The sequence below is a fragment of the Acidobacteriota bacterium genome (assembly GCA_018001935.1).
Lineage (GTDB): Bacteria > Acidobacteriota > JAAYUB01 > JAAYUB01 > JAAYUB01 > JAGNHB01.
The window spans coordinates 31808-117175 of sequence record JAGNHB010000004.1 but is presented as its reverse complement, the minus strand read 5'-3'; the positions used below and the strand labels follow the sequence as shown (position 1 = coordinate 117175).

Here is an 85368-nt window from a genome sequence, read left to right as displayed (position 1 = left end):
CGCCTCTGCCGGTTCAGGGGACCTCCCGGCAGGAGGTCCCTACGCCACATTCTTTGTGGCGGTGCACAACGAGGAGCGGATCATCGAACGGTGCATCCTCTCCCTGGTCAACCAGACCTATCGGAACTGCCGGGTGGTCTTCGTCAACGACGCCAGCACCGACGGCACCGCGGCCGTGCTGGACCGCTACGCCGAGCGGGGCCTGATCCGGGTGATCCACCTGGCGCGGAACGTCGGGAAGAAAAAGGCGCTGGCGGCGGCCATGCTCGGGGACCCGGGCGAGGTCTTCGTCTTCACCGACAGCGACTCGGTGGTGGCGCCCGACGCGGTGGAAAAGCTGATGACGGTCTTCGCCTCCGACCCGGACGTCGGCGCCGTCAGCGGCCACTGCCGGGCCCTCAACGCTGACGCCAACCTCCTCACCCGGGTCCAGGACTCCTGGTACGAGGGCCAGTTCTCCATCAAGAAGGCCTTCGAGAGCATCTTCGGGGCCGTGACCTGCGTGTCGGGGCCGCTGGCCGCTTTCCGGCGCGAGGCCGTCTACAACTTCATCCCCGCCTGGACCGAGGACACCTTCCTGGGTCGCGAGTTCCGCTTCGCCACGGACCGGACCCTCACCGGCTTCGTCCTGGGCAGCCGTTTCGTCGGCAGGAAGCTGAAGCGGCGCTACGCCGGCTCCCCCTTCGTCGAGGAGGTCGACTACCCGGCCCGCGACTGGAAGATCGTCTACTGCAAGGCCGCCCGGGCTTGGACCCATGTCCCCGACACCTTCGGGCGCTTCCTCCACCAGCAGGTCCGCTGGAAGAAGAGCTTCGTCCGGAACCTCTTCTTCACCGGGCGCTTCTACTGGCGAAAGCCCCTGTGCGCCGCCGTCAACTACTACCTCCACGCCCTCTTCGTCGTGGCCGGGCCCTTCGTCGCCTTCCGGCACCTGGTCTACCTCCCCCTGAACGGGAACTACGTCTCGGGGCTCCTCTACTTCCTCGGCATCGCCTACATCGGGTTCCTCTTCGGGCTGGCCTTCCGGATCGAGAACCGCGGGAGCCGGCGCTGGCTGCTTCGCCCCGTCATGAGCCTGATGTCCACGCTGTGCCTCTCCTGGCTCATCTTCTACTCGCTGGCCACCATCCGGAGGAGCGTATGGCGAAGAGGTTGATCCGGGGCCTGGAGTGGGCCTTCATTCTGGCCATGGCCGTCAACTTCCTGTTGCAGGTCAACCGGTACTACTTCAAGGGGAAGGGGACCCGTGAACTGGCCCGGGTCTTCACGGGGGAGATCCGGCCCACGTCCGGTCTCGCCTCCCGGGGGGAGTCCTACCTTTGGCCGCCCCTCCCCGCCCGGGACGCCAACCGGCCCATTTCCCTGAAGACGATCTGCCAGGAGTACCCCCGCACCTGCGGAGGGCGGGAGGTGGTTTACGACTTCCTGGACACGGGGAACCTGGAGACGGCCCGGAAGTGCCTGAACGGCTGGTTCTACGTGGAGCGCTTCCAGCCCGTGAAGCTCGGCTTCCCCCCCGCCTGGGAGGAGGACCCCTACCAGGAGCGCTACTGGCGGTTCATCTTCTACAGCCTGCGGCCGACCCGGGACCTCCTTCACGCCTTCCGGGCCACCGGCGACCCCCTCTACGCCCGGAAGCTCCTCACCCTGGTGGAGAGCTTCATCGACACCGGGATGGAGAAGCCCAACGCCTGGAACGACTGCCACGCGGCCGCCTTCCGTACCATGGTGCTGGTCAACACCTGGTGGAAGCTCCGGGAGAAGGGGGCGCTGCCCCCGGAGTCGGCGGAGAAGATCCTCGGCGCCCTGGTCCGGCACGGCGAGTTCCTCATGGACCCGAGCCACTTCGATCACGGCCACAACCACGGCATCACCCAGAGCGGCGCCCTCCTGGTCCTGGCCACCAGTTTCCCGGACCTGCCCGACGCCCCGCGCTGGGCCGAGACGGCCCGGGATCGCGTGGCCCAGTGCATGACGGAGATGGTGGACGCGGACGGTTTCCTGGTGGAGAACTCGGCCTACTACCACTTCTACGCCCTGGAAAAGTTCTGGGAGATCCGTTCCTACGCCCGGAGGTTCGGGATCGACCTCGCCCCGGTCTTCGAGGCGAAACTCCGGCAGATGATCCGCTTCGCCACCTACCTCCTGCAGCCCGACCAGACCATCCCCCTGCTGGGGGCCTCCCTGCCCCGGACCCTCCACCCGCGGGGTATCTACCGGGACATCGCGGCCGACGACCCCGGCTTGCGCTACGTGCTCACCAACGGTGCGGAGGGGACGGCCCCGGACACGACCTCCCAGGTCTTCCCGAACACGGGGCTGACCATCCTCCGGTCCGGGTGGGGCCGGGGAGAGGATTTCGGGAAACAGACCCAGGTGGTCTTCGACTACGGGCCTTACCGGACGTCCCACAGCGACCTGGACGGTCTCAATTTCACCCTCTTTGGCGGAGGCGGTGAACTGCTCAGCGACTCCGGCCTCTATTCGTACGAAAACGACCCGGTGCGGGCGTACTTCCACGGGACGGCCGCCCACAACACCGTTCTGGTGGACGGGATGGACCAGCTGGAAGGGTCCCCCGCGGCGGGGGCTTTCCGGGAAGGGGACGGCTACGTCTACCAGGCCGCCCAGCACGCACTCTACCCCGGGGTGGAGCACGCCCGGGCCGTGGCGCTCCTGGGGAAGAACCTGGTGCTGGTCATCGACCGGCTGAAGTCGGACCGCCCCCGGCAGTACGAACTCCTGTTCCACCTGGCCCCCGACCTGGACGCCCGGTCCCACGGGCTGAACGTCACCGGGACCGGGCCCCGCCCCGGGCAGCGCCTGGGCGTCATCCCGCTGGTCCGGGAGAACGTGAACCTCGCCGTCTACCGGGGGAACAAATCGCCGTTCCGGGGCTTCCAGTCGGACATGTACGAGCGCCTCGTCCCCCGGACCACCCTGTCCTACAGCCAGAAGGCGGCCGAGGCCGTTTTCGTCACCCTGCTGGAGATCGGGCCGCACGACCCGGGCCTGAAGGCCTCCATCTCCCCGGATCTCGGCGTGGTGAGCGTCTCCTCCAGTGGGAGGGGGTTCGAGGTGGGTGTCCAGGCTCTGGCGGGTTCGCCCGGCAGCGTCACGGTGGCGGACCACGACCCCGTGACCGTGACCGGGAGCACCGTGGACGCTTTCCGCACCCCGGGGGAGTGGTTCACGGGGAAGGGGGGCGGTGTTCGACCGGTCGAGGCGCAGGTCACGAAGGAGGGCATCCGCTTCGCCCTCCCGACGGACGGCAAGGAGTTCGAGCTCGCCCGGGAACTGAAGCTGAACCTGGCGGAGCGGAACCTGTTCCTCAAGTTTCGCCTCGAGCAGGCCGACGCCGTCGAGGCCTGCGAGATCCAGCTTTCCACGGACCACGGGAAGGGCCGGATGAGCCTGACCCTCAAGAATGCCTTCCGGCACCTCGAGGATACGGGCTGGATGACCGTGGGGCTCGGCAAGGGCCGGCACCGGCGGAACGGGGGCTGCTGGAAGGAGACCGGGCGAGGGTTCGACTGGTCGCGGATCGACGAAGTCCGCTTCCGGTTGAAGGCCCGGGTGGGCAGCGACGTCACCGTTCACCTGGGGCGCTTGTCCACCGTGGTTCAGCAACGGGAGGGGGTGGTCAGCCTGGTCTTCGACGACGGTCACTGGTCGGTGGAGAAGGGGGCCGAGATCCTCGCCCGCCACGGGCTGAAGGGGAGCGTCGCCGTCATCGCCGAGCGGCCCCGCGCCAACACCCGGGGCTATTTGAACCTGGCCCAGCTCCGGAAGCTCCGGGACGTCTTCGGCTGGGACATCGTGAACCACTCCGAGCACCACCGGCACGCCCTCAAGGACTACCTCGAGAAAGGGGACGAGCGCGGTTACGAAAAAGACGTGCTCAATGGGGCCCGCTTCCTCCAGGATAACGGCCTGGACACCGCGCCCAACTGGTACATCTACCCTTTCGGGGCCATCGACCGCCGGGTGCAGGACATGGTGGGGCGCTATTACAAGTTCGCCCGGTCCGTCCGGACCCAGCCCGAGGTCTTCCCCTTCGGGGACCCGCTCGCCGTCAAGGTCTTCTGCGTGAGGGCCGAGATGACCCCCGGGGAGATCATGGCCGCCGTCGAGGACGCCCGGGAGTTCCACCTGACGCTCCTCCTCGTGTTCCACCGCCTGGGGGCGACCTCCCGGGACTACAACGAGTACCTGCTGGACCGCTTCGAGGACTTCGCCGCCCGCCTGGCGGCCTCGAAGGTCCGGGTGCGGACCTTGGGCGAAATCGACCGGGACAACGGCGTCCCCCCCACCCGGCTCACCATCGTGGAGGCGAAGCCCCTCCAGCTCCGCCTGGACATCCGGTCCAACGGAAGGCCATGAGCGCATTGAAGAATCATGAAGTGGCGCAAGCTTCAGCTTGCGCGGTCACTCCGACCGAGCCGGTGGGGGTGGCGCAAGCTTCAGCTTGCGCGGGGAATCTCCTCCCCCGCGGGATACTCCCGGCGCTGGCCGCCTTTTCGAGGCTGCTGGTCCTGGCCCTGGCCTGCATCGGGCCGGGCGGCGGGGCGAAGGCCGAGGGGACGAAACCCGCCACGGTGCCCCACCCCGGTACGGCGACCGGGGCGGACCCCGTCGGCCGGCCCTTCGCGGAGACCCACGCCCGGATGACCGACAGCGAGTTTCACGATCCCTTCACCGACCCCGGCGTCATCGAGGACGCCTCCCGCATGGACCGGAGCCTGAGCCCCTTCTGGTGGGTCAACTCCGGTGGCTGCATGATCATCCGGGACGGCCGCGCCATGACCCTCCAGGGCGACCTCCCGGAGGATTCACGGTGGCGGGCCAAGTACGCGGCCGAAAGCGGCGACGACACCGACGGCGGCGTCCACCCCCAGAACATCTTCCGCCTCATCACCCGCTCCCGCTGGCGAAACCTGAGGCAGGAAGCCTATTTCCGAATCCGGCGCTACCACCTGAGCCGGGACGTCCACCGCGGCGAGTCCAACGGGCTGCTTCTCTTTTCCCGCTACAAGGACGCGGACAACCTCTACTACGCCGGTGTCCGCGTCGACGGGTACGCCGTCATCAAGAAGAAGATCAAGGGGGAGTATTACACCCTCGTCGACAAGCCGGTCTTCACCGCGGCGCAGCCCTGGGACCGGGAAAAAAACCCGAACCTCCTCCCGGAGGGCCGCTGGATCGGCCTGCGGTGCGAAGTCTACAACACCCGGGACGGGAACGTCCGGATCCGGCTCTTCCTGGACCGCGAGCGAAACGGGAAGTGGGCGCTGGTGCTCGAGGCCCTCGACCGCGGCCGGAACACCGGCGGCGGCCCCTTCCGCGGCGAGGAGCACGCCGGCATCCGCACCGACTTCATGGACGTGGAGCTGGATGACTATCAAATCTCCGACATCGGTTCGTAGAGGAAATGGACAGGAAAGGGAACCACGAACCACACGAACAAAGTCCCCAGTCTCGTTGACGATTCTTTTGCAAAAGGAAATGGACACCCGCCTTGCATTAACCCAAACGGCAAGGTAGAGACGTGGGTGTCCATTTCCTGCTATCCCACGAAAAATACAATTGAATAGTGAAAATAACCCTGTTAAAATAACACTAGATGACAATAATCCTGGAGATGCCGGGTGGACATCACGCTTTTCCAGATCTCGAACCCTTGGCGATACGGGCTGGCTTGGACTGTCCCGGAGATCCCGCGGCGGGTCACGCGGGAGATCCTCGACTGGATGCCGGAGCCGGAGATCCTGGTGCTCACGGGGGCCCGTCAGACCGGAAAGACCAGCATCCTGTACCAGTTGATCGATCAGCTCATCCGCCAACGGGGTGTGAGCCCAGAGGACATCAGTTTCTTCTCCCTGGACCTTCAGGGAACGGACTTTCTCCTGGAGGATCAGGGGCGTTTCCTGCGGTTTCTCGGTTCGCTCGACCGCCCCCGGAAATACGTATTCATCGACGAGGTTCAGCGGATGCCGGACCCCGGGCGCTTCGTCAAGGGGGTTCACGACCAGAGGCTTCCCCTCAAGTTTATCCTGACCGGGTCGTCCACGCTGGAACTCCGGGCCAAGACCGGCGAGCCCCTGACGGGTCGCAAGCGGGTATTTCCCGTGACACCCCTGACCTTCGGGGAGTTCGTCCGCACGCTGCCCTTTGGCGATACGCTCCCGTCCGACCCGCGGCCTTCCAACATCGGGCCGTGGATCGGCGCCCTCAACGACGCGCTGGACTCCTACGCCAGTTACGGGGGATACCCCGCGGTGGTGCAAACCCGGGACGCGCTCCGAAAGCGGGAACGTCTGCACGAGATCTTCGGCAGTTACCTGGAAAAGGACATCGCCGGCTTCCTGCGCGTCGAGAACCTCCCCGCCTTCCGGAAACTCGTCACCTGCCTGGCGGCCCAGGCCGGCTCGTTGGTGAACGTTCACGAACTCGCTGGGACCGTGGGCATTCACCAGGAAACCGTCAAGCGGTACCTGCACTACCTGGAGTCCACGTTCGTGATCCACCGGCTGCTCCCCTGGTGCGCCAATCCCCGCACCGAGCTGAGCAAGAGCCCCAAAATCCATTTTGCGGACCCAGGGATCCGAAACGGTGTCCTCGGGACGTTCACTCCGCCCTTAGGACGCCCGGACGGGGGCGCCGTCGTGGAAGGGATCGTGGCGGCCCACCTGCTCAACCGGCCGGGCCGTCAGGACCGGGTCAACTTCTGGCGGACGCAGTCCGGTGCGGAAGTGGATTTCGTCCTGTCCTCCACACGGGCCGAGCAGGCGGTGGAAGTCAAATCGGGGGAGCCCCGGTCCCTGAAGGTGGGCCGGGGGTTCCGCTCGTTCCTGGGCAAGTACGCGCCGCCCCGGGCAACCCTTCTGAACCGGTCCCGATGGGAGTCCGTGGACGTCGGCGGCCACCGGGTCGAGTTCGTTCCGACGGCGGTCTTTCTGCTCGAGGAAACGGACACCCAAGCCCCCTTTTTGCCGTTATCCTGAGCGCCAGAACGAATTGGGCAGACTCCCGAATCTCACTGCCAAGGTCTGTACGCTCCCTGCGTGTGTCTCCTCCGTGCCTCTGTGCCTCCGTGAGCGATCCTTCCAATTTCTTTCGCCAAGGCACGGGGGCACGGAGAAGATACGCCTCCGTTCGTGTATTCCGTGTATTTCGTGGTTCATTTTCCGGCTTGTCCGGGTCGGGGAAGCTATAATGGGAGTGTCCACCACCCGCGGGATCTTTTTCGGTTCCGATTTCGTAATCAGGATTCTATTTTCGCCCCGGAGGGGAAATCTCATGACGAAGACACGCTGGATCACCCTAACCTGCCTGGCCGGCCTGCTGGCCCTCGGTGCACTCCCGGCCCAGGACAAGCCGGCGACCCCGGCCCCGGAAAAGCCCGCGGCCTCGGCCCCCGACAAACCGGCCGCCGCGGCGCCGGCAGAGCCGCCTCCCGACCGGCCGGCGGAGAAAGCGGCCGTCAAGCCGCAGGACTTCGCCCCCTACTGCGGCGAGTACCGGACCGAGGGGAAGACGATGGTCTCGGTCTTCCTCATGGGGCCCATCTCCGCCCTGATCAAGCCCATGTTCATCGACTGGCGGTCCCTGCGGATGGGGGAACTCGCCGCCGGCGGCACGGACCGGTTTTTCAGCCCCCGGTCGCCCCAGGAGGCCGCGGTCCATCAGACGGACCTGGTGTTCGAGCGCGACGAGAGGGGTGAGGTCACCGGCCTGGTCCTGACCGAGCAGGGGCAGCCCCCGACGAAGGCCCGGAAGGTGGAAGCCTATCGCCGCGAGGCGGTCACCTTCGACAACGGGGACGTCCGGCTCGCCGGGACGCTGTGCACGCCCCCCGGCAAGGGCCCGCACCCGGCCGTGGTGCTGGTCCACGGCTCCGGGCCCGGCTGCCGGGAGCAGTTGGCGGTGATGGCGAGCTTTTTCGCCCTGAACGGCGTGGCGGCCCTCAGTTACGACAAGCGGGGCTGCGGAGAGTCGGGCGGCGACTGGAAGGCGGTGGACCTGGAGGCCCTGGCCGCCGACGCGGTGGCCGGCGTCCAGTGGCTGCGCCAACGCCCGGGGATCGACCCCGGGAAAGTGGGGGCGTGGGGCATCAGCCAGGGCGGCTGGATCACCCCGCTCGCCGGCGCCCAGTCGAACCAGGTGGCCTTCGTCATCAACCACTCCGGGCCGGGCACCAGCCTGCGGAAGCAGGACTCCTACATGACGGCCAGCATCCTGAAGCTGAGCGGCATCGCCCCGGAGGACATCGACCTGGTGATGGCCATGTACAACACGCTTTATGACTTCGGACGGGGCAAGGCCACCGCCGAGGCCCTGGACGCGGCGGCGGCGAAACTGAAGGGGAAACCGGGCCTGGAGCCGTACACCGAGTACACGTCCGCCAACATCAAGCCGGCCGAGCTGTACGCCCAGCAGGCCATCGGCGACCCGGCGTGGTTCTTCCACCTGGACCCCGACCGCGACGCCCTGGCGCCCTACAGGCGCCTGCGCTGCCCGGTCCTGGTGATCTACGGCCGGCAGGACTTCACGGTCCCGGTGGAGGAAAGCGAGAAGGCCATCCGGAAAACCCTGGAGGAGAGCAAGCACCCCGACTACCTGGTGCGGGTGCTGGAAAACACCGGCCACGGCCCGGCGCTGGTGGACGCGGCCAACCCGATGCGGCCCGCCGTGCCCGTGCGGGTCAACCCGGAGTACTTCGACCTCCTGAAGACATGGCTCCGCCGGCATGGCTTCATGCCGGGCCCGGCGGGCGCCCCTGGCCCGGAAGGCAGATAAACGGTTCCTTCCGGCCTGCGCGGAGGAAAAGGCAAAACAGACAAAAGGACCTAAAGGACCTAAAGGACCAAAGGGACAGCAGGAACAGGAAGGGGAAGGCCAGAGGACCGGCCTGCGAAGAATGGCCCGGAGGCGGCTTGCAACAGTCACCCGGGCCGCCCGGGAACGATCACATGGACTTGCCATTGAATGAAAGGCACTTGTCCGGTTTCCGTTTCAGACATACTGCTCTTTCAGCAGCACGGCGGCGGTCTCGTCGAGGAGTTCGCGACGGCGGACCTCGTCGAAGCGCTCCAGGAGATCTTCCACACGGAGGCGCCGCTTGTCGGCCCCGGCGTCGTCGTGGATCACCCGCCCCCGGTGCAGCATCACCAGGCGGTCGCCCAGGTTCACGGCCTGGGTCATGGAGTGGGTGACCATGAGGGTGGTGATGGCGTCCCGGGAGACGATGTCCATGGTGAGGCGGATGACCAGCTCGGCGGACTTGGGGTCCAGGGCGGCCGTGTGCTCGTCCAGGAGCAGGAGGCGGGGGCGGTTCCACGTGGCCATGAGCAGGGTCAGGGCCTGCCGCTGTCCGCCCGACAGGGAGCCCATGGGGGTGTCCAGCCGGTCCTCGAGCCCCATGCGCAGCGAGGCCACCCGCTCCCGGACCTCCGCTTTCAGCTTCCCGGAGAGGGACCAGCCGAAGCCGGGCCCCAGGCCGCGGCGCGACGCGACGGCGAAATTCTCGGCAATGCTCATGCCGGGGGCGGTCCCGCTGAAAGGGTTCTGGAACACCCGCCCGATGAGGGCCGCCCGCCGGTGTTCCGGGTGGCGGGTCACGTCCCGCCCGTCGACGAGGACCCGGCCGTCGTCGGGGACGAAGGAACCGGCCACGGCGCCGAGGAGGGTGGACTTCCCCGACCCGTTCCCCCCGAGCAGCAGGACGAAGGCGCTTTCGGGGATCTCGAGGGAGATGCCCTGGAGGGCCCGGACTTCGTTGGCCTCCCCGGGGTTGAAGGTCTTCCGCACGTCGGTCAGCTGGAGCGTGGTTTTGGGGTCCGTCGCCACGGTTCACCTCCCGGAAGCGCCGCCGGCCGGGACCGGGGAGGCTTCCGCCGCCCGCCGGGCCCGCCGGGAGAGTTTTCGGCCGAGGTTTCGGAGGAACTCGGGGAGGAAGAGGGCCAGCAGGACGAAAACCGCCGTCATCAGCTTGAGATCGTTTGGGTTGAGCCCCCACCGGAGGATGAGGGCCACGATGAGGCGGAAAAGCAGCGACCCCAGGAGGGTCCCCGCCAGGGCCAGGCCGATCTTCCGGGGGTCGGAGAAGGTCTCGCCGATGATGACGCTGGCGAGGCCGAGGACGATCATCCCGATGCCCATCTGGACGTCGGCGAAGCCCTGGTACTGGACCAGGAGGGCCCCGCACAGGCCCGCCAGGCCGTTGGACAGGGCGAGACCGAGGACGTAGAGCCGCTCGACGTTCCCCCCCTGGGCCCGCGCCATCTGGGGGTTGTCCCCGGACGCCCGCAGCATCGTCCCCAGCCGGGTCCGGTAGAAGGCCCACAGCAGCACGGCGGTGCCGACGGCGAAGAGGGCCGACAGCAGCAGAAACCCGACGTCGCGGGCCGGCACCGGCCACCCCAGGAGGCGGATCTCCGCCGAGCGGAAGAGTGTCGTGCCAGCCTTCTCGCAGACGGAGGAAAGGCTGACGGACTCGTGGAGGGAGATGTTGCTCTTCCCCATGACCCGGAGGTTGACGGAGTACAGGGCCGTCATGGTGAGGACCCCGGCCAGGAGGGCGTTGACCCGGAAGCGCGTGGCCAGGGTGCCGGTGACGAACCCGGCGGCCGCCCCGACCGCGGCCCCGGCGAGGGTGGCGGTCCAGGGGGAGTGGCCGGCGACGATGAGGCAAGCCGCGACGGCCCCGCCCAACGGGACGGTGCCGTCCACCGTGATGTCCGCCGAGCGCAGGATCCGGAAACTGAGGTAGGTCCCGAGGGCAAGCAGGCTGAGGATGAAACCCATGGTCAGGGCGCCGATCAGGAGGGTCATGACGCCACCCCCTCCCGGGCGGGGCCCGCGGGTGCGATCCAGCAGGCCCCCCGCCGGACCCGCGTGCAGCCCGACCCCGACGCCGGCCGGTCGTCGTGGAGCAGGTGGAGGACGGCCCGGACACCCTGGTCCTCGAAAAGCCGGTGGAGGGTGTCCCCCAGCGTGACGTACTGCTTCCGGATCGGCCGGTAGGGGAAGATCGCGGCGTGGAAGTGCCCCAGCAGGCCGTCCTCCGGACCGAGGCGGCGCAGGAAGGGGGCGGCCGCCGGCGAGGGGGCCCGGGAGGCGTAACCGGCGATGAGTGCGGACGTCTCGGGGAAGGCGGGCTCGGAGGTGAAGGAAAGCTGGTCCCGCACGGCCGGGAAGGTGAGGTCGAACGTCACCGGCGCCTTCGGCCCCCGCTTCACCGCGGCCCCCACGAAGGCGGCCGCTTCCACCGCCGCGACCAGGATCATGTCCGGGCGGTCCAGGAGACCGAGGCATTCGGCGACCAGGGCGGGCCAGCCGATCTCCTCCTCGGGCGACAGGGTCTCGAAGCGCACCAGGTGCTGAAAGCCGCCCGTGGCGGTGAGCCCGTAGACCAGAAGGAAGGGGAGGGGGGCCTCCCGCGAACCGAGGAGGTAGTCCGGGGTTTCCGCGTGGGGGGCGGGGTCGTAAATCGCCGCGCTCCCCAGGGCCATGAATTCCCCGTAGCGGCCGGCGGCCGCCGCCGGGTCGTCGCCCAGGGCCCCGAGGCCGACCGCCACGGTGTCGGGGGCCAGGGAAAGCCGGAATGGGGGACCGGGGTTCCCCTCCCGCGATGGGAGGGGGGGTGAGCCCCACAGGGCTGTTTCAAAGGGTTTGCCAGCGTCGAGACGATACACCTGGAAACGGGCCTGCGCGCTCTCGAACACGCTTTCCGGTTCCCGGCCGGGGCCGGGAAGGCCCTCGGATGCCGATGCGGGTGAGAACCCCTCGTCCACCAGGCTGCCCAGGCCCGCCATCGTCAACACGGACCGCGACGCCTCCGAGGGTCGGACGACGGTGAACCGCCCCCCCAGGGCGGCGGTCTGCCGGACACCGGAGACGATGACCCGGATCCCGGCGGAGCTGATGAACCGAACGTCGCCCAGGTCGAGGTAGATCCGGTGGTAACCGTCGTGAATCGCCTTTCGGACGGCCTTGTCCGCCAGGTCGCTCCACGAGGCGTCCAGGCGGCCCGCCAGGGTGATGACCAGTCCGTCGGCACAGGGGGTGGTGGTGATGTCCATCAGGGTATGACCTCGTCGGCGGTTTTCACGATCGCGTCGGGCAGGGTGAACCCCAGGGCCCGGGCGTTCCGGGTGGAGACGACCACCCGGTAGCTTGTCATGGGGGTGAACGGCACGCGCGCGGGAAGTTCCCCCCGCATGAGCCGCGCGGCCACGGCAGCGGCTTGCCGGCCGGCGTCCACGTAATCCCGGCAGAAGCCGAGGGCGGCGCCCTTCTCGACGCCCTCCCGGTTGAAACAGACCAGCGGGACCCCGGCGCGGCGGGCCGCGTCCGAGAGCGCGGCGAACCCGCCGAGGACCTGGTTGTCCACGATCTGCATCACGGCCTGCACCCTCCGGGCGCACAGGGCCGACGCCGCCTCCGGGATCTCCGACGGGGCGCTGACCGGGACCGCTTCAAAGCTCATCCCCCTCTCGATGCACAATTTCCGGGTCAGCGTCACGTTAAAGGCCGAGCTGACCTCCGCGGGGGAGAAGAGGGTCCCCACCTTCCGGATGGACGGGAAGTACTTTCGCAGGAAGTCCAGCATCTCGCCGTAGGCGCCGATCGTGTAGATCCCCGTGAACCCGGGCAGGTGGTCCGTGTCTGACCGGCCGGCTCCGAAAAGCTTGGGGTCGAGCACCGCGGTGAAGACGACCGGGATGTCCCCGGCCCGCTCCATGGCCACCTGCAGGACGGGGTTGGACACCACCAGGAAGAGGTCGTCCCCGGCGGAGACGCCGGCGTCGAAGATGCCGGGGAGGTTCTCGAGGCTGCCCTGGGCGCACGACAGTTGCAGCCGGTAGTCGCGACCTTCCACGAGCCCGGTGTCGGGGAGCCCCCGGCGCAGACCCAGGATGGCGTCCTCGCTGAGCCCCGTCTCGTTGAAGGAGACCACGTGAACGTTCCAGACCCTTTCCAGGGGCGGCGCCTTGCGGTGCAGGCCTGTCGGGTCCAGGATCACGTCGGCGGCGGCGGAGACGCTCGCGGGGATGGCCCATTCCGAACCGACCGACGACGACAGGGTGAGGTTGATCCCCACCTGGGTGGGGACCGCATCCACGATGGGTTCCCGGGAGGGTTCCTCCCCCGAGAGAAGGCGGGCGGCCAGGGCGCCGGTGATCTTGCCGCTGGCGTAAAAGTCCGCGCCCAGGCAGAGGAAGAGGCCGTCGGCCAGGTGGGCGGGTGTATGGGCCAGGATCGGGACCCGGGCCTGGGCGCAGGCCGAGGTCACGGCCGGCAGCGCCGAGAAGACCGTGTTGTCACCCCCGATCCAGACGGCGTCCGGCGGTGGGGAGAGCAGGGACCGGATGCCTTCCGGAACGTCGGTGGTGGTGGTCACCGGGACCTCCCGCAAGGCGATGCCCAGTTCGGCGCAGACCGCCCGCGCCTGGGCCACGGTGGACCGGGAGCAGTCCTCGGCGGGGTTCCAGAGGGTGCCGACGCGTTTCAGACCGGGGTTGACCTGGCGGGCCAGTTCAAAGAGCCGCCGCACGGGCTCCGCCGTGATCACCCCGGTGAGGTGCCGGGGGCGGGCGGAGGGGTCCCCCCGTTTCAGGCCGACGCCGGCCTGGTAAGGGTCCGTCACGACGGTGAAGAGGTGGGGCGTCCGCCCGTCCCGGTTGGCCCCGGCGAAGGACTGCAGGGCGGGGGTGGCCAGGGTGATCACCAGGTCGTAGCGCCCGTCCACGAGGGCCCGGGCGATGGAGTCAGCCTCCACGAGGCTCCCGTGGGCGTTGAAGAAGTCGATCTGAAGGTTTTTCCCGGGTACGAAGCCGTTCTTCCGGAGCGCCTCGAGGACCCCGCCGGCGGCTTCGTCCATGACGGGGTTGTCCCCGAACTGGAAAATCGCGATGCGTCTGCCCTTTGGCGCGGCGTTCTTCTCCCGTCGCCCCACGTCGGAAAGGAGAAGCACCGCGGCGGCCAGGCAGAGGAGGACGAGACCCAGGATGAAACGTTTCATAGAAAGGCCCTCGAGCATTTTCATGATAGCACTTGCTCCCGGGATGGGAAAGCGCGAAACGGCGGCCCGATACAACCCTCGCGCGCCGCCGGCCGGGGCGGCGCCCCGCGGCACGGTCTCCCCCCCCGGCGGTCCGAAGGGACGCGATTCCTTCGCCCATCCCAACGGGCTGGGCCCTCAAGGGCGGGTGTGTGGCGAAAAGAGCCCCGAAGGGGCGACACTCCGGGCGAAACCACCTTTCCGGGGATCGTCGCGGCCCTTCAGGCCGCCGGGGACGGGGAAAGAGGGGCGCGGTCGACCCAGGCCGATGACCTGGGCCGAGGGAGGCTGCGCCATTGGCGCAAGCAGGAAAGCATGGTTCCACCGGCGGGGATGAAACGTCCCTGGCGCATCCCTTGGACAGTGATGGCCCGCCGCGTCTTTAGCCCTCAGGGATCGTGCCTGCTGCGTCTTCACCCCGTCACGGGTCCGGTCGTGACCGCCTCGGATAACCTGGAATCCGTTTGCGACGGATGACGGATATCCTCATCCCGCCGGAAACCGAAGGGCCTGCGGTTTCGTATGCCTCGAGACTTTCGGCAAGGAGCGGATCATGCGCCTTCGATCTTCGGTCGGTCTCGTCCTGCTGGCAGGGTGCTTTTCGTGGCTTTCGGGCATGGCCGCCCCCGGGGCGCCGGCAACCTCGCCGCCGGGCCCGCCGGCCGGGGCCTTTCTGGCGGTCCCCGACGGGAAGCTCTGGGTGGAAAAGGCCGGCGAGGGGCCCGCGGGGGTCCTCTTCATGCACTGGGGGCAGGGCGACCGGACGGAGTTCCTGTCGGAAGCCGCGGTCTATGCCCGGGCGGGGGCCGTCAGCCTCTGCCTCGACGCGCCTTGGGGACGGCCCGACCCGTGGCGGCAGATCGGCGAGGACGTGACGCAGCCCGAGCGGACCCGCGCCATGTACGTCCAGACCGTGATCGACCTGCGCCGCGCCGTGGACGTCCTCCTGGCGGAGGGGGTCGACCCCGCCCGGATCGCCTTCGTGGGGCACAGCTTCGGCGCCACCTGGGGCGGCTCCCTGGCAGGGGTGGAAAAGCGCATCCGGACCTGCGTCCTCATGGGCGGGCTGCCCAACGTGGCGGACTTCTCCGCCTCCGGGGCCCCAAAGTGGGACGCCCTGAAGGCCCGGATGACGGCCCTGGTCGCCGCGCCGCTCCGCGAGGCCTACGCCCGGGCCGTCGGGCCCGTCAGCGCCGTGAACCTGGTGGGCCTGGCGCCCCCGTCGTCGGTGTTTTTCCAGTTCGGGACACAGGATTCCTACATCCCCCGCCAGGCAGCCCTGGACTACGTCGCCGCCGCGAAGGAGCCGAAGCGGGTCGGGTGGTACCCGTGCTCCCACGAGTTCCTGGACCTCGAGGCCACCCGGGACCGCCTGTCCTGGCTCGCCGCCGAGCTGGGCCTGAAGCTCCCCCCGCCTGTCCCGGCAACGCAAGGCAGGCGAAAGTGAAGGTTATCGGAAGCCCGGTCTACGCGGGCTTGCCGTTGTGGAAAACGTACGACACCTGGTTGGGCATGTCATGGAGATGCCGGGAGGAGGGGAATCGCGAAAGCCAATGAACGCCACCGTGTCCGGGTCGACCGTAAAGCGAGGGCAGACAAGCTGGACCCGGACACCTGCGAGGCCCATATCCGGTACATCCGGGGCTTGGCGTCCGAGACGGAACGCTGCGCGGGATGCTGAACAAACCACCCGTCCGGGATTCGGGGAAAAGCCGATGGGAACACATTATCCCGAAGGGATTAAAGAATTTAGCCGGTGGGTGCTCCGCCGGAGGCGGTGCTCCCACCGGGAAACCGGTCCGGTTGACGGGCCGCGCCCCGGAGGCGGCGCCTGGATCGTTCGTGGTATTCCGGCACCCCTCCGGGGTGCGGCGGGTTTATGGGGCTCCTACCGGTGGGAGTTCGCCCCTCCGGGGGAACTCCCACCGGCTAACCTCTTCAATCCCTATGGGATAGGAGATCCGTGAGCGTTGTTTCAGGAGACCCTTGAAATGACCAATCACGAAGACACAACAGAACAGGGAACCCCGACAGGGTTCGGGTCAACCGGGAGCACCGGGGCTCTCCAGGAGCAAATACACAACCCATCTTTGTTTCGCCGCCTTGGAAGGCGGCGCCACTTCCCCCGAACGGCCCTCCATGCAATCCCACAAACCATAAGTATTTATTAGTGATTATTAGTGTTATTAGTGGTTAAACTGTCCCTTTCCCATCAGCGGCCCGCCTCGCCGAGGACGTCGCGGGCGATGTCGCGGGCGGCGTGGGGGCGGCCGGCGGCGCGGGCGCAGCGGGCCATCCGCTCCAGGCGGCCGGCCTCCTCGAGGAGCGTGCGGATCTTGGCGGGCGCGTCCTCGGCCTCGTAGAGCCGCGCGGCCGCGCCAAGTTCCAGCACGTACTCGCCGTTGCGCTGCTCCTGCCCCGGGATGGGGTCGATGAGAAGCATCGGCCGGCCCTTGGCCAGCACCTCGGACGTGGTCAGGCCGCCGGGCTTGGTGATGACCAGGTCCGACGCGTCCATGAGTTCGTGGATGTTCTTCACGAAGCCGAAGACCATCACCGGCATTTCCGCGGACGCCGCCTCGGCCTCGGCCTTCTCCCTCAGCTTCTCGTTGGCCCCGGCCACCACCAGGAGCTGGGCGCGCAGCCCCGAGCCCCGGAAGGCGCGGACCATCTCCACCGCCGGCCCCACGCCGTAGCCCCCGCTCAGCAGCAGGACGGCGGGGAGGTCCGGGTCCAGGCCGAGCTTCCGGCGCGCGGCGGGGGCGGGGTCGCCCGACGCGAAGACGGGGTCGATGGGGATGCCCGTCAGTTTCACCCGATCCGCCTCCTTGCCTCTCCGCCTCAGCTGTCGCTCGGCCTCGGGGCAGGCGACGTAGTACCGGCGGACGTGGTCCACCACCCAGAGCCCGTGGACCCCGAAGTCGGTCACCACGCAGTAGAGGGGGACGTCGGTCTTCCCCTTCGCGATGCGCGCCGAGAGGATCTCCAGGGGCATGAAGTGGGTGCAGACCACGGCGTCCGGCGCGCACTCCCGGAAGAACGTCTTGAAGTCGCGGGTGTTGAGGGCGTTGAAGAGGGTCCGGACCGTCCGCTTCCAGGGGACGCGCAGCGACTTGTCGGACTGGCTGTACAGGTAGCCCCACAGTTCGGGGGCCCGCCGGACCACGTCCAGGTACCCCTTCGCGTAGGTCTTGCGGAAGAGGGGCGCGGTGAAGTCGAGGATGTCGCGCACCACGGGCTCGGCGCCCTCGGCGCGGAAGGCCTTCTCGAGCGCCTCGGCGGCCCGGCGGTGGCCCGCCCCGGCGGACGCGTGCAGGATCAGGATTTTCATGATTCCCTCCGGAAAAGCCGGCGCAGCCCCGGGGGCTTCCGGCGGTAGGACAGGGTCACCAGCACGGCGCCCAGGGCCGTGGTGGAGAGGTAGTCGGCGGGGACGCCCAGCAGCCAGTGCTTGTGCCAGGGGACGTGGGCCGGGTTGAACTTCGCCAGCCCGAAGGCCGGGTTGAGGACGAACCAGAGGAAGTCCTCGAGGATCCAGAACAGCATGATGCAGCCCAGGACGCGCAGTTCGAGGCGCCCGGAGAAGGTCCCCGACAGGAAGATCCCCAGGTGGAAGACCAGGATCATGAAGGCGAAGACCCACACGTGGTAGCCGGTCAGCGCCCGGCCGCCCCAGAAGAGGTCCATGAGGGGGTGGCGCTCGATCCGCCAGGTGGGGAGCCCCGCGGCCCAGCCGGCGGCGCCCTCGATCTGGATCTCCACGTTGGCGAAGAAGAAGGCGAGGACCCCCACCCACCCCAGCACCGCCGCGGGCCGCCCGTACCAGGGGAGAACCTCCCGGTCGCCGGGGGTTGCCGTGCCCGTTTGCCGCTGGTCGTTTTCCGCGATATTCAAAAGACTTCACCCCTTCCCCGGGCCGGCCCCGCTTCCCGCGATTCTACCCCATCTCCGCTTCGAAACCAACCGGCTGGAGAAACCCAAATCCGGATCGACCGACCTCGGGGCCGGCTTTCACCCCCGACTCTCGACCGATTATCACCCTGGTCTGGTTTCCTTTCCTGAAAAATGGGCAGACGAGCGGTCACGGCCACGAGGCGATCCGTTGGGGAGCGGGTTTTCAAACATCACCCCGGATCGGTCGTAAGATGGGGTTGAGGTTTCCGGCGGCGGCAGAGCGTTCCCGGGGACCCGGAAATTTCGGCGAGGAGGACGGGAGATGAGCCAGTGGATGCGACTCCGGCCCAACCCGGGCCGGCGATGGGTTGTCCTGGGGGTGCTGCTCCTGGGGACGGGGTTCAACCTTATCTGCCCGCCCTGGTACGCCGTCCGGACCGATGAACCGAAATCCCTTCACACGTCCGTGGGCGCCTGGCCGCTCTGGTCGCCGCCGACGGCCCGGGACGCCTTCGAGCGGCTTCAGGAGCGATTCCCGGACCGGATCACCGGCTCGGCGGACGCCCTCCCGCGGGCTGACCTGGAGCGCCTCTACGCGGTCCGGTTGAACGTCGTCCGCTACGTCCTCCACTGGGCCGTCCTGGCCCTCCTGGTGGCCTTGTTACCCTTCGCCTTCCGTCGTCGTGCTTCCGGCGCTCCTCCATCCCCCATCATCCGGGGTTCCTGAGTAGCCCGCGTGTTGAATCGGCGTTGACGCCGTCGTGAACGGGGACTGTGGGTGTCCCGCCAGGGGCGCTGCAAACGAATCAACCCGGTGGACGGACCGTGCCGTTCGGTTCATGTGGTACAATGCAAGCATCGTCGCAGGGAATCCCGTGGAGGCAGGGTGGACGAGCGTCGCTGGAAGGGCCTGGTGGGGCGGCTCGGCGGGGAGCCGGCGCGCGATGCGGCATTCCCCCGGATCGCCGAGGCCTATCGGGAGGGGCGCAGCCGGGTCCTGCGGGCCTTTCTCCGCCGCCGTCGCCTCTACCGCACGGATCTCTTCGAGGCCCGCCTCGGCGCCCTTGCCCGGGCGAACCTGCGCCGTGCCCTCGCCCGTCCCGAAAACCCGCCGGTGGGAGGAGTGCCGTGAGAAAACGGATCGGTTGGTGCCTGGCCGTCCTGCTGGGGATCACGGTTTTCGCCGGCGAGAAACCGAAGGCCCGCCCGTCCCCCCTGATCAGCCCCGCCGCGTTCACCCGGGCCTACGCGAAGGCCTGCCGGGAGTCGATCCCCGACGTGCAGGTCCAGGTTGTCCGGGACCTCGAGGTGAAGGTCACGGCCAGGGATACCGGCGAGTTCATGGCCTATCTGTCCAATGCGTACGATTCCTACCGGAACGATCCCGACAGTCGGGATAACGTCATCCGGGCCCACGTGGCCGTCATGAAGGAGAACCTGACGCAGGTGAAGGCCCCGGTGGACAAGTCCCGGATCGTCCCCGTGATCAAGGACCGAATCTGGCTGGAGGGGGTCATGGCGTCCTCTCCGCTGAAGGATGCGAAGCCGGGGTTTGGTCTGGTTTTCGAGGAGCTGTGCCCGGACCTGCGGGTTGTCTACGCGGTGGATACCGACCAGTCGGTCCGTTTCCTGAAGGAGGAGGACCTGGAGGCCGTCAAGGTCCGGCGGGAGGAATTGCGCGAGCTGGCCTGCAAGAACCTGCGGAGGCTCCTGCCCTCCCTGGACCGGGCGGGAGGCGACGGGGTGTTCCTCCTCGAGGCGGGAGGGATGTACGAGGCCAGCCTGCTGCTGCTCGAGTCGATCTGGGACCCGGAGATCCTTCCCGTTCGGGGGGAGTTTGTCCTGGCCGTTCCCACGCGGGACATCCTGATGATCACCGGAAGCGAAGACGCCGACGGGTTGAGAAAGGTCCGAAAACTGGCTCCCAGGATCTGGGAGGAAGGTCCCTACAGCCTCTCGCAGAAACTCTTCGTCTACCGCAAGGGAAAGATCGAGGAATTCCGGGAATGACGGTCCGCCCGTAATGGCACTACTTGGGGGAGGCGAGATCCCCGTCGAGGAAATAGATCCCGAGATCCTTCTCCGTGACGACCCGGTAGACGCCGTCCTTCTCCACGAGTTCGAGGACGGAGCGCACCTTGCCGCCGTGACCTTCCTTTTCCGCGCCGTACTCCTTGTCGTATTCGGCGACGACCCGGTCCCCGCGACGGTACACAAGGAAGTTCGTGCACGTGAACTTCAGCGTGGGGGATTTCGCCAGCAGCCTGCGCTTTTCCGCCATGACCGCCCCGACGGGCAGGACCTTGCTGTAGAAGAAGAGTTCGTCCGCGCAGGCGTCGCGGAGGGCCTTCAGGTTTCGGGCGGTGACCGCCGCCCAGTAGCCCGTCACGAAGCGGGTGAGTTCCTCCGCCTTCGCGGGCGGGAGGCGCCCGGCGCGGACCTGGGCGAGCTTGGCCCGGAGGCCGTCGATCAGGGTGTCGATGGGCACGCCGTCCTCGTCGCCGTACTTCTTCTTCGTGAAATCCAGTTTCCAGGGGGCGGGGTCCAGGGCGGGGTCGAAGGCTTCGATGACGTAGGCGTGCGCGTCGCCGTAGTGGGCTTCCCTGCCCATGCGCCAGACGAACTGCGCGATGAGGAAGGTGGCGTTTTGGGTGTCGTACCAGAACTGGAAGTTGTCCGTTCCGCTGAAGCTGGTCCGGGCCTTGAAGCCGGTGTCCTTGTCCAGGCCGATCACCATGCAGCGCCCCAGCATTCCCGAACCCCCGTGGGACGACAGCCCGTACAGCAGGATCTCCCGGGTGCCGTCGCGGTCGAGGTCGTGCACCACGAGCCCGTCGAGCCGGAGCAGGGTCGGGTGGGTCTGCCCGGCCAGTTCGGTGCTGAACTCGTACACCGGCCAGCCGGGGTCGGGGTCGGAGCAGCGGAAGACGTAGTTTTTCCCCTCGTGGTGGGACCGAAGCTCCACGATGGCGGGCTTTTCGCGGACGGCCCCTTCCTCCCTGACGTCCTCCACGAAGAAGTCGAGCCGGACCGTCCAGCCGGGGGCGATTTCCACGTCCTTGCCGGCCTGCAGGACGTACCCCGGCGGAGGCCCCTCGGCGAAGGCGGAGGGGATCAACGGCCCGAGCGACAGCAGGGTCGCCAGGACGACACCAGATGCGCGAAAAGAGAATCGTTTCATGATCACCTCGTCCAATGTGGTGACGCAAGCCAAGGCCTGCGTCCGGCGTGAGGTCCGGCTTTCCCGGCATCACGCAAAGCCGCCAAGTCACAAAGTCTCGCAAAGCTAAGCCGGGGAAAAAGTTGACTTTCTTGGCGAGGCTTGGCGTCTTGGCGCCTTTGCGAGAGACCTTGTTGCACCGACAAGCCACGGCGGTGCCACGAAACGTGTCGCCGCACTCCCGAGCGCGCGCGTTCCGAAACCCTTTTCCCAAGCGGGATCGCACTTCCGGATCGTCGCCATCTTCACCTCCGGGCCGCCTCAGTCCGATGAGTGGAGCGGGAGGACGACGTAGAAGGTGCTGCCGCGGTCGGGCTCGCTCTCGACGCCGATGCGTCCCCCGTGGTGCTCGGCGATCTGGCGGCAGATGGCCAGGCCCAGGCCCGTGCCCCGCGGTTTCCCCGTGAGGGTGTCCCCCAGTTGCCGGAACTTCTCGAAGATGGTCTCCCGGTCCTCGGGGGCAATCCCGATGCCGGTGTCCGTCACGCGGAAGCGGATCCCGTCGGGTTCCAGCGACGCGCCGCAGGTGATGGTCCCCGCCTCGGTGAACTTCACGGCGTTGGACAGGAGGTTGATGAGCACCTGCAGCAGGCGGTCCCGGTCGGCCCGGACGGCGGGGAGGCCCCCCGCCACGTCCCGCTCGAAGGCGAGGCCCTTGAGGCGCACCAGGGAGTCCGTGGCTGCCATGGCACGGTTCACCAGGTCCGCGGGGTCCACCGCGCGGAAGTCCCAGTCCACTTTTCCCGCCTCGAGCTTGGCCACGTCCAGGAGATCGTTGATGAGGGCGGTGAGCCGGTCCGCCTCCTGGGTGATGATCTGGAGGTTCTCCTCGATGAGGCGGACGGTCCGGTCGGAGTTGCCGCCCTCCCGGGAGATCTGGGGGACCACCACCCCGGAGAACTTCTTCTGCACGATCTTGGCGAAACCCAGCACGGCTGTCAGGGGCGTGCGGATCTCGTGGGCGGCCATGTTGAGGAACTCGGTCTTCAGCCGGTCCATGTCCTGCAGCTTGTCGTTGGACTGCCGGAGCATCTCGTTCACCCGGCCGAGTTCGTCCTCGAAACGCCGCCGCTCGGCGATCTCCGCCTCCAGTTCCTCGGTTCGCCGGTGCACGACCTGCTCCAGCGCCACCTCGCGCCGCTTGAGGGCCCGGATCCGCAGCAGGAAACCCCCGGCCGTCAGGAGGATCACCGTGAGCGCGGCCAGGACGCGGAACCACCAGGTCTTCCAGTAGGGCGGCCGGATGACGACCCGCAGGGACGCCCCCTCCAGGTTCCAGACCCCGTCGTCGTTGGATCCCCGGACGCGGAAGACGTACTCGCCGGGGTCCAGGTTGGTGTAGGTGGCGGACCTCGTGTTCCCCGCCGGGATCCAGTCCCGGTCGAATCCTTCCATCTTGTAGGCGTAGAGCGTTTTCTCGGGGTGGGTGAAGTTGAGGGCGGCGTACTCCAGGGAAAAGACCGTGTCCTCGGGGGCCAGGACGACCTCCTTCATCTCCGACACCTCGCCGCCCAGGTCCACCTCGCGGTTGAATTTCCGCAGGCCGGTGATGACCACGGGGGGGACCGTCGGGTTGTCCCGGATCTCCTCGGGCCGGAAGGTCACCAGGCCCGCGATGCCGCCGAAGATCATCTCGCCGCCGGGGGTCATGGAGAAGGCCGCCTGGTTGAACTCGTCGCTGGGGAGGCCGTCGGCGGCGTCGTAGGTCCGGAACGTCCGCCGGGCGGGATCGAAGCGGCACAGGCCCTTGTTGGTGCTGAGCCAGAGGCACCCCGCGGCATCTTCCAGGATGCCGTACACCACGTCGTTGGGCAGGCCGTCGGGCTGGCGGAAGGAGCGGCACCGGCCCGTCCGGCGGTCGAACAGGGCGAGCCCGCCGCCGCCCGTGCCGATCCAGAAGTCCCCCGCGCGGCTTTCCCGGATGCACCAGACGGTGTCGGAGCCCAGGGTCCGCGGGTCCGACGGGTCCTGGCGCCAGGTGGTGAACCGGCCGCTCCGCCGGTCCAGGCGGTTCAGGCCGCCCACCATGGTGCCGACCCACAGGGACCCCTCGCGGTCCTCGAAGAGCGAGACCACGAGGTCCGAGCTCAAGGCGGCGGAGCCGGCGGGGAAGACCGTGCCCCGGCCCGTCTTCCGGTCCAGGCAGGCCAGACCCCCGCCGTAGGTCCCGATCCACAGCGTGCCGTCCCGGCTTTCGAGGAAGGTGAAGATGTTCTCGTTGAGCGGGGCGGGCCAGTCGCGCCCCACGGGGTCGAACCGCCCGGACGCCCCGTCGCGCCGGAAGAGGCCGCTGCCCCAGGTGCCGACCCAGAGCGTGCCGTCCCGGTCCTCGTGCAGGGAAACCACCCGGTCGGCCACGTGACGGCCCGGGCGGGTGAAGGGTTCCCGGATCAGCGTCCACTGTTCCGTCGAGGGGTCCTGGAGGCACAGGCCGGCATCGGTCCCCACCCACAGCCGTCCGGCCCGGTCCCGGAGCACGGCGTTGACCGCGTCGTCGGGGAGGCTGTCGGGGACGTGGGGATCGTGCTTCCACACGGTGAACCGTTTCCCCGACCGGTCGCAGGTGTTCAGGCCCCCGCTCCAGGTGCCGATCCAGAGCATGCCGGCCTGGTCCTGGACGATCTTCGTCACATAGTTGTTGCTCAGGCTGTCGGGCCGGCGGGGGTCGTACTGGAAGGCGATGCAGCGGCCCGTGGCCCGGTCGAAGAGGTGGAGCCCCTGGTCCGTCCCCACCCAGAAGTTGTCGTCCCGGTCCTCGCACAGGGTGAGGACCACGCTGCCGCGGAGGCCGCCCGGCGCCACGGGGTCGTGGTTGAACACGGTGAAGCTTCCCGTCCCGGGGTCGAAGCGGTTCAGGCCGCCCTCGTCGGTGCCCACCCACAGCGTTCCCCGACGGTCCTCGTAGACGCTGAGGACCAGGTCGCTGGAGAGGCTCCCCGGACGGGCCGGGTCGTGACGGTAAACCGTGAAGTCCTTCCGCCCCGGGTCCAGGCGGTTTAGCCCGCCCCCGTAGGTGGCGACCCACAGCACGCCCCGACGGTCTTCCAGGGCCTGGACCACGGCGTTGTGGGAAAGGCTCCCGGGCCGGGCCGGGTCGTGGTGGAACCGCTCCCAGGCGCCGGTCGAGGGGTCGAAACGGTTCAGGCCGGCGTCGGTGCTCAGCCAGAACCGCCCGCCCGTGCTTCCGTCGATGGACATGCTGACGTCGCTGGCCACGCCGGCGGCGGACCGCGGGTCGTGGCGGTAAACGGTGAAGCGCCCGGTCCGGCGGTCGTAACGGTTCACCCCTCCTCCGCGGGTGCCGACCCACAGGGCGCCCGCGGCGTCTTCCCACAGGCAGCGGACGTAGTTGGCGGAGAGGCTCCCGGGGTCGCCCGGCACGTTCCGGTACACGTGGAAGCGGTAGCCGTCGTAGCGGTTGAGGCCGTCCTGGGTCCCGAACCAGAGGAAGCCCCGGCTGTCCTGGAGGATGGCGGTCACCACGCTCTGGGACAGCCCCTGCTCGATGGAGATCCGTTGGAAGCGCACCGCCCCGGGTTCCACCCCCTTGGCCGCCGCGGCGGATCCGCAGGCCAGGGCGATCCCCAGGAAGGCCACGAGCCCCGCGGTTAGCGGCCCGAAGTGCGATCGCGGTATGCCGGCACGAGAATGAAGCACGGTACGAGCCTCACTCTGGAAGAAGTCAGGAGACAGGAGTCAGAAGACAGAAAGGAATGCCTTTTTCCGTTGACAGGCCGATCGCCATCCCGAATCTCCTTCCCCTCACAAATCTTCCAGCAGGTGACCCATTTTCTCCTTCTTGGTTTGCAGGTAGGCGCGGGCGGACGCCACCGGCTCAACCTGGAGGGGGACACGCTCCACCACCCGGATCCCGGCCTTCTCCATGGCTTCGATTTTCGCGGGGTTGTTGGACATGAGGCGAATCCCGTCGACCCCGAACCACCGCAGGATCTCCGCGCAGGCGCCGTACTCCCGCTCGTCGGCTTCGAAGCCGAGCATCTCGTTGGCCTCCACGGTGTCGGCCCCGCGGTCCTGCAGGGCGTAGGCGCTGAGTTTGTTGAGGATCCCGATGCCCCGGCCCTCCTGGGGGTGATAGATCAGGAGGCCGCACCCGCTCTCGTGGATGCGCTCCAGCGCGGCGTGGAGTTGCTGGCCGCAGTCGCAGCGGAGGGAACCGAGGGTGTCGCCGGTCAGGCACTGGGAGTGGATGCGCACGAGCGGGACCGGGCTCGCGGGCCCCGGTTCGCCCCGGGAGAGGATCACGTAGGCTTCCCCCGTGGCCAGGTGTTCGAAGCCGTGGATGCAGAACTCCCCGTAGAGGGAAGGGAAGCCGGCCCGGGACGTTTCCCGCACGCCGAGGGGTTTCGGGGGAGGGGACACCATGTCAGTTTCTGACCTCCACGCCGCCGAAGATGGCGCAGCCGCGGACGATGAGCCGCTGGGGCGGTCCGTCGGGCACCCGGAGCGGCCGGGTGGCGTCTTCCATGCCGCCGAGGATGGGGGCGCCCTCGAGGGACACGGTCCAGGCCGCGGGGACCCGGATCTCGATCCCGCCGAAGAGGGCGAAGACCCGGATGACGGCGGTCTCGTCCCGGATGGCGGCTTCCCGGAGGTCCACCTCGCAGCCGCCGAAGATGGCGGTCAGCTCGCCGCCCCGGAAAGCGGTGGCGTTGCAGGCGCGGGTGAACCCGCTGAAGACCGCGAACCCCGTCAGGGTGTCGTTGCCGTGGACCTGCCGCCGGTTGGCCTCCCGCTTGGCCACCGCCTGCCACATGATGACGCCCCCGACCAGGACCAGCGCCAGGGGCCACCAGTCGCGGATGCGGATCACGAGGATGTCCAGGTTCCGGAGCAGCAGGGCGGTCCCCACCACCACGATCACGAACCCGCCCACGCGCCCGGCGGCGCCGTCCGCCTGGAAGAGCTGGGCCAGCCCGGCGGCGATGAGGATGACGGGCCAGTAGTGGAGCACCTCGCCGGCCCGGATTACGTCCAGGTTGTGGAGGAGGATGACGATGCCCAGGAGGGCGAGCGCCAACCCGAAGATCAGGAAAGGGTTCGCCTTGTACCCGATCGACGGGCCTTGCTCGCGGGGGCCTGGATTGTCCATGGGGCACCTCCCGGGTGATCTGGGCCCATCATACTCCGAATCCCGGAGCCGTGCCACAGTTTTCCCCGTCGTTCCCACGGGCCCGGAACCGTTGATCCCGGGTGCGGGTTGTGGTATGTTCCTCCCACGTCATCCCCCAAGGAGGGTCCCATGGAACGCGCCTCGAATCCCGCCTCCCGTCACTCGGCCGACCGCGAACGCGCAGGGTGCGGATGTGCCCTGTCCCGGGCCGTCCTGTTCCTTCTCCTCCTGGCCTTCGTGCCCCTCACCGAGGCCGGGGCCGCGAAGCTCCTGATCCTCGGTCTTGACCGGAACCTGGAGGACACCGCCGACAACACCTACAGCTCGGCCCCGGTTCTCCAGTCTCTCCTGGCCGGGCTGGGCCAGGCGGACGTGACCCTGGTCCGGGTGGCCATGAACGACCACGCCACCCTCGCGGCCTTCGACTACAGCCCGTACCGGGCGGTCTTCGTCTGCAACGCCATGAACGTCTTCACCCCCTACTCCCACGTGTTCAACGCGGCGGAGGGGCAGCGCCTGGTGGACTACCTGAACACCGGCGGCAGCGTCTACATGGAAGGGGGCGACGTCTGGTACCAGGACCCCGCCGTCAACGGCGCCTTCAACTTCCGCCCGGCGTTCGGGGTGAACAGCGCCGCCCAGGCCACCGACTCGCTCTACCGGATCAAGGGGAAGACCGGCACCTTCTTCGCCGGCTTCCAGTTCGACTTCAGTTCCACCCACGGCGGGTTCCGGGACCTCGTCACCGGGGCGGGGAGCGCCCTGACCGTCATGGAGAACCACACCAACGCCAGCCCCCCGGCGGTGACGGGCGCCTGGGTGGCCTTCGACGGCCCCGTGTACAAGTGCATCGCGAGCTGCATCCGGTTCTCCGGCCTCCAGGACGGGGCGGGGGGCAACACCCGATCCGCGCTCCTGGCCAGGGTCCTGGATTTCCTCGGCGTCACCAACCCGGCCCGGTCCTACTACTGCCCCCACGTGTACACCGGCGCCGCGTGGTGGACGCGCCTGTCGGTGGTCAACCTGGGGCTGACCGATTATCCCCTGACCCTGACCCTGTACAACCCCTCGGGGCAGGTGGTGGACACGCGGACGGTGAGTTCCCTGGCCCCGAAGGCGCAGTACTCCGCCGCCATGGACGAGCTGTTCGGGCCGGGCATCGCCGAGCAGGACCTCTGGCTGCTGGTCTCCACCCGGTCGCCGATCAAGGGCGCCCTGGAGTTCGGAACCCGTGACGGCCTCTCCCAGACGGGCCTGCCGCTGTCGGAAACGGCCTTCGCCAGCGCCGTTTTCCCCTACGTCTACATGAACCAGGACACCGTCAGCAGCTACTACACCGGCATCACCCTCATCAACACGGAAAACGTCACGGCCACCGTCACCCTGCGCGCCTACAACGAGGACAACACCCTGGTGGCCACCACGGACCCCCCCATCAACATCCCGCCCAAAGGGAAGTACGTCCGCCTCATCAACCAGGTCTTCACCGGCCTCCCCGACCCCTCGGTGATCCGGATGATCATCGCCTCCACCACGGTGAACAGCCTGGTGGGCTTCGAACTCTTCGGCAAGTGGGGCGAGATGGGCCTGGCGGGGCTTCCGGCCGTCCAGCGGACGCCGCCCGCCAGGGACCTCGCCGCGCCGGAAGGGCCGCGGGGCCCGGACGAGACCGTTTACCTCTATTACAACGAGCTTCCCCCGTCAGAGAGCTACTACACGGGCGTGACCTTCTCCAACTTCGGTTCGCAGCCGGCCACCCTCACGGCGGAACTTCTGAACGGGATCGGCGTGGTCCTGGCCTCGAAGGAGTGGACCGCGGTCCAGCCGCTCCAGCAGATCACCCGGAGCGTGTGGGACGCGGTGAACACCGCCCCGCGCAGCGACGCCGCCCGCCTCCGGGTTCGTGCGGAGGTGCCGATGGTGGGCTTCGAGCTGCTCCTGGCGGGGAGCGGGACCACCTACCGCTTCGACGGCCTCCCCGCCGTGTCCTCGGGGAGCGGGCGAGTGGTCTTCTCGGTGGTGCCGGCGGCGGCCACCTTCGATCTCCGGGTGCGGATCTCGAACCTCCACTACCAGTCCAACGGGGTCACCCTCGAGGTTTACGACGCCCAGGGAAGCTCCCTCGGCGCCTACCCCACCGAGTTGCCCTACGCGGGGAAATACGACCTGGCCCTGTCTTCCCTCTTCCCCGGGGTGCTGAATTCCATTGCCTGGCTGGAGGTCCGGGGGACCGGCACGCTCGACGCCAGCCTCTTCTACCCCGCCCTCGACCAGACGCGGCTCGGCGTCGTCGCCGGCCAGCCGTGGGAGTAGCTGGAAGAACCGGGTATTCTGCCGGGGAGGCGCGAGTACGGCTCGCCCGGGCGGCGGGAAGTTCCTGGGCAGACGCTCTGCTCTCGCCGCGGGCGGGGGCGCCCGAAGCCCGCGGGAATCGCTTCCCCGAGGATCTTCAGCATCGGGAGTTGTGATGGGCCTGACGAAGATGCGTTGTCTGTTCTGCTGCCTCGGCCTCCTGGCCCTGGGGCGGGCCGGGTTCGGCCAGGGAGAGGTCCGTCGCTTCGAGATGAGCTCGAAGGCCACCGGTGCGACCTACGCCGTCGAGGTGGTGCTTCCCGCCGGCGCCTTGTCCGGCGGCGCGAAGTATCCCGCGCTCTTCTGCACCGACTGGTTCATCCTGGGGGACTACCTCAAAGCCCTGCCGAAACTGATGAACATGGGGAGGTTGACGGAGCCGTTCATCCTGGTGGGGATCGCCGGGCCCGCGACCATGGACGCCTGGGCCACGGCGCGGACCCGGGACTTCACCCCGGCGCGACCCGCCGACGAGTACTCGAGGAAGAACACCTACCCGCCGGCCCTGGAACAGGCGGGAGGCGCAAGGAAGTTCGCCGCCTTCCTCCGGGACGAACTCGTGCCGCGCGTCCAGGCCGACTTTCCCGTCGATCCCGCCCGGCGGGGGTTCCTGGGTTATTCCCTCGGCGCCTTGCTGGGGGTGTATCTGCTGATGAACGACCCGGCGCTCTTCGACACCTGGTTGCTCGGGAGCCCGTCCCTCTGGTTCAACGGGTTCGAACTGGTCACGGCCTTCCACGACGCGCCGGCGAAAGGGCTGGAACCGGTCCGGTGGATCTACCTGTCCGTGGGGGAGGAGGAGTCCTGGGAGATGCTCCGCGGCTTCGGGGCCCTTCGGGACGCCCTCCGGGAGAAGGGGTTCGAAGGGCCCCGGATGAAGGCCGAGATCATCCGGGAGGCCGGCCACGTCGGCGCCATGCCCATCGCCCTCTACAACGGGATCCGGTTCCTCCTGCGAGGCCGGTGATCCGCTTCCGGTCGGGATGAACCCTGCCTCCCGGCCCCCTGCCGGCTTCACCACCCAGGCCGGGCAGGCCGGTTTGGACTTCAGCCCTTCGGGGCCCTCGAGAGCCGGTTTTCCGTGCGGAGGTATTGCCCCTGCGACATACTCTGGAACTCCCGGCAGATGGTCACCGACATGACCTATCCCCCCGATTTCACCACCCTCGGGGCTTTCGACAGCCAAAACGCGTGGGTCGCCAGCCGGTACGGCGCGCCCCTGGTTCGGACGACGGACGGCAGGGCGACCTGGCAGGCTGAGTCGACCGGGGCGAACGTGTCACTCAATGCCCTCCGCATGTTCGATTCCGACCACGGGTGGATCGCCGGGGGAAAGGCCACCGTGCTTTTCCCCGCCCGTCCCCTCATCGCGCGAACGACCACCGGCGGCCAGTCCTGGACCACCCTGGCGCCGGATCGCCGGGGCGCGCTCTCCGACGTCGTGTTCAGCGACCTCCTGAACGGGTGGGTGGTCGGCCACCAGGGCCAGGCCTTCCGGACGGCCGACGGCGGCATGACTTGGGAACGGCTCGACACGGGGGTCACGCAGAACCTGCTCGCCGTCCGCTTCGGGGACGGGAACACCGGCTGGGCGGCCGGAGCGGGGGGGACGGTCCTCAAGACCGCCTCGGGAGGCGATGTCTGGGCCGTGCAGGATTCCGGGACGTCCGAGGAACTGCGCGGGCTGGTGTGCCGGGGGCCGGGGAAGGCCTGGGCCGTGGGGAAAGCCGGCGTTGTCCTTCGGACCACCCCGGCCGGGGACACGGCGGCGCCGTCGCTGGCGGTCGCCACCCCGCCGGCGGGCCAGGCGGTCACCCCGTGTTCCTACCCCGTCACGGTCAGCGGACAAGCCTCCGACGTCTCGGGGGTCCGGGTCAAGGTGGGCCCGTTTTACGTCCTTCCGACCAAGGGGACCTTCTCCGTCCCGGTCTACCTGACCCAGGGCGCGCGGGAGTTCCGGGTCCAGGCGGTGGACAAGGCGGGCAACGTCACGGAAACCGCCGTCCCCCTCTCCGTCGATCTCGGCATTCCCGCCCGTTCGACTGCCTACTCCCTCTGTTCGCTCGTGTCCGGGGAGGATTACCTGACCCGGAACCCCTGCACGGTGACCTCCCAGACGACATCCGATGTCGGCAACTGGTACGCGGAGTTCACCTCGGAACTGGACGGGTACCTCTCGGGGGGTGAGTTCGGTTTCGCGCTGGTGGCCGGTTCGTACGACGCGCCGGCCACCTGCGAGGTCGAATGGTTCGCGGAGCGCGAGGGGCGATCGGAACGACTGGCCGGAACCGCCTTCCCGGTTCACACCGACGGGTATTACGTTCTGTCCCAGGGTTCCGCCTGGGCTGACCCCGGCGTGGTGGTTCTGAAAGGGCAACGACTGCGATTCCGGGTGAGTTTCTCCGGCCCCGGGGCCATGGCCTGGGGAGGGCCGTATCCCAGCACGCTGAGCCTTCCGGTGGGGCTGACCCTCGTCCCCGGCGGCGTTTACTTGAGCCCCTTCTGCTCCAGGAGGGCGTCGACCTTGGGTTCCTTGCCCCGGAAGCGGAGGTAGAGGGTCATGGCGTCCTCGGTCCAGCCCCGGGAGAGGACGTGCTCCCGGAAGGCCTTCGCCGTGGCCGGGTCGAAGACGTTTCCCTTCTCCTTGAAGGCCTCGAAGGCGTCGGCGTCCAGGACCGCGCTCCAGAGGTAGCTGTAGTAGCCCGCCGCGTAGTCGCCGCTGAAGATGTGGCGGAAGTAGGGGCTGCGGTGCATGGGCGGGATCAGGTCCGGCAGGCCCATCCGCTCGAGGGACGCCTTCTCGAAGGCCGCCGCCTCGGGCTCCTTCGGCTCGGCGAGCAGGTGCCAGTCCAGGTCCAGCCGGGAGGCGGCGGCCAGCTGGGCCATCTGGTAGCCCTGGTTGTAGGTGTCCGACTTCCGGATCTTCTCCACCAGCGCCGGGGGGATCACCGCGTCGGTCTGGTAGTGCCGGGCGAACACCGCCATCACCCCGGGCTCGCTGACCCAGTGCTCCATGACCTGGCTGGGAAGCTCCACGAAGTCCCAGGTCACGTTGGCGCCGCCCAGGCTGCGGTAGCGGCACTTCGACAGCAGGTAGTGGAGGGCGTGCCCGAACTCGTGGAAGAGGGTCTCCACCTCGCCGTAGCCCAGCAGCGCCGGGGTGTCGCCCACGGGGCGGGAAAAATTGGCCACGTTGAACACGATGGGCATCACGTTTCGGCCCCGGTCGGTCCACTGCTCGCGGAGCGCCCCGCACCAGGCGCCGCCCCGCTTGCCCGGGCGGGGGTGGTAGTCCTGGTAGAGGAGGCCGAGGGTGCGGCCGTCCGCCTCCTTCACCTCGTACACCCGGACCTCGGGGTGGTAGACGGGGACGTCCTTCCGCTCGACGAACTGCAGGCCGTAGAGGCGGTTGGCCACGTAAAACGCGCCTTGCCGGACGTGGTCCAGCTCGAAGTAGGGGCGCAGGGTCTCGTCGTCGAGGTCGAAGAGGGCCTTCTTCCGTTTTTCCGCGTAGTAGCGCCAGTCCCAGGCGGCCAGCCGGAAGCCGCCCTTCTCGGCGTCGATCATGGCCTGGAGGTCGGCGGCGTCGGCTTTCGCCTTCGCCAGGGCGGGGGCGAGCACCTGGTCCAGCAGGGTGATGACCCGGGCGGGGGTTTTCGCCATGCGGTCGTCCAGGGTGAAGTCCGCCCAGGTGGGGAAGCCCAGCAACCGGGCCTTGCGGGCTCGCAGGCCGGCGATTCGGGACAGGATGGCCTTGTTGTCCTGCGCGTCGCCCCGGTCGCAGCGGGTGATGTAGGCGTCCCAGACTTTTTCCCGGAGGGTCCGCGCGTCGGCGTAGGTCAGGAAGGGAACGAAACTGGGCGCCTGGAGGGTGATCACCCACTTCCCCTCGAGCCCGGCCCGGGCGGCGGCCTCAGCGGCCGCCGAAACGGCGTTTTCGGGAAGCCCGGCGAGGTCCTCCCGGCGGTCGATGACCAGCCGCCAGGTGTTGACCACCTTGCGCAGGTTGTCCCCGAAACGCAGGCCGAGCAGGCTCAGTTCCTCGTTGATCTTCCGGAGTTCGTCCCGGTCCTTCCCCTCCAGCAGGGCGCCGCCACGGATGAAGCGCCTGTGCGTCCGCTCCAGGAGCATCGCCTGCTCCCGGGTCAGTTTGAGGGTCTCGCGCTTGTCGTAGACCGTCTTGACGCGCCGGAACAGGCCGGGGTTGAGCGCCACGTCGTCGGCGTGGGCCGAGAGGAGCGGGGCGACGGTCTTCGCGATCTCCTGGAGCCGGTCGTTGGTTTCGGCGGAGGTCAGGGCGTCGAAGGCGGCGCTCACCCGGGACAGCAGCTCTCCGGAGTCCTCCAGGGCCTCCACCGTGTTGACGAAGGTGGGGGCCTTGGGGTTGTTCACGATGGCCGCAATCTCCCGGTCGTGCCGGGAGACGGCCTCCTTCAGCGCCGGCAGGAAATCGTCGGGCTTGATCCCGCCCCACGGCGGGACGCCGAAGGGCGTCTTCCAGGGGGCCAGCAGCGGGTTGGTCCCCGCCGCCGCCAGGACCGTGCAAACCAGAAGGAAGGCTCCGAAAATCATCAGGCGCGCCATGGATATCTCCTTAATCCGTTGTTTTATCGGCCAGATATAAGCAGACTCAGCCTCACGCCAGGACGCGAAGCCGCCAAGTCTCGCAAAGAAGCCGTGAACTCTCTTTCTCTTCCCGGCGAGGCTTTGCGTCTTTGCGCCTTGGCGTGAGGCTTTACACGCGATCCTCCCGGAACAGCCCCGGAATCGTGTCACCCCGCTGTATGATAACGCAAGTCAACAACGGCGGCAAGGTCCCGGGGATTCCCGGGACGCCATCCAGTCAGAAGCCATGGATCTGGCGGAGGGCCTCGTAGACGACGATCCCCACGCTGGTGGAGAGGTTGAGGCTTCGGACGGGCCCCCACATGGGGATGGTGTACGTCCGGTCGGCGAAACGCGCCAGGAGCGGTTCGGGCAGGCCCCGCGTTTCGCAGCCGAAGAGGAGCCAGTCCCCCGGCGAGTGGGCGGCGCGGGTGTAGGGGCGGTGCACCCGGGAGCTGTAGAGGAAGAAACGGCCGGCGGGTTCCGTCTCCAGCAGGGCGTCGAGGGATTTCCAGGTGCGGACGTCCACGTGCTCCCAGTAGTCGAGGCCGGCCCGCCGGAGGTAGCGGTCCTCCACGCGGAAACCCAGCGGCTCCACCAGGTGGAGGCGGCAGCGGGTCGCGGCGCAGAGCCGGGCCACGTTGCCGGTGTTGGGCGGGATCTCGGGCTCCACCAGGACCACGTGGAGCACCGGGGCGGGTGGGAACGCCGCCGGGGCCGGGGTGGGAGCGCCGGTCATGCCCCGGTGCCCTGATCCGTGCCTTCCATGAGGTTCGGGGTTTCCTCCGGGTCCGGCGCTTCCCTGGCGGCCAGTTCAACGCGACGGTCCGCCACGCGGGCGAGGCCGTCCGCGTCGCCGGTCTCCCGGAAGAGCTTCTCCGCCCGGGCCAGGTCGTCCCGGGACAGGTAGTGCCCGGCGATCTCCCGGATCTTCGCGGTGTCGCCCAGCGTCCGGTAATGCCGCAGGGCGTTGGAGTGGTCCCCCTTTTCCAGGAAGAACCCGGCAAGGGCGCGGGGGCCCTCCGGGTCGTTGGCGGCGGCGAAGGCCTTCTCGGCGCCCTGGGGGTTTCCCGCCTCCAGGAAACGCCGCCCCACGGCGGAAAACTCCGCGGGCGGGACCCCGCCCTCGAAGAGCAGGTCGAGCGTCTTCCGGACGTCGCCGAAACTGCCGCCGGCCACCTGCCGGTCCAGCACCCGGCGCAGGCCGGGGGCGTGGAGGGCGACCCGGTACAGCTCGGTCGCCTTCTTCAGGTTGTGCTTCCGGAAGTAGTGGTCGGCCGCCTCGACGATCCCCGGCGTGTACTGGTGACGGAGGTAGACCTCGAGGGCCTCGTCCACGCGCCCGGCCTCGAAGTCCGCGCGGGCTTGTTGCACGTCTTTTTTCTTCTTCGAAAAGGGGAGGAGCCAGTCGGGCATGGCGAAACCGCGGTGCGTCAACCCGGCCTAGAGCGGGGCTTCCGTCGTGATCTCCACCGGTAGGGCCTCCTCGCCCCGCTGGATCTTCATGGGGATCTTCTCGCCCTTGGGCTTGCAGAAGTTGTAGTAGATCCTCTCGAACACGAAGGCGTCCGCGGGGTTCGCCAGGATCTCGGTCACGATGTCCCCCGGCTGGAGGCCCGCCTTTTCGGCGGGGGTCCCGGGGATGACCTGCTGCACCACGATCCTGCCGCCGGACTTGATCACGTACACGCCCGTGGAGTTGAAACAGTCGGGTTCCTTCAGTCGGTCGTTGGGGACCAGCGTCACCTCCGACCGGGGGAAGTCCAGGTAGCAGGTGAAACGTTTCCAGAGCCCGCAACCGGCCCAGCCGGAGCGGTGGTTCGCCAGGGGGTGGTTCTCCGGGTAGCGCAGGACGTGGACGTAACACGGGAGGGCGGGGATTTCCCCGCACCGGACGGACTGGGCCAGGAAGATCCACTCGGGGATCCCGTAGTACAGGCCGAGCGACAGGGCCTCCACCCGGCCGGCGGCCTTCCGGGAGAGGGTCTCCGCCCCGGGGCACTTCTCGGACAGCAGGATGCAGGTGTCGGAGGACGTGGTGAATTCCAGGGACGTGTTCACGTCGTCGATGGTGAAGGGGATTTCGTAGACGCCGTGCTGGTTGGTCAGGGGGATGGGGGTGCCCTGTTTCTCCAGGGCGAAATCCTTGGGGTGGAGGATGCGGAGGTTGTCACCGTTGAGGTCGAGGGCGACACAGTTCTGACGGAAGAAGTCGCAGCCGAGGATCCCGTGGATGGCCAGCTGGACGTTGGCGCAGGTCGGGATCATGTCCGTGGTGAGGAAGATCCGGTTCTTGAATTCCGCGACGTTGCCCTGTTCGCGGAACTGGAACATCGGCACTTCCACGAAGCCGAACTCGTTGATGGGGTACTTGACGGCCTTGACCAGGGTCCCCTCGGACATGAGGCCCAGTTGCCCCGCGATGGTGCGGTCGATGACGGAGAAGGGCAGCCCCAGGTCCACCAGGAAGGTCAGGGCCGGCGAGTTGCCGATCCAGGCGCTGACCAGGGGGAACCCGAAATACTTCTTCAGGGTGAGACGGTAGGGTTTCTTTTCGCTGGGGGAAAAGCCCCTGTTCTCCGTGGGCAGGGCGAAGAAGGCGTCGCCGCCGCCGCCGACCTGGATCTCCTGGATGGTGTATTCGGCCGGATTGGCGGCCTGGTCGCGCACCTTGGCCGGGAACTTGACGCCCTTGGCCTCGCGGTACTCCTCGAGAAGGATCGTTCGCGGCGCCCCGTCCGCGTCGGTGAAGGCGAACGACTGGATCAGGAAGGTGGCGGGCGAGAAGCGGATGTCCAGCCGGATCCCCTCCTCGAGGGTGACCTGGACGGTGAGGGCGTCGGGGCCTTCCTGCAGGCGGGCGCCCGGCCGGTCGAGGTCCTTGAGGTACTGCAGGCTCAGGACATAGCGGATCGCCTGGTACTCGGCCAGCTCGTCCGACTGGAGGGGCCTGACCCAGCCCATGAGGTTGAGCACCTCCCCCGTCTTGCCGGTCAGGACCGCTTTCTCCCTCCACTCCCCGAACTTGTGCTCGACGGCGAACCGGTCCGCCCCGGCGGACATGAAGGTCACGTCGCCCTTGAGGTTGTACTTCGAGACGGTGCCGGTCATCTGGAGGCGGTCCACCCGCCCGAGGGCGTCGAGGTCGGAGGCGAGCGCCGCGCGGTGCTTCTCGAGGAGTGCGGCGACATCCATGGCCGACAGGGCCAGGAAAGAGGCCGAGGCGAGGAATGCAGCCAGAATCAGCCGAAACATGCCTTTCATGACGATGCTCTCCGGTCCGAAGATCTCTCGCGTAACCCTTCTAGTTACCACATCGAGAGGAATGCCACAACGAAAATCGGGGAAGGTCCCCAAAATCCTTTCTCATCCGCCCGGTTACCGCCGCCGTTCAATCGGACTTCCGCTTGAACAGGATGTTGTCCGTCACGCGGAAACGCCCGACCTTCGCGGTCACCATGACCAGGGCCTCGTGGTGGATCTTGTCCAGGCGGTCCGCCGTCTGGGGGTCCAGTACGCCGGCGAACATGACGGTCAGGCCCGCCGGTTTCGAGAGGGTCTCCTGGAGGGAGCGGAGGATGCTCTTCACCGAGGTCTCCCCCCCCAGGAGCGTCTCCCGGCACCGGAGGAGCGCGTCGGAGATGGCCATCGCCGCCTGGCGCTCCTCCGGCGTGTAGAAGCGGTTGAACGACGAGTAGGCCATCCCGCTCTCGTCCCGCACGCAGGGGGTGAGGACCACCTCGGTGCTGAAGGAGTAGTCCCGGACGATGCGCTTGAGCAGGAGGTAGTCCAGGTAGTTCTTCTGGCCGATGATGAAGAAGCTCGGGCGGAAGAGGTTGAGCATCTGGATCAGGGACGTCCCCAGGCCCCGGATGTAGTTTGCGCTTTCGATGCCCTCGAACTGCTGCAGCAGCCGCCGGCACGTGGCGTAGGTCCGGTGCGCGGGCGGGAAGATGTCCTCCCGCCCGGCGAAGAAGGCGTAATCGACCCCTTCCGCCTCCAGGATCTCGCGGTCGGAGTCCCGGGCGGCGTCGAAGGCGGCAAGCACCTCGGGGTCCGTCACCAGCATGGGGTTGGCGAAAACCATGGCCAGGACGGTGTCGGCCATTTCCTTGGTCTTGCGGACCAGGGCCAGGTGCCCTTCGTGGAGCAGGCCCATGATGGAGATGAAGCCGGTTTTACCCTCGCTGCGCCGAAGGGCGGAGACGATCTGGGGGATGGCGGCCTTGCTCTCGATGACGATCATGGCTACCCCTTGGCGGTGGGCGCGTAGTACTGGATCCCCACGATGGATTTCGAGCGGATGAAGCCGGCCAGTTCCTCCACGTCGGAACCGGGGGAGAAGATGTCCATCCGGGTGTTGTCGATGATGAGCACGGGGATGCGGGTCCGCTCCTGGTACTTGTAGAAGAAGTGCTCGTAGGCCTCCATGAGGTTGGTCAGGTAGGCGGGCGTGATCCGCTTCTCCTGGGCCTTGTTCCGCTGCTGGACCCGCTTGAGGAGGATGTCCAGCGGGGCCTTCAGGTACAGGACGAGGTCCGGCTGGACGAGGTAGTCGCTCACGGCGTCGAAGAGGTTCTTGTAGATGAGGAGTTCGGCGTCGTTGAGGTTGACGTTGGCGAAGATCTTGTCCTTCTCCAGCAAAAAGTCCGAGATCACGCACCCCCCCTCGGGGAAGGTCCGGGTCAGCACCTTGAGGGCGGTGACCCGCTGGGCGAGGAAGTAGAGCTGCGCCCGGAAGGCCGCGCCGGGCTTGCGCTCGTAGAACTCCTCGAGGTGCGGGTTGTCCCAGGGCTTGTCCAGGACCGTGCGGGTCTGAAAGCACGTCGCCAGGCGCTCGGCCAGGGAGGTTTTCCCGGCGCCGATGCACCCTTCGACGATGAGATACTTGAAATTCATGTCGTCCCTGCCCGTCCTTCGGGCCGAAAACCCCTGGCGGGATCGGCTCTCGACGTATAAATTATAGACAACTCACGGGGAAACTGCAATATCGTTCCACGCGCCCGGTGTCGGGGCACCGCGCCAGCAGTTCCTCGATGGTGAACCCGAGTTCCGGGTGAAAAAAGTGCGGGGCGATCTCGGCGAGGGGGACCAGGACGAACCGTCTCCCCGCCAGCCTCGGGTGGGGGATCTCCAGTTCCGGGGTCCGGTAGACGCCCTCCCCGTAGAAGAGCAGGTCGAGGTCGAGGGTCCGGGGCGCGTGCCGGTAGGGGCGGCGGCGCCCCGCGAGCTCCTCGACCTCGTGGAAGGCCCGGAGCGCCTCCCAGGGGCCCAGCCGCGTTTCGAGGCGCACCGCGCAGTTGAGGAACCACAGGAGGGGGTCCGGGCAGTCGACGGGCTCGGTCTGGTAGACCGACGAGACCGCCTCCAGGGCGAAGCCGGTCCGGCGGAGCGCCTCCACCCCCTGCTGCAGGTTGGGCAGGCGATCGCCCAGGTTGGACCCGAGACCGGCCAGGATCGTGCTCAATACCACCTCCTGCCCAGCTTCCGCAGGGGGCCGAACTCCCCCACCCCGCGAAGGTAGAGCGAAAACCGGAATTCCCCGTCGTTGGAGCGGTAGGCCAGGTTGTAACGGATGTACTCCGCCGAGAACCCCATGCAGTCCAGGTGGTAGTTCAGCCGGACGTAGATGTTCTCGGCCGCCCCGGTCTCGTGGTTGTAGGCGATGTTGAAGTCGCCGCTGAGCCCCTTCCCGGGTCGGCCGAGACCGAAGGAGGCCTGGATGTAGTGGTTGCGCAACCCCGCCTGGTCGTAGTTTTTCAGCCGGACGAAGGCCACGGAGGTGAACAGCCAGTCCCGGGCGTAGGTGGACGCCACCGACCAGGAGCCCATCCCCTTGCGGACGGAGTCGTACTCCGCCCGGACCTCCCCCGAGAAGCCCGGCGTCGGGGAGAAGGACAGCATGGCCTGGAGGGGGGAGAAGCGCCGGGGGCCGTCCACGGAAGCGTACGGGCTGAAGGAGAGCCAGGGCGAGATCCGGTTGTCCTGGCCGGTGCGAAGGTCGCCCCCGCAGGAGGGGTCCGCGAAGTACTTCTGCCGCAGGGACAGGGACACCCACTCGCGGGTGGAGCCGCCGCTCCGGCCGAACCAGCGGCTGGTGAGGAAGTACTCCACCTCGTTGGTGTTGGCCAGGGCGTCGAGGTAATCGAAGCGGATGATCCGGTCGAGGGGGTCGGTGTGGGACTGCCACCGCCAGGTCGCGCCCATTTCCACCACGTGCTTGATCACCGTGCCGCCCAGGCGCCAGAAGCGGTACAGGCGCGGGCCCTCGAGAAGGACCTCGAGGGCGGCCATGCGTCGGAAGAGGGTCTCGCGCGCCGTGGTGACCGTCGTTTCACCGGGGGGGCGCTGCGACCGGAGGCTGTCGCTGTAGTAGGTCCCCCGGACGGACGGCTGGATGGCGATCCGCCCGTAGTCGCCGAGCTGGATGGGGATGAAGAGGCTTGGGTGGACGTCGGCCCGCCACAGGGGCCCCCCCGTGGTGAAGGTCCTCTCCTGCGGGTCGCCGGGGTCGGTCCAGTGGGATTCCTTCGTGAGGATCGACAGGCGCCCGTCCATGAAGAACCAGGCCGGGGCGTCGGCGAGTTGCCGGCCGGTCAGGGAGAAGTAGGCCTCCGGGAGCGTCCGGGTGAGGTGGCGGGCGTCGGGGAGGTACAGGCGGAGACGGTCCAGGAGCACGTGGACCATCGTGGTGTTCCAGGTTCGGATGACGTCGCCGCGGAGGATCTCGTCGGGGCGGACCAGCCCCGTGAAGCTGTCGGCCCAGACCTGCCGGAACAGCATGCTCGTGGTCATGTTGGCCGTGAAGGCCCCCCGGACCCCGTTCCGGAACCGGAACACGGAGTCGGCGGAGAAGGCGGTCCCGCCGGCATCCTCACGGTCCTGCACCGAGTAGGTGGCGAGGTCGATGCGGGAGTCTTCCGAGAGGGCGGCCCGGAAACGGGTGCCCACCCCGAAACCCCGCTGGGAGTAGTACTCGCCGGTGAGGGTCAGGTCCGCGCTGCGGCCGAGCACCAGGAAAAGGGAGTCGGCCACCTCGGTCCCCTTGAGGTTGGAGTGGCCGGCACTGGGGATGGTCAGGCCGGACTTGCGCCCATCCTCGAGGACCGGGAACTTGACCCAGGGGAGGTAGAAGACGGGGATGCCGAAGAAGCGCAGGACCGAGCCCCGCAGCGTGGCGGTCTTGTCCTTGACGACCCGGGCGTGGCTGCAGGAGAAGCGCCAGTGGGGGTGGTCCTTGACGCAGGTGGTCAGCTCGCCGTCCTGGAAAACGTAGACGTTCTCGGCCTCGCGCTCGCTTTTCCCCGTGCTGAAGCGGTAACCTTCCAGGTTCCCCCGCAGGCCGGTGAAGACGCCGGTCTTCCGCTCCACGTCGAACTCGAAGCGTTCCGCGCTGACCTGCTCGGCCTTGCGGCGGAAAACCACGTGGCCCTCGCCCGCGGCCTTCCGGGTGTTGGAGTCGTAGGTCACGACGTCGGCCCGGATCTCGATGTCCCGAAAGGTGATCACCACGTCCCCCTCGGCCTGGAAGACCCCTTTCTCGGAGGTCTGGGTCCGGGACCGGATGCTGACGCTCCCGTCCTGGTAGGGGATCAGGGTGACGACCTCGGCCGGCGGGCCGGAGACGGCGTAGACCGCCCGGGGAGACGCCGTGGCGGCCTGCTGGGCGGGCGCGGATGCCGGGGGCGCGGCCAGGAGGAGCAGGAGGAGCAGGGCCGGCGCCGCGCGGGGCGCCGAAAGGGGCCTGCGTCCGCCGTCGGGTCGAAAACCGGGATAGGGGTGAGCTGCCATACCGTCCGCTCCCTGTCACATGTCCAGGCCGATGTCGAGCCAGGGCGCCCGGGTGACGACGGCCGAGGTCGAGATGAAATCCACCCCGAGGGAAGCCAGGGCCGGCAGGTCCTCCAGCCGCACCCTGCCGGAGACCTCGACGAGCGCCTTCCCCGCGATCACGGCCTGCGCCTCGGCGATCCGCCCGGGGGGCATGTTGTCCAGCATGATGATGTCGGCCCCGGCCTCGACGGCCTCGCGGACCTGGTCCAGGGTGTCCGCTTCCACCTCGACGCGGACCGTGACGGGGGCGTGGGCCCGGGCGCACCGGACGGCTTCGGTGATCCCGCCCACCGCGGCGATGTGGTTGTCCTTGATCATGACGCCGTCGAAGAGCCCGAGGCGATGGTTGTGCCCGCCGCCGACCCGGACCGCGTACTTTTCGAAGTAACGGAAACCGGGGGTGGTCTTCCGGGTGTCCAGGAGGACGGTGCGGCTGCCGTCCAGCGCCGAGGCGAAGCGGCGGGCCTGGGTGGCGATCCCGGAGAGACGCTGCAGGATGTTCAGGGCCGTTCGCTCCCCCGTCAGGAGCGCGGGTGCGGGGCCCCGGACCGTGGCGATCCCCTCGCCCGGGGCGAGGGTGCTCCCATCCCGCCGGGAAACGCCCGCCCACGCCACGCGGGGGTCGAGGGCCCGGAAAACCTCCAGGGCGAAGTCGAGGCCGGCCAGGGTCCCCGCCTCGCGGGCGGCGAACCGGGCCTCCACGACGCGGTCGGCCAGGCCGGGCAGGCAGCCCGTGGTCAGGTCGCCGGGGCCGATGTCCTCCCGGAGAAAACGTCTGATTTCGCGTTGCACCAGACTGTTGTTCATGATCATTCCGTCCAGGTGATGGCGGGGTCGTCACCGGTCCCGGCCCGGACGACGTTCACGTGCCGGTTGCCCGACCCGGCCTTGCCGGGGTGATCGGCCCGGAAATGTCCGCCCCAGCTGCTTTTCCGGGCCCTGGCCGACACCGCGACCAGCAGGCCTGCCTGCAGCGACCGGTCGGTTTCCAGGGCCGCCAGCGAGCGGGGCGTCCCGAGCGCGGCCCGCATCGCCCGAATCCGGTCTTCCGCCGCGGCCAGGCCCTCCTCGGTGCGGATGATGCCCACCCGTCCCCACATCAGGTCCCGAAACTCCGCTTTCAGCGCTTCCGCCCCGGGGTCCGGCCCCAGGGCGACGGTCCCGGCGGGGCAAGCGTCGGGCGGGGAGGGGTCGCCGCCGTCCCCGGGGGCCAGGAGGCCGGGGTTGGCCACCAGGTTCTCCCCGGTGTGCTTGCCGAACACCAGCCCCTCCAGGAGCGAGTTGCTGGCCAGCCGGTTGGCGCCGTGGACGCCGGTGCAGGCGGTCTCGCCGCAGGCGAAGAGCCCCCGGATGCTGGTGCAACCCCCGAGGTCGACCTTGACGCCGCCCATGAAGTAGTGGGCCGCCGGGGAGACGGGGATGGGTTCCCGGGAGAAGTCGATCCCCTGGGCGAGGCACCGGGCGAAGAGCCCGGGAAAGCGCTTCCGCAGAAACGTCGCCTTGAAGTGGGTCATGTCGAGGAGGACGTGGTCTGTTCCCGTGGCTTCCATCTCCCTCAGGATCGACCGGCTCACGACGTCCCGCGGGGCCAGTTCCGCCAGGGGGTGGAACCGGGGCATGAAGCGCTCGCCGCGGAGGTTCCGGAGCAGGCCGCCTTCCCCCCGCATGGCCTCGGAGAGCAGGAACTCGGTGCACCCCTCCCGGTGGAAACTGGTCGGGTGGAACTGGACGAACTCCATGTCCTCGATGACGGCCCCCACCCGGTAGGCCATGGCGAAACCGTCCCCCGTGGCGAGTTCGGAGTTGGTGGTGCGGCGGTACAACCGCCCCGCGCCGCCGGTGGCCAGGACGGTCCCCCGGGACCGGATCCGGTACACCTCGCCCGAGCCCAGGTGGGCGGACACGGCCCCCCGGCAGGTCCCGCCCTCGACGTCGAGGCCCACGGTCGCAACGTGCTCCAGGATGCGGATGTTTTCGATGGACCGGGCCTTCCGGGCCAGGGTGGACATGATCTCGTGGCCGGTGGCGTCCCCGTGGGCGTGCAGGATGCGGTTCATCCGGTGGGCGCCCTCGCGGCAGAAGGCGAGCCGGGACCCCTCCCGGTCGAAACGCGCGCCCCAGGCGATCAACGTGTTGACGCAGACGGGACCCTGCTCCACCATGTGCCGCAGGGCCTCCTCGCGGCAGAGGGAGTCGCCGGCGCTCATGGTGTCCTGGAAGTGGAGGAAAGGGGAGTCCTCCTCCCGCATGGCCGCGGCGATGCCGCCCTGGGCCTTGTCCGTGTTGCAGTTGAAGAGTTCGCCCTTCGTGACCACCAGGACGCGGTAGGCCTCCGCGAGGGGGATGGCCGCGCTGAGCCCGGCGATCCCCGAGCCGATGACCAGGATGTCCGTGTTCATCGCCGCCGGCATGGGTCGTCTCCTTCCGGGGGATTCTCGCACAGATCACCGCGATTGCAAAGCCCAAATCAAACGAGGGTTGACAACACCGCCCGCCCCGTCTACACTGACGCCGACGCGCACGGGACGGCCATGATGTTGAAAGAAGCTCCAGGACAGGTCGAGGAACTCCGGGCGAGAGACGATTACGGGAGAGGGTGGTGGTTCTGCGTTCTGGCCCTCTTCCCGTCGGCCGTCGTCTCGGTGGTCCTGCTCCGCGAGCGGGTCGAGCCGTGGATGTGGGTGTCCGCCGCCGCCTCCGTCCTGACGGTCCTCGGGGTCATCCTGAGCCTTTTCAAGCGGCGCCAGGCCGCGGTGCGGGTTGGGGCCCCCGCCGAGGGGGAAGCGGCGGAAAAACCCGTCGAGGGGGAGGCGCCGGCGGCCCGGCCGGCCGAGCAGGGCCCGGCGGAGGAGAAGTCGGCGGAGATCAGGCCGTCCGCCCTCGACGAGGTCCAGATCAACTTCTTCACCCACGCCGTGGAACTCCTGGTCATGAGCCTGGAGGGGGACATGCTCCCCATGAGCCACCTCCGGAACGTGGCCCGGTACGCGGACATGATGTCCCGGCAGGTCGGGCTCTCCGAGGAAGAGCGGCGCCAGGTCCACTTCGCGGCCTTGCTCCACGACATCGGGATGGTCAAGATCCCCCGCGAGTCCCGGGGGAACCCCAACCACTTCAAGCTGCACCCGGCACTGGGGGCCCAGATGGTGTCCCGGGTCCATCTCTGGCAGGACCTCGTTCCCGCCATCCGCTACCACCACGAGAACTACGACGGCACCGGGTACCCCGACCGCCTGAGGGAGGAGGAAATCCCGCTCTTCGCGAGGATCCTCTCCATCGCCGAGTCCTTCGACGCCATGACCAACACCAACACGTACCGGCTCGCCGTCTCCCTTCCCGACGCGCTCGAGGAGCTGAAGAAGGAGGCCGGGAAGCGCTATGACCCCGGGCTGGTGGACGCTTTCGGCCAGGCCCTGAAGGACGCCGAACTCGTCAGCTGAAGCCGCCTCCCGCATGCAGCCCCTCCCCATCGACCCCCATCTTCCCGACCTCGTCGGGTGCGTGCACGGCCACGCCCTCACCCTGGTGCAGGCCGAGCCCGGCTCGGGGAAGACCACCCGCGTCCCGCCGGCCCTCGCCGCGGCGCTGGGCGGGCGGGTCCTGGTGCTGGAGCCCCGCCGCCTGGCCGCCCGGCTGGCGGCCCGTCGCGCGGCGTCCGAAGCCGGGGAGGAGGTGGGCGGCCGTGTCGGCTACCGGGTCCGGTTCGAGGGGGCGGAATCGCCCGCCACCCGGGTGCTTTACCTCACGGAGGGCCTCTTCCCGCGCCGGCTCCTCGACGACCCCCGGCTCGAGGACGCCGCCTGCGTCGTCCTGGACGAGTTCCACGAGCGAAGCCTCCACGCCGACGCCGCCTTCGCCCTCGTCCGGCACCTCCAGGCCACGACCCGGCCGGACCTGCGGCTGGTGGTCATGTCCGCGACCCTCGGGGCGGAGGGCCTCGCGGGCCGCTTCGGGGGGGCCGCCTTCCGTTGCGGGGGCACCGTTCACCCCGTGACGGTGGAACACGCCGGCGGACCCTCGGACCGGCCGCTGCCGATGCGGGTCGCCGCCGCCGTGGCGGAGCTGGCCGGGCGGCCGGACTGCCCGGGGCACGTGCTGGTCTTCCTGCCGGGCATCGCCGAGATCCGCCGGGCGGGGGAAGCCCTGAAGGACGTCGCGGAGCGGGCCGGGCTCCGGGTGACGGAACTCTGGGCCGACCTGCCGCCGGCGGAACAGGCCGCGGTCTTCGCCCCCTCCGGCCGGCGGAAGGTCATCCTGGCCACCAACGTCGCGGAAACCTCCGTCACCGTGGAGGGCGTGACGGGGGTCGTGGACTCCGGGCTGGCCCGGATCCCCGGCCATGCCCCGTGGAGCGGTCTCCCGACGCTGGACGTGAGGCCCGTCAGCCGGGCCTCCGCCGTCCAGCGGGTGGGCCGGGCGGGGCGGACCGCCCCCGGCGTGGTGAAACGGCTCTACACGTTGAGGGACTTCGAGGCCCGCCGGGAGGCCGAGGCGCCCGAAGTGCTCCGGCTGGACCTTTCCCAGCTTGTCCTGGAGCTTCATGCCGTCACGCGCGGCCTGGAAGCCGTGCCGGCGGACCTCCGGGACCTGCCCTGGCCCGACCCGCCGCCGCCCGAGCGCTGGGACGCGGCCGCCGGGCTCCTCCGGGACCTCGGCGCGCTGGATGCCGACGGGGGGTTGACGGCGGAGGGCGAGCGGATGTCCACCCTTCCCCTCCATCCCCGCCTGTCGCGGGTGGTGGCGGAGGGCCTGCGGCGGGCGTGCCCGGCCGCCCTCGGGGCGGCGGTGCTGGTGAACGAGGGGATGGTGCTCCGGCGCGGCGTCCCCGCCGCCGATGCCGCCGACTCCGACGTGTCCTTTCAGCTCGAACGGCTTCGGTCCGCGGCGGCGGGGCGGCGGGGCGAGGCGGACCGTCACCTGGACCGGGCGCGGGTCGAGCGCGTCCGGGAGGCCGTCCGGCGGCTGGCGCCCGCCCTGGGCTGGACCGAACGGCAGGGCCTGGGCCGGCCCGACCCGGACGCCCTGGCCGCCTGTTTCCTGGCGGGCTTCCCCGACCGGGTGGCGTCGGTGCGTCGCCGGGAGTGGGGCCGGCAGGGCATGCCCGACCGGATCGAGCTCCAGCTCTGCGTGGGCGGCGGGGCCCTTCTCTCGCCGGAAAGCGTGGTCCGGAACGAGGACTGGTTGATCGCCGTGGATGCCGAGGACGCCCCGGCCTCGTCCGGCGGCCCCGCGTCCGCCCGGGTCCAGACGGCGGTGGGGATCTCGCCGGAACTGCTGGTCGAGGCCGGGGGCGCGTGGCTCCGCGAGTCGGAGGCGTGCGCCTGGAACGGCGAAACCCTGCAGGCGGAGGGGCGGCGGACGCTGTGCTACGGCGCGCTGGTCCTCGAGAGCCGCCCGCTGCGGGGGGAGGGCCCCGCGCTGGAGGCGGTCCTCCGCCGGGCCCTGGAACAGGCCTGGCCGAAGCCGTTCCCCGACGAGGGGCCGCTGCGGACCTACGCCGGCCGCCGGGCCTTCCTGCGGTCCATCGGACGGGACCCCGGCCTCCCCGACCTGGCGGGGGACGACCGGGGCCGCCTGCTCGATCACCTCTGCGCGGGGAGGCACGCCTTCCGGCAGATCGCGTTGCGGTCGCTGGAGGAGTATCTCCGCGACCTGCTGGACCCGTCCGCGTCGGCCCTCCTGGAGCAGCTGGCGCCGCGGACGGTGACCGTCGGCGCCGGACGGCGGGTCGCGGTGCACTACGAGGACGGGCCGTCGCCCTGGGCCGCATCCCGGATCCAGGACTTCTTCGGGACCGTGAAACCGCCGCGGGTGGGCGGGGGCGCCGTCCCCCTCACGCTGCACCTGCTGGCGCCCAACCACCGGCCGGTCCAGGTGACGGCGGACCTGGACGGTTTCTGGGACCGGGCCTACCCCGAGCTGCGCCGCCGCCTCTCCCGCCGCTACCCGAAGCACGACTGGCCCGAGGACCCGCGTTCCGCGGCGCCGCCGGGGAGAAGGGGGTAGGCTGATAGGCTGAAGGCTGATAGGCTGAAGGTTGTTAGGCTGATGGCTGTTGACAGGTCGAGGGAGCAGAGAGGGCGGGAAAGGACGTAAAGGACCAAAAGGACCAAAAGGACATAAAGGACAGCGACAGCCAGGGCGCGGTGAGGAAGGAGCGCCCGGCACGGTAGGGAAATCACCCCCGGAACGGCAGGGCAAGACACTCCCGGCACGGCTTTCCAGACCGTCGGGGCGCGCCGTCCTTTCGGTCCCTTTGGTCCTTTAGGTCCTTTTGTCCTTTGCCGCTCTTTCCGGCTGCCTCGCCCCGGAAACACAACCGCTTCCGGGCCCGTGAAGGCGCGGAAGCGGCCGCTTTATGAGAATCGGCGGGCGGGGGTCGTCCCCCGCCTGCCGGCCAAAACTCAGGTGGTGGAGATGTCGAAGGCGTGGAAGGGCATGAGCGGGTCGGGGACCAGGACCACGTCGTTCCCGCAGAGCCGCTTGATCTCGGTCAGCACGTCCGCCGACTCGCCCTTGAGGGAGCGGATGACGTCGGTGTGGGCGCGGATAAGCACGGTCTGCCCCTTGAGGGTGCCCCGCATGCGGTCCGCCGTGGAGAAGATGTCGAAGCAGGTGGAGGAGACGGACTTCACGAAACCGTTCCCCTCGCAGAAGGGGCAGGGGTCGGAGAGGGCCTTCTCCAGGGCCCCCGCCGTCCGCTTTCGCGTCATGGCCACCAGGCCGAAATCGTTGAAGGAGAGGACTTTCGACGGTGCCTTGTCCTTGCGGAGTTCCTGCATCAGGACGTCCATCACCGCCTTGCGGCCCTTCTTGTCCTGCATGTCGATGAAGTCCAGGACGATGATCCCGCCCAGGTTGCGCAGGCGGATCTGCCGGACGATCTCCTTGGCGGCGTCGAGGTTGGTCTTGGTGATGGTCTCCTCGAAGTTGCTGTTCTTGCCCACGAAGCGGCCGGTGTTCACGTCGATGGCCACCATGGCCTCGGCGTGGTTGATGACGATGTAGCCGCCCGACTTGAGCCAGACCTTCTGGCGCATGGCCTTCTGGATCTCGGGGACGAGGTTGAAGAACTCGAAGAGGCTCTCGGGCCGGTTGAAGAGCTTCACCTTCCCCAGCATGGCGGGCATGAAGCGCCCCATGAAGGAGACCACGGAAGCGTACTGGGCCTCGTCGTCCACCCAGATGGTCTGGACGCTCTCGTCCAGCCGGTCCCGCAGGAGGCGCTCCACCAGGCCGGGCTCCTCGTACAGGAGGGTCGGGGCCTTGTCGGTGGCGCTGTGGGACTGGATTTCCTGCCAGGTCCCCAGCAGGAAGTCGACGTCCTGGGTGAGTTCCGCCTCGGTGCACCCCTCGCTGGCGGTGCGGATGATGAACCCGCCGCTCCGGTCGCCGAGGTGCCCCTTCACGATCTGGCGAAGCCGCCGCCGCTCCCCGTCGGAGCGGATCTTGCGGGAGACGCCGATGCGGTTGAAGGTGGGGAGGAAAACCAGCATCCGCCCCGGGAGGGAGATGTGGGAGGTGATGCGGGCGCTCTTGAGGGAGATGGGCTCCTTCACCACCTGGACGATGATCTCCTGCCCCTGCTTGAGCATGCTGGAGATGTTGCCCGGCTCGTTCTCCGCCGCGGTGTTGAAGTTGCGGTTGCCGGTGCCGCCGCCGCCGCGCCGGCGCCGGCCCCGGGAACGTCCCTGGGAGAAGGACGCGCCCTCGTCGGGCAGGGTGATTCGGGACGTTCCCTCCGTCAGACCGGACCCGGCGTCGGGGGCGCCGTCCCCTTTTTTGGGGGCGGCGGCGCGGGTCGTCCGGCGCCGCCGGACGGGCTTGGCGGCCGGGCTGTCGGCGGGGGCTTCAGGAACGGGCGCGGGGGACGGCGGTTCCGGCGCGGGCGCCGCCGCCGGCTCGGGGGCGGGGGCCGCTTCGGGTTTGCGCGCGGAACCGGAACGGAGCCGCGACCGGGCGCCGGGGGCCGCGTACCGGGACGGCCGTTCCGTCCGGGGGCCGGCCTCGGCTTTGGGGCCGGGTTCCACCGGGGGCGCCGGCTGGGGCGCCGAGGCGGGTTCGGGCTGGGAAACCGGTTCGGGGGCCGGCGCCGGGTGGGTTTCTTCCCGCGCCGAGGCCGGGCTCCCCGCGGTTTCGGGCGCACCGGCAGGCTCGGCGGGGGCTTGGCCCGCCGGGGACGCTGCCTGGGCGCCGTCGGGGGAGGCCGAGCGGGAGCGCCCGCGTCGGCGGGAACGGTGGCGCCCGCGCCGTTCGCCGGCGGGGCGGGGCGCCTGGCCGTCGGCCGGGGGCGGTGCCGCGTCGGGGGTGTCTGCGGTCGGTTCGGCCGCCGCCGCTTGCGGCTCGGCGGGTTCGCCGGCTTCGGCCGGGACGGGTTCGGCCGCGACGGAAACCGCGGGGAGTTCGCCGGGGCGCCGGGGTGTCTGCGGGGGGCGGACCCCGTCGTCCTCCACGGTCTCGGCCAGCTCGGAGAACTCCTCCAGAAAGTCGGTCACGTAGAGGAAGGCGTTCTTGTCGATGCCCACGTCCACGAAGGCGGACTGCATCCCCGGGAGGACCTTGTCCACCCGGCCCTTGTAGATGTTGCCCACGATGCTGCGGTCGCGGCGGCGCTCGACATGGTATTCCACGAGCACGTCGTCTTCGAGGATGGCTACATGCACCTCGAAGGGGGTGACGTGCACCATGAGGTCACGGTTCATTTTTCACCTCAACGGGTCTGATTTTGTTGGGGGAATTCGGAGGCTTTAGGCCAAATCTCGGCACGCCCGTCGGTTTTCATCGAATTCCCACGGCCGGGGCGCGGCAAAACCGAAAAAGGATAATAACACTGAAACGGGGGAAGTCCAAAGATTTTTTTGACCGAGAAGAAAATTTGTCCTTGACATCCCCGTAAAAAGTGCCTTCGCTCTCCGGGCGATGGCTCAAACAAAAGTATCATGGACTGTTGTCGTTCATCCCCGCCCGGAGAAGGGAACCATGAAATCCACGGTAATTGAACTTCGTGAGGCCGGTTCACGCCAAGGGGAGACGCCGCTTCTCTTCCTCTGTGAAAGACATTCCGGCAGCTTTCTCCCGGAGGCGGGGTGTACCGGTAAAGGCAAGCTTTCGTTTCCCTTGGGCACATCCCTGGCAAATCGTTTTCCTTTGCGAGCTTTGCGCCTTGGCGAGAGACGATCCGAATCATGATCTCGCCAAGGCGCAAAGCTCGCAAAGGAAGACGGGATGGGGTGCAAAATCCGCTGGAGGCAGCCAGGCAGAAAGGCGAACGGGACCGGCGTCCCGTTGGCCGGATCGTAACCGATAAAGCCCGGACGTGAATCGGCCGGACGCCCTCTCCGGTTTCCGCTCGCCTGTCTCCCGTTTTCTTCCTTCTTCCTTCTTCTTTCTTCCTTCGTGTGGTTCGTGTGGTTCGTGGTTCGATCTCCGTGTATTCCGGGGCTCATACTCCCGTCCATCCGTGTCCATCCGTGTCCATCCGTGGTTTTGTCCAATTTATCCAGGTGGGTATTCTAACGACACCCGACACCCGAAACCCGACACCCCCTCCCCTGTTCCCGCCCGAAAAAAAAGCAGGGCCCCTGCGGGCCCTGCTTTCGGGGTTACTTAACCCTGGATTCGATTAGAACTCGACGCGGACGGAAGCCCGGGCGCTGAAGGGCGCCTGGAAGCTGAGGGCCGTCAGGTAGTCGACGTTGGTCTCGAAGGACTGCTGGATGTTCTCGTCGTAGGTGGTCGGCTGACGACGATTGAACACGTTGAACAGGTCGATGGCGAAGCGGACGCGAACGCTGTCCGTCACCTGCCACGGGTAGTCGCAGTGGAGGTCGACGGTGTTGACCCAGGCGCCCCGGCCGGCAGAGCCGCGCGGGGTCATCGGGATCTCGCCGTCGTTCTGGTACACCGGGTGGGTGCCCAGCGGGGTGATGGGGGCGCCGCTGGTGCAGCGCACGCCGGCCCCGACCGTGATCTTCTGCGGGAAGGTATAGGACCCGTTGAAGTTGAAGATGTGCCGGCGGTCGGTGTTGAGGTAGCCGGGGACGAACTGGTAGCCGAGCCACTTCATGCCGGTGTCGGGGTTGATTTCCGGGCCGTCGCGGAAGTCGTACAGCGAGGTGATGTTGGGGTCGTCCTGGCCGTTGTCGTTCCGGAACAGGCCTTCGTAGTTGCCCCACAGCTTGGAGAGGCGGTAGTTGGCCATGAACTGGAAGCCGTTGGAGAAGCGCTTTTCCAGGGTGACCTCGAGGGCCTGGTAGGAGCGTTCCACGTCGGCGAAGCCGTCCGGGAGACCGTCGGAGCCCAGCACGCCGGTGGCGTTGATGAAGATGTCACCCGCGTAGGTGGGGTTGGCGATGACGTAGTCGGTGGGGAAGCCGTCGTAGCCCATCTGGGCGGTCCCGCCGCTGACGTCCTCGAGGCACTTGCCGATGGTGCTCCAGATGAAGCGGGCGCCGAGGCTGAGGGTGGGGGTGAGCTGCCGGTCGACGCCCAGCACGAACTGGTAGGTGCTGCCGGTGTCGGTCCCGGGGACGATGTAGGTCGGGTGGGAACCCGTGATGGAGAGGGTGTTGGCGGGGGCGTAGCCCGCGGCGGCCAGGGCCGGGTTCAGGAATTGGGTGAGGGCGGGATCGCCCCAGAACGCGGTGGTGACACCGGTTTCGGAGGACATGGCGCGGACGCAGATGTCGTTGGGGACCTTCTCGTAGAACTTGCCCCAGGAGCCGTAGATCTTCATCTTGCCGTCGCCGTAGACGTCGTAGATGAGGCCGAAGCGGGGGGCCCAGTTGCCCTTGAAGGCGTAGGAGATCGCCTCGGCGCCGCTGCCGGCCATCTTCTGGTAGTCGTAGCGGAGGCCGTACTTGAAGGTGATCTTCGAGGAGATCTTCCAGGCGTCCTGGAAGTAGAAGGAGTGGTACTTGGTCGTGGTGGCCACGGCCGGCGGGGTCACGTTGCCGCGGATCTGGCGGAACACCGCGTCGTCACGGTTGATGACGCCGTCGCCGTTGCGGTCCCAGATGTTGCCGCTGGCGAGGCGGATCCACTGGAAGTAGCAGGACGCGCCGTTGGTGGTGCCGCCCGGGAAGCCGGCGTAGGCCGGGACAACGACGCGCGGGCCGGTGTACTGCCGGATGGCGTCGTACTTGACGTCTTCATACAGGTAGCCGATGTCGAGGGAGTGCTCGCCCACCAGGTTGAAGTTGACGGTGTTCTTGATGTTGAACTGGTAGTTCTGGCCCTCGTTGTTCTCGTAGAAGCCGGGGCCGCCATCGACGAAGTAGCTGTAGTTGCCGGGGGCCGCACCCGGGTGGGTCGGCAGGTAGTAGTCGTAGTAGTAGTCGATGTAGTTCCGGAAGGGGTAAGCCTCGCTGTAGAGGAAGGACTCGTTGAACCGGTTGAAGGCGCGGCCCAGGGAGGCCGTGATGAACCACTTGGGGTTGATGACGCCGTTGTAGCGGCCGATCCAGTTCCAGGAGCCGTAGTTGAGCTTGCTGTACCGGATGTCGCCTTCGGAGGTCATGCCGCGGTTCGGGCCGGTCCCGGTGTAGGACGGGTCGGCGAAGGAGGAGAACTCGAAGTTGTGGTTGCTGGAGGCGATGAAGGTCAGCTTGCCGGACCAGGAGTAGATGCGCTCCTTCTGCTCGTAGATGGCCAGGCCGTCGATCAGCTGGCCCATGCCGTCCGGGGCGCGCCGGTAGGTCTTGTTCCACTGGGGGTTGAAGCCGAAGTAGAAGAACAGCTTGTCTTTCCAGACATAGCCGCTCAGGTCGCCGCTGATGTCGTAGGCCTGGCGGGCCAGGACCATGGTGTTCTTCTGCTCGCGGTAGAGGTTGATCTGCTTGCGGCGGGCCGCCCAGCCGGAGGGGGAGGCGTAGAAGTACACGCCGCCGTGGAACTCGTTGCCGCCGGACTTGGTGATGACGTTGACCACGCCGCCGGTGCTCTGGCCGTACTCGGCCTCGAAGCCGCCGGACTTGATCTGGACTTCCTGAACGAAGTCGAAGTTGACGCCGCTGCCCAGGGAGCCGTACACGTTGGAGTAGGCGCCCAGGGAGCCGTAGCCGGCGTTGGTGACGTTCACGCCGTCGACGACGTAGTTGTTCTCGAGACCGGAAGCGCCGCCGATGGACGGGTTGGACGCGCCGGTGCCGCCGCCGTCGCTGACGCCGGGGGCGAGGTTGAAGATGGCCGTGAAGTTACGGCGCATGGGGATGGAGGTGTACAGGTCGTCGGAGATGTTGGCGCCGACCGTGGTGGACGTGACGTCAACCAGGGGGGCCTGATCCTTGACCGTGACCACTTCGGAGATCTCGCCGGGAGTGATCACCAGCGCAAGGGTGGTGGTGGTGCCCAGGCGGACGACGACGTTCTTCTGCTCGTAGGTCTTGAAACCCTGGAGCTCGGCCTTGACGTCGTACTGGCCGGGGGTGAGGAACGGGAAGGCGAATTCGCCGGAGTCGCCGGTGACCATGTCCTTGGCACCGGCCACGCCGGTGATGGTCACGGTGACGCCCGGGATCACGCCGCCCGTCTGGTCCTTGACGGACCCTTCGACGCGCCCGTAGGTCTGCCCCATCTGGCCGAACGCGAGCCCGCCCAGAAGCAGGAGCGCGGCCGTCAGGAGCACGCATCTGGAAAACAGGTGCTTCATAGAGGAACCTCCTTTGAGATTTGTGAAAGAATGCATCATATTCATAATCCTGCCATTTTGACACGCCATTGCGTCACAAAGGCATTGAGTAAGCAAAATCGATACCAGATCTTTCCCGGAATCGGAATGGAGGGCCTTCAGAGTAGAGTGTTCAGCATCAATGAAATAAAAACGGCGGCTCACGCCGCCGGAACGGGGGGACAAACTCCGAACAAAAAAATGAATGAAGATCCAAAAATTTGGATTATTTCGCGGCGGTGAGCCCCAGCTTGCCGAGAAAGTCCGCCGGCTCCGTGTCCGGGGTCGTCCGGCAGGTGAGGGCCGTGACGGTGATGTAACCCTTCTGGACGGCCCCCCAGTCGGTGTCGTCGGGGTAGGCGCCGGGCAGGAGGCCCCCCTTCGCCCAGTAGTACGTTTTCCCCTGGATGTTGGTTTCCCGGGCGAACTTGAAGCTCAGCTCCGCCTGGCTGTCGCGAGCCGGGATGATGCCCTTGAAGCTTCCGCCCGCCGGGCCGTTCACGTTGAGGAAGACGCCCGGGGGAAACGGCGTTTCCAGGGCTTTCCGGATCAGGGGCGTCACGGCCCTGGCCATGGCGTCGTAGTCGGCGTAGGGGTCCCCCTCCCGCCGCTCCATGGAGAGGGCGATGGACTTCAGCCCGCGCATGGCGGCCTGGCGGGCGGCGGCGGCCGTCCCCGAGATCCACGTCACCCACCCCGGGTTGGACCCCCGGTTGATGCCGGCGACCACCAGGTCGGGTTTCCGGGTCAGGAGGCCCTCCGCCTCCAGGCCCATGATCACGCACATGGCGGGGGTGGTCTTCAGCGAGACGCCGGCCTCCTTGCCGTCGATCTTGTAGGGCCGCACGTAGATGGGCTCCCAGGAGTGCAGGTTGTGGCTGACCCCGCTCTGGTTGTCGGCGGGGGCGACCACCACCACGTCCGCGAAGGCGGTCAGGCTGCGGTAGATGGCCTCGAGGCCCTGGGCGCCGACGCCGTCGTCGTTGGACAGGAGGATCAGGGCGCGGGGGGACTCGGCGGGCGGCGCAGCGGCCGCCGCGGCGAGCAGGAGAAGCAGGATCGTCACGGTCGACAGGGCTCTTCGCATGGTTGACTCCTCGGGAAAAGTTCAAAACGATTCTAGCGGAGCCGGGCCGGGGATTCAACTCTCCTGTTGCGTTGAAGGGAGGGTTGGCTTAAGATTCGGGATCCGGCCGACCCAACGGGCCGGGAAGGGGATGGCATGGACCTGGACGGCAAATCGGCACTGGTGACGGGCGCGTCCCGCGGGATCGGCCGGGCCGTCGCCCTGCGGTTGGCGCGGTCCGGCGCCCGCGTCGCCGTCAACCACCGCTCGGCCGCCGAACCGGCGGAGCGGCGGGCGCGGGAGGTGCTCCGGGACATCGAGGCCCTCGGCGGCACGGGCGTGGTCATCCGCGCGGACATCGCCCTCCGGGACGAGATCCGGCGGATGGCTGACGCCGTCCGCGAAGGGTTCGGACGGCTCGACCTCCTGGTGCTCAACGCCGCCCGGGCGCCCTTCAAACCCCTGGAACGCCTGCTGGAGAAGGAACTCCGGGAGCTGACGGCCACCAATTTCACGGGGAACATCCTCTGTGTCCGGGAGATGCTGCCGCTGATGGGGCCGGGGGGGAAGATCGTCTTCGTCTCCAGCCTTGGGAGCCGCTTCCATTCGCCCTCGTACCCGCTCGGGCCCATGAAGGCGGCCATGGAGGCGGCGGTGCGGGACCTGGCGGAGGGCCTGGCCCCCCGGGGCATCGCGGTGAACGGCGTCTGCGGCGGGATCGTGAAGACCGACGCCTTCAAGACGCTGCGCCTGGTCTGGGAAGGCCTGGACCGGGTCCCCGAGGCCCTCGTCACCGAACCCGAGGAGCTGGCCGACGTGGTGCACTTCCTTTGCACCGACGCCGCGCGCGGGGTGCGCGGGCAGACCCTCACGGTGGACCGCGGGCTCTCCAACCGCCTCCGGTGGGGCGGAGGGGAGGAGGAGCGCTAGGGGGGGGAATGGGCGCAATGGGGATCACCGGATACCCGGGAGAGGGAGGCGGATTCTCCAGGGCAGGCGAGGCGGAAACCGGGGGCGGGGCCCCGCCTTTGGGGAAAGCGGCTGGAAGCCCGCAGCCGTCAGACGGCAGGACGGGAGAGCGAAAGCAGCGATAGCGATTGCGATGGCGATTGCGAAATCGATACCGATTGCGATACCGATAGCGATACCGATAGCGATACCGATTGCTATACTGATACCGATTGCGATACCGATACCGACCCCGATACCAATCCAATGCCGAAGTGGGTGGGGAGAGGGAGGGGCGGTCAGACAAGGAGAGCGAGAGATGCAAACGCTGGTGACGAAAGAGCGGGTGATCCTGGAGCTGCGGCGGATCTGCCGCGAAACCCTGCGGGCGGACGAGGCCGCGGTCACGGAGGATTCGTCCTTCGTGAAGGACCTCGGGGCGGAGTCCCTGGACTTTCTGGACATCAACTACCGGGTGGAGCAGACCTTCGGGATCAAGACGGCCCGGCACTTCTTCCTGGAGCACGTGGAGGAGATGTTCGGCGAAGGCACCGCCATCGACGACGAGGGTCGGTTGACCCCCAGGGCCCTGGAGCTTCTCCGGGGCCGCTACACCGGCAGCAGCCTGCCGGACCTCTCCGGCGGGATCGGGGTGGACGAAGTCCCTCAGCTGATCACCGTCGGGTCCATGGCGGACGCCGTCCTGAGCACCCTGGACACGCTCCCCGAGGCCTGCCCCGCCTGCGGTGCGCAGTGCTGGAAGACCGACGACGGCACGCACATCGTCTGCGGCGGCTGCGGCGCCGCGGGGAAGTTCGTCAACGGCGACGAACTGATCCGGCAGTGGCTGCGGAAGGTCCAGGACGAAACCCACCTGTTCGGCGCCGAGTGAACGGGCTTCTCCGATCCGGAATCCCCGGGTGGGCGTTTCCCGGGTCCTGCGGGACCGGCCCCTTCCGCCTCCGCGCCTTTGATCGCTCTTCAATTATCCCCGGCGGGGCATGGCGGCCTGGCGTGAGGCTTGACGGCTTTGCCCCTGTTTTCCCTGGAGAACGAGGCCATCGGACATGATTTCGAAACGCGAATCGAGAACGGGACGACGGCGGGTGGGGATCACCGGGTGGGGGATCGTCTCCCCGCTCGGCGTGACGGCGGACGAAACCTTCGCCGCCGCGGCGGAGGGACGCTCCGGCATCCGCGCCCTCGAGGCCTTCGATGCCCGCGGCCTCCCCTGCACCGTGGGGGGGCAGGTCCCGGAGGAGAGGCTCCCGGCGCACCCGCCCGGGGTGGACCCGGCGTCCGCGCGGTTGATGTCGCGGGCCGTGCGGTGGATGATGCACGCCGCGGACGAGGCCTGCATCCAGTCCGGCCTGCCGTTCTCCGCGGACCCGGCCCGGGTGGCGGTCGTCCTCGGCGCGCACGGCGACAACCCGGGCCTCGAGGCCGTCCTCTTCTTCAACCGGCTTCGCACGGCGCCCGGGGAGTGGGACATCCCGGGCCTGCTGGGACAGCCGGGTTACGACGCCTTCCAGATCTGCCGCCGGAAGCCCGACACGGGCACGGCCCTCCTGGCCCGGCGCTACGGCTTCCGGGGGCCGGGCCTGACCCTGGTCTCGGCCTGCGCGGCGGGGGCCCAGGCCGTGGGCGAGGCGACCCGGCTGATCCGGGAAGGGTACTGCGACGCCGCCCTGGCCGGCGGGTGCGAGGCCACCCTGACCTTCGTGGGGTTCACGGGGTTCGTGCTCCTGAAGGCGCTGGCGGAGAAGTACACCCGGCCGGAGGCGGCCTCGAGGCCCTTCGACCGGAAGCGGAGCGGCTTCGTGATGTCCGAGGGGGCGGGGGCGCTGGTTCTCGAGGATTTCGAGCACGCGCGGGCCCGGGGGGCCGAGATCCTCGGGGAGGTCCTCGGCTACGGGGATTCCGCCGACGCGTACCGGATCACCGACGTCCACCCCGAGGGGGCGGGGGCGGTGCTGGCCATGCGCGGCGCCCTGGCCGACGCGGGGCTCGGCCCCGAAGCGGTGGAGTACGTCAACGCCCACGGCACCTCCACCCTCCTCAACGACGCCACCGAGACCCGCGCCCTCAAGACCGTCCTGGGGGAGCGTGCCCGGGAGGTCCCCGTCAGCTCCAACAAGTCCATGCTGGGCCACACCATCGGCGCCGCCGGGGCCATCGAGGCGATCCTCACCCTGATGGGCATGCGCGCGTCGATCCTGCTGCCCACCCTCAACTACGAGCACCCCGACCCCAAGTGCGACCTGGACTACGTCCCCAACACCGCCCGTCCGAAAGCCCACCGCGTGGCCCTCTCCAACTCCTTCGGCTTCGGCGGCCAGAATGCCTGCCTGTGTTTGGGGGAAGGCTGTAGGCTATAGGCTGTAGGCTGTAGGCTGTAGGCTGTAGGTCCGGGGAAAGTTCATCGGTATCGGTATCGGTATCGGTATCGCAGTCGCAATCGCAGTCGCAATCGCAGTCGAGAGGTCGACAGGCGCTTCAGCTGTTGTGCTTTTACCAGCATGTTGTCGCTTCCGCTTGCCTTCCGAGGCCTCTGTTGCCGGGCGAAGTGTCGGAAAAACGCCTGGTGTCATCTGTGTGAACTCTTTGACAAATCGCGCAGGATTACGGGGCCGATCTCTCGAACCTCGGTCGGGAAAATGATTGGCGCTCCATGCCGTCTTCCTCTGCGGGCTTGGCGCCTTGGCGAGAGCCGATCCGGATATTGATCTCGCCAAGGTGCCAAGATCGCAAAGGATGACGACCTTGACTTTTTCGTTCGGGGGGCGCTATGATCGACCCGTGAACCCCGGGCCGGGACCCCAGGTCCGTCGCGTCCCCCCGATTCGAAACCCATCCACGGAGGTCCGTCATGAAGAGAATATCCGCCCTCGCCCTGGCCGTCCTTTTCCTGTTCACCTGCACCGTTCTCGTCGCCGAGGAGACGACCGACCCGCCCTTCAAGGCCCCGGTCTGCCGCGGCACGATCTCGGCCGTCAACGCGTCGTCCATCACCGTCAAGCACGCGGACGGCGAAGCGACCTTCATCATCGTGGCCACCACCAAGGTGGTCGGCGCGAAGAAAACCGTCGCCGAACTCGCGGTGAACGACCCGGTCACCGTCACCCTCAAGTCCGAGGGCGGCAAGGACGTCGCCACCCACATCCGCGTCGCGTCGAAATAGGCTCCTCCCCCGGGCGGCCCGCCGTCCCACCCGCGGTCCCTCTCTCGAACGCCCGTGCCGCCGGCGGGTGTTGTCCTGTCCCGGACCCGCGCCCGGGGGCGTGTTTTCCCGGCGGGCACGGGCCCCCGCCGGCCCCGGTTTCCCCCGAACCCCGAACGTGTCAATTCCCCTCGTCTTCAGGCGAGGGGAATTGACTCCTGATTCGCGTTCATTCGCGTGATTCACGGGCAAAATAGGACGTTTTGCGGGGTCGTCAAGTGTGACGCGGACGCAGAAAGTCCCCTGCGCGGATGCGACGGGACGCCCGCACCCCCCTCATGGCGGGATCATCCGGAACAGCGAAACGTCCGACCGGCCGGCCGGTGCGTTCTCCGGCCCGGCCGTGAATCGGGATGCGGCGGGCCGCGTCAAAGGGAAGGGCGCCGCCGTGCACGGCGGAGATCGAAGCAGGAAAAGGCAGGTCGGCATGAAGGGACGGGTGGTGGTGGCCATGAGCGGCGGCATCGACAGCAGCGTTTGTGCCTGGATGCTCAAGCAGGACGGCTGGGACGTGATCGGCGTGAGCATGCAGCTCCACATGACCCCGGAGGGGAAGGGCACGGCGGGCCCCTGCTGCTCCGCCCGGGATTTCGGGGACGCGAAGGCCGTGGCCGAAACCATCGGCATCCCTCACTACGTGGTGAACTACACCGACGAATTCCGGGAGAAGGTCATCCGCCCGTTCATCGAGACGTACCTCAAGGGGATGACCCCCTCGCCCTGCATCCTCTGCAACACCCACGTCAAGTTTTTTCGGCTCATGCATTTTGCGCAATCCCTCGGGGCGGGTTACCTCGCCACCGGGCACTACGCCGCCATCAACCGGGACGAGGCGATTGACCGGCACATCCTCCTCCGCGGGACGGACCCCCGGAAGGACCAGTCCTACTTCCTCTTCGAGCTGGAGCAGGACCAGCTCCGGAAAACCCTGTTCCCCCTGGGGCGGTACCGGAAGCAGGACGTCCGTGAACTGGCCGCGTCGGCGAGGCTCCCGGTGGCCCGGAAAGCCGAGAGCCAGGAGATCTGCTTCATTCCGGACGGCGACTACACCGGCTACATCGACCGGGCGCTCGAGGCGGGCGAGTGCGAAGGGCGACGGCAGCCGGGCCCCATCGTGCTCCGGGACGGCACGCCCGTCGGCACCCACCACGGGCTTCACCACTACACCGTGGGTCAGCGCCGGGGCCTGGGGGGAGGCCGGGGCGGGCCGCTCTACGTGATCGGGATCGACGCCTGCGCGAACCGGCTGGTGGTGGGGGAGAAGGCGGACGTCTTCTCCCGCCGGTTCCAGGCGACCCGCTGCAACTGGGTGGCGGTCCCCTCCCTCGACGCCCCGGTGGAGGCCGACGTCAAGATCCGCTCCGCGGCGAAGCCGGCCCGGGCCCGGATCGAGCCCCTGCCGGGCGGCCGGGTGGCGGTGACCTTCGAGACCCCGCAGTCCGCCGTCACGCCGGGCCAGGCGGCCGTCTTCTACTGGGAGGACGTCGTCCTCGGCGGCGGCTGGATCTACCACGTGGACCACGCCGTCGCCCCTTCGCCCCGCCCCCCCCAAGCTTGATGAGCCCGCAAAAAGGTCGTTCAACCGCAGAGAGCGCAGGGAACGCAAAGAACAACACGTCTGCACTACATTGAAATCAAAGCGTTCGGAGGTCCGGTGTCCCAACCGGGGGACGCCGGGAAAGCGAGCTTTGCTCCGGGCTGCACCGGGTGTGCGAAGAAGACGTGATTCCCTCGCCGGGATGTGTTAGCCTTTCCCGCGGGGGAAATCTGAACCGGAGGTGGCGGCGGACCATGGGGCCTCGGACTATGCGGCTCGCGTGGATCGGCCTGCGAAAGCTCAGGCTTTTCGGGGTGGTGGTTCTCCGGTTGGCGGCCGGAGGGTTCCTTCTCGCGGCCGGCGTCGACGCCGTGGCCATGGGAAGCGGTCGCGGGGCGGTCGCGACGGCGGCGACCCTGCGGGGGGACCTGAATGCCGACGGCGCCGTGGACGCCGTGGATGCCGCCATCCTGGCGGGTTACCTGGCGGGCAGCCGCACGGCCCTTCCCCCGGGCGGCGGATCGGCCGACCTCGACCTCGACGGTGCCGTCACCCTTCCCGACCTCGTGACCCTCCTGGCCGTTCCGGGAAGCGACCTCGCGCCCGGGACCTCGCCCCCCGACAACCCCCTCAAGGGCTTTTTGCCCTACGACGGTGTTTACGAGGGGGCGGAAGACTTCCCCCACAGCCTGGAGTGGTTCTACCTTCCCCTGAAGGACCTCCAGACCGGCTTCACGACCTTTTCCTGGAGCGCGCTGGAGGCGAAGCTGAACGGCATCGCCGGCCGGGGCCACCAGGCGGTCTTCCGCATCTACCTCGACTACCCCGACCGGCCCTACGGGATGCCGGCCTTCCTTTCCCACGTGCCGTACCACGCCTACACCGAGCACGGGAACGGGACCCACGACACCAGCTACAGCCCCGACTACGAACACGCCGACCTGCGGACCGCCCTGCGCAATTTCATCGCCGCCCTGGGCGGACGCTACGACGGCGACCCCCGGGTCGGCTTCATCACCGTGGGCCTGCTGGGGTTCTGGGGGGAGTGGCACACCTGGCCCCACGAGGAGTGGATGGCCTCCGTGACCGTGATGAACGAGGTCCTGGACGCCTACGGCACGGCCTTCCACGAGACCCGCCTGCTGGTCCGGGAGCCCAAGGAGGGCACCGGCATGGGGCTGCGCCGCCTGGGCTTCCACGACGACTCCTTCGCCTACTCCACCCTGCCGCCCCCCGACTGGCACTTCTGGGCCCTGATGACGGCCGCGGGACTCCAGAACACGTGGCGGTGGAACCCGATCGGCGGGGAGGTCCGGCCGGAAGTCCAGGACTGCATCTGGGACGTCCCCTCCTGCACCCCGTCCGGCCAGGGGTACGACCTCTGCGTGGACACCACCCACGCCTCCTGGCTGCTGAACCAGGGCGCCTTCGAGGGGCTCGTCTCCCCGCGGCGGGAGCGGGCGGAAACGGGGGCCCGTCGGCTGGGCTACGATTTCGGGGTGACCTGGGCCCGGGTCCTCCCCACGGCCGCCGGCCGTCCCCTGGCCGTGGACCTGAGGATCCGGAACACCGGCCGGGCCCCGTTCTACTACGACTGGCCCGTCGAGTGGGCCGCCGCGGACGGCTCCGGGAACCTGGCGGCCACCTGGACGTCCGGTTTCGACCTCACCCTGCTGCAACCGGGTGAAACGGCCCTGTGGAGCTTCGTCCAGCCGATTCACGGCCTGGCGCCCGGGACCTACACCCTGCTGATGCGAGGGGTGAACCCCCTCCCCGGCGGCAAGCCCCTCCGTTTCGCCAATGCCGACCAGGACCGTGACCGCCCGGGATGGCTCACCCTCGGCCCCCTCACCGTCCAACCCTGACGCCCCGGCCCCGCCGCAGGCCGCAAAGAACGCAGCGGACCGCGAAGATCGCAAAGAAGAGCAAACCGCAAAGAACACAAAGAAAGCAAAGATCGCAAAGAAAGCTTTGTGCCCTGTTGGGTTTCTTTACGTTCTTTGCGGTTTGCCCTGCCTTGCATCCGGTCGGGCTCAGGGGCGGGTGTCGAGGGCGAGGCGGAGGGCCGCGAGCATGCCGGACGGGTCGGCGACGCCATCCCCGGCGATGTCGAAGGCGGTGCCGTGGGCGGGGGAGAAGCGGGGGAAGGGCAGCCCGAGCGTGACGTTGACGGCCCTCCCGAAGCCCAGGAGCTTCACCGGGATCAGGCCCTGGTCGTGGTAGTGGGCCACCACCACGTCGAATTCGCCCTCCATGGCAGCGCGGAAGACGCTGTCCGCCGGCCAGGGCCCCGACACCGGGATCCCCGACTCCCGGCAGGCGCGGACGGCCGGTTCGATGACGCGCGCCTCCTCCTCCCCCATCAACCCCCCCTCGGACGCGTGGGGGTTGAGACCGGCCACGGCGATCCGCGGCGCGGGGATGAAGCGGGCGATTTCACGGTGCGCCATCCCGATGACCTCCGTGAGGTGATCGGTGGTCAGGGCCTCGATGGCCTTCCGGAGCGAAACGTGGGTGGTGCCGAGGACGGTCCAGAATTCGGGGAGATGGAAGGCCATCAGGACCTTGCCGGCGCCGGTGAGGGCGGCCAGCATCTCCGTGTGCCCCTGGAAGGGGGATCCCGCCAGGGCGATGGCCCGCTTGCTGATGGGGGCGGTCACGAGGCCCTGGGCCTCGCCGCGCCGCCAGGCGTCCACGGCCGCCTCGAGGTAGTCCAGACAGGCCCGCCCGCCCGAGGCGTCTTCCCGGCCGAACGTCCCCGCGTCGGGGACATTGGAGAAATCCACCACGCAGGAAAAGTCGGGGAGGCGGTTGGCGTGCGTGCAGCCGGGGAGGATGGGAAGCCGTGACTTGAGGCTGTCCTCCGGGGCCGAGAGCAGCAGGGAAGCGACATCCCCGAAGACGGCCAGGGCCGTGTCCGGCGGGAGGGCGCCCAGCCGGGTGAGGGCCTTGAGGGTGACCTCGGGGCCGATGCCGAAGGGGTCTCCCATGGTCACGATGATTCTGCGCATGGATCCGTTGGGGGTCGCCGCCGCGGGCGACGGGCGATTGGAAAGGGTCAGTAGTCGTTCCCGTCCGGGGCGGGGCGACGGGAGCGCCGGGCGCCTTCCCCGTGAGACGGCATTTCCTCGACCTTGAACATGTAGAGAATGGCGGACTTGTACACCAGGAGGTTCGGGGCGCCCTCCCGGTTGATCTTCAGGCAGTCCTTGTCGTACCACTCGATGTACCCCGTGATCTCCTCGCCGTTGCTCAGCCGGAGCACCATCGGGGTCTTGTTGTTCATCTGCTTGACGTAGTAGAAATTCTCCGCGTGGGTCTGTTCGGGAGGCACGCGTTTTCGTCCCTGCATGGAAAACTTGGACATGGTGGAGGAAACATCCGCCAGCGAGGGACGAATCAGCTTACGATTGACCATGGGACCTCCAAAAGCCCTTTATACGCACCGCCTGGGCGGCCAAGCCCGCATCATCGAAGATGTTCGGCGAACAGGTTACCTTCGATGCTAGCATGCCCCCCGACGGATTACAAGGTTTTTTTCACTCCTCGGCGGCGTCGGGAAGGGGCCTGCCGTCCTCGGCCAGGTCGGCTTCCTCGACCGGCGCGGGCCCGGCCTTGGGCTCCGACTCGAACATGAGGCAGCACATCAACCTTCCGCATACGCCGGAAAGGCGGGAAGGGTTCAGATTCATGCACTGTTTTTTCGCGATCCGGATGGAGACGGGCTTGAAACCCCGCAGCCAGGTGGCGCAACACAGGGACAGCCCGCAGCAGCCGACCCCGCCCAGGAGCCGGGCCTCGTCCCGCACGCCGATCTGCCGCATCTCGATCCGGGTTTTGAGGGTCGAGGCCAGGTCCTTGACCAGCCCGCGGAAGTCCACGCGTCCGTCCGCGGTGTAGTAGAAGACGATCTTGCTCCCGTCGTAGAGGCACTCCACCCGCGTCAGCTTCATCACCAGCTTGTGTTTCCGGACGAACTGCCGGCAGATCTCCTGGGCCTTTTCCTCCCGGGCGCGTTTCCGGGCGTACTGGGCCATGTCTTTCGGGGTGGCCTTCCGCAGGACCCGCCGGGCGGCCCAGGCCTCCGCGGAGGCTTTCTCGTCGGGTTCGACGCTCTTCACCACCCCCAGCTCGGTGCCGCGCTCGGTGGTGACGATGCACCGTTCCCCCGCGCGCATCTCGAGGTCGGTGGCGAGAAAACGGTCCACCCGGCAGGAATCCTCTATCTTGACGACGGCGATCTCGTTCATGGCCTTCGGTCCTTGTGCAGTCCGCCGCGATGCTTGAGCAGCAGGTTCAGGAAGAAGATGTCGGTCCGCACGTTCAGGTGGCGTTTCCGGTAGAACTCCCCGGACTCGCGGAGCAGGTCGTGCACCTGCTCCAGGGTCAGCCCCTTGCGGATCTTCAGGAGGGATTCCAGCCACCCCCGGTGAAGCAGGTGCTGGCTCTCCTCCCGAAAACACTCCATTATAACCAAGTCCCTCAGCACGGAAATGAAAATGTGGAGGAAGAGGTCGAAATCCGGCCGGCTGGTGACCTGGGCCGCCAGCGTGCTGACGGAAGCGTCGTCCCCCTCCACCATGTGCTCGAAGAGGCTGAAAGCGAGCTTCTGGTATTGCTCGAAGGTCTGGATCGGCATCCGGAGGGCGTTCCCGACGCTCCCCTGGCTCAGGCGGGCGGCCACCAGGGCGTGCTCGGGCGCCACGTCGTGACGGACCCGCAGGTAGTGTTCGATCTCCCGGGAGGGGATGGGCAGGAACTTGAGCACCTGCCCCCGCGACTGGATGGTGGGGAGCAGGGCGTAGATGTTGGTGGTGATCAGGACGAGGACGCTCTTCTCGGGGGGCTCCTCCAGGGTTTTCAACAGGCAGTTGGCGGCCTCCTCGGTCATCCGGTCGGCGTCGTCGAGGATGAAGACCCGCATGGGCCCTTCGAAGGGCTGGAAGTAGATGTCCTGGATGATATGACGGATCTGGTCGATCTTGAAGGCCTTGGTCTCGGGTGTGATCACCTGCACGTCCGGGTGGGCTCCCGACTCGATTTTCCGGCAGGGGGCGCAGACGCCGCAACTGTTGAGCCCCTCCTGGCCTCCGCGGCAGTGGATGGCCTTCGCGAGGGCCAGCGCCAGCTTCTTCTTCCCGATCCCCTCGGGGCCGGAGAAGATGAAGGCGTGGGCCAGCGCCTGCCGCCGGAGCGAGTGGTCGAGGAAGAGCCGGACCGCCTTGTTCCCGATGAAGTCCTTCACGGGCACCCCCCCGGCGCCCCGAGAAGGGACGCGAGCCGCCCGGCGGCGGCCCGGAAGACCTGTTCGGGGGGCAGGGCGCCGTCCACCGTGAAGAAGCGCTCCGGTTCGCGCGCCGCGATGTCCAGGTAGCCGGCCCGCACCCGCCGGTGGAAGGCCAGGCTCTCCGCCTCGAACCGGCTCTCCTTCTCCCCCCCCTCCACGGTCCGGTTCCGCCGGATCGCGCGCGGCAGCGAAATGGCGGGGTCCACGTCCACCAGGATGGTCAGGTCGGGGACGGGGAGGCGCAGGGCCCGGGCCAGCTCCCGGATCATGCCGAGGTCCAGCCCCCGCGCGTGGCCCTGGTAGGCGACGGTGGCGTCGTGGTAACGGTCGCAGATGGCCCAGGCGCCGCTCTCGACCGCGGGGAGCACCTTCTCCGTCACGTCCTGGAAACGATCGGCCAGGTAGAGGAGCAACTCGGCCTCGGGGGCCCGCCGGGGGCCCTCGGGGTCCAGGAGGATGCGGCGGAGCTCGGCCCCGAACGGGGTCCCGCCCGGCTCCCGGGTGACGACGCAGGGGATTCCCCGGTCTTCGGCCCAGCCGAGGAGGTTCCGGAGCAGCGTGGACTTGCCGCCGCCCTCGACCCCTTCCAGCGTGACGAACCGGCCCCGGGGGGTCATGCCCGCCCCCGGGTGTCGGCCCCGATCCGGCCGGCCCCGCCCCGGGCGGAGGGCCGTCCGCCGGATGGCTGCGCAGACCGCGGGAGCGCCGGCACCCTGCCGGCAATTCCTTTCGGATCAGCCGGAGAATGCCGGCCGGATGCCGGTGTTCCTTCAGTATTTCGCAACGGGCTCATGCCTGATTTCGCGGTGGTCACGTCCGTTCCTCGAGCCGCATTCCGCCATCGGCCGGGTGAGAGTGTCCCGGGGCGGGCTTTCGAACCCGGCCATTGTGCGGCATCCACGGGGTTTTTTCAACCGTTTTCCGCCGGCGGCCGCCGTCGCCGTCCCGAAAACACCGCCCGGGGTGGTATAATCACCCGGATCGCCGACGGGACACCGGGGTCACCGGGAGCCCGCCGGCGAGATCCCGACCGGTCGCGAGGTGCCCGTTGGCCCACCCCATCGTCCGCCGCATCCTGAAGGAACTGCTCGACCAGGGCATCATCTTCCTGGGGTGCCTCCTGGTGGCGCTGGGCCTCGACCTCTTCCTCATCCCCAACCGGATCACCGCCGGCGGGGTCAGCGGCATCGCCACGATCCTCTACCACACCGCCCACCTCCCCGTCGGCCTCACCATGCTGGCTCTCAACGCCCTCCTCTTCGTCTCCGCCTGGAGGGTCCTCGGCCGGGAGTTCGGCTTCCGTTCCATCCTGGCCACCTTGGAACTGGCCCTCCTCATCGACGCCGTCGCGTGGCTGGTCCCGGTCGTGGGCCTCGACCCCGCCTGGGTCCGCGCCGGCGTCACGAAGAACCTCCTCCTGGCCACCATCTACGGCGGGATCGTCTGCGGGGTGGGGGGGGCCCTGGTCTACATGCGCAACGCCTCCACCGGGGGGACCGACATCCTGGCCCGCATCGTGAACAAGTTCACGGCGATCCCCATGGGGAAGAGCCTCCTGATGGTGGACACCCTGGTGACCGTCGGGGCGGGTTTCGTCTTCGGGGCCGAGGCGGCCATGTTCGCCATCATCGCCATCTACGTCAGCTCCCGCTCCGTGGACATGCTGCTGCAGGGCCTCCAGCAGGGGCGCCAGTTCCTCGTCATCTCCGAGAAGACCCGGGAGATCGCGGAGGGGGTCCTGGGCGAGATGGGCCGGGGCGCCACCTTCGTCCACGGGATCGGGGCCTTCACGGGGGAGCCGCGTTCCATGCTGATGGTGGTGATCCGCCGCAAGGAGTTCCTCAAGCTCAAGGAGTTGATTCGCCGGCACGACCCGAACGCCTTCGTGATGGTGACGGAGGTCAGCGAGATCCTGGGGGAGGGCTTCGGGAGGTTGATGTGAAGACGGCGGCCTCCGGGAGGCCTCCCGGCATTCAGCGTTTCGGTCAAACCTTGGCGGCGATTCCGCGTATGAATAGATCGCGACATCGAAGGAACCATTTCGGAAGCGCATGAGAGTTGCCCGACACATTTCGACACCCTTTCTCCGGCACCTGGCCATCTGGGTCACGGTCCTCTCCCTCTTGCCCGGGAACCTCCCGGTCCGGGGAGAAGACCCCCCGCCCCGGCCCGCTGGGGGAGAGACCGCGCGGGTCGAGCGTCGCACCCTGAACCGGAAGATCTACCTTTCCGGCGAGATCCAGGCCGTCCGGGCCGCCACGGTGCACGCACCCGCGACCCGGGCGTGGGGGCTCCTGCTCTCCTGGATCGCAGCGGACGGGACCCGGGTCGAGGCGGGGGACGTGGTGGCGCGCTTCGACGCCTCACGCCTCCAGCTCGACCGGCTGGACCTCGAGAAAGCCCGGGAGGAGGCCCGGGTCCGCATCGCCCAGAAGGAGGCGGACCTCGAGTCCCGGCGGCAGGACCTGCTCCTGCGCCAGGCGGCGGCCCGCAAGACCCAGGAGATCGCCCGGCTCTACGCGGACATCGACCGGGCCCTTCTCCCCCGCTCGGAAGCGGAGCGCTATGCCCACGACCTGGAGAATGCCCGACTGGAAATGCACAAGGTCGAGGAATCCTTGGCGGGGCTGGAGCGGACCGCCCGCGACGAACTCGAGGTGACCCGCCTCGCCTTCGAGGAAGCCGACCTCTCCCTGAAGCAGATCCTGAGCGAGATCGAGAGCATGACCCTGCGCGCCCCCGCCTCGGGCCAGGTGATGGTCCGGCGGAACCACGACAGCGGGCGGCCCTACCAGGTCGGCGACAAGCTGTTCAACGGGCGGCCCGTGCTGAGCCTGCCGGACCTGGGGGCCCTGCGGGTCGAGGCCGAGGTGCACGATCCGGACATTTTAGACCTTCGCCCGGGGCTCCCGGCCCGGGTCACCCTGGACGCCGCCCCCGACCGGGAGTTCGACGGACGGATCGGCTTCATCGCCGAGGCGTCCCGAACCCCCGAGACCGGGTCGCTGCTCAAGCAGTTCCGGGTGAACGTCGATCTCCCCGTCGTCAACGACGCCCGGATGAAGCCCGGGATGACCGCCCGTGTGGAGGTGGCGGCGAGTCGCACGGCCCTTGCCGTCCCCCGCGCCGCCGTCCGGGTCAGCGCCGCCGGGGCGACCGTCGTGGTCAACGGGGACGGGAAGGAAATCCCGGTGAAGGTGATCGAGGCGGACGAGCGCTTCGCCGCCGTCGAGGGGGACCTCCGCGAAGGGGGCGCCGTCCGGCTGAGCGCCGGGCCGTCCGCGGCCGGCGGTCCCGCCGCGGTGGAGTGGGTGGACGTGAAACGGCAGGACATCCGGTTCACCGTGAGCGGGAGCGGCGCCATCCAGGCGGAAAAGTCCGCCAACGTCGGCCCGCCCCCGCTGCCCCAGGTCTGGGAGTACAAGATCGTCCGCATGGCCGAGGAGGGAAGCCCCGTGAAACCGGGGGATTTCCTTCTCCAGTTCGACCCCTCCGAGATCCTCCGCCGGCTGCAGGACGAGCAGGCCGACCTCGAGAAGGCCTCCCGGGAAATCCAGCGGGTCCGGGCCGCCGGTGAACTGAAGATGGGGGACCTCGAAATGGAGTTGGAGGACGCGAAGGCCCAGAAGGAGCGGACCGCCGGAAAGCTGAAGGACGTCTCCCTGTTCGAGTCGGCCATCAAGGTCAAGGAGGCGGAATTCGAGGCCGCTTACGCCGCCCGGCGCGTCCGCCTCCTCGAGGACAAGCTGGCCTTCTCCCGCAAGAGCGCGGCTTTCGAGCAGCAGCTGCTCCGCGACGCGGAGACATTCCACCGTGAGCGGGTCCGCAGCTACCAGGCGGCGCTCCAGGCGCTGACGGTCACCACCCCGGTGAGCGGCGTGGTCCTCTACGCCACGGGATGGCGGGGCGAAAAGAAAAAGATCGGGGACACGGCCTGGATGATGGAGAACATCGTGTTCATCCCCGACCTGGCCACCCTGATGGTGAAGGGGGAGATCGCCGAGGCCGATTCGGGCAAGGTGCACCCCGGCCAGGCCGTCACCGTGAATTTCGACGCCATCCCGGAGCGGGTGTTCCCGGGCCGGATCACCCGGGTGGCGGACACCTTCAGCCAGCCCACCGCCGAGCTGCCCGTGAAGGTCCTGGAGGTCAGCGTCCGGCTGGACACCGTGGACCCCCTGCGGATGCGGCCCGGGATGGTGGCCCGCCTGGAGATCGTCCACGACCTCTTCCGCAACGTGCTGGCGGTCCCCCTGGGCTCCATTCAGGAGGACGCCGGGCACTCCTACCTGTGGGTGCAGCAGAATGGAAAGCCCGTCCGCCGCGAGGTGCGGGTCGGGCGCAACAACGGGGTCATTGCCATCGTCACCGAGGGGCTCCGGGACGGCGACCGTGTCGCCGACCGCCCCGTCCGGCCGTGAGGCCCCGCCCATGAGACGAGGGGCCCTGATCCTGGTTTTGGCGGCCGTGCTGGCCACGGCGGGGTTCCTGTACGGGAAAATGGCCTGGGAGCGGGTCCTGGCCTACTTCCAAACCGGGGAGGAGGACCCCGTGCCGACCCTGCGCGTTCGGAAGCAGGATTACGTGGTGTCCGTCACGGCCTCCGGCGAGATGACCGGCCTCGACACCCGGACGGTGGCGGCCCCCATGGTCCAGTGGGAAGGCTCGATGAAAGTCGCCGCCGTGGCGGAGGAAGGGGCCATCGTGCAGCCCGGGGACGTCCTCGTGAAAATCGACAGCACCGCCGCCGCCCAGTCGCTGGTCCAGAAACGGAACACGGTCAGCAGCTTCGAGACCCAGATCGCCCGAAGCTCCAAGGACGCCGAGACCGAGGCCCGCGTCATGGAGTACGACCGGCGGCTGGCGGAAGCGGGGGTCAGCTACGCCGACTCCCACGTCCGCCGGGACCCCGACATCTTCTCGAAATGGGAAATCCAGGAATCGATCCTCAGCGCGGCCCTGGCCCGTTACCGGAAGGAGAACCAGGAGCGGAAGGGAGGCATCCGGGAGGAACTTTCCCGCGCCGACCGGGGCATCCTGGAGATCCAGCGGAACAAGGCCCGGGCCAGGGTCACGACCGTGGAGGAGGCCCTCTCCTCCATGGTGGTGAAGGCGCCCATCGAGGGCGTCATCTTTCACCTCGCGGGGTGGATGTCGAAACTGAGGGCGGGCGCCGAGGTCTGGCCCGGTCAGCCTCTGGTGGAAATCGCGAGCCTGCGGCACTTCCAGGGCAAGCTCAACGTGCTCGAGACCGACATCACCGGGATCGGCGAGGGGACCCTCGTCCGGGCCACGCTGGACGCCCTCCCCGACGTCGTCCTCGCCGGACGGGTGACGCGCATCGGGAAGGTGGCCGAGCCCCTCACCGAGGACGACCCGCGCAAGTTCTTCACCTGCAACGTGACGTGGGACATCGACCCCGGCCTGCTCGCCCGCCTCAAACCCGGCCTCCGCCTCCGCGCGGAGGTCGAGGTGGCCGTCCGCCGGGGGGCCGTGGTCCTGCCGCGCTGCGCGGTCGTCAAGAAGGACTCGGCCTTCACGGTCTTCGTGAAGGGCGGCCCGAAAGGGTACACCGAGCGGACCGTCACCCTCCGGGACGGCGACCACGGCTTCTTCGTCGTGGAGGGCCTCCGCGAGGGCGAGGAGGTCTGCCTGCGCCACCCCTTCGAGAAGCAGAAACTGCGCCTGCCGAACTTCAACGCGCCGTCGACGACCACTTCCCGGCGCGTGACCATCCGGATCGGGTGAGGGGGAAGCATGTGGCTGGGTGAAGCGTTCCGGGTCGCCGCGGACAACCTGCTCCGGCACCGCCTCCGGACGGCGCTGACCATGCTGGGTATCGTCTTCGGGGTGGCCGCGGTCCTGGCCATGGTCTCCATCGGCGCCGGCGCCGAGTCGGAAGCCCTGTCGGTGATCCGCAACATGGGCCTCCGGAACGTCATCGTCAAGGCGAAAGACTTTGAGCCGAAGGAGATGGCCGCCATCCGGCAGGACTCCCCCGGCCTGACCCTCCGGGACGCGGAAGCCCTCCGCAAGGCCCTGGCGCCGGGGACCCTTCTCGCCGGGAAGAAACAGCTGAAGACCTTCCAGGTGTTTTCCCGCGTGGGGCGGACCGACTCCCGGGTGGTGGGCGTCCAGGCGCTCTACCCCGGAGCCGTGGGGCTGTCGGTCTCCCAGGGGGCGTTCTTCCTCCCCTTCGACGACGACAAGGCCCGGCCGGTGTGCGTCCTGGGGACTACCGCCCGCCGCAAGCTCTTCGGGATCAACGACCCCCTCGGCGAGGCCGTCAAGATCAACCACGAGTGGTTCACCGTGATCGGGACGCTGGAGGACCGGTTCATCGGGAAGGACGAGTTCGAGGGGGTGAAGATCGACAACGCCAACGACGACGTCTACATCCCACTGGGGAGCCTGAAGCGGCGTTTCGGGCAGGACCCCGTCCAGAACGAGCTGGACGAGATCGTGATCCAGGTCCCCGAAAGCGTCGACCTCAGGGACCAGGCGGCGGTGGTCTCGTCCCTGGTGGCCAGCATGCACCGGCAGGTGGACGACTTCCGCCTCGTGGTCCCCGAGAAGCTCCTCCAGCAGAAACAGAAGACCCAGCGGATCTTCGACATCGTCATGGGGGCCATCGCCTCCATCTCCCTGCTCGTGGGCGGGATCGGCATCATGAACATCATGCTGGCGTCGGTGCTGGAGCGCACCAACGAGATCGGCCTGCGACGGGCCCTGGGCGCCCGCCGGCGGGACATCAGCCGCCAGTTCCTCCTGGAGTCCGTCACCATCACCGTGCTGGGCTCCGCCGCCGGCATCGCCCTGGGCTACGGCATCTCCCGGGCCGTGGCCGGCTACTCGGGCTGGACCACCGTCATCACCCCGTGGTCGGTCCTCCTGAGCGTGGGGGTCTCCTCGGCCGTCGGCCTGGTCTTCGGCCTCTACCCGGCCCGGCAGGCCGCATCCATCTCCCCCATCGAGGCCCTGCGGCGGGACTGATCTTCGAAACCCGAGATGTGAAAAGAAGGAAAACCATGACCACTCAGCCCTCATCCCCCGCCGGTTCTGTTCCGCCCCGCCCCTCCCCCGCCCGGGGAGGGCCCCGGGCCATCCTCGCGACCCTGCTCCTGGCGGCCTCCCTGACCGCGTTCTCCCTCGCCGGGGAAGCGGAAGACCGGCTCTGGGCCCGGGTCGTCCCGGGGAGCGCGATCTCGTCGGGCGCGCCCGCCCTGCCCGGCGTGGAGATCGTCCTGCCCCTGAAGGCGGGGTATCTCGCCCGGGTGACGGCCGCCGCGTTGCCGTCCCTGGCCGGGGCCGGCTTCACGGCGGAGGTCCTGGAGCGCGACCGGGCCGGCAGCCGCCCCGTCCTGGTCTACCGCGACCGGCCGGGGCCCCGGGCCCTCCCTCGCCTGGGGGACCTTCACCCGCTGGAGGAGGGGACGTTCTTCCTGCTGGCCCCGGCGGGGGTCTCCATCCGGGAGGCACTTCCCCCGCAGGACCGGTTCGCCCCGCTCAGGGCGCTTTCCGGGGCGGAGCACGACGCGCCGGTGGAAAACGCCCCGGCGGGAGACCCGCTCCACCCCCTGGTGGCCCCCATGGTGAGCCGGGTGGCCACCGCCGACCTCGTGGCCTGGGTGCAGGCGCTCCAGGATTTCGGGACCCGGGAGTGCATCACCCCCCAGTGCGAACTGGCGGCCGTCTACCTCCTGGGCGAACTCGGCCGCTTCAACCTCATGTCGCACCTCGAGGCGTTCACCATCGAGGACAACGGGGCCTACCCCGTCCACAACGTCATCGGGGTGGTCCCCGGCGTGGTGAGCCCCTCCCGCCAGGTGGTGATCTGCGGCCACTTCGACGACTACACCGGCGGACCGGTCGCCCCCGGGGCCGACGACAACGCCAGCGGGACGGCGGGCGTCCTGGAGATGGCGAAGATCTTCTCGGACTACGATTTCGAGTGCACCCTCGTCTTCGCCTGCTTCACGGGGGAGGAGTACGGCCTCCTCGGCAGCGAGGACTACGCCGCGAAAGCCCGCAGCGCCAACCAGGACATCAAGGCCGTGCTGAACATGGACATGATCGCCTACAACTCGGGCCCCCCGAACTACGTGGACTTCTACGTCAACACCGCCTCCTCGTGGATCGGGCAGCGAATGCTGGAGATCGGCCCCCTGTTCAACAGCCCGGACGTGGTGACCTTCAGCAACTTCAACCGCCCCACCATGCGCGGCAGCGACCATGCCTCCTTCTGGGACCAGGGTTACCCCGCCGTCTGCGTCATCGAGGACCTCCACGACTTTCACCCCGACTACCACACGGTGGGGGACACCCTCGACAAGCTGAACCTGCCCTACTTCACCGGCATCGTAAAGACGGTGACGGCCATGGCCGCCGACACGGCCCGGCCCGTGGGGCTCAACGGCGACCTGGACGCGAGCGGGGCCGTCACCGACGCCGACGCCGCGGACGGGGCGTCCGCCCTGGCGGGCAACCGGACGGTGGGCCCCCGGGACGACGTGAAGCGCGACGGCGCCGTGAACATCCTGGACCTGATGCGCATCCGGCGCCTGGCGACCCCCTGAGCCGGGCCCCGTTGAACCGCTGCCGGCGACCCCGCCCCGCCGCCCGTTCCCGTGTCTGACGTCGTCGCACCGGCCGCCCGGGCGCCGGCCCGGACGAACCCGAAGGACCGGAGAGAGCCATGCCCATTCTCGATTGCATCACCCAGCTCGTGGGAAACACGCCCCTCCTGCGGCTGAACCGCCTGGCCGAGGGTCTCGGCGCCGAGGTCCTGGTGAAACTGGAGTGCTTCAACCCCCTCTCCAGCGTCAAGGACCGCATCGGCCTGGCCATGATCGACGCCGCGGAGCGGGAGGGGCGGCTTCGCCCGGGGGCCGTCCTGGTGGAGCCCACCAGCGGGAACACCGGGATCGCCCTGGCGTTCGTGGCCGCCTGCCGGGGGTACCGCCTCGTCCTCACCATGCCGGACACCATGAGCGTGGAGCGTCGGCGCCTCCTCAAGGCCCTGGGCGCCGAACTGGTGCTGACGGAAGGGGCCCGCGGCATGCGCGGCGCCGTGGAGAAGGCGGAGGAACTGGCCCGTGAGATCCCCGGCGCCTTCATCCCCCAGCAGTTCAACAACCCGGCCAACCCGGAGGTCCACCGGCGCACGACCGCCGAGGAGATCTGGAAGGACACGGACGGGAGGGTGGACATCCTGGTGGCGGGTGTCGGGACCGGCGGCTCCCTCACCGGGATCGGCTCGGTCCTCAAGGCGCGGCGCCCGGGCTTCCGGGTCGTGGCGGTGGAGCCCGCCGACTCGCCGGTCCTCTCCGGCGGCCCGCCGGGCCCCCACAAGATCCAGGGGATCGGTGCCGGTTTCGTCCCGGCCGTGCTGGACACCGGGCTCATCGACGAGATCCTCCGGGCCCGGCACGAGGACGCCGGGGCCGTCGCCCGCCGCCTGGCCCGGGAAGAAGGCCTCCTGGTCGGGATTTCCGCCGGGGCCAACGTCTGGGCCGCCCTGGAAGTGGCCAGCCGCCCCGAAAACCGGGGCAAGCGGATCGTCACCCTCGCCTGCGACACCGGGGAACGCTACCTGAGCACCTGGCTGTTCGAGGACTGAGGCGCTCCCCCCCGACGCGAAGGGTTCCGTCCATCCCCCCCCGCCGCAGCTGTTCCCGGCCCGGGTAAACCGGATAAGCACCACGGATGAACACGGATGGACACGGATGGACGGGAGAATGAAACACGGAATACACGGAAATTGAACCACGGACCACACGAACGAAGAATTCAGATTTCTTTGCGATCTTCGCGCCTTGGCGAGATCAAAATCCGGATCGGCTCTCGCCAAGGCGCCAAGATCGCAAAGGAGGACGGCATGGGTTGCCAATCATGATGCGGTCGCAAAACGTACCATCACCCTCCGGGTGATGGCTCAAACAAAGGCCTTACAAGTACTTTCCCGCTCGTTTTCCGACTTTTTGCGAGGGCATCAATCATGCTCCCGACCGACAGTTCGAGAGATCGACAACGATTCTCCTCCCCCGCGCGCCGTCGGCCGGGAGGGTGCTCCGGAGCACGGTTTACCCCCGGCGGCGCGCGGGGGAAATGAAAAATAACCTCATGTTGTCCAATCGCGGCCGCTAAAGCGCCTGACCCCCCTAACAGACTTTTTTGTTTTCCGTGATGAAACACATAGGGAATTTCGCTTTTTTGTGAGATACTTGAAAAATCCGAGTTCGCTCGGACTGCCAGATTCGAACAATAGCCAGGGGGTAATTCATGAAACGTACCAGCTTGATTTTCCTGCTCTTACCTGTCGTCTTCGCGTTCGCCTCCGGATCGGACGAAGACAAGAACGACCGCTTCATCGCCGCGCTCGGGGCGGACGCCTACCAGTTCTCGCCGGCGCATCCCGGCGACCTGGGGTCCGTCCGGCTCTTCGCCATCTTCAACCACCCCGACGCCGCCCGCGACGGCGTGTGGGGCCGAGTCTTCTGGCAGCTGGAGATCCGCCCGGAAGGGGAAGCCCGCGAGGCCACCCTCGTGGTCGATGGCGCCTGTGACCTGGACGGCATGGGCATGGCCCTGGCGGAACATCGCTGGGACGGCTGCGACCAGGCCGGCAAGCGGGTCGGCCCCGGCCGGTACGTCTACACCTTCCGCGCCCGGTTCGTCCCGAGCCGGGACGCCGCCGTCAACACCACCCGCTTCTACGAGGAACTGGACACCCTGCCCTCCATGGAGGAGGCGGAGGCCTACGAGGAAACCGTGATCGTCAACGACGACCTCACGCCGGAACAGGCCCGGTCCTTCCGCGTGTCCCGCCAGTTCGCCGCCTGCCAGGTCCAGCAGAACACCCCCCTGGAATCGGGCTTCGGCTACAACTTCTACTACGGCGGCAACCACAACCACTCGAACTACTCCGACGGCGGCCAGGCCGTGGGGACCTGCTCCTCCGGCCACGAGGGACAGGGCTCCGGCCCCGCCGACGTCTACGCGTACGCCCGCAACACCGGCGGTCTCGACTTCCTCGCCATCACCGACCACAACCACCTCTTCGACGACGCCATCAACTACATGAACCCGCCCATCACCGGCGACAAGGTCCGGGCGAACTACGCCGCCGGCTTCGCCGCCGCCCAGGCGGCCACCGTGGACGGCTCCTTCGTGGCCCTCTGGGGGCAGGAGTTCGGGGTCACCACCAACTCCGACCAGGGGCACGTGATCATTCTGGAGAGCCCCACCCTCTTCGGCTGGGAACCCTGCGCCAGCAGCTACTACGGGCCCACCCCCGAGTGCACCATGCCCAACTGCTATTTCGACGTCTACGTCCCGAAGCGCTACGCCTATCTCACCCTCTATCAACGGTCGGTGGAGAACCCCTCCCCGGTCGGGGCCCTGGGCCTCCTGGCCCACCCGGGCTCCAGCGAGTTTGACAACTACGCCTACAACGCCAACGCCGACGCCGCCATGCAGGGCATTTCCGTGCGCAGCGGCCTCGCCTTCTCCACCGCCACCGTCTGCAGCGATTCCAACGTGGCCTCCAGCAACTACTTCAGCCGCTTCACCAAGGCGCTCAACATCGGCTTCCACGTCGGCCCCACCGCCGAGCAGGACGCCCACTGCATGAACCTGGGGGTCGCCGTCCCCACCCGGACGGTCTACCTGATCCCCAACAGCCTCTCCCCGGCCCTCACCCGGGCCAACATCATGACCGCCCACAAGACGCGGCACTTCTTCGCCACCGAGGATTCCAACCTTCAACTGGTCTTCCGCACCGGTGACAGCAGCCACATCATGGGCGACATCTTCACGAACCCCGGTTCGCTCACGCTTCACGCGGCGGTTTACGACCCCGACGGCGAGAGCGTGTCCACCGTCGAGTTCTGGCGCGGCCAGGTCGGCGCGGGCCAGCTCACCACCGCCTACCGGACCGTCTCCGGCCAGTCCACCTTCGAGATTACCGAGGACCTCAGCTCCGGGACCTACTACTACTTCGTCCACGTGGTGCAGGCCGACGGCCACGACGCCTGGTCCGCCCCGATGTGGGTGACCTACACCGCCCCGCTGGACGCCACGATCTACGACTTCAACGCCGACGGCACCTCGGACATTCTCTGGCGCAACGACACCTCCGGCATGATGTCGGTCTGGTACGCCAACGGCACCGGCATCATCGGGGGCGGCTTCGTCAGCGGCATCGGCGACCTCGTCTGGCAGGTGGCCGGCGTGGGCGACTTCAACGCGGACCGGGTCACCGACATCCTGTGGCGCCGGACGGACGACGGCACCATGTCCGTCTGGATGGTGAAGGGTGACGGGACCGGCATTTCCGGCGACATGTCCCCTGGCGCGGTGGATCCGTCCTGGCAGATCGTGGGCGTGGGCGACGCCGACGGCGACCGAAAGGCCGACATCTTCTGGCGCAACGACGCCAGCGGCATCATGTCCGTCTGGTTCATGAACGAGACGGGGATCAAGGGGTCCGGCTTCATCGGCGGCATCGGCGACACCGACTGGCGCGTCCTGGGCGTGGCCGACTTCGACGGCGACCGCAAGTGCGACATCTTCTGGCGCAACCAGGTCAGCGGGGCCATGTCCGTCTGGTTCGTCGACGAGAACGGCTACGCCGGCAACATGTCGCCGGGCGCGGTGGACCCGTCCTGGCAGGTCGCGGGCCTCGGCGACGCCGATGGCGACCTCCGGGCCGACCTCTTCTGGCGCCACAACGCCAGCGGGACCATGTCCGTGTGGTTCATCGACGAGAGCGGTTACAAGGGCAACGCCTTCATCGGCGGCATCGACGACCTCACCTGGCTGGTGGCCGGCATCGGCGACTTCGACGGCGACCACAAGAGTGACATCTTCTGGCGGAACGCCGTCAGCGGCGACATGTCCATCTGGTTCGTCGACGGGAACGGTTACGTCAATGCCATCTCCCCTGGTTCCGTGGGCCTCGACTGGGAAACCCAGAACCACCTGAACCTGGGTCACTGACCCGTCGCCCGGCGCCGCCCCGCACGGCGCCGGGCCCTCTCCCCCCGGCGGGGCCCGACCGCCGGTCACGGCAGCGAATGACCAGACCGGACACGACTTCCGAAGTCCCCCGCTTCAATACCGGGACCCGGTGCGAGATCCACCGGGTGTCGTCCCTGTCGCCCCGCCAGGCCTTCGAGGCCGTGTTCGACGCCTTGCGGCACGGGTACGACGCCGCGTCGCCCGGCCACTACCTCCTGGCCCACGTGGACCTGGACGCCCTGTCCCTCCGGATGATGGTCATCGCCCCGCAACCGGGCCAGGGCAGCGACCTGGTCATCGGCCGCCACACCCGCTGCGACCTGGTGGTGGAACACGCGGACAGCGTGAGCCTCCGCCACCTCCTGCTGCGCCTGGAGCCCGGCGAGCCGGGGGCGGCCCCCCGCTTCACCCTCCTGGACCTGGCGACGGCCAACGGTTTTCTCGACGAGACGGGGTCCACCCGTCACGGGCTCGAGGGGATCGGGGACTGCATCTTCCGGGTCGAGAACCACCAGTTCTTTCTCCTCCACCGGCGGTCCCGCCCGTGGCCCGACATCGCGGCCCGGGCATGGGAGGGCCTGCCGGAGCGGAACCTGTCCGAAGGCCCCGCCCCCCGCCCCGACGACGCCGGCCGGCCCCCCGCGGAACCCGTCCCGATCCCGGGCCGGGAATCGCCGGAGGGGGCCGCCCGCCGGAAGGACATCACCATGTACACCCTCTCCCCGGTGATCTCCCTCGACTGTTTCAGCGAAGCGGCCGGCCGCGACGCCTTCGACCCGTGGTCCCCCTCCATCAACCTCCTGGTGGAGGACGAGCACCGCTCCCGCGAGATCCGCCTCACCGACGCCGAACTTCGGCGGGGCGTGCTCCTGGGCCGCTACGAGCGGTGCCGGATCGGCGGCGACGAGGAGGAGCTCGACCTCCTGGTCTCCAGGGTCCACCTCCTCCTGTGGAAGCACCGGGGCGCCTACTGGGCCGTGGACACGGCGTCCAGCAACGGGACCCTCTGCGACGGCGCTCCCTTCCACTCCCGTCGCCTGGCGCCCGACGCCGTGCACTTCATCGCGGTGGCCAACCGGCTCCTGCTCACCTGGAACCACCCCGGGACCCCGGGTGAACCGCCCTCCGTTCCCAGCCCCGCCTGACCGCCGACCCGTTCGCCCCCCCGGCCGGCCGGGAAGGGGAAACACCAGGACCCTCTTCAACCGAGCCCGGGGCGACGCCCTGGCGATTCCGTCCCGCCGGCCTTCCAGATCGGAAAACGTGACGAACATCATCGCGGCACGACCCGCCTCCTCGTGTATAATGCGCTGTTTGGCCGACGGCTTCCGTGGCAAGGAGAGACCATGGCCCCCCACAACCGGCAGCGTTACGGAGAGTTCAACGCAGTGGCGGTCTTCCGCCTCGTTCCGCTCCTCGTCCCGGGCCTGATCCTGGCCCTGTCCGCCGGCTGTTCCGCCGGCGCGAAGGGACGACCGGCCGAAGGGAAGCCAGCGGCGCAGACCCTGATCGTGAAGGTGTCCCCGGTGGAAACCCGGGAGTTCCGACGCAACGTGGAGGCCGTGGGCTCCCTTTTCCCCGACGACGAGGTCACCGTCAGCGCCGAAGTGGAAGGTCGGGTGGAGGAGGTCCTGGTGGACGTCGGCGACCCCGTGGCCAAGGGTCAGCCGATGGTCCGGCTCTCCCCGGTGGAGCTGCAGCTGGCCCTCGACCAGCAGCGGGCCGCCCTGAGGCAGGCGCGGGCCCGGCTCGGGGTCCCGCCCGACGGGCCGGACCTGAAGGACGTCCGGGACGCCGCCGAGGTCAAGAAGGCGGCGGCGGACCTGGACGACGCCCGGAAATCGTTCGAGCGGGCGGACACCCTGATGCAGCAGGGCCTGATCCCCCAACAGGCTTATGACCAGGCGGAGGCCCGCCACAAGACGGCGCGCGCCGCGTACGACCTGGCGATCCAGGCCGTGGAGAACCAGCGGGCCCAGGTGACGCAGCTCCTGGCCGCCGTGGCCCTGGCCCAGAAGAAGCTGTCCGACGCGGTGATCCGCGCGCCCTTTGCCGGCCAGATCAGGGAGCGGGCCGTCACCCAGGGACAGTACCTGAAGATCCAGGCCCCGGTGATGGTGGTGGTCAACACGGACCCGCTGAAGGTCCGCCTGAAGATCCCCGAGAAGATGGCGGGGTGGGTCCGGGCCGGCCAGGACCTGACCCTCACCGTGGAAGCCTGGCCGGGGCGGCCCTTCACGGCCCGGACCTCCCGCATCAACCCCTCCGTGGACCCCCAGACCCGCTCCTTCGAGGTGGAGGCGCTCCTGGCAAACCCCGGCGGCCAGCTCAAGCCCGGCTTCTTCGTCAAGGCCAGCCTCCCCTCCGAGCGCCTCGAGAAAGGGCTCTTCATTCCCGCCTCGGCCCTTCGGTACGCCTACGGGATCTACAAGGTCTACACCGTCGAGGGGAACACCCTGAAGGAGCGGGACGTGAAGATCGGGGAAAAGGAGGGCGACCGGGTGGAGATCGTCGAGGGACTCGCCGGGGGACAGACGGTGGCGATCCCCGCCCCGGGGCAGGCCCTCCGGGACCAGGCCGCCGTCAAGGTCGAGCGTTAGAAAAGGCTTCAGGGCCCATTCCCCTGCCGGTTGCGACGCATGTCCTTCCCGGGCCCTTTTTGTGTGGTTCGTGTGGTTCGGGGTTTCATCTCTGTCATGGCCGGAGGGGTGAAGGGAGCGGTTCATGACCCTTGCCGAGGTCTGCGTCAAACGGCCGGTTTTCTCGGTCATGCTGATCGGGTTCCTGGTGGTGCTCGGGGTTTTTTCCTTCCGGGAACTGGGGGTCGATCTTTTCCCAAAGGCGGACCCCGCCACGGTGTCCATCAGCGTGCGGCTGCCGGGGGCCACCCCCGAGGAGGTGGCCACCCAGGTGATCCTCCCCCTGGAGGAGGCCGTGAGCACCATCAGCGGCCTGGACGAGCTGACGTCCACCGCCCAGGAGGGCAGCGCCCGCATCACCTGCCGCTTCGTCCTGGAGCGCGAGATCGAGAGCGCCGCCCAGGACGTCCGGGAGAAGGTGTCCGGCGCCCTCCGCAACCTCCCGCCCAACATCCTGCCGCCCGTCATCCAGAAAGCCGACCCGGACGCGGACCCTGTGCTCTCCCTGGTGGTGGCCAGCACCAAGAGCCTTCGCGAGACGACCGAGATCGCCGAGAAGCGGATCAAGCGCGTCCTGGAAACCGTGGACGGCGTGGGGGAGGTGTCGCTGAACGGGGCCCGCCGGCGGCAGATCCGAATCCTGGTGGACGCCGAGAAGCTCAGCGCGTGCAACCTGACCATCAACGACGTCGAGAACGCCATCCAGGCCGAGAACGTCGAGATCCCCGGCGGGAAGATCCGGCGCGGGGAGGCGGAACTCGGCGTGCGGACCCTGGGCCGCATGGACGCCGTCGGCCAGTTCGAGGACACCATCGTCGCCAATGTCAAGGGCGCCCCCCTCCGTGTCCGCGACCTCGGCCGGGTGGAGGACGGCTTCGCCGAGCCCCGCTCCTGGAACCTGCTGGAGGGGAAGCAGGCGGTCTCCCTGGACGTTCGCCGCCAGTCGGGGACCAACACCGTGGAGATCATCGCCGCGGTGAAAGGGAAGCTGCGGGACATCGAGAAGAACCTCCCGCCGGGCATCTCCCTCCGGGTGATCCGCGACCAGTCCGTCTTCATCGAGGCGTCCATCGCCTCCCTGGAGGAGCACCTCCTCTTCGGGAGCCTCCTGGCCAGCCTGGTGGTGCTGCTCTTCATCCGCAACTTCCGCTCCGTGGTCATCGCCGCCATCGCCATCCCCACCTCCATCATCGCCACCTTCACCCTCCTGAAGGCGATGGACTTCACCCTCAACAACATGACCCTGCTGGCCCTGACGCTCGCCGTCGGGATCGTCATCGACGACGCCATCGTCGTGCTGGAGAACATCGTCCGCTACCTCGAGGAGAAAGGCCTCTCCCCCGTCCGGGCCGCCATCGAGGCCACCCGGGAGATCACCCTGGCGGTGATGGCCACCACCCTCTCCCTGGTCATCATCTTCCTCCCCATCGCCTTCATGAGCGGCTACGCCCGCCGCTACGTCAACCAGTTCGGCTGGACCATGGCCTTTGCCATCCTGGTCTCCATGCTGGTCAGCTTCACCCTGACGCCCATGCTGAGCTCGAAGCTGCTCCGGCGGCTTCGTCGCCCCGACGGCGACCCCCCCGGCGGCGAAGCGCCCGGCGGCGGCCGGCCCGCAGACCCTGTCTCCGACTCCGGGGAGCCTCCGGCGGCGCACCACGGGTCCCGGGACACCGGCATTTTCGGGTGGGTCATCCGGGGCTACGGGCACCTCATCACCTGGTCGCTGAACCACCGGGCGGTGGTCCTCCTGCTGGCGCTGGCCGCCTTCGCTCTGACCTTCCCGCTGAATGCCCTCGTCGGGCGCGACTGGATCCCCCCCGACGACCAGGGCGAGCTGAACCTGATCATGGACCTGCCCGTGGGGGTTTCCCTCGAGGGGACCTCGCGGGTGACGACGGAGATCGCGGACCGGATCGCCGCCCTCGAGGGGGTGAAGTTCGTCAATCCCTACGTCCACGAGGGGGCGGCCAACCACGCCCACGTCTACGTCCGGCTGCTGGAGCTGGAGAAACGGAAGGTCTCCAACCAGGATGTGGCCGAGAAGGTGCGGCGCATCGTCGCGGAGCACCCGAACCTCCGATGCCGGGTCGTGATCCCCTCGGCCCTGGGCGGCGGGGAAACCTCCTTCCCGATCCGGCTCCCCATCCTCGGCCCGGACTTCCCCAGGGTGACCGAACTGGCGAAGGAGGCGGCCCTCCGTCTACGCAAGGTGCCGGGCCTTCGGGACATCGACCCCGGCATGAGCCTCAACAGCCCGGAAATGCACGTGGTCATCGACCGCCGGCGCGCCTCCGACCTCGGCGTGCGGGCCCGGGACGTGGCGCGGGCCGTCCGCCTGATGATCGCCGGGGAAGACCAGATTTCCACCTACAAGGAAGGCGACGAGCAGTTCGACGTGACGCTGCAGCTGCTCCCGGAACAGCAGAAGGACCCGGACATGCTGACGCGCCTGATGATCCCGTCCGACCGGCTGGGACAGGTCCGGCTGGACAACGTGGCGACGGTGCAGCGCGGCCTGGGGCCGGCCCGCATCGAGCGCTACAACCGGCAGTTCCAGGTGTCGGTCAACGGCAGCAACGCCCCCGATTTCCCTCTGGACGCGGCGGCGCGCACCGTCCGGGAGGAAATCGCGAAGATGGGGCTGCCCCCCGGGTACAGTTACCGCTTCACGGGGGCCGTCAAGGTCCTGGACGAGACCACGAAGAACCTCATCCTCGCCCTGCTGCTGGCCTCCATCTTCATGTACATGGTGCTGGCCGCCCAGTTCGAGAGCTTCCTGCACCCCTTCACCATCATGCTCAGCCTGCCCCTCGCCATCCCCTTCGCCCTCCTCTCCCTCTGGGCCACCGACCGGACGCTCAACCTCTGGAGCGCCCTCGGCGTGCTGCTCCTGCTGGGCATCGTGAAGAAGAACGGGATCCTGCAGGTGGACTACACCAACAAGCTCCGGGAGCAGGGGATGCCGCTGCGGGAAGCCATCGTCGAGGCCAACAAGGTCCGGCTGCGCCCCATCCTGATGACCACCTTCGCCATCGTGGCCGGCCTGGTCCCCACCGCCATGGGGATCGGCGCCGGCTCGGCCCAGCGGTCCGCCATCGCCGTGACCATCATCGGCGGGCAGATGCTCTGCCTCCTCCCCACGCTGGTGGTCACCCCCGTGGCCTACTCCCTCTTCGCCGAGGCCGGCCGCGTCAAGCGCATCTTCCGCCGGCGAAAACCATAGGCGGCGCGTACGGTACGCGCCTTCTGCCGGAAGGCGCCCGGACGTCTTGCACCCCCTGACCCCGTTGACTCATGCGCCGCCCGGCAGGCGGCGCGCACGGTACGCGCCTTCTGCCGGAAGGCGCCCGGACGTTTCGCACCCCCTGACCCCGTTGACTCATGCGCCGCCCGGCAGGCGGCGCGTACGGTACGCGCCTTCTGCCGGAAGGCGCCTGGACATCTCGCACCCCCTGAGCCCGTTGACCCGTGCGCCGCCCGGCAGGCGGCGCGTACGGTAGGCGCCTTCTGCCGGAAGGCGCCCGGACGTCTTGCACCCCCTGACCCCTTTGACCCGTGCGCCGCCCGGCAGGCGGCGCGCACGGTACGCGCCTTCTGCCGGAAGGCGCCCGGACGTTTCGCACCCCCTGACCCCGTTGACCCGTGCGCCGCCCGGCAGGCGGCGCGTACGGTACGCGCCTTCTGCCGGAAGGCGCCCGGACGTTTCGCACCCCCTGACCCCGTTGACTCATGCGCCGCCCGGCAGGCGGCGCGTACGGTACGCGCCTTCTGCCGGAAGGCGCCCGGACGTTTCGCACCCCCTGACCCCGTTGACCCGTGCGCCGCCCGGCAGGCGGCGCGTACGGTACGCGCCTTCTGCCGGAAGGCGCCCGGACGTTTCG

General features: G+C 68.5%; 58 protein-coding genes. 30 read left to right on the top strand and 28 right to left on the bottom strand.

Features of this window, described 5'->3' with window-relative positions; translation table 11 throughout:
• From KA419_03040 to KA419_03020, 5 genes are all read left to right on the top strand, one after another.
• Positions 1-1156: glycosyltransferase family 2 protein (locus KA419_03040; GenBank protein ID MBP7864900.1), on the top strand; the 1156-nt coding region annotated here is incomplete at its 5' end.
• On the top strand, positions 1141-4383 hold the full coding sequence (locus tag KA419_03035) for a heparinase II/III family protein (protein ID MBP7864899.1): 3243 nt from the start codon (positions 1141-1143) through the stop codon (positions 4381-4383). The genes KA419_03040 and KA419_03035, both read left to right, overlap by 16 nt.
• A gap of 68 nt (positions 4384-4451) precedes the next feature.
• On the top strand, positions 4452-5426 hold the full coding sequence (locus tag KA419_03030; protein ID MBP7864898.1) for a hypothetical protein: 975 nt from the start codon (positions 4452-4454) through the stop codon (positions 5424-5426).
• 222 nt (positions 5427-5648) lie between these two features.
• Positions 5649-7004, top strand: coding sequence for an ATP-binding protein (locus tag KA419_03025; GenBank protein ID MBP7864897.1), 1356 nt, complete (start codon positions 5649-5651; stop codon positions 7002-7004).
• A gap of 295 nt (positions 7005-7299) precedes the next feature.
• Positions 7300-8799, top strand: coding sequence for an alpha/beta fold hydrolase (locus KA419_03020; GenBank protein ID MBP7864896.1), 1500 nt, complete (start codon positions 7300-7302; stop codon positions 8797-8799).
• A 216-nt stretch (positions 8800-9015) separates the two neighbouring features.
• Here the strand turns inward: KA419_03020 and KA419_03015 are convergent, their stop codons facing one another.
• Genes KA419_03015 through KA419_03000 form a run of 4 tightly spaced genes read right to left on the bottom strand, consistent with a single transcriptional unit; the run spans position 9016 to position 14026 of the window.
• A complete protein-coding gene (locus tag KA419_03015) occupies positions 9016-9849 on the bottom strand; it encodes an ATP-binding cassette domain-containing protein (protein ID MBP7864895.1) in 834 nt (277 codons plus the stop codon).
• 3 nt (positions 9850-9852) lie between these two features.
• Positions 9853-10833, bottom strand: coding sequence for an ABC transporter permease (locus tag KA419_03010; GenBank protein ID MBP7864894.1), 981 nt, complete (start codon positions 10831-10833; stop codon positions 9853-9855).
• On the bottom strand, positions 10830-12083 hold the full coding sequence (locus KA419_03005) for an STAS domain-containing protein (protein ID MBP7864893.1): 1254 nt from the start codon (positions 12081-12083) through the stop codon (positions 10830-10832). Before KA419_03005 ends, KA419_03010 begins: the two co-directional genes overlap by 4 nt.
• Positions 12083-14026, bottom strand: a complete 1944-nt coding sequence (locus tag KA419_03000) for an ABC transporter substrate-binding protein (GenBank protein ID MBP7864892.1) — start codon at positions 14024-14026, stop codon at positions 12083-12085. Before KA419_03000 ends, KA419_03005 begins: the two co-directional genes overlap by 1 nt.
• Positions 14027-14618: 592 nt before the next feature.
• On the opposite strand from KA419_03000, the gene KA419_02995 reads away from it, so the two are divergent.
• Positions 14619-15512 carry a hypothetical protein gene (locus KA419_02995; GenBank protein MBP7864891.1) on the top strand — a complete coding sequence of 298 codons (894 nt, stop codon included), beginning with the start codon at positions 14619-14621 and terminating at the stop codon, positions 15510-15512.
• A 765-nt stretch (positions 15513-16277) separates the two neighbouring features.
• On the opposite strand, the gene KA419_02990 is transcribed toward KA419_02995, so the two are convergent.
• Together KA419_02990 and KA419_02985 are read right to left on the bottom strand one after the other, a co-directional pair.
• Positions 16278-17396, bottom strand: coding sequence for a glycosyltransferase (locus tag KA419_02990; protein MBP7864890.1), 1119 nt, complete (start codon positions 17394-17396; stop codon positions 16278-16280).
• Positions 17393-17869: a hypothetical protein gene (locus tag KA419_02985; protein MBP7864889.1), complete on the bottom strand. Its 477-nt coding sequence runs from the start codon at positions 17867-17869 to the stop codon at positions 17393-17395. The genes KA419_02990 and KA419_02985 overlap by 4 nt, the downstream gene beginning before the upstream one ends.
• 412 nt (positions 17870-18281) lie before the next feature.
• Between KA419_02985 and KA419_02980 the strand changes: the two genes are divergently transcribed.
• From KA419_02980 to KA419_02970, 3 genes are all read left to right on the top strand, one after another.
• Positions 18282-18686, top strand: coding sequence for a hypothetical protein (locus KA419_02980; protein MBP7864888.1), 405 nt, complete (start codon positions 18282-18284; stop codon positions 18684-18686).
• Between the two features lie 159 nt (positions 18687-18845).
• On the top strand, positions 18846-19091 hold the full coding sequence (locus tag KA419_02975; protein MBP7864887.1) for a hypothetical protein: 246 nt from the start codon (positions 18846-18848) through the stop codon (positions 19089-19091).
• Entirely contained in the window at positions 19088-19969 is an 882-nt protein-coding gene (locus KA419_02970; GenBank protein MBP7864886.1) for a DUF1444 family protein, read from the top strand. The genes KA419_02975 and KA419_02970 overlap by 4 nt, the downstream gene beginning before the upstream one ends.
• A gap of 19 nt (positions 19970-19988) precedes the next feature.
• Here KA419_02970 and KA419_02965 read toward each other — a convergent pair whose 3' ends face one another.
• From KA419_02965 to KA419_02950, 4 genes are all read right to left on the bottom strand, one after another.
• Positions 19989-21140: a hypothetical protein gene (locus KA419_02965; protein ID MBP7864885.1), complete on the bottom strand. Its 1152-nt coding sequence runs from the start codon at positions 21138-21140 to the stop codon at positions 19989-19991.
• A gap of 300 nt (positions 21141-21440) precedes the next feature.
• A complete protein-coding gene (locus KA419_02960) occupies positions 21441-24776 on the bottom strand; it encodes a hypothetical protein (protein MBP7864884.1) in 3336 nt (1111 codons plus the stop codon).
• A 165-nt stretch (positions 24777-24941) separates the two neighbouring features.
• Positions 24942-25562 carry a GTP cyclohydrolase II gene (gene ribA / locus KA419_02955; GenBank protein MBP7864883.1) on the bottom strand — a complete coding sequence of 207 codons (621 nt, stop codon included), beginning with the start codon at positions 25560-25562 and terminating at the stop codon, positions 24942-24944.
• 1 nt (position 25563) lies between these two features.
• Positions 25564-25953 carry a hypothetical protein gene (locus KA419_02950; GenBank protein ID MBP7864882.1) on the bottom strand — a complete coding sequence of 130 codons (390 nt, stop codon included), beginning with the start codon at positions 25951-25953 and terminating at the stop codon, positions 25564-25566.
• Positions 25954-26439: 486 nt separating this feature from the next.
• On the opposite strand from KA419_02950, the gene KA419_02945 reads away from it, so the two are divergent.
• The 3 genes from KA419_02945 to KA419_02935 all read left to right on the top strand — a co-directional run bounded on the left by KA419_02945 (position 26440) and on the right by KA419_02935 (position 31216).
• On the top strand, positions 26440-28623 hold the full coding sequence (locus KA419_02945; GenBank protein ID MBP7864881.1) for a hypothetical protein: 2184 nt from the start codon (positions 26440-26442) through the stop codon (positions 28621-28623).
• A 154-nt stretch (positions 28624-28777) separates the two neighbouring features.
• Positions 28778-29629, top strand: a complete 852-nt coding sequence (locus KA419_02940) for an alpha/beta hydrolase (protein ID MBP7864880.1) — start codon at positions 28778-28780, stop codon at positions 29627-29629.
• Between the two features lie 114 nt (positions 29630-29743).
• Positions 29744-31216, top strand: coding sequence for a hypothetical protein (locus tag KA419_02935; protein MBP7864879.1), 1473 nt, complete (start codon positions 29744-29746; stop codon positions 31214-31216).
• Here the strand turns inward: KA419_02935 and KA419_02930 are convergent.
• The 10 genes from KA419_02930 to nadB all read right to left on the bottom strand — a co-directional run bounded on the left by KA419_02930 (position 31150) and on the right by nadB (position 43499).
• Positions 31150-33246 (bottom strand): M3 family metallopeptidase, encoded by a 2097-nt coding sequence (locus KA419_02930; protein ID MBP7864878.1) that lies wholly within the window; start codon positions 33244-33246, stop codon positions 31150-31152. The genes KA419_02935 and KA419_02930 overlap by 67 nt on opposite strands.
• A gap of 259 nt (positions 33247-33505) precedes the next feature.
• A complete protein-coding gene (locus KA419_02925; protein ID MBP7864877.1) occupies positions 33506-34006 on the bottom strand; it encodes a tRNA (cytidine(34)-2'-O)-methyltransferase in 501 nt (166 codons plus the stop codon).
• On the bottom strand, positions 34003-34641 hold the full coding sequence (locus KA419_02920; GenBank protein ID MBP7864876.1) for a hypothetical protein: 639 nt from the start codon (positions 34639-34641) through the stop codon (positions 34003-34005). Before KA419_02920 ends, KA419_02925 begins: the two co-directional genes overlap by 4 nt.
• A gap of 69 nt (positions 34642-34710) precedes the next feature.
• Entirely contained in the window at positions 34711-36531 is a 1821-nt protein-coding gene (locus KA419_02915; protein MBP7864875.1) for a PDZ domain-containing protein, read from the bottom strand.
• Between the two features lie 127 nt (positions 36532-36658).
• A complete protein-coding gene (locus tag KA419_02910) occupies positions 36659-37513 on the bottom strand; it encodes a pantoate--beta-alanine ligase (GenBank protein MBP7864874.1) in 855 nt (284 codons plus the stop codon).
• A gap of 2 nt (positions 37514-37515) precedes the next feature.
• Entirely contained in the window at positions 37516-38166 is a 651-nt protein-coding gene (locus KA419_02905) for a deoxynucleoside kinase (GenBank protein ID MBP7864873.1), read from the bottom strand.
• Between the two features lie 61 nt (positions 38167-38227).
• The gene (gene folK, locus KA419_02900; GenBank protein MBP7864872.1) at positions 38228-38740 is read right to left on the bottom strand and encodes a 2-amino-4-hydroxy-6-hydroxymethyldihydropteridine diphosphokinase; all 513 of its coding nucleotides are present in this window, start codon (positions 38738-38740) and stop codon (positions 38228-38230) included.
• Entirely contained in the window at positions 38731-41058 is a 2328-nt protein-coding gene (locus KA419_02895) for an LPS-assembly protein LptD (protein ID MBP7864871.1), read from the bottom strand. The genes folK and KA419_02895 overlap by 10 nt, the downstream gene beginning before the upstream one ends.
• A 15-nt stretch (positions 41059-41073) precedes the next feature.
• The gene (nadC, locus tag KA419_02890) at positions 41074-41913 is read right to left on the bottom strand and encodes a carboxylating nicotinate-nucleotide diphosphorylase (GenBank protein MBP7864870.1); all 840 of its coding nucleotides are present in this window, start codon (positions 41911-41913) and stop codon (positions 41074-41076) included.
• Positions 41910-43499 carry an L-aspartate oxidase gene (gene nadB / locus KA419_02885; protein ID MBP7864869.1) on the bottom strand — a complete coding sequence of 530 codons (1590 nt, stop codon included), beginning with the start codon at positions 43497-43499 and terminating at the stop codon, positions 41910-41912. The genes nadC and nadB overlap by 4 nt, the downstream gene beginning before the upstream one ends.
• Positions 43500-43631: 132 nt before the next feature.
• On the opposite strand from nadB, the gene KA419_02880 reads away from it, so the two are divergent.
• Positions 43632-44540 (top strand): HD domain-containing protein, encoded by a 909-nt coding sequence (locus KA419_02880; protein MBP7864868.1) that lies wholly within the window; start codon positions 43632-43634, stop codon positions 44538-44540.
• Between the two features lie 13 nt (positions 44541-44553).
• Positions 44554-47106 carry an ATP-dependent helicase HrpB gene (hrpB, locus tag KA419_02875; GenBank protein ID MBP7864867.1) on the top strand — a complete coding sequence of 851 codons (2553 nt, stop codon included), beginning with the start codon at positions 44554-44556 and terminating at the stop codon, positions 47104-47106.
• 398 nt (positions 47107-47504) lie between these two features.
• On the opposite strand, the gene KA419_02870 is transcribed toward hrpB, so the two are convergent.
• The 3 genes from KA419_02870 to surE all read right to left on the bottom strand — a co-directional run bounded on the left by KA419_02870 (position 47505) and on the right by surE (position 54854).
• On the bottom strand, positions 47505-49802 hold the full coding sequence (locus KA419_02870; protein MBP7864866.1) for an Rne/Rng family ribonuclease: 2298 nt from the start codon (positions 49800-49802) through the stop codon (positions 47505-47507).
• Positions 49803-50722: 920 nt separating this feature from the next.
• Complete coding sequence (locus tag KA419_02865) at positions 50723-53749, bottom strand: TonB-dependent receptor (GenBank protein MBP7864865.1); 3027 nt, start codon at positions 53747-53749, stop codon at positions 50723-50725.
• A gap of 244 nt (positions 53750-53993) precedes the next feature.
• Positions 53994-54854, bottom strand: coding sequence for a 5'/3'-nucleotidase SurE (gene surE, locus KA419_02860; GenBank protein MBP7864864.1), 861 nt, complete (start codon positions 54852-54854; stop codon positions 53994-53996).
• Between the two features lie 135 nt (positions 54855-54989).
• Here surE and KA419_02855 point away from each other — a divergent pair, with 135 nt between their 5' ends.
• The 6 genes from KA419_02855 to KA419_02830 all read left to right on the top strand — a co-directional run bounded on the left by KA419_02855 (position 54990) and on the right by KA419_02830 (position 62403).
• A complete protein-coding gene (locus KA419_02855) occupies positions 54990-55763 on the top strand; it encodes an SDR family oxidoreductase (protein ID MBP7864863.1) in 774 nt (257 codons plus the stop codon).
• A 337-nt stretch (positions 55764-56100) separates the two neighbouring features.
• Entirely contained in the window at positions 56101-56673 is a 573-nt protein-coding gene (locus KA419_02850) for a hypothetical protein (protein ID MBP7864862.1), read from the top strand.
• A gap of 175 nt (positions 56674-56848) precedes the next feature.
• Positions 56849-58159: a beta-ketoacyl-[acyl-carrier-protein] synthase family protein gene (locus KA419_02845; protein MBP7864861.1), complete on the top strand. Its 1311-nt coding sequence runs from the start codon at positions 56849-56851 to the stop codon at positions 58157-58159.
• Positions 58160-58650: 491 nt separating this feature from the next.
• Positions 58651-58962, top strand: a complete 312-nt coding sequence (locus tag KA419_02840; protein MBP7864860.1) for a hypothetical protein — start codon at positions 58651-58653, stop codon at positions 58960-58962.
• A 466-nt stretch (positions 58963-59428) separates the two neighbouring features.
• A complete protein-coding gene (gene mnmA / locus KA419_02835) occupies positions 59429-60559 on the top strand; it encodes a tRNA 2-thiouridine(34) synthase MnmA (protein ID MBP7864859.1) in 1131 nt (376 codons plus the stop codon).
• 233 nt (positions 60560-60792) lie between these two features.
• Positions 60793-62403, top strand: a complete 1611-nt coding sequence (locus KA419_02830; protein MBP7864858.1) for a DUF4832 domain-containing protein — start codon at positions 60793-60795, stop codon at positions 62401-62403.
• A gap of 168 nt (positions 62404-62571) precedes the next feature.
• Here the strand turns inward: KA419_02830 and pdxA are convergent, their stop codons facing one another.
• From pdxA to tmk, 5 genes are all read right to left on the bottom strand, one after another.
• On the bottom strand, positions 62572-63549 hold the full coding sequence (pdxA, locus tag KA419_02825) for a 4-hydroxythreonine-4-phosphate dehydrogenase PdxA (GenBank protein ID MBP7864857.1): 978 nt from the start codon (positions 63547-63549) through the stop codon (positions 62572-62574).
• A gap of 47 nt (positions 63550-63596) precedes the next feature.
• A complete protein-coding gene (locus KA419_02820; GenBank protein MBP7864856.1) occupies positions 63597-63956 on the bottom strand; it encodes an RNA chaperone Hfq in 360 nt (119 codons plus the stop codon).
• 121 nt (positions 63957-64077) lie between these two features.
• Positions 64078-64788, bottom strand: coding sequence for a hypothetical protein (locus tag KA419_02815; GenBank protein ID MBP7864855.1), 711 nt, complete (start codon positions 64786-64788; stop codon positions 64078-64080).
• Positions 64785-65783: a DNA polymerase III subunit delta' gene (holB, locus tag KA419_02810; GenBank protein ID MBP7864854.1), complete on the bottom strand. Its 999-nt coding sequence runs from the start codon at positions 65781-65783 to the stop codon at positions 64785-64787. The genes KA419_02815 and holB overlap by 4 nt, the downstream gene beginning before the upstream one ends.
• Positions 65780-66442 (bottom strand): dTMP kinase, encoded by a 663-nt coding sequence (gene tmk, locus KA419_02805; protein MBP7864853.1) that lies wholly within the window; start codon positions 66440-66442, stop codon positions 65780-65782. The genes holB and tmk overlap by 4 nt, the downstream gene beginning before the upstream one ends.
• Positions 66443-66873: 431 nt before the next feature.
• Between tmk and KA419_02800 the strand changes: the two genes are divergently transcribed.
• The 10 genes from KA419_02800 (at position 66874) to KA419_02755 (ending at position 84710) form a co-directional block, all read left to right on the top strand.
• Complete coding sequence (locus KA419_02800; GenBank protein MBP7864852.1) at positions 66874-67767, top strand: YitT family protein; 894 nt, start codon at positions 66874-66876, stop codon at positions 67765-67767.
• 109 nt (positions 67768-67876) lie between these two features.
• Entirely contained in the window at positions 67877-70246 is a 2370-nt protein-coding gene (locus KA419_02795) for an efflux RND transporter periplasmic adaptor subunit (GenBank protein ID MBP7864851.1), read from the top strand.
• 10 nt (positions 70247-70256) lie between these two features.
• Positions 70257-71573, top strand: a complete 1317-nt coding sequence (locus KA419_02790; protein ID MBP7864850.1) for an efflux RND transporter periplasmic adaptor subunit — start codon at positions 70257-70259, stop codon at positions 71571-71573.
• A gap of 9 nt (positions 71574-71582) precedes the next feature.
• Positions 71583-72818, top strand: coding sequence for an ABC transporter permease (locus KA419_02785; GenBank protein ID MBP7864849.1), 1236 nt, complete (start codon positions 71583-71585; stop codon positions 72816-72818).
• Between the two features lie 35 nt (positions 72819-72853).
• Positions 72854-74401, top strand: a complete 1548-nt coding sequence (locus tag KA419_02780; GenBank protein ID MBP7864848.1) for a M28 family peptidase — start codon at positions 72854-72856, stop codon at positions 74399-74401.
• A 119-nt stretch (positions 74402-74520) separates the two neighbouring features.
• Positions 74521-75444 (top strand): cysteine synthase A, encoded by a 924-nt coding sequence (gene cysK / locus KA419_02775; GenBank protein MBP7864847.1) that lies wholly within the window; start codon positions 74521-74523, stop codon positions 75442-75444.
• A gap of 662 nt (positions 75445-76106) precedes the next feature.
• The gene (locus tag KA419_02770; protein ID MBP7864846.1) at positions 76107-78824 is read left to right on the top strand and encodes a hypothetical protein; all 2718 of its coding nucleotides are present in this window, start codon (positions 76107-76109) and stop codon (positions 78822-78824) included.
• 77 nt (positions 78825-78901) lie between these two features.
• Positions 78902-79990 (top strand): FHA domain-containing protein, encoded by a 1089-nt coding sequence (locus tag KA419_02765; GenBank protein ID MBP7864845.1) that lies wholly within the window; start codon positions 78902-78904, stop codon positions 79988-79990.
• Between the two features lie 201 nt (positions 79991-80191).
• Positions 80192-81445, top strand: coding sequence for an efflux RND transporter periplasmic adaptor subunit (locus KA419_02760; GenBank protein ID MBP7864844.1), 1254 nt, complete (start codon positions 80192-80194; stop codon positions 81443-81445).
• Positions 81446-81569: 124 nt separating this feature from the next.
• The gene (locus KA419_02755) at positions 81570-84710 is read left to right on the top strand and encodes an efflux RND transporter permease subunit (GenBank protein ID MBP7864843.1); all 3141 of its coding nucleotides are present in this window, start codon (positions 81570-81572) and stop codon (positions 84708-84710) included.
• Positions 84711-85368: the final 658 nt, after the last annotated feature.

What these genes read in the sequence shown, in the direction of transcription:
- hrpB (MBP7864867.1), top strand. Translation starts at nt 44,554, where the DNA reads ATGCAGCCCCTCCCCATCGACCCCCATCTTCCCGACCTCGTCGGGTGC.
- tmk (MBP7864853.1), bottom strand. Translation starts at nt 66,442, where the DNA reads ATGACCCCCCGGGGCCGGTTCGTCACGCTGGAAGGGGTCGAGGGCGGC.
- KA419_02865 (MBP7864865.1), bottom strand. Translation starts at nt 53,749, where the DNA reads ATGAAGCACCTGTTTTCCAGATGCGTGCTCCTGACGGCCGCGCTCCTG.
- KA419_02925 (MBP7864877.1), bottom strand. Translation starts at nt 34,006, where the DNA reads ATGACCGGCGCTCCCACCCCGGCCCCGGCGGCGTTCCCACCCGCCCCG.
- KA419_02895 (MBP7864871.1), bottom strand. Translation starts at nt 41,058, where the DNA reads ATGGCAGCTCACCCCTATCCCGGTTTTCGACCCGACGGCGGACGCAGG.
- KA419_02780 (MBP7864848.1), top strand. Translation starts at nt 72,854, where the DNA reads ATGACCACTCAGCCCTCATCCCCCGCCGGTTCTGTTCCGCCCCGCCCC.
- KA419_02950 (MBP7864882.1), bottom strand. Translation starts at nt 25,953, where the DNA reads ATGTGGCAGGCGGTGGCCAAGCGGGAGGCCAACCGGCGGCAGGTCCAC.
- KA419_02880 (MBP7864868.1), top strand. Translation starts at nt 43,632, where the DNA reads ATGATGTTGAAAGAAGCTCCAGGACAGGTCGAGGAACTCCGGGCGAGA.
- KA419_02830 (MBP7864858.1), top strand. Translation starts at nt 60,793, where the DNA reads ATGGGGCCTCGGACTATGCGGCTCGCGTGGATCGGCCTGCGAAAGCTC.
- nadB (MBP7864869.1), bottom strand. Translation starts at nt 43,499, where the DNA reads ATGAACACGGACATCCTGGTCATCGGCTCGGGGATCGCCGGGCTCAGC.
- KA419_02845 (MBP7864861.1), top strand. Translation starts at nt 56,849, where the DNA reads ATGATTTCGAAACGCGAATCGAGAACGGGACGACGGCGGGTGGGGATC.
- KA419_02760 (MBP7864844.1), top strand. Translation starts at nt 80,192, where the DNA reads ATGGCCCCCCACAACCGGCAGCGTTACGGAGAGTTCAACGCAGTGGCG.
- cysK (MBP7864847.1), top strand. Translation starts at nt 74,521, where the DNA reads ATGCCCATTCTCGATTGCATCACCCAGCTCGTGGGAAACACGCCCCTC.
- ribA (MBP7864883.1), bottom strand. Translation starts at nt 25,562, where the DNA reads ATGGTGTCCCCTCCCCCGAAACCCCTCGGCGTGCGGGAAACGTCCCGG.
- KA419_02795 (MBP7864851.1), top strand. Translation starts at nt 67,877, where the DNA reads ATGAGAGTTGCCCGACACATTTCGACACCCTTTCTCCGGCACCTGGCC.
- KA419_02790 (MBP7864850.1), top strand. Translation starts at nt 70,257, where the DNA reads ATGAGACGAGGGGCCCTGATCCTGGTTTTGGCGGCCGTGCTGGCCACG.
- KA419_02930 (MBP7864878.1), bottom strand. Translation starts at nt 33,246, where the DNA reads ATGGCGCGCCTGATGATTTTCGGAGCCTTCCTTCTGGTTTGCACGGTC.
- KA419_03035 (MBP7864899.1), top strand. Translation starts at nt 1,141, where the DNA reads ATGGCGAAGAGGTTGATCCGGGGCCTGGAGTGGGCCTTCATTCTGGCC.
- mnmA (MBP7864859.1), top strand. Translation starts at nt 59,429, where the DNA reads ATGAAGGGACGGGTGGTGGTGGCCATGAGCGGCGGCATCGACAGCAGC.
- KA419_02990 (MBP7864890.1), bottom strand. Translation starts at nt 17,396, where the DNA reads ATGAAAATCCTGATCCTGCACGCGTCCGCCGGGGCGGGCCACCGCCGG.
- KA419_02905 (MBP7864873.1), bottom strand. Translation starts at nt 38,166, where the DNA reads ATGAATTTCAAGTATCTCATCGTCGAAGGGTGCATCGGCGCCGGGAAA.
- KA419_03020 (MBP7864896.1), top strand. Translation starts at nt 7,300, where the DNA reads ATGACGAAGACACGCTGGATCACCCTAACCTGCCTGGCCGGCCTGCTG.
- KA419_02785 (MBP7864849.1), top strand. Translation starts at nt 71,583, where the DNA reads ATGTGGCTGGGTGAAGCGTTCCGGGTCGCCGCGGACAACCTGCTCCGG.
- KA419_03000 (MBP7864892.1), bottom strand. Translation starts at nt 14,026, where the DNA reads ATGAAACGTTTCATCCTGGGTCTCGTCCTCCTCTGCCTGGCCGCCGCG.
- KA419_02995 (MBP7864891.1), top strand. Translation starts at nt 14,619, where the DNA reads ATGCGCCTTCGATCTTCGGTCGGTCTCGTCCTGCTGGCAGGGTGCTTT.
- KA419_02820 (MBP7864856.1), bottom strand. Translation starts at nt 63,956, where the DNA reads ATGGTCAATCGTAAGCTGATTCGTCCCTCGCTGGCGGATGTTTCCTCC.
- KA419_02850 (MBP7864862.1), top strand. Translation starts at nt 56,101, where the DNA reads ATGCAAACGCTGGTGACGAAAGAGCGGGTGATCCTGGAGCTGCGGCGG.
- KA419_02980 (MBP7864888.1), top strand. Translation starts at nt 18,282, where the DNA reads ATGAGCCAGTGGATGCGACTCCGGCCCAACCCGGGCCGGCGATGGGTT.
- KA419_02755 (MBP7864843.1), top strand. Translation starts at nt 81,570, where the DNA reads ATGACCCTTGCCGAGGTCTGCGTCAAACGGCCGGTTTTCTCGGTCATG.
- KA419_02965 (MBP7864885.1), bottom strand. Translation starts at nt 21,140, where the DNA reads ATGAAACGATTCTCTTTTCGCGCATCTGGTGTCGTCCTGGCGACCCTG.
- KA419_02770 (MBP7864846.1), top strand. Translation starts at nt 76,107, where the DNA reads ATGAAACGTACCAGCTTGATTTTCCTGCTCTTACCTGTCGTCTTCGCG.
- KA419_03010 (MBP7864894.1), bottom strand. Translation starts at nt 10,833, where the DNA reads ATGACCCTCCTGATCGGCGCCCTGACCATGGGTTTCATCCTCAGCCTG.
- KA419_02940 (MBP7864880.1), top strand. Translation starts at nt 28,778, where the DNA reads ATGGGCCTGACGAAGATGCGTTGTCTGTTCTGCTGCCTCGGCCTCCTG.
- surE (MBP7864864.1), bottom strand. Translation starts at nt 54,854, where the DNA reads ATGCGAAGAGCCCTGTCGACCGTGACGATCCTGCTTCTCCTGCTCGCC.
- KA419_02765 (MBP7864845.1), top strand. Translation starts at nt 78,902, where the DNA reads ATGACCAGACCGGACACGACTTCCGAAGTCCCCCGCTTCAATACCGGG.
- KA419_02915 (MBP7864875.1), bottom strand. Translation starts at nt 36,531, where the DNA reads ATGAAAGGCATGTTTCGGCTGATTCTGGCTGCATTCCTCGCCTCGGCC.
- KA419_02855 (MBP7864863.1), top strand. Translation starts at nt 54,990, where the DNA reads ATGGACCTGGACGGCAAATCGGCACTGGTGACGGGCGCGTCCCGCGGG.
- KA419_02945 (MBP7864881.1), top strand. Translation starts at nt 26,440, where the DNA reads ATGGAACGCGCCTCGAATCCCGCCTCCCGTCACTCGGCCGACCGCGAA.
- KA419_03005 (MBP7864893.1), bottom strand. Translation starts at nt 12,083, where the DNA reads ATGGACATCACCACCACCCCCTGTGCCGACGGACTGGTCATCACCCTG.
- KA419_02870 (MBP7864866.1), bottom strand. Translation starts at nt 49,802, where the DNA reads ATGAACCGTGACCTCATGGTGCACGTCACCCCCTTCGAGGTGCATGTA.
- KA419_02815 (MBP7864855.1), bottom strand. Translation starts at nt 64,788, where the DNA reads ATGAACGAGATCGCCGTCGTCAAGATAGAGGATTCCTGCCGGGTGGAC.
- nadC (MBP7864870.1), bottom strand. Translation starts at nt 41,913, where the DNA reads ATGATCATGAACAACAGTCTGGTGCAACGCGAAATCAGACGTTTTCTC.
- pdxA (MBP7864857.1), bottom strand. Translation starts at nt 63,549, where the DNA reads ATGCGCAGAATCATCGTGACCATGGGAGACCCCTTCGGCATCGGCCCC.
- KA419_02840 (MBP7864860.1), top strand. Translation starts at nt 58,651, where the DNA reads ATGAAGAGAATATCCGCCCTCGCCCTGGCCGTCCTTTTCCTGTTCACC.
- KA419_02910 (MBP7864874.1), bottom strand. Translation starts at nt 37,513, where the DNA reads ATGATCGTCATCGAGAGCAAGGCCGCCATCCCCCAGATCGTCTCCGCC.